Origin of the sequence: Klebsiella variicola (assembly GCF_000828055.2) — a bacterium.
Classification (GTDB): domain Bacteria; phylum Pseudomonadota; class Gammaproteobacteria; order Enterobacterales; family Enterobacteriaceae; genus Klebsiella; species Klebsiella variicola.
Genome location: NZ_CP010523.2, coordinates 4,964,253 through 5,078,711 on the forward strand (window position 1 = coordinate 4,964,253; position 114,459 = coordinate 5,078,711).

General features: G+C 55.8%; 108 protein-coding genes, 3 tRNA genes and 1 pseudogene (2 of these 112 running past the window's edge). 51 read left to right on the forward strand and 61 right to left on the reverse strand.

Annotation, left to right across the window (positions count from 1 at the left end):
* Positions 1-180 carry the 5' end (the start) of a metalloprotease PmbA gene (gene pmbA, locus SP68_RS23175; RefSeq protein ID WP_008807141.1) on the reverse strand. The gene continues 1,173 nt to the left of window position 1, outside the view, so only the first 180 of its 1,353 coding nucleotides appear in the window; its start codon is at positions 178-180; its stop codon lies off the left edge, out of view.
* 95 nt (positions 181-275) lie between these two features.
* Between pmbA and yjgA the strand changes: the two genes are divergently transcribed.
* A complete protein-coding gene (yjgA, locus tag SP68_RS23180; protein WP_004177664.1) occupies positions 276-827 on the forward strand; it encodes a ribosome biogenesis factor YjgA in 552 nt (183 codons plus the stop codon).
* Positions 828-1,415: 588 nt separating this feature from the next.
* Here the strand turns inward: yjgA and SP68_RS28660 are convergent.
* Positions 1,416-1,531 (reverse strand): annotated as a pseudogene (locus SP68_RS28660) (hypothetical protein).
* 184 nt (positions 1,532-1,715) lie between these two features.
* Between SP68_RS28660 and SP68_RS23185 the strand changes: the two are divergent.
* On the forward strand, positions 1,716-2,924 hold the full coding sequence (locus tag SP68_RS23185; protein ID WP_023323523.1) for an aldose 1-epimerase family protein: 1,209 nt from the start codon (positions 1,716-1,718) through the stop codon (positions 2,922-2,924).
* A gap of 47 nt (positions 2,925-2,971) precedes the next feature.
* Here the strand turns inward: SP68_RS23185 and SP68_RS23190 are convergent, their stop codons facing one another.
* Entirely contained in the window at positions 2,972-3,499 is a 528-nt protein-coding gene (locus SP68_RS23190) for a GNAT family N-acetyltransferase (RefSeq protein WP_008807143.1), read from the reverse strand.
* Positions 3,500-3,567: 68 nt separating this feature from the next.
* The gene (mpl, locus tag SP68_RS23195; protein ID WP_023296931.1) at positions 3,568-4,941 is read right to left on the reverse strand and encodes a UDP-N-acetylmuramate:L-alanyl-gamma-D-glutamyl-meso-diaminopimelate ligase; all 1,374 of its coding nucleotides are present in this window, start codon (positions 4,939-4,941) and stop codon (positions 3,568-3,570) included.
* A gap of 175 nt (positions 4,942-5,116) precedes the next feature.
* On the opposite strand from mpl, the gene fbp reads away from it, so the two are divergent.
* A complete protein-coding gene (gene fbp / locus SP68_RS23200) occupies positions 5,117-6,115 on the forward strand; it encodes a class 1 fructose-bisphosphatase (protein WP_008807144.1) in 999 nt (332 codons plus the stop codon).
* A 42-nt stretch (positions 6,116-6,157) separates the two neighbouring features.
* Here fbp and yjfF read toward each other — a convergent pair whose 3' ends face one another.
* The 4 genes from yjfF to ytfQ form a co-directional block, all read right to left on the reverse strand.
* Positions 6,158-7,156: a galactofuranose ABC transporter, permease protein YjfF gene (gene yjfF, locus SP68_RS23205; RefSeq protein WP_002886825.1), complete on the reverse strand. Its 999-nt coding sequence runs from the start codon at positions 7,154-7,156 to the stop codon at positions 6,158-6,160.
* A complete protein-coding gene (gene ytfT / locus SP68_RS23210; protein WP_008807145.1) occupies positions 7,143-8,168 on the reverse strand; it encodes a galactofuranose ABC transporter, ATP-binding protein YtfT in 1,026 nt (341 codons plus the stop codon). Before ytfT ends, yjfF begins: the two co-directional genes overlap by 14 nt.
* Positions 8,169-8,178: 10 nt before the next feature.
* Positions 8,179-9,681, reverse strand: a complete 1,503-nt coding sequence (gene ytfR, locus SP68_RS23215; RefSeq protein ID WP_008807146.1) for a galactofuranose ABC transporter, ATP-binding protein YtfR — start codon at positions 9,679-9,681, stop codon at positions 8,179-8,181.
* Positions 9,682-9,804: 123 nt separating this feature from the next.
* On the reverse strand, positions 9,805-10,761 hold the full coding sequence (ytfQ, locus tag SP68_RS23220) for a galactofuranose ABC transporter, galactofuranose-binding protein YtfQ (protein WP_008807147.1): 957 nt from the start codon (positions 10,759-10,761) through the stop codon (positions 9,805-9,807).
* 403 nt (positions 10,762-11,164) lie between these two features.
* Between ytfQ and ppa the strand changes: the two genes are divergently transcribed.
* The gene (gene ppa / locus SP68_RS23225; protein WP_002886766.1) at positions 11,165-11,695 is read left to right on the forward strand and encodes an inorganic diphosphatase; all 531 of its coding nucleotides are present in this window, start codon (positions 11,165-11,167) and stop codon (positions 11,693-11,695) included.
* Positions 11,696-11,769: 74 nt separating this feature from the next.
* Positions 11,770-12,957 (forward strand): hypothetical protein, encoded by a 1,188-nt coding sequence (locus SP68_RS23230; RefSeq protein ID WP_040972587.1) that lies wholly within the window; start codon positions 11,770-11,772, stop codon positions 12,955-12,957.
* 143 nt (positions 12,958-13,100) lie between these two features.
* Here the strand turns inward: SP68_RS23230 and SP68_RS23235 are convergent, their stop codons facing one another.
* The 3 genes from SP68_RS23235 to tamA are packed head-to-tail and all read right to left on the reverse strand — an operon-like array spanning position 13,101 to position 18,954.
* Positions 13,101-13,445: a gamma-glutamylcyclotransferase family protein gene (locus tag SP68_RS23235; protein WP_008807149.1), complete on the reverse strand. Its 345-nt coding sequence runs from the start codon at positions 13,443-13,445 to the stop codon at positions 13,101-13,103.
* 2 nt (positions 13,446-13,447) lie between these two features.
* Positions 13,448-17,224 (reverse strand): autotransporter assembly complex protein TamB, encoded by a 3,777-nt coding sequence (tamB, locus tag SP68_RS23240; RefSeq protein ID WP_040972585.1) that lies wholly within the window; start codon positions 17,222-17,224, stop codon positions 13,448-13,450.
* Positions 17,221-18,954 carry an autotransporter assembly complex protein TamA gene (gene tamA / locus SP68_RS23245; RefSeq protein WP_008807151.1) on the reverse strand — a complete coding sequence of 578 codons (1,734 nt, stop codon included), beginning with the start codon at positions 18,952-18,954 and terminating at the stop codon, positions 17,221-17,223. Before tamA ends, tamB begins: the two co-directional genes overlap by 4 nt.
* 208 nt (positions 18,955-19,162) lie before the next feature.
* Here tamA and msrA point away from each other — a divergent pair, with 208 nt between their 5' ends.
* On the forward strand, positions 19,163-19,798 hold the full coding sequence (gene msrA, locus SP68_RS23250; RefSeq protein ID WP_008807152.1) for a peptide-methionine (S)-S-oxide reductase MsrA: 636 nt from the start codon (positions 19,163-19,165) through the stop codon (positions 19,796-19,798).
* Positions 19,799-19,828: 30 nt separating this feature from the next.
* Here msrA and SP68_RS23255 read toward each other — a convergent pair whose 3' ends face one another.
* The 3 genes from SP68_RS23255 to SP68_RS23265 all read right to left on the reverse strand — a co-directional run bounded on the left by SP68_RS23255 (position 19,829) and on the right by SP68_RS23265 (position 22,951).
* Positions 19,829-20,500, reverse strand: coding sequence for a hypothetical protein (locus tag SP68_RS23255; protein ID WP_040972582.1), 672 nt, complete (start codon positions 20,498-20,500; stop codon positions 19,829-19,831).
* Positions 20,501-20,599: 99 nt separating this feature from the next.
* Positions 20,600-21,889, reverse strand: a complete 1,290-nt coding sequence (locus SP68_RS23260; protein ID WP_012969097.1) for an Nramp family divalent metal transporter — start codon at positions 21,887-21,889, stop codon at positions 20,600-20,602.
* Between the two features lie 129 nt (positions 21,890-22,018).
* The gene (locus tag SP68_RS23265; RefSeq protein ID WP_008807155.1) at positions 22,019-22,951 is read right to left on the reverse strand and encodes a dihydrodipicolinate synthase family protein; all 933 of its coding nucleotides are present in this window, start codon (positions 22,949-22,951) and stop codon (positions 22,019-22,021) included.
* Positions 22,952-23,242: 291 nt separating this feature from the next.
* On the opposite strand from SP68_RS23265, the gene SP68_RS23270 reads away from it, so the two are divergent.
* Positions 23,243-24,265, forward strand: coding sequence for a LacI family DNA-binding transcriptional regulator (locus tag SP68_RS23270; protein ID WP_023339457.1), 1,023 nt, complete (start codon positions 23,243-23,245; stop codon positions 24,263-24,265).
* A gap of 105 nt (positions 24,266-24,370) precedes the next feature.
* Here SP68_RS23270 and SP68_RS23275 read toward each other — a convergent pair whose 3' ends face one another.
* A complete protein-coding gene (locus SP68_RS23275) occupies positions 24,371-25,123 on the reverse strand; it encodes an oligogalacturonate-specific porin KdgM family protein (RefSeq protein WP_040972580.1) in 753 nt (250 codons plus the stop codon).
* Between the two features lie 522 nt (positions 25,124-25,645).
* Between SP68_RS23275 and paeA the strand changes: the two genes are divergently transcribed.
* The 4 genes from paeA (at position 25,646) to araC (ending at position 31,347) form a co-directional block, all read left to right on the forward strand.
* The gene (gene paeA / locus SP68_RS23280) at positions 25,646-26,983 is read left to right on the forward strand and encodes a polyamine export protein PaeA (RefSeq protein WP_008807158.1); all 1,338 of its coding nucleotides are present in this window, start codon (positions 25,646-25,648) and stop codon (positions 26,981-26,983) included.
* A 200-nt stretch (positions 26,984-27,183) separates the two neighbouring features.
* Positions 27,184-28,416 (forward strand): oligosaccharide MFS transporter, encoded by a 1,233-nt coding sequence (locus SP68_RS23285; protein WP_008807159.1) that lies wholly within the window; start codon positions 27,184-27,186, stop codon positions 28,414-28,416.
* 18 nt (positions 28,417-28,434) lie between these two features.
* Entirely contained in the window at positions 28,435-30,444 is a 2,010-nt protein-coding gene (locus SP68_RS23290) for a beta-galactosidase (RefSeq protein ID WP_040972577.1), read from the forward strand.
* A 30-nt stretch (positions 30,445-30,474) separates the two neighbouring features.
* Entirely contained in the window at positions 30,475-31,347 is an 873-nt protein-coding gene (gene araC / locus SP68_RS23295; RefSeq protein WP_004178353.1) for an arabinose operon transcriptional regulator AraC, read from the forward strand.
* Positions 31,348-31,408: 61 nt separating this feature from the next.
* Here araC and SP68_RS23300 read toward each other — a convergent pair whose 3' ends face one another.
* Positions 31,409-31,615 (reverse strand): DUF1107 domain-containing protein, encoded by a 207-nt coding sequence (locus SP68_RS23300; protein ID WP_002886707.1) that lies wholly within the window; start codon positions 31,613-31,615, stop codon positions 31,409-31,411.
* A gap of 323 nt (positions 31,616-31,938) precedes the next feature.
* Between SP68_RS23300 and SP68_RS23305 the strand changes: the two genes are divergently transcribed.
* A complete protein-coding gene (locus SP68_RS23305) occupies positions 31,939-32,496 on the forward strand; it encodes a YtfJ family protein (protein ID WP_023339455.1) in 558 nt (185 codons plus the stop codon).
* Here SP68_RS23305 and cysQ read toward each other — a convergent pair.
* Positions 32,486-33,229, reverse strand: a complete 744-nt coding sequence (gene cysQ / locus SP68_RS23310; RefSeq protein ID WP_012543098.1) for a 3'(2'),5'-bisphosphate nucleotidase CysQ — start codon at positions 33,227-33,229, stop codon at positions 32,486-32,488. The two genes, SP68_RS23305 and cysQ, sit on opposite strands and share 11 nt — an antisense overlap.
* A 192-nt stretch (positions 33,230-33,421) precedes the next feature.
* Here cysQ and cpdB point away from each other — a divergent pair, with 192 nt between their 5' ends.
* Positions 33,422-35,365, forward strand: a complete 1,944-nt coding sequence (gene cpdB, locus SP68_RS23315) for a 2',3'-cyclic-nucleotide 2'-phosphodiesterase (RefSeq protein WP_040972569.1) — start codon at positions 33,422-33,424, stop codon at positions 35,363-35,365.
* A 988-nt stretch (positions 35,366-36,353) separates the two neighbouring features.
* Here the strand turns inward: cpdB and SP68_RS23320 are convergent.
* Positions 36,354-36,725 carry a winged helix-turn-helix transcriptional regulator gene (locus SP68_RS23320; RefSeq protein WP_012543100.1) on the reverse strand — a complete coding sequence of 124 codons (372 nt, stop codon included), beginning with the start codon at positions 36,723-36,725 and terminating at the stop codon, positions 36,354-36,356.
* A gap of 90 nt (positions 36,726-36,815) precedes the next feature.
* Here SP68_RS23320 and SP68_RS23325 point away from each other — a divergent pair, with 90 nt between their 5' ends.
* The 4 genes from SP68_RS23325 to ytfE all read left to right on the forward strand — a co-directional run bounded on the left by SP68_RS23325 (position 36,816) and on the right by ytfE (position 40,358).
* Positions 36,816-37,664 (forward strand): SDR family oxidoreductase, encoded by an 849-nt coding sequence (locus tag SP68_RS23325; protein ID WP_040972493.1) that lies wholly within the window; start codon positions 36,816-36,818, stop codon positions 37,662-37,664.
* A gap of 77 nt (positions 37,665-37,741) precedes the next feature.
* Positions 37,742-38,566, forward strand: coding sequence for an AraC family transcriptional regulator (locus SP68_RS23330; protein WP_012969104.1), 825 nt, complete (start codon positions 37,742-37,744; stop codon positions 38,564-38,566).
* A gap of 75 nt (positions 38,567-38,641) precedes the next feature.
* Positions 38,642-39,613 (forward strand): DMT family transporter, encoded by a 972-nt coding sequence (locus SP68_RS23335; protein WP_023323512.1) that lies wholly within the window; start codon positions 38,642-38,644, stop codon positions 39,611-39,613.
* 82 nt (positions 39,614-39,695) lie between these two features.
* On the forward strand, positions 39,696-40,358 hold the full coding sequence (gene ytfE / locus SP68_RS23340) for an iron-sulfur cluster repair protein YtfE (RefSeq protein WP_032741377.1): 663 nt from the start codon (positions 39,696-39,698) through the stop codon (positions 40,356-40,358).
* Between the two features lie 67 nt (positions 40,359-40,425).
* Here the strand turns inward: ytfE and cycA are convergent, their stop codons facing one another.
* Both cycA and fklB read right to left on the reverse strand, forming a co-directional pair.
* Complete coding sequence (cycA, locus tag SP68_RS23345) at positions 40,426-41,829, reverse strand: D-serine/D-alanine/glycine transporter (protein WP_008807170.1); 1,404 nt, start codon at positions 41,827-41,829, stop codon at positions 40,426-40,428.
* A 305-nt stretch (positions 41,830-42,134) separates the two neighbouring features.
* On the reverse strand, positions 42,135-42,755 hold the full coding sequence (fklB, locus tag SP68_RS23350; protein WP_002886687.1) for an FKBP-type peptidyl-prolyl cis-trans isomerase: 621 nt from the start codon (positions 42,753-42,755) through the stop codon (positions 42,135-42,137).
* Positions 42,756-42,973: 218 nt separating this feature from the next.
* On the opposite strand from fklB, the gene SP68_RS23355 reads away from it, so the two are divergent.
* Positions 42,974-43,645: a LysM-like peptidoglycan-binding domain-containing protein gene (locus tag SP68_RS23355; RefSeq protein WP_012969107.1), complete on the forward strand. Its 672-nt coding sequence runs from the start codon at positions 42,974-42,976 to the stop codon at positions 43,643-43,645.
* A 108-nt stretch (positions 43,646-43,753) separates the two neighbouring features.
* Here the strand turns inward: SP68_RS23355 and rplI are convergent, their stop codons facing one another.
* Genes rplI through rpsF form a run of 4 tightly spaced genes read right to left on the reverse strand, consistent with a single transcriptional unit; the run spans position 43,754 to position 45,192 of the window.
* On the reverse strand, positions 43,754-44,203 hold the full coding sequence (gene rplI / locus SP68_RS23360) for a 50S ribosomal protein L9 (RefSeq protein ID WP_008807173.1): 450 nt from the start codon (positions 44,201-44,203) through the stop codon (positions 43,754-43,756).
* A gap of 41 nt (positions 44,204-44,244) precedes the next feature.
* Positions 44,245-44,472, reverse strand: a complete 228-nt coding sequence (rpsR, locus tag SP68_RS23365; RefSeq protein ID WP_000135199.1) for a 30S ribosomal protein S18 — start codon at positions 44,470-44,472, stop codon at positions 44,245-44,247.
* Between the two features lie 4 nt (positions 44,473-44,476).
* Positions 44,477-44,791, reverse strand: coding sequence for a primosomal replication protein N (gene priB / locus SP68_RS23370; RefSeq protein WP_002885722.1), 315 nt, complete (start codon positions 44,789-44,791; stop codon positions 44,477-44,479).
* 5 nt (positions 44,792-44,796) lie between these two features.
* Positions 44,797-45,192: a 30S ribosomal protein S6 gene (gene rpsF / locus SP68_RS23375; RefSeq protein ID WP_008807174.1), complete on the reverse strand. Its 396-nt coding sequence runs from the start codon at positions 45,190-45,192 to the stop codon at positions 44,797-44,799.
* Positions 45,193-45,533: 341 nt separating this feature from the next.
* Here rpsF and SP68_RS23380 point away from each other — a divergent pair, with 341 nt between their 5' ends.
* On the forward strand, positions 45,534-45,809 hold the full coding sequence (locus SP68_RS23380; RefSeq protein ID WP_002885689.1) for a YdgH/BhsA/McbA family protein: 276 nt from the start codon (positions 45,534-45,536) through the stop codon (positions 45,807-45,809).
* A gap of 149 nt (positions 45,810-45,958) precedes the next feature.
* The gene (locus SP68_RS23385) at positions 45,959-47,152 is read left to right on the forward strand and encodes an MFS transporter (protein ID WP_008807176.1); all 1,194 of its coding nucleotides are present in this window, start codon (positions 45,959-45,961) and stop codon (positions 47,150-47,152) included.
* Between the two features lie 65 nt (positions 47,153-47,217).
* Here SP68_RS23385 and SP68_RS23390 read toward each other — a convergent pair whose 3' ends face one another.
* Genes SP68_RS23390 through ulaA form a run of 6 tightly spaced genes read right to left on the reverse strand, consistent with a single transcriptional unit; the run spans position 47,218 to position 51,627 of the window.
* The gene (locus SP68_RS23390) at positions 47,218-47,904 is read right to left on the reverse strand and encodes an L-ribulose-5-phosphate 4-epimerase (RefSeq protein ID WP_012969108.1); all 687 of its coding nucleotides are present in this window, start codon (positions 47,902-47,904) and stop codon (positions 47,218-47,220) included.
* Entirely contained in the window at positions 47,904-48,758 is an 855-nt protein-coding gene (locus SP68_RS23395; protein WP_008807178.1) for an L-ribulose-5-phosphate 3-epimerase, read from the reverse strand. The genes SP68_RS23390 and SP68_RS23395 overlap by 1 nt, the downstream gene beginning before the upstream one ends.
* A 9-nt stretch (positions 48,759-48,767) precedes the next feature.
* Positions 48,768-49,418, reverse strand: a complete 651-nt coding sequence (gene ulaD / locus SP68_RS23400) for a 3-keto-L-gulonate-6-phosphate decarboxylase UlaD (RefSeq protein WP_008807179.1) — start codon at positions 49,416-49,418, stop codon at positions 48,768-48,770.
* 13 nt (positions 49,419-49,431) lie between these two features.
* Positions 49,432-49,899, reverse strand: coding sequence for a PTS ascorbate transporter subunit IIA (gene ulaC, locus SP68_RS23405; protein ID WP_040217711.1), 468 nt, complete (start codon positions 49,897-49,899; stop codon positions 49,432-49,434).
* A gap of 9 nt (positions 49,900-49,908) precedes the next feature.
* The gene (gene ulaB / locus SP68_RS23410) at positions 49,909-50,214 is read right to left on the reverse strand and encodes a PTS ascorbate transporter subunit IIB (protein ID WP_023291723.1); all 306 of its coding nucleotides are present in this window, start codon (positions 50,212-50,214) and stop codon (positions 49,909-49,911) included.
* A gap of 12 nt (positions 50,215-50,226) precedes the next feature.
* On the reverse strand, positions 50,227-51,627 hold the full coding sequence (gene ulaA, locus SP68_RS23415; RefSeq protein ID WP_012543107.1) for a PTS ascorbate transporter subunit IIC: 1,401 nt from the start codon (positions 51,625-51,627) through the stop codon (positions 50,227-50,229).
* A 366-nt stretch (positions 51,628-51,993) separates the two neighbouring features.
* On the opposite strand from ulaA, the gene ulaG reads away from it, so the two are divergent.
* Both ulaG and ulaR read left to right on the forward strand, forming a co-directional pair.
* Positions 51,994-53,058 carry an L-ascorbate 6-phosphate lactonase gene (gene ulaG, locus SP68_RS23420; protein WP_008807182.1) on the forward strand — a complete coding sequence of 355 codons (1,065 nt, stop codon included), beginning with the start codon at positions 51,994-51,996 and terminating at the stop codon, positions 53,056-53,058.
* A gap of 107 nt (positions 53,059-53,165) precedes the next feature.
* Complete coding sequence (gene ulaR / locus SP68_RS23425) at positions 53,166-53,921, forward strand: HTH-type transcriptional regulator UlaR (protein WP_008807183.1); 756 nt, start codon at positions 53,166-53,168, stop codon at positions 53,919-53,921.
* Here ulaR and yjfP read toward each other — a convergent pair.
* A complete protein-coding gene (yjfP, locus tag SP68_RS23430; protein ID WP_040971220.1) occupies positions 53,918-54,634 on the reverse strand; it encodes an esterase in 717 nt (238 codons plus the stop codon). The genes ulaR and yjfP overlap by 4 nt on opposite strands.
* Before the next feature lie 209 nt (positions 54,635-54,843).
* On the opposite strand from yjfP, the gene bsmA reads away from it, so the two are divergent.
* Complete coding sequence (gene bsmA, locus SP68_RS23435; protein WP_040971218.1) at positions 54,844-55,152, forward strand: biofilm peroxide resistance protein BsmA; 309 nt, start codon at positions 54,844-54,846, stop codon at positions 55,150-55,152.
* Positions 55,153-55,289: 137 nt separating this feature from the next.
* Complete coding sequence (gene yjfN / locus SP68_RS23440) at positions 55,290-55,565, forward strand: DUF1471 family protease activator YjfN (RefSeq protein WP_008807186.1); 276 nt, start codon at positions 55,290-55,292, stop codon at positions 55,563-55,565.
* Here yjfN and SP68_RS23445 read toward each other — a convergent pair.
* From SP68_RS23445 to SP68_RS23470, 6 genes are all read right to left on the reverse strand, one after another.
* The gene (locus SP68_RS23445; protein WP_038422026.1) at positions 55,556-57,193 is read right to left on the reverse strand and encodes an isovaleryl-CoA dehydrogenase; all 1,638 of its coding nucleotides are present in this window, start codon (positions 57,191-57,193) and stop codon (positions 55,556-55,558) included. The genes yjfN and SP68_RS23445 overlap by 10 nt on opposite strands.
* A gap of 125 nt (positions 57,194-57,318) precedes the next feature.
* Positions 57,319-58,050, reverse strand: a complete 732-nt coding sequence (rlmB, locus tag SP68_RS23450) for a 23S rRNA (guanosine(2251)-2'-O)-methyltransferase RlmB (RefSeq protein ID WP_008807188.1) — start codon at positions 58,048-58,050, stop codon at positions 57,319-57,321.
* Between the two features lie 82 nt (positions 58,051-58,132).
* Positions 58,133-60,571 (reverse strand): ribonuclease R, encoded by a 2,439-nt coding sequence (gene rnr / locus SP68_RS23455; protein WP_008807189.1) that lies wholly within the window; start codon positions 60,569-60,571, stop codon positions 58,133-58,135.
* Between the two features lie 36 nt (positions 60,572-60,607).
* Positions 60,608-61,033, reverse strand: a complete 426-nt coding sequence (nsrR, locus tag SP68_RS23460; protein WP_002885667.1) for a nitric oxide-sensing transcriptional repressor NsrR — start codon at positions 61,031-61,033, stop codon at positions 60,608-60,610.
* A gap of 150 nt (positions 61,034-61,183) precedes the next feature.
* A complete protein-coding gene (locus SP68_RS23465) occupies positions 61,184-62,482 on the reverse strand; it encodes an adenylosuccinate synthase (protein ID WP_008807190.1) in 1,299 nt (432 codons plus the stop codon).
* Between the two features lie 102 nt (positions 62,483-62,584).
* A complete protein-coding gene (locus SP68_RS23470) occupies positions 62,585-62,782 on the reverse strand; it encodes a DUF2065 domain-containing protein (RefSeq protein ID WP_002885664.1) in 198 nt (65 codons plus the stop codon).
* A 223-nt stretch (positions 62,783-63,005) separates the two neighbouring features.
* Here SP68_RS23470 and SP68_RS23475 point away from each other — a divergent pair, with 223 nt between their 5' ends.
* A complete protein-coding gene (locus tag SP68_RS23475; protein ID WP_023339447.1) occupies positions 63,006-63,296 on the forward strand; it encodes a hypothetical protein in 291 nt (96 codons plus the stop codon).
* An 82-nt stretch (positions 63,297-63,378) separates the two neighbouring features.
* Here the strand turns inward: SP68_RS23475 and hflC are convergent, their stop codons facing one another.
* From hflC to nnr, 9 genes are all read right to left on the reverse strand, one after another.
* Positions 63,379-64,383, reverse strand: a complete 1,005-nt coding sequence (gene hflC / locus SP68_RS23480; RefSeq protein ID WP_002885662.1) for a protease modulator HflC — start codon at positions 64,381-64,383, stop codon at positions 63,379-63,381.
* Between the two features lie 2 nt (positions 64,384-64,385).
* Entirely contained in the window at positions 64,386-65,648 is a 1,263-nt protein-coding gene (gene hflK, locus SP68_RS23485; protein WP_012543112.1) for an FtsH protease activity modulator HflK, read from the reverse strand.
* 65 nt (positions 65,649-65,713) lie between these two features.
* Entirely contained in the window at positions 65,714-66,994 is a 1,281-nt protein-coding gene (gene hflX, locus SP68_RS23490) for a ribosome rescue GTPase HflX (RefSeq protein ID WP_008807194.1), read from the reverse strand.
* 75 nt (positions 66,995-67,069) lie between these two features.
* A complete protein-coding gene (hfq, locus tag SP68_RS23495) occupies positions 67,070-67,378 on the reverse strand; it encodes an RNA chaperone Hfq (protein WP_002885659.1) in 309 nt (102 codons plus the stop codon).
* 92 nt (positions 67,379-67,470) lie between these two features.
* Complete coding sequence (miaA, locus tag SP68_RS23500; RefSeq protein ID WP_002885652.1) at positions 67,471-68,421, reverse strand: tRNA (adenosine(37)-N6)-dimethylallyltransferase MiaA; 951 nt, start codon at positions 68,419-68,421, stop codon at positions 67,471-67,473.
* Positions 68,414-70,273 carry a DNA mismatch repair endonuclease MutL gene (gene mutL / locus SP68_RS23505; RefSeq protein ID WP_032734062.1) on the reverse strand — a complete coding sequence of 620 codons (1,860 nt, stop codon included), beginning with the start codon at positions 70,271-70,273 and terminating at the stop codon, positions 68,414-68,416. The genes miaA and mutL overlap by 8 nt, the downstream gene beginning before the upstream one ends.
* A 10-nt stretch (positions 70,274-70,283) precedes the next feature.
* Positions 70,284-71,639, reverse strand: a complete 1,356-nt coding sequence (amiB, locus tag SP68_RS23510; RefSeq protein ID WP_040971206.1) for an N-acetylmuramoyl-L-alanine amidase AmiB — start codon at positions 71,637-71,639, stop codon at positions 70,284-70,286.
* A gap of 16 nt (positions 71,640-71,655) precedes the next feature.
* Entirely contained in the window at positions 71,656-72,117 is a 462-nt protein-coding gene (gene tsaE / locus SP68_RS23515; protein WP_012543113.1) for a tRNA (adenosine(37)-N6)-threonylcarbamoyltransferase complex ATPase subunit type 1 TsaE, read from the reverse strand.
* Positions 72,110-73,621, reverse strand: coding sequence for a bifunctional ADP-dependent NAD(P)H-hydrate dehydratase/NAD(P)H-hydrate epimerase (gene nnr, locus SP68_RS23520; RefSeq protein ID WP_162500015.1), 1,512 nt, complete (start codon positions 73,619-73,621; stop codon positions 72,110-72,112). Before nnr ends, tsaE begins: the two co-directional genes overlap by 8 nt.
* Before the next feature lie 13 nt (positions 73,622-73,634).
* Here nnr and queG point away from each other — a divergent pair, with 13 nt between their 5' ends.
* Entirely contained in the window at positions 73,635-74,774 is a 1,140-nt protein-coding gene (gene queG, locus SP68_RS23525; RefSeq protein WP_008807198.1) for a tRNA epoxyqueuosine(34) reductase QueG, read from the forward strand.
* 271 nt (positions 74,775-75,045) lie between these two features.
* On the opposite strand, the gene SP68_RS23530 is transcribed toward queG, so the two are convergent.
* From SP68_RS23530 to SP68_RS23540, 3 genes are all read right to left on the reverse strand, one after another.
* Positions 75,046-75,121: transfer RNA gene (locus SP68_RS23530), tRNA-Gly, on the reverse strand.
* A 72-nt stretch (positions 75,122-75,193) separates the two neighbouring features.
* Positions 75,194-75,269: transfer RNA gene (locus SP68_RS23535), tRNA-Gly, on the reverse strand.
* Positions 75,270-75,337: 68 nt separating this feature from the next.
* A tRNA-Gly gene (locus SP68_RS23540) sits at positions 75,338-75,413 on the reverse strand.
* A gap of 295 nt (positions 75,414-75,708) precedes the next feature.
* Between SP68_RS23540 and SP68_RS23545 the strand changes: the two genes are divergently transcribed.
* On the forward strand, positions 75,709-76,440 hold the full coding sequence (locus SP68_RS23545; protein ID WP_016160145.1) for a transporter substrate-binding domain-containing protein: 732 nt from the start codon (positions 75,709-75,711) through the stop codon (positions 76,438-76,440).
* Positions 76,441-76,480: 40 nt separating this feature from the next.
* On the opposite strand, the gene orn is transcribed toward SP68_RS23545, so the two are convergent.
* The gene (gene orn, locus SP68_RS23550; RefSeq protein WP_004206435.1) at positions 76,481-77,026 is read right to left on the reverse strand and encodes an oligoribonuclease; all 546 of its coding nucleotides are present in this window, start codon (positions 77,024-77,026) and stop codon (positions 76,481-76,483) included.
* A 94-nt stretch (positions 77,027-77,120) separates the two neighbouring features.
* Here orn and rsgA point away from each other — a divergent pair, with 94 nt between their 5' ends.
* The 3 genes from rsgA (at position 77,121) to mscM (ending at position 82,659) form a co-directional block, all read left to right on the forward strand.
* Entirely contained in the window at positions 77,121-78,182 is a 1,062-nt protein-coding gene (gene rsgA / locus SP68_RS23555) for a small ribosomal subunit biogenesis GTPase RsgA (RefSeq protein WP_008807202.1), read from the forward strand.
* 160 nt (positions 78,183-78,342) lie between these two features.
* Positions 78,343-79,305, forward strand: coding sequence for an archaetidylserine decarboxylase (asd, locus tag SP68_RS23560; RefSeq protein ID WP_012969117.1), 963 nt, complete (start codon positions 78,343-78,345; stop codon positions 79,303-79,305).
* Between the two features lie 24 nt (positions 79,306-79,329).
* The gene (mscM, locus tag SP68_RS23565; RefSeq protein ID WP_040971201.1) at positions 79,330-82,659 is read left to right on the forward strand and encodes a miniconductance mechanosensitive channel MscM; all 3,330 of its coding nucleotides are present in this window, start codon (positions 79,330-79,332) and stop codon (positions 82,657-82,659) included.
* Between the two features lie 37 nt (positions 82,660-82,696).
* Here the strand turns inward: mscM and yjeM are convergent, their stop codons facing one another.
* Both yjeM and epmA read right to left on the reverse strand, forming a co-directional pair.
* Positions 82,697-84,199: a glutamate/gamma-aminobutyrate family transporter YjeM gene (gene yjeM, locus SP68_RS23570; protein ID WP_016160143.1), complete on the reverse strand. Its 1,503-nt coding sequence runs from the start codon at positions 84,197-84,199 to the stop codon at positions 82,697-82,699.
* 188 nt (positions 84,200-84,387) lie between these two features.
* Positions 84,388-85,365 carry an elongation factor P--(R)-beta-lysine ligase gene (gene epmA, locus SP68_RS23575; protein ID WP_008807206.1) on the reverse strand — a complete coding sequence of 326 codons (978 nt, stop codon included), beginning with the start codon at positions 85,363-85,365 and terminating at the stop codon, positions 84,388-84,390.
* A 275-nt stretch (positions 85,366-85,640) separates the two neighbouring features.
* Between epmA and frdA the strand changes: the two genes are divergently transcribed.
* The 5 genes from frdA (at position 85,641) to SP68_RS23600 (ending at position 89,581) form a co-directional block, all read left to right on the forward strand.
* A complete protein-coding gene (frdA, locus tag SP68_RS23580) occupies positions 85,641-87,431 on the forward strand; it encodes a fumarate reductase (quinol) flavoprotein subunit (RefSeq protein ID WP_008807207.1) in 1,791 nt (596 codons plus the stop codon).
* On the forward strand, positions 87,424-88,158 hold the full coding sequence (gene frdB / locus SP68_RS23585) for a fumarate reductase iron-sulfur protein (protein ID WP_004177729.1): 735 nt from the start codon (positions 87,424-87,426) through the stop codon (positions 88,156-88,158). Before frdA ends, frdB begins: the two co-directional genes overlap by 8 nt.
* Positions 88,159-88,168: 10 nt before the next feature.
* Complete coding sequence (gene frdC, locus SP68_RS23590; RefSeq protein WP_002885530.1) at positions 88,169-88,564, forward strand: fumarate reductase subunit FrdC; 396 nt, start codon at positions 88,169-88,171, stop codon at positions 88,562-88,564.
* 10 nt (positions 88,565-88,574) lie between these two features.
* Positions 88,575-88,934 carry a fumarate reductase subunit FrdD gene (gene frdD, locus SP68_RS23595; RefSeq protein ID WP_002885526.1) on the forward strand — a complete coding sequence of 120 codons (360 nt, stop codon included), beginning with the start codon at positions 88,575-88,577 and terminating at the stop codon, positions 88,932-88,934.
* A 113-nt stretch (positions 88,935-89,047) separates the two neighbouring features.
* Positions 89,048-89,581 (forward strand): lipocalin family protein, encoded by a 534-nt coding sequence (locus tag SP68_RS23600; protein WP_008807208.1) that lies wholly within the window; start codon positions 89,048-89,050, stop codon positions 89,579-89,581.
* Here SP68_RS23600 and sugE read toward each other — a convergent pair.
* The 4 genes from sugE to efp form a co-directional block, all read right to left on the reverse strand.
* Positions 89,578-89,895 carry a quaternary ammonium compound efflux SMR transporter SugE gene (sugE, locus tag SP68_RS23605; protein ID WP_004206425.1) on the reverse strand — a complete coding sequence of 106 codons (318 nt, stop codon included), beginning with the start codon at positions 89,893-89,895 and terminating at the stop codon, positions 89,578-89,580. The two genes, SP68_RS23600 and sugE, sit on opposite strands and share 4 nt — an antisense overlap.
* 143 nt (positions 89,896-90,038) lie before the next feature.
* Entirely contained in the window at positions 90,039-90,185 is a 147-nt protein-coding gene (ecnB, locus tag SP68_RS23610; RefSeq protein ID WP_004206423.1) for a lipoprotein toxin entericidin B, read from the reverse strand.
* Between the two features lie 158 nt (positions 90,186-90,343).
* Positions 90,344-90,475 (reverse strand): entericidin A/B family lipoprotein, encoded by a 132-nt coding sequence (locus SP68_RS23615; RefSeq protein WP_002885511.1) that lies wholly within the window; start codon positions 90,473-90,475, stop codon positions 90,344-90,346.
* 73 nt (positions 90,476-90,548) lie between these two features.
* The gene (gene efp / locus SP68_RS23620) at positions 90,549-91,115 is read right to left on the reverse strand and encodes an elongation factor P (protein ID WP_002885506.1); all 567 of its coding nucleotides are present in this window, start codon (positions 91,113-91,115) and stop codon (positions 90,549-90,551) included.
* Positions 91,116-91,156: 41 nt separating this feature from the next.
* Here efp and epmB point away from each other — a divergent pair, with 41 nt between their 5' ends.
* Positions 91,157-92,185 carry an EF-P beta-lysylation protein EpmB gene (epmB, locus tag SP68_RS23625; RefSeq protein ID WP_040971189.1) on the forward strand — a complete coding sequence of 343 codons (1,029 nt, stop codon included), beginning with the start codon at positions 91,157-91,159 and terminating at the stop codon, positions 92,183-92,185.
* Between the two features lie 160 nt (positions 92,186-92,345).
* Here epmB and SP68_RS23630 read toward each other — a convergent pair whose 3' ends face one another.
* Complete coding sequence (locus SP68_RS23630) at positions 92,346-92,990, reverse strand: winged helix-turn-helix domain-containing protein (RefSeq protein ID WP_022064649.1); 645 nt, start codon at positions 92,988-92,990, stop codon at positions 92,346-92,348.
* A 477-nt stretch (positions 92,991-93,467) separates the two neighbouring features.
* On the opposite strand from SP68_RS23630, the gene SP68_RS23635 reads away from it, so the two are divergent.
* The 10 genes from SP68_RS23635 to yjeJ all read left to right on the forward strand — a co-directional run bounded on the left by SP68_RS23635 (position 93,468) and on the right by yjeJ (position 104,481).
* The gene (locus tag SP68_RS23635; RefSeq protein WP_022064650.1) at positions 93,468-94,019 is read left to right on the forward strand and encodes a fimbrial protein; all 552 of its coding nucleotides are present in this window, start codon (positions 93,468-93,470) and stop codon (positions 94,017-94,019) included.
* Between the two features lie 67 nt (positions 94,020-94,086).
* Positions 94,087-94,776 (forward strand): fimbrial biogenesis chaperone, encoded by a 690-nt coding sequence (locus SP68_RS23640; protein WP_022064651.1) that lies wholly within the window; start codon positions 94,087-94,089, stop codon positions 94,774-94,776.
* A 55-nt stretch (positions 94,777-94,831) separates the two neighbouring features.
* Positions 94,832-97,369, forward strand: a complete 2,538-nt coding sequence (locus SP68_RS27060; protein WP_022064652.1) for a fimbria/pilus outer membrane usher protein — start codon at positions 94,832-94,834, stop codon at positions 97,367-97,369.
* 26 nt (positions 97,370-97,395) lie between these two features.
* A complete protein-coding gene (locus SP68_RS23645; RefSeq protein ID WP_032731760.1) occupies positions 97,396-98,406 on the forward strand; it encodes a fimbrial protein in 1,011 nt (336 codons plus the stop codon).
* 276 nt (positions 98,407-98,682) lie between these two features.
* A complete protein-coding gene (locus tag SP68_RS23650; protein ID WP_032731758.1) occupies positions 98,683-99,072 on the forward strand; it encodes a hypothetical protein in 390 nt (129 codons plus the stop codon).
* A gap of 60 nt (positions 99,073-99,132) precedes the next feature.
* Positions 99,133-99,522, forward strand: a complete 390-nt coding sequence (locus SP68_RS23655; protein WP_032731756.1) for a hypothetical protein — start codon at positions 99,133-99,135, stop codon at positions 99,520-99,522.
* A gap of 66 nt (positions 99,523-99,588) precedes the next feature.
* Positions 99,589-99,978, forward strand: coding sequence for a hypothetical protein (locus SP68_RS23660; RefSeq protein WP_032731754.1), 390 nt, complete (start codon positions 99,589-99,591; stop codon positions 99,976-99,978).
* A gap of 214 nt (positions 99,979-100,192) precedes the next feature.
* Positions 100,193-101,479, forward strand: a complete 1,287-nt coding sequence (locus SP68_RS23665) for an HlyD family secretion protein (protein ID WP_032731752.1) — start codon at positions 100,193-100,195, stop codon at positions 101,477-101,479.
* Positions 101,472-103,589, forward strand: coding sequence for a peptidase domain-containing ABC transporter (locus SP68_RS23670; RefSeq protein ID WP_040971183.1), 2,118 nt, complete (start codon positions 101,472-101,474; stop codon positions 103,587-103,589). Before SP68_RS23665 ends, SP68_RS23670 begins: the two co-directional genes overlap by 8 nt.
* Positions 103,590-103,614: 25 nt before the next feature.
* Positions 103,615-104,481 (forward strand): YjeJ family protein, encoded by an 867-nt coding sequence (yjeJ, locus tag SP68_RS23675; protein WP_040971181.1) that lies wholly within the window; start codon positions 103,615-103,617, stop codon positions 104,479-104,481.
* 42 nt (positions 104,482-104,523) lie between these two features.
* On the opposite strand, the gene SP68_RS23680 is transcribed toward yjeJ, so the two are convergent.
* The 3 genes from SP68_RS23680 to SP68_RS23690 form a co-directional block, all read right to left on the reverse strand.
* Positions 104,524-104,877 carry a DUF4156 domain-containing protein gene (locus tag SP68_RS23680; protein WP_004152419.1) on the reverse strand — a complete coding sequence of 118 codons (354 nt, stop codon included), beginning with the start codon at positions 104,875-104,877 and terminating at the stop codon, positions 104,524-104,526.
* A 260-nt stretch (positions 104,878-105,137) separates the two neighbouring features.
* A complete protein-coding gene (gene groL / locus SP68_RS23685) occupies positions 105,138-106,784 on the reverse strand; it encodes a chaperonin GroEL (protein ID WP_008807218.1) in 1,647 nt (548 codons plus the stop codon).
* 37 nt (positions 106,785-106,821) lie between these two features.
* Positions 106,822-107,115 (reverse strand): co-chaperone GroES, encoded by a 294-nt coding sequence (locus SP68_RS23690; RefSeq protein ID WP_003855929.1) that lies wholly within the window; start codon positions 107,113-107,115, stop codon positions 106,822-106,824.
* A gap of 232 nt (positions 107,116-107,347) precedes the next feature.
* Here SP68_RS23690 and yjeH point away from each other — a divergent pair, with 232 nt between their 5' ends.
* Positions 107,348-108,598, forward strand: coding sequence for an L-methionine/branched-chain amino acid transporter (yjeH, locus tag SP68_RS23695; RefSeq protein WP_040971143.1), 1,251 nt, complete (start codon positions 107,348-107,350; stop codon positions 108,596-108,598).
* A gap of 51 nt (positions 108,599-108,649) precedes the next feature.
* Here the strand turns inward: yjeH and SP68_RS23700 are convergent, their stop codons facing one another.
* Positions 108,650-109,126 carry an FxsA family protein gene (locus SP68_RS23700; protein WP_012543133.1) on the reverse strand — a complete coding sequence of 159 codons (477 nt, stop codon included), beginning with the start codon at positions 109,124-109,126 and terminating at the stop codon, positions 108,650-108,652.
* A gap of 338 nt (positions 109,127-109,464) precedes the next feature.
* Between SP68_RS23700 and aspA the strand changes: the two genes are divergently transcribed.
* The 4 genes from aspA to SP68_RS23720 all read left to right on the forward strand — a co-directional run.
* Positions 109,465-110,901 (forward strand): aspartate ammonia-lyase, encoded by a 1,437-nt coding sequence (gene aspA, locus SP68_RS23705; RefSeq protein WP_002885424.1) that lies wholly within the window; start codon positions 109,465-109,467, stop codon positions 110,899-110,901.
* Between the two features lie 115 nt (positions 110,902-111,016).
* Positions 111,017-112,318 (forward strand): anaerobic C4-dicarboxylate transporter, encoded by a 1,302-nt coding sequence (locus tag SP68_RS23710; RefSeq protein ID WP_008807221.1) that lies wholly within the window; start codon positions 111,017-111,019, stop codon positions 112,316-112,318.
* A gap of 125 nt (positions 112,319-112,443) precedes the next feature.
* A complete protein-coding gene (cutA, locus tag SP68_RS23715) occupies positions 112,444-112,767 on the forward strand; it encodes a divalent cation tolerance protein CutA (RefSeq protein ID WP_008807222.1) in 324 nt (107 codons plus the stop codon).
* On the forward strand, positions 112,743-114,459 hold the 5' portion of the coding sequence (locus SP68_RS23720) for a protein-disulfide reductase DsbD (RefSeq protein WP_040971122.1). It continues 80 nt past the right edge of the window; 1,717 of the gene's 1,797 nt are visible here — the first part of the coding sequence; its start codon is at positions 112,743-112,745; its stop codon lies off the right edge, out of view. The genes cutA and SP68_RS23720 overlap by 25 nt, the downstream gene beginning before the upstream one ends.

Sequence of the window (114,459 nt, forward strand, 5' to 3'; positions counted from 1 at the left end):
GAATTCTACATTCTCCACTTCGCCATAGCGGGTGCTGACGCCGATGCCCGTCGTTTTGCTGACGGAGACTTCCGCACCGTCAGATTTACCTGCCGCCAGTTCCAGTGCCGTGGTAACGGCTTCTTCCAGCGTCTTACGCTGCTGTGCAACTTGAGAGATGACTTTCATTGCTAATGCCATAATGTAAGAAGGAGTTAACTGAAGTCTAACAGAGAACCGTTTTTCAGTGCGCGCCTTAACTGGTAACATTAGCCTCTTTTTTTAAGGAGCCTGAGATGACAAAGCAGCCCGAAGACTGGCTCGACGACGTGCCCGGTGATGACGTTGAAGATGAAGATGATGAAATCATCTGGGTCAGTAAGAGTGAAATTAAGCGCGACGCGGAAGAACTGAAGCGTCTTGGCGCGGAACTCGTTGACCTGGGGAAAAACGCGCTGGATAAAATTCCGCTGGATACTGACCTGCGCGACGCCATCGAACTCGCCCAGCGAATCAAAAAAGAGGGTCGCCGCCGCCAGCTGCAGCTTATCGGTAAGATGCTGCGCAACCGCGATGTCGATCCGATTCGTCAGGCGCTGGACAAGCTGAAAAACCGTCACAACCAGCAGGTTGCGCTGTTCCACAAGCTGGAGCAGATCCGCGACCGACTGATTGACGATGGGGATGACGCTGTCGCTGAAGTGCTGAACCTGTGGCCAGATGCTGACCGTCAGCAGCTGCGTTCGCTGATCCGCAATGCGAAGAAAGAGAAAGAAGGCAACAAGCCGCCGAAATCGGCGCGCCTGATCTTCCAGTATCTGCGTGAACTGGCGGAAAACGAAGGCTAAGTCCCGCTGTTTTTGCCCGCAATATTCTCCCGGATGGCGGCGCGTTGCGCCTTATCCGGGCTACGGAGCCCTGTATATCAACCGGTTACTCTGTTTCGTAGGCCCGCGCAAGCACAGCGCCGCCGGGCAACCTGTACCAGACTCCGTTCCCGTCGTTGTGCCGGATGACGGCTAACGCCTTATCCGGCCTACAGAGCCCTGTATATCAACCGGTTAATCTGTTTCGTAGGCCCGCGCAAGCGCAGCGCCGCCGGGCAATCTGTACCAGACTCCGTTCCCGTCGTTGTGCCGGATGGCGGCTAACGCCTTATTCGGCCTACAGAGCCCTGTATATCAACCGGTTACTCTGTTTCGTAGGCCCGCGCAAGCGCAGCGCCGCCGGGCAAGCTGTACCATGCTCCGTTCCCGTCGTTGTGCCGGATGGCGGCTACGCCTTATCTGGCCTACGGAGCTCTATATATCAACCGGTTACTCTGTTTCGTAGGCCCGCGCAAGCGCAGCGCCGCCGGGCAATCTGTACCAGACTCCGTTCCCGTCATTGTGCCGGATGGCGGCTAACGCCTTATCCGGCCTACCTTCACCCCAGTTCTAAGGCTTGCGCCAGCAGGGGGATTCCCGTCGCATCGGATGAGTCCCCTCATCCGCACGACGATACATTTGTTTTTTGCCTTGTTGCCAAGCTGAATCGTTAAAGCTAAAAACAATATAGATCACATATCCTGGTGATAAATACGCATTACTTAGCAAAATAATACGACTTTCATCTCATTTAACATCATAAAAACGGCCACTTTCTCACCAGGTGAGGCGCTTCACATTTTAATCACCCCCATGCCGGTAGATTTCACACGTCAATGACACAATCGATTCAGCAAAAAGGGAATAAAAATGAAAAAGACATTGGTTCTGACGACGATCGCCCTGCTGGTTTCTGGCTCAGCCGCGGCAAAAACATGGGTGCTGACGAACGCTGAAGAGGGCATGGATAAAGGAAACTGGCAGATCAGCAGCGATCAGCTGAAGGTAAAAGACCATGCGTTCAGCATTGAGCAAAAAGTCCTGCACGGCGGTAAGCAGGAAGGCAGCAAAATCCTCACCATTCACAGTAAAGACGGCCTGACCATCACTCTCAGCCCAACCCGTGGCATGAACTTACTGCGTATTGAGGGTTTCGGCAGCCGGATGGGCTGGGATTCGCCGGTTAAAGAGGTCGTCAACCCGGCGTTTATCAACCTGGAAAGCCGCAATGGACTCGGCTGGCTGGAAGGATTCAACGAGATGATGGTCCGCTGCGGCTATGAATGGACCGGCCATCCGGTGACCGCGGACGGGCAGATTTATACCCTGCACGGCAAGGCGGGCAACACGCCGGCCTCGCGGGTAGAAGTCGAGGTGGCTGACAGCGCGCCGTATGAAATCCGCATCCGCGGCCTGGTGAAAGAGAGCACCTTCAAAAAAGCCGATCTGCAGACCCTGACCGAACTGCGCTACGTGCCGGGCAGCAACAGCTTCAGCCTGCATGATGTCTTAACCAACCATGCTGACTATCCGCATGATTATCAGATTATCTACCACAGCAACTTCGGCACCCCGATTCTGGAAGAAGGCGCGCGCTTCCTCGCCCCGATGTCCAGCATCAGCCCGTTCAATGATTACGCGAAGAGCGGGTTAAAAACCTGGCAGACCTATCAGGGACCGACCAAAGATTTTGACGAGATGGTATTTAATATTCAGCCGCTGGCCGATGAAAATCACCAGACCCTGGCCGCGGTGGTCAACAAAGCGGGCGATAAAGGGGCCTCCATTCAGTTTGATACCCGTCAGCTGCCGGTCCTGACGCTATGGAAAAATACCGACACCATCAAACAGGGCTACGTCACCGGTATCGAACCGGGCACCAGCTACGCCTATCCGGTCACCATTGAACGCGAACAAAAACGCGTGAAGCAGCTGCAGCCGGGCGCCAGCGCGCAGTTTGATCTGACCTACACCCTGCTGCACGACAGCGCCCAGGTGGCCGCCGTTGAGCAGAAAATCGCGCAGATTCAGGGCGACAATAAAGTCGCGGAGAACGAGACGCCAATCGCCAAAGAGTAAGGTTGGAACCAGTGAATTCCCGGAGCGGGGCGACGCACCGTTCCGGGCTACTCCCGCCCCATCACCTCGCGCCCGAGATCCCGGGCAAACTGCTGGTACTGTCGCTCATCGATCGGCTGCGGGTAGCTCAGTACCAGCAGCTCATGATCCGCGATGCCCTGATGATAGCTCGGGTGATGATGCGCCCACGCATTGGCATGAAACCCCATCGACTGATAAAAGCGCAGCCGTTTATGAGCGATTGCCGTGGTTAGCGGATCGATTTCCAGAATGGTCAGCGGCGCGCGCGTCAGGATCTGCGCCAGCAGCTGTTTACCATAGCCGCGGGAGCGCAGCGTATCGTCGATCGCCAGATGTTCGATATAACCGTAGCCGGCAAACTGCCAGCAGCCGCTGAGGCCGATAAATACGCCCTCATCGAACCACGCTTCCAGCGCGTAGCGCGGGTGGCTCAGCGCCTGAAGTTTGGCGTCGCTTTCGCGCTGCTCGTGCCACGGAAAGGCGCGCGCGTAGAGCGCGTCCAGCGTGGCGAAATGGGGCGAGTCGGTAGAACGTAATCTTTCGCAGGTCAGCATGGCACAATCCCTGGTAGCGAAAACAAAACTGCCCTCACACGGAGGGCAGTGATCGGAGGCGTTCGCGCTTATTCTGCCGCGGCCGCTTTTTGCGCCAGCTTATCCAGCAGCTTCTGATGAATGCCACCGAAGCCGCCGTTGCTCATCACCAGGATATGGTCGCCCGGGTGGGCGGTTTTGACCACCATCTCCGCCAGGGTATCGACGTCGGCGCTCCAGTGGGCCGGCTGGACGCAGGCTTCCGCCACTTCCGCCACCTGCCACGGAATATGCTGCGGCTGCAGGAGGAACACTTCATCAGCGCGACCGAGAGACGGCGCCAGATCGTCTTTGCAGACGCCCATTTTCATGGTGTTAGAGCGCGGCTCCAGCACGGCGAGAATGCGCGCGGTGCCGCCCACTTTGCCGCGCAGCGCCTGCAGCGTGGCGAGGATTGCCGTCGGATGATGGGCGAAATCGTCATACACGGTAACGCCGTTGGCTTCGCCGCGCAGCTCCAGGCGACGGCGGGCGTTGATAAAGCTGCCCAGCGCGTTCGCGGCATCCGCCGGCAGCACGCCGACGTGACGCGCCGCGGCAATCGCCATCAGGCCGTTATGCATATTATGCTCGCCGACCAGCGCCCACTTCACTTCACCAACCTTTTCGCCGTCGAGCAGCACTTCCCACTGCGAGGCGTCGGCGTTCAGCTTCTTCGCCTGCCAGTGGCCCTGCTCGCCCACCAGCTCCTGCTCGCTCCAGCAGCCCATCGCCATCACCTGCTTCAGGTTGATGTCGTTCTCCGGCAGGATAATTTTGCCTTTGCCCGGCACGATACGCACCAGATGGTGGAACTGTTTCTGAATCGCCTTCAGGTCGTCAAAGATGTCCGCGTGGTCGAACTCAAGGTTGTTGAGGATCAGCGTCCGCGGGCAGTAGTGAACAAACTTGGAGCGCTTGTCGAAGAAGGCGCAGTCATATTCGTCGGCTTCAATCACAAAGAACGGGCTGTCGCCCAGGCGTGCGGAAACATCAAAGTTCCCCGGTACGCCACCGATCACGAAGCCCGGTTTATAGCCGCAGGCTTCGAGGATCCAGGTCGCCATCCCGGCGGTGGTGGTTTTGCCGTGGGTCCCGGCGACGGCCAGCACCCAGCGATCGCGCAGCACGAAGTCGTGCAGCCACTGCGGGCCGGACATATACGGAATATTGTTTTCCAGCACCGCTTCAACGCACGGGTTGCCGCGAGTCATGGCATTACCGATGATCACCAGATCCGGCCGGGGATCCAGCTGGCTGGGGTCATAACCCTGAATTAAATCAATCCCCTGGTTTTCCAGCAGGGTGCTCATCGGCGGATAGACGTTAGCATCCGACCCTGTTACCTCATGACCGAGGGAGCGCGCCAGCATGGCCAGGCCCCCCATAAACGTGCCACAGATTCCTAAAATATGAATGCGCATTCGTCATTTCCTTCTCTTATCCGGGGCACATTTTACCCATATCCCGGGCCCTGGCGAAATGCATTTCAGGCGAATCTGTATTTTGCTGGCGCGATTCACCAGTGCGCACTTTTTTGATTCTTTGTTAAGATTGTTGCGTTCGTTTTACTCAACATAAAAATGCAGGGAACGAGTTATGAAAACGTTAGGTGAGTTTATTGTTGAAAAGCAGCACGAGTTCTCCCACGCCACCGGTGAGCTGACTGCTTTGTTGTCAGCAATAAAGTTGGGCGCCAAGATCATCCACCGCGATATCAACAAGGCCGGTCTGGTCGATATCCTGGGTGCCAGCGGTGCTGAAAACGTTCAGGGCGAGGTTCAGCAAAAACTCGATCTGTTCGCTAATGAAAAATTAAAAGCCGCACTGCGAGCACGCGATATTGTTGCCGGGATCGCCTCCGAAGAAGAAGATGAAATTGTCGTCTTCGAAGGGTGTGAACACGCCAAATACGTGGTGCTGATGGACCCTCTGGATGGCTCCTCTAACATCGACGTTAACGTCTCTGTCGGAACGATCTTCTCTATCTACCGCCGCGTCACGCCTGTCGGCACGCCGGTGACAGAAGAAGACTTCCTGCAGCCGGGTAACAGGCAGGTGGCCGCGGGCTATGTGGTCTACGGCTCTTCGACGATGCTGGTATATACCACCGGTTGCGGCGTCCACGCCTTCACCTACGACCCGTCCCTCGGCGTCTTCTGTCTGTGTCAGGAGCGCATGCGCTTCCCGGAGAAGGGCAATACCTACTCCATCAACGAAGGCAACTACATCAAATTCCCGCAGGGCGTGAAGAAGTACATTAAGTACTGCCAGGAAGAGGACAAAGAGACTCAGCGTCCTTATACCTCACGCTATATCGGCTCGCTGGTGGCGGACTTCCACCGTAACCTGCTGAAGGGCGGCATCTACCTGTATCCGAGCACCGCCAGCCACCCGGACGGCAAGCTGCGCCTGCTGTATGAATGCAACCCGATGGCCTTCCTCGCCGAACAGGCGGGCGGTAAGGCCAGCGACGGTAAAGAGCGTATTCTGGATATTATCCCGGAAAGCCTGCACCAGCGCCGCTCCTTCTTTGTCGGTAACAACCACATGGTTGAAGACGTCGAGAACTTCATTAAAGCATTCCCGGACGCCTGATCCCTGCCCTCCCTTCCCGCCTTGCGGGAAGGGAGTTCCCTGTCAGCGACTCCCCGCTCCGCTCACCCGCGTCACCGCCGCATTCTGCCGATTTTCCCACAGCACCGTCAGCCCACGCTGCAGCGCGATAAAGATAAACAGCAAAATACCGATCGCAATTTTCGTCCACCATGAGCTGAGGGTGCCATCGAAGTTGATGTAAGTCTGAATCAGCCCCTGGATCGCCACCCCGAACAGCGTTCCCAGCACGGTGCCAACACCGCCGCTGAGCAGCGTACCGCCGATCACCACCGAGGCAATCGCGTCCAGCTCCACGCCGACGCCCGCCAGCGCATAGCCCGCCTGGGTATAAATGGAAAAGACGATCCCGGCCAGCGTCGCCAGCCCGGTGGAAAGCATATAGATACGGATCGTGGCGCTGCGAGTCGAAATCCCCATTAAATTCGCCGACGTCGCGTTGCCGCCGATGGCATACACCTGGTTGCCAAAGCGGGTGCGATGGGCGACAAAAATACCGGCCACCACCACCAGCAGCATCAATAGCCCCATGGCGCTGAGACGACCGCCGCCGGGGATGGTCCATGCCAGGCCGGACAAGGTGTCGTAGACCGGATGGTTAATCGGAATCGACTCCTCCGACACCAGATAGCTGACGCCGCGCAGGAAGAACATGCCGGCAAGCGTGATGATAAAAGCCGGGATCTTCAGCGCGTCGATAAGCAGCCCCATAAACGCACCGAAGGCGCAGCCCATCACCAGCACCAGCGGAAACGCCACCAGCGGCGATATTCCCCAAAAGCCAATCGCTTTGGCGAGGAAGACGCCGGTAAAAGCGATCACCGACCCCACCGACAGATCGATCCCACCGGAGAGGATCACAAAGGTCATGCCCACGGCGATGATCCCGAGGAAGGCATTATCCGTCAGGATATTGCAGATCACCCGCGTTGAGGCAAAGCCGGGGAACTGCGTCAGGCAGTAGAGATAGCCCAGCACAAACACCGCCAGGGTGATCATCAACGGTAAATTACGTTTTATCATGGCCGCGTACCCCTTTCAGTAAACCGATAAAGCGCGGCGACTGGACAATCAGTACGCACAGCACCACCACCGCTTTCACCACCTGGTTGAGCTCCGGCGGAAAGCCAGAAAGCAAAATGCCAGTATTCATGCCCTGGATAATCAGCGCCCCCACCACCGACAGCAGCAGGTTGAAGCGCCCGCCCATCAGGGAGGCGCCGCCGATGACCACCGCCAGAATGGCGTCCAGTTCGAGCCACAACCCGGCGTTATTCGCATCCGCGCCGCGTATGTCCGCCGCCACGATGATCCCGGCAATCGCTGCGCAGACGCCGCTCAGGACATAGGCCAGCATCACCACGATGCGGGTATTCACACCGGCGTTTTTCGCCGCGCGGATGTTGATCCCTACCGCTTCGATAAACATGCCCAGCGCCGTTTTACGGGTAAACAGCCAGAACAACAGCAGGGTGGCGGCAGCGATGATCACCGGCGTTGGAAACAGCAGAAACGATCCGCTGCCGAGCCATGCCAGGGCCGGGGAATCAAAGGTGACGATCTGTCCGGCGGTGATTAACTGCGCGACCCCGCGCCCGGCCACCATCAGGATCAACGTCGCCACAAAAGGTTGGATCTTAAGGATCGCCACGAGGATACCGTTCCACAGCCCGGCCAGCGCACCGGCCCCCAGTGAGGCCAGCACCACCACCGCCAGGCTGTGCCCGGCGACGGTCATCGAGGCGGCCGTCGCGCCGGCAATCGCCATCACCGCCCCCACCGACAGATCGATACCGCCGGTGGCGATCACCAGCGTCATGCCAATGGCCAGCAGCGCCACCGGCGCGGCGCGGTTAAGAATATCGATCGGGCTGCCAAACAGGCGGCCATCCTGGAGCACCACCTGATAAAAATGGGGCGCGACCAGGCTGTCGACCAGCAGCACCAGCAGCAAGGCAATGATCTGCGGGGTGCCCTTCGGCCAGCTGAAGCGTCGCTTCTCCGGGCCGGTTTGCGAAAGAGATCGAGGCATCATGAGTTACTCCTTATGCCGCAATAGCGTTCATGATCGCCGGTACAGAGAGCTCGGCGAGCGGGATCTCCGCCACCTGTCGGCGATCGCGCATGATAATGACCCGATCGGCGTAACCCACCAGCTCCTCCAGTTCAGAGGAGATAACCAGCAGCGCCAGACCATCGGCGCAGAGGGTTTCAATCAGGCGAATAATTTCCGCATGGGCGCCGACGTCGATGCCGCGGGTCGGCTCATCGAGGATCAGGAACTGCGGTTTGGTCAGTAACCAGCGGGAGAGCAGTACCTTCTGCTGGTTGCCGCCGGAGAGAAACTCGATCGGCTGCTCCGCGCTCGGGGTACGGATCCCCAGCTGGCGAATAAAGCGCTCGGCGATCTCGTTCTGTTCACGCCGGGGGATCGGCCGCAGCCAGCCGCGCTGCGCCTGCAGGGCAAGGACGATATTTTCCCGCACCGAAGCGGCGGCGATAATGCCGTCGGTTTTGCGATCTTCAGGACAGAAGCCGATCCCGAGGCAGGAAGCCTGATGCGGGGAGCGCAGGGTCTGCGGTTTGCCTTTGATCCACGCCTTCCCGCTGTCCGCCGTTTTAATACCGAAGATCACCTCGGCGGTTTCCGTGCGTCCGGAACCCAGCAGGCCGGCGAGGCCCACAATTTCGCCCGGACGGACCTGCAGGTCGAACGGGGCGATGGTGCCTTTTTTACCGTAGCCTTCAAACGCCGCCACCGGCTTATCGCTCAGCAGGGTACGGCCCGCCCGCTGCAGGGCATTGTGGTCCAGTTCGCGACCCAGCATCATTTTCACCAGCTCAATCTGCGGCAGTTCGCGGGTCTCGCGGCAGCCGACGAAACTGCCGTTGCGCAGCACGGTGATGCGATCGCTGACCGCATAGACCTGGTCGAGAAAATGGGTGACGAAGATCAGACTGACGCCGTTATCCCTGAGCTGGCGCATCAGGGTGAACAGCATCTCCACCTCCTGGGTATCGAGGCTGGCGGTGGGCTCATCGAGGATCAGCACTTTGGCCGACAGGTCGATGGCCCGACAGATAGCGACGATCTGCTGCATCGCCACCGAAAAGCGGTTCAGCGGTTCGCGCACGTCGAGAGAAAAGCCGTAGGAGGCCATCAGCGCCGTCGCCCGTGCCTCCATCTCTTTGCGTCGCAGCAGGCCAAACCGCCGCGGCTCACGGCCGATGAACAGGTTATCCGCCACCGACATATTGGGTAGAAGGTTCACTTCCTGGTAGACGGTACCAATCCCCAGCTGCTGGGCATGGGCGGTATTTTTGGGCGAAATAGCCTGGCCTTCCAGCCAGATGGTGCCGCGATCGGCATGGTAAACGCCGGTAAGCGCTTTGATCAGCGTCGATTTTCCGGCGCCGTTTTCGCCCAACAGGGCCATGATTTCGCCGCGCCGCAGGCTAAAGTTGACGTTATCCAGCGCCTTAACGCCGGGGAAGAATTTACTGAGTCCTTCGGTACGAAGGATCTCCTGGTGTGCCTCGGCGCTCATAATCGATGTCACCTTCAAATGATGTCAGGTTACCCCGGGTCGCGCTGGGCTTCCCGGGGTTACTGGAACGCTGCTTTTTACCCTCTCCCACTGGGGAGAGGGATGGAATGAGGGGCTCCCCACTCAGTAGCCCATATTTTTCTTCTTCTCTAACTCTTCTTTCGCCGTATCCGGCAGATACAGCGTCGATTTGGTAATGGTCAGCTTCTCAGGCAGGGTGCCGTCTTTTTTGTATTTCTCCAGCGCATCAAACGCCGGGCCGGCCATATTTGGCGTCAGTTCGACGCTGGCGTTGGCTTCACCAGCGATCATGGCTTTATAGATATCCGGCACGCCGTCGATGGAGCCCGTGAGGATATCTTTGCCCGGCTTCAGACCCGCCTCTTTAATGGCCTGGATGGCGCCGATTACCATGTCATCGTTATGGGCGAAGACCATGCAGATGTTTTTGCCGTTATTCTCAGCTTTGATAAAGCTCTCCATCACCTCTTTCCCTTTGCTGCGGGTGAAGTCGCCGGACTGAGAGCGGATAATTTTGATATTCGACGCTTTGGCAATCGCGTCGGCGAACCCTTTCTTACGATCGATGGCCACGCTGGCCCCAACGGTGCCCTGCAGTTCAACGACGTTACACGGCTTACCGTCGACGGTTTTCACCAGCCAGTCGCCAATCAGCTGGCCTTCCAGCACGTTGTTGGCGGTCACGGTGGTCATGTAGAGATCTTTATCTTTAACATCAATGGAACGGTCGAGAAGGAAGACCGGGATCTTGGCCTCTTTCGCCTCTTTCAGCACCGGTTCCCAGCCGGTGGCCACCACCGGTGCAATGAAGATCGCGTCGACCCCCTGAGCGATAAAGGAGCGCACTGCTTTGATCTGGTTTTCCTGTTTTTGCTGACCATCAGCGATCTTCAGGGTGATACCGCGCTTGGCGGCCTCCTCTTTCGCGACGCTGGTTTCCGCCGCACGCCAGCCGGATTCAGAACCGACCTGCGAAAAACCTACGGTTAGCGGGGCAGCTATCGCCATAGACGACATAGCTGCGGAAACTGCTGTGACAAGAAGTAAGCGCTTCCACATAAGGGTATCCTCGTAGGGTTATTGTTGGTTAAAGTCTCACCTGCGGACAAACTATAGACAATCGGTGATGTAACTGAATGCGTTACATCACACTTCAAAAAAGTAAATGAGATGTTAATGATAGCCTCGCTGCCCAGCGGAGAGCCGATAAGGCTTCGCAGGGAGCGCGGCTGTTGCGGTTTATGACGTTTTTTTAAGCAGTTTGATAAATCAATCACATGCAATGAAAACGGTTACATAAATTTATTCATGATGTGGCTATGTTTATGGATTTTCATGTCATTATTACGCGAAAAATTCGGAGCACTCCGCGGCGATATCGGGAAAAAGAAGCGAAGACTTTCGATGTGAGTTGGCTATAATACCGAGCACTTGTTTGCCATACATTTTAAAGGAAACAGACATGAGCTTACTCAACGTACCTGCGGGCAAAGATCTGCCGGAAGACATCTACGTCGTGATCGAAATCCCGGCGAACGCAGATCCTATCAAATATGAAGTCGACAAAGAGAGCGGTGCACTGTTCGTTGACCGTTTCATGTCCACAGCAATGTTCTATCCGTGCAACTACGGTTACATCAACCACACCCTGTCCCTGGACGGTGACCCGGTTGACGTGCTGGTCCCGACGCCGTACCCGCTGCAGCCGGGCTCCGTGATCCGCTGCCGTCCGGTTGGCGTTCTGAAGATGACCGACGAATCCGGTGAAGATGCGAAACTGGTTGCCGTACCGCACACCAAGCTGAGCAAAGAATACGATCACATCAACGATGTGAACGATCTGCCGGAACTGCTGAAAGCCCAGATCACTCATTTCTTTGAGCACTACAAAGATCTGGAAAAAGGCAAGTGGGTTAAAGTCGACGGTTGGGACAACGCGGAAGCGGCGAAAGCTGAAATCGTTGCCTCTTTCGAGCGCGCAAAGCAGAAGTAATTCTGTCTCAGGCAGGGTCATCCCCTGCCTGATTGCGGCACGGATAGCCGCGATAACACCATGGAGGGTGTCCCGTGAAAAGCGTTCGCTATTTCACTCTGAACTATACCGGTTTCACCACCGCCGCCTGTGAAAAACAGGGATATCTGCGCCTTATCGCCGGCGAGCATGTCTTTTATACCGATAAACGCTATTTTAACGACCCCGCGCTTTTTGACCGCCTGACGATCAATCAGCCTCTGCACCTTGGCGTCCGCCGTCTGGACAACGGCTGTTACTGGATCCACTGGCTCAGCGATGGCGAAACGCTCCTTGAACCCAGTCAACGGGTAACGCGCTGGGCCCGTCCGCTGCTGATTATCAGCCTGCTGACGCTCATCGTCGCTCTTATCCCGCTCGTGATGAGCACCTCAGAATGGGGAAGGTTCGGCTGCGGCATTATCGCGATCCTGGCCTTCATCGGACTGTTAACAGGGCTCTATGAGCGACTGTTCCACCCGGCGCTAAAACGGCACCCCGCCATGCGCGATCTGCTGGCGAAGATGGCAATGGCCCGCCGCCGCGACTTTTCCTTTTGCCAGCCACTACCCGCAACGGCGAAAGCCCTCCGCCAGACGGCAATGCCTTTTACGCAAGCCCTGCCGGAACGCTATGCCGTCCGGACGGGAAAAATTAGCAATATCGTTTTTAAGAAGTGGTTCGCGGGGAACCCAACGCGGGAATACCATGGCGTTGGGATACAATGCGACACGGCGCCGCTGGCCTTCTGGTGGCAGACAGGCTGCGCCAATTTCGCGCTGCATCCCGTTCTCTATCGTCGTCAGCCACCGTTTATCGCCATTGGCGATCGCCTCGTCGCCGTATACGAGCGCGACAGCCGTGCGATCCACGCGCTATACAATGCCAGCGACGGCGCGGCTTATATAAAAAACCATCCACTCTATCCAGGTCGCCGACAACTGGCGCTGCTCTATTACCTGTTTTACGGCCTCGCGCTGGTGATGTATCTGCTATTTCTCGCTGTTGAACTCATCAGTGCCCTTCAGTCAGGCCGGAGCGTCTGGTGGCAGGTTCAGGATTCACTGGACATGCTGTCCCTATTATTACTCAGTTTCGGCGGGATCCTGGCGGTACTAGAGCTGATTGGCCCGACGGCCTGGTTATTGTCACACCGGGTGGCTGACTGGCGGAAGATGCGCTCGGCGATGCGGCGCTACCTGCAGGGAGTGGCCCGCCATACCGCGCTCGAGGAGATCATGTAATGTTCAGCACCCCCACACGACGATTATTATTTCTCGCGCTGACGACGCTGGCTTCCGCGATGTGGCTGGCGAAGGATCGTCTGCCACTCTGGTAAGGCATGGAGCAGAAAAAACAACGCCACCCGAAGGTGGCGTTGTCGTGGTTAGTACTGGTCGCGATCCAACCAGTTGCCGTTCGCTATCAACGTACATCCCTCAACGGAACGTTGATACACATACATCCATGCGCTGCCGTAAGGCGTCTGAATGAGGTGGCGCGCATACTCGCCCCCCTTCGTGCGTAGCGCATCCAGTTCGGCCAGCGTCGATGCATCAATACGATAAACTTCACCATGTACTGTGCCTTCGCCGGGCACCGCGCCTGGATAGTGGCCCAGGCTGTACAGCTGATAATCGTTGACACTATGAGCGCCCAGCCACTGGGCGTTGGTCATCCAGTGGCTGTTGCCTTGTTTGCGTCGTAAACTGCCGTAAACAAATATTCGCATTGCTAAAACTCAAACTGATAGAGCAAATCGAGCGCCTGGTCAATGCCAGACACCGCTTCCACATATAGCCTAGGCATCAGGCGATAACGTAAAGTCAGCGTCGCCAGGGAGTCGAAAATACCGACCCCATATTTTACCTGCAGACCCGGCAGTACATAGCCGCTGACCACCACCTGGGAAGAGTCGCCTACCCCTTCGGTGTCCAACGCCAAATTGCTTACGCCAAACGTCTCGCCGATTTTACCCACAACCTGACCACTTTGTGCAACCCCCATTCCAATAAGCATTGAGGTCATCGCGGCGCTATCGCTCTGTCCGCTGCTCAAACCCTGGCCGCGCAGCAGATAAGATAGCGCTTCCTGCTGGGACATCACCGGGTCAGAGAAGATCTCCGCTTTCGGCTGATCGGCGGAGCCGGTGACGCGAACGCCGGCGATCACATCGTCTTCGGTAGCATCCGGGTTACGAATCGCTTCGATATTCAGCAGCGGCTGGTCCGGCGGACCGGAGAACAGCAGCTCCCCTTTGCGAACAATCAGATCCTGACCATAGGCGTGGAAGCGGCCGTCCGGAATATTGATCTGCCCGTTGAGGCCCAAGCCTTGCTTGTCCTGCGCCACTTTCAAATCACCGGTCAGACGCGCTTTCAGACCAAAGGCTTCCAGACGCACGTTGTTGCCGACGTGAATCGTCAGGTTGCTGTTGATCGGGATACCGGCGCTCTGCTGATTAATCGGCTTGAGGTTTTTATCCAGCATCACTTCATCAGAGGAGACGCCAACCGCGCTCTCTGGCACCTCGTTGACCACGATCCGCGCCCAGGGCACATCCACCTTGCCATCAAGGCTGAACAGGCTCGGCGTGGCGGTAAACACCACGTCCGGCGACACATCGAGACGCACCATCGGCGGCACCGTGATCCGCACCCGGCTGCCCTTCGCCGCAATCTGCGCCCGCCAGTTATCGATCTGCGTCCAGTCGGCGTTGCCGCTGAGAGCGATTTGCCCCTGGCGGGTGTTCACCGTCCCCTGCAGGGTGGAGCGCGTGCCGTTGAAGTTCATCGCCAGCTGGCTCGGCTGCATATCAAACGGCATGAAGTTGCCATCGATATCCACCCCGCTCAGCTGCATCTGGCCGAACAGCTGCGGGCTTTTCACGTTGCCGCCCAGACGCAGACGGGCGTTGAGCCTCCCCTCGGCTTTTTCGCCGCGAGCGAAAATCGGGTTGATCATCGCCAGCGAGAAGTTGCTGATATTGACGTTGCCGCCGAGATTACGCCGCCCCTGCGGGTCGGTGACCTGCACCTGCCCATCCAGTTGACCATTGTTGGTCAGGCGGATAAGCCAGCCCAGCTCGGCGCGATTGTTATGCAGGTCGGCGCTGAGGTTCAGCGTATCGAATGCCACCGGCAGCGGCGCGTCGTTGACCACCTGGGTCACCTTGACGTTGCGCCCGCTGAGGGTCACTTTGCCCTGCGGCAGCCCCTCTTTGGTGGTGTCCCAGCTCACATCGGCATTACCGGTAAAGACGCCGCTGGCCTGGGTCGCCTCCGGCATAAACGGCTTAAGCATCGCCAGATCGAAGCGGTTGAGGTTCACTCGCGCCCGCCCGCTGGCGCCCGCGTCGATGGTCTGCGGGACGCAAAGCTCGGCGTTCGGGTTGGTCCAGCAGTGTGGCCCAATGCTGATTTTCTGCTCCTGGTTGCGGTAGTCCAGCGCAATGCTGCGCGTCAGCGCTACCGGCCCTACCGGCGTCTGGAAGCGGGTATCGCTCAGCGAGCCTCTCCAGCGTTCGGCCTGACGATCGAAGCTGCCTGCCAGCGTCAGCTGGCCGGAAACCGGATCGCCCTGCACGCGCAGCCGCAGCTCATGCTGCTTCTCAGTACCTTTGGCATTGAGCTGCACCAAACTGATATTGACCCCCGGCTGGCTAATGCGATCGACCCGCACATCCAGATTACCGCCAATCTGATCGGTGGATTTCACGTCCCCTTTGACGTTGACCTGGGCGATCGTCAGTTCCTGCCAGCGCAGCGCCCGGGCGGTGATGTCGGCCAGAAGCTGCGGCGCATCGACAGTGCCGCGCACTTTCACCAGCCCCTTCGCCGTTCCGCCAAGCCCCGGCAATGCATTATCCAGATGCGGAGCATCGATAGTGGCGTCGAGGTTAAGATCCTTCACCCCCAGCTCACCTTTGATATCGGCGCTGTTCGGGCCTAACGCCAGGTGCAGGCCCGGGATTTTCCACTGCAGATAGCTGTTACCCTGCAGCGATCCCGAAACATCCACTTTGTTCTGCTTCACGTTGCCGGTAATTTTCAGCTCCGGCACCGACATCTGCCAGCTGCCGCCGTACAGGCTGCCCTGGGTCTTGATCATGCCGTTGAGCTTCGACGGCCAGTCCGGCACCTCTTTGGCGGTGTTGATCCCATCGAGGGTCAGCTCGCCGCGCCAGCTGATCGCCTGCTGCCAGTCGAGGAGCGCCTTCAGCTCGGTTTTCCCTTCCAGGGCGTTGACCGTCAGCTTGTCGAGATTAATCTGCCGCTCATTGCCTTTGGCGTTGAGGGTGATTTTCGCCGGCGGCAGCGACTGGCCTTTCACCGCCGTAGAGAAGGCCAGCGCGTAGTCGGTCATTTTGCCGCTAAACTTCAGCTGGACGTCGTCGGCCTGGAACTGCTTCTCGCCGCTGAATGGCCAGGCGAGCTGCTTACTCTTCAGCTCCATATTGAGCGGCAGCCCGGCCTCCGCCAGCTGCGCATCCGCGCGCAGCGTGGCCGCGACCGGCCCGCTTAAGTCCACCCCGACCTTAAGCGTTTTACGCACTTCGCCGCCCACCTTCAGCTGCACCTTCTCCCCTTTCATCGGGTCAACGTTCAGCGTTCCGGCGAGGGTAATGTCCACCGGCCAGTTATCCTGCAATTGCGCGTGGCCCGAGGCGCTGACCTTGCCCTGATCGGAGTCGATATCGAGGGCGTCGAGCTTCATCTGACCGTCGATACTGCTGACTTTCAGCAGCAGGTTATAGACGGTGATGTCGGTATCGCCGGTCAGGCGTAGTTGTTCTCCGCGGAACGCCTGAATATTGAGGTTCAGCGGCAGATGGACATCGGTCATTGCCGGCAGCACCGGCTGCGAGAAGAGGTCGGTCATCGTCTCGCCGAGCGGTTTTTCCTGCGGCTGCGGGTTGTCGATTTTCGGCTCGACCACCTGCTCCTGCGCCACTTTCGCCACCTTCGGCAGGGCGATTAGCAGCCCCTGCAGCGAGGTCGGCGTCAGGGTCAGGTTTTTCTCCTGCCAGTTCAGGCCGGTGGAAAAATCGCGCACGGACACTACGGTATCGTCGATTTTGACGTTGACGTTATGCAGTGCGACGCGGCTGAGGGTGATCGGATAAGGGGTGGAGAGATTCAGCGGCCCGCTGTCTTCTTCCTCGACCGGCGCGGCGGGCGGCATCTTCTTCGTATCGACGGCGACGTAAATATCGCGCAGCGCGATGTCGTTTACGCACAGGCTGCTGTCCCACAGGCAGCGCAACCGGACGCTGAGGTGAAACTGACCGGCGGTGACCGCCACCCCGGGCTGCTCGTAGCGGACATTATCGAGGGTTAAATCACGCCAGCCACCGGTGACTTTGCCGATATCCAGCCCCGGTACCCAGCGATCCGCCGCTTTGAACACCAGATGCAAGCCGGTGGTCGTCCCCACCAGGAACCCGACGGTGCCCAGCAGGAGCACCAACACGATTAAGACGCCGAGGCTTATTTTCTTCCATAAACTCATAATTCAGGCCCCAGACCGATGTAAAACTGTAAACCATGCTCTTCTTTGTCGCCGATCGGCCGGGCGATATCCAGCTTGATCGGCCCCACCGGCGACTGCCAGCGCACGCCCACCCCGGCGCCGGTTTTGAAATCGCTCTCGCGAATATCGCTGACCGCTTCGCCGCTATCGACAAACACGGCGCCCCACCATTTACCACTGACGTTGTACTGATACTCCAGCGAGCCGGTCGCCAGCTTCGAGGCCCCGATCAGCTTGCCGTCATCGTCCTTCGGCGAGATAGATTTGTATTTATAGCCGCGAATACTGCGGTCGCCCCCGGCGAAAAAGCGCAGATCCGGCGGCACCTTGTCAAAGTTATCCGCTTCGATCCAGCCAAGGTTGCCGCGCACCACAAAGCGGTGGCGGTCATAGAGGGTACGGATCCAGACGTCCTGGGCCTGCATCACGATGAAGTTGATGTCCGAGCCCCACATGGTGTTGGAGTAGTCCACGGAGTAGCGCTGTGAATCGCCCCAGGTGGGCATCAGACCGCCGCGAGAGCGAGTGCGGTTCACCGAGACCCCAGGGTAAATCAGCATGGTGGTGTTGGTGACGTTCGCCTGGGTAAAGTGGTCCAGGCTCCAGCGCAGGTTGATCGCCCGCTGCCAGCCGCTCGACATCTCCCAGAAACGCGATACCCCAAGCGTGGTGGAGTCGGCCTGGGTGTCATTAAGATCGGTGCGCTTAAAGCCGCCCTGCATCAGATAGTACTGCTCGAGCGGGCTCTTCAACAGCGGGACTTTATAGGTAAAGTCGAACTGCTGCTCCGGAGCGGAGAGGCTGACGCTGGAGGTCAGGCTGTGGCCATACGAGTTCATCCACGGTTTTTTCCACGTGGCTTTCACGCGCGGCCCGACATCGGTTGAAAAACCAACCCCGGTTTCCACGGTGTTCTCTTTGCGTGGCGAAACAACGCCCTGCAGAGGCAGCACCTTGGTTTTCCGTGACTTAGCGAAATCAGGCGCCACCACGACTGAACTGAACCAGCCGGTCGCCGCCAGGCGGCGGTTTAGCTCGGCCAGATCCTGCGAGGTGTAGTAGTCGCCCTCTTTAAACGGCACGAGGTTTTGCAGGTATTCATCGCGAATTTGCGATCCGGAGAAGGTGACGTGACCAAAGCGATAGCGCTCGCCGCTGTCGTAATCGATATCCCAGAACGCCTGGTGGCGGTCAAGGGAGACCCCGAGCTGGCTTTTGTTGAACTCGCTGTCAAAGTAGCCTTTGCGCAGGGCGACGCGGGTCAACGAGCTCTTGAAACCGTCATAATCGCCATGGTTCAGCACCGTCCCGATGGCCGGACGCGTTTTTAGCAGCGCCAGATAGTCGCTATCGGTACGGGCGCCGCCGCGCAGAATGACCTCGGTTCCACCAATGCGCACCGGTTCACCCGGGGTCACTTTGGCGATCAGCACCTGACGCCCCCTTTTCGGCGGCGGACGTAAATCAAATTCAATCGTCGGCTCGTAATAACCCAGCGCTTTCAGACCTTCGCGAATGGCGTCATCGACGCGCGCGCGAAAGCGACGATCCGGCGTGACCTCATCACTCTGGATGGTGGAAAGCTGGGCGCGAACGTTTCTCTCCAGCTCCCCGGATAATCCCTCAACCTGCAAACGCACATTCGCTGCGCTGGCGACCCCGCTGACCAGCAAAAGGCTGGTGATACATAACTGGCGGATTTTTAGCACATTTTCTCCTGAATCTCCCTGTTTCCCCCTACAGGAAACACTGGCGCCGCTCCACGGCTTAACAAAACCCTAACAACCAGGGTTGAAAAAGTGGCAATAACCCAAATAATTCTTATGTATTAATCTAGACGTATTACGCGTGTTTATTGTGTTAAAAGACACGCTTCGTTACAACCTTAACGACGATTTCTGTATTGAGAGGCCAACCGTGAGTCTATTTGATAAAACGCATCTTGTCGCCCAGGCGGATGCGCTGCCTGGACGCAATACCCCCATGCCAGTGGCGACGCTCCACGCAGTTAACGGCCACTCGATGACCAACGTCCCGGCGGGGATGGAAGTGGCGCTGTTCGCCATGGGCTGCTTCTGGGGAGTGGAGCGCCTGTTCTGGCAATTGCCGGGGGTTTACAGCACCGCCGCAGGCTATACCGGCGGCTATACGCCAAATCCGACCTATCGCGAAGTGTGCAGCGGCCAGACCGGTCACGCGGAAGCAGTGCGCGTGGTTTACGATCCGCAGGTGATTAGCTATGAGCAGTTATTACAGGTGTTCTGGGAAAATCACGATCCGGCGCAGGGCATGCGACAGGGCAACGACCACGGTACCCAGTACCGTTCGGCGATTTACCCGCTGACGCCGGAACAAACGGCAGCGGCAAAGGCCAGCCTCGCCCGCTTCCAGGCGGCGATGAACGACGCGCACGATACTCGCCACATCACTACCGAGATCGCTACCGCCAAACCCTTCTACTATGCCGAAGACGATCATCAGCAGTATCTGTATAAAAACCCGCACGGCTATTGCGGCATCGGCGGCATCGGCGTGTGCCTGCCGCCTCAGTAACAACCCGATTGCGCTATCGGGGAGTGGTGGTTAATCAGAAAAGACCGGGCCCGCAGGGAAGTGGGCCAGAAATGCCGTCACGGTTAACCATTCACGTAATGACGGAAACGTCATCTCTTTCTCTGCCAATGCCCGATCGAAAGCGATTAGCGAATCGATGCCTGCCGTTCCGAACACGCCCCCGGCCCATAGTATTCTTTGCGCCTGGTCCCGCGCCCAGCCACTCTCGCTACGCCAGGCAAGGATATGCAGCAGAGCCTGTAATAAAGAGGCGACGTGGGTGCGCTGCTCTTTCACCAGCCGGCGGTAAACAGGCAGAGCAACACTTCTTATAATGTCGATACTCTCCCATACCGTCTCGTCTTTCAGCAGCCTCCCGGCCTCTTCGCACAGACGATTATGGGTAATAACCTCTTTTTTCTCGATGGTCTTCCCGGCAGCAATCACCATCCCACCCAGCAAATAGAGCGACTCTGGCAATAATGGCAAAACAACCCGCCGTTCTCTGGCAAGCTGCTGTCCGGCATAAAGGCAGTTAACCACTGTTTTTTGGACGTTGTATGGCTCGCTGTGGCTATCGAGGAGGTGTAACTCAGGTACCAGGTGATTCACTAAATCCACCGCCTGGACAGAGTGAAGAATAATGCTGCTCTGTTCGGAGGTCTGTATTCTCTGCACATCCAGTAAAACAGTCTCTTCCATTTTATTTTCCCTCTGTTATACGTACTTGCACAACGCCCATGCCGGGACGCATCTGATTCCAGCCTTCGCTTAATCGCGCAGCATCAGTCATACCCCACCTCAAAACAGGGGTGAAAGAGAGGACATAAACTTAGGTAAGGTATTTATCAGCGCAACGAGAGTGAGCAACAAACAAAAGAGATAGCTGATCGCCATGCATATTTGTAATAACCGTGGCGCCTTGTATCCTTTATTAATATCCTTTCGCCACAGCAGCAGGCAAATAAACAAGCCGGCGACCGGCGTGGATACCGCCGTTGCCACATTCGCTAAGTAAATTAACTGCACCGGCGAACCGCCAAAGCTAAAGCAGATTAACCCCGCCACCACCAGCACCACCATGGATCCCCACTGGACCGCTTTACTCTCCAGCGCGGTAGATTTATTGAAGCCGGAATTGAGCAGCACAACCCCACGCTGAGTATTCCCCAGTAGAGATGAGAAACCCGCCCCCAATAGGGCGACACCCATAATGTATTTTGCCGCCCGTCCCATACTGGGCGTTAACAAATCGGCCAGCTGCGTCGGCGTATTGATTGATATCCCTTGCGGAAAAAGGACGATGGCCCCCACCAGAATAATCGCCCCGCTGATCAGCAGCACACCGATAATATGGGCGACGGTATCCGCCACCATCACGCCATTAAAGAGGTCATCTTTTTTCCATTTTTTCTCTTTGCCAAGGTAAGTGCCGTAGATCCCGGTCGTCAGGGAGGCATTGGTACTGATAAAGCCCAGGGCGGTGACTAAACTCCCCGCAGGAAACATCCAATGCGTTAACCCTTCGCCACTGGCTTTCCAGTCTGGTCCCCCCGTCCCTACCAGGGTAATATAAAAAGCGATAATCATTGCCACAATACAAATAGTGATCCCTTTTTCGACTTTGGAATAAACGCCTTTAGAGAAATAGCAATAGATCATCACCGCAATCATAATTAACGCACCGAGTTTCCAGTCAATGCCGAAAACCAGGTTCATGCCGGCCCCGGTACCCGAGATATTCCCCATGGTAAAAAAAAGACAGGCTAAAAAAGTAGCCACCCCCACAAACCCCGAGGCGACTTTACCGTAATAGTGACGTATCGCCTCGATTGACGGCATTCCGGTGAGCATCGAGATACGATAGGTCGTCAACATAAACGTGATCCCCATAAAGGCAATGGGGATCAGCAGCCATAACAAAGAGTAGCCATAGTCCGCCCCTAACATCGACGCGGTGGTGATAGCGCCGGGACCGACAACGACCCCGGTAAGAACAATACCCGGACCAATACGGCGAATTAATTGAGAGAAGGGAAGTTTTTCTATTTGTGCGGGTACAGTGGAAGATGTTTTTTCTAAATTATTCATGACAGCCTCATTATATTATCTTTACAGAATATTATATGGCCAACCTTATATATTGAATAAAACCGGATAGTCCCTGGTAAAACCAACCCGTATTCATGAAGAATACGGGTTTAACATACAAATAATGAATTAAATAACCGCTTTTTTAATACCTGCTTCACGGATAGCCGCTTTGATCTCTTCTTCCGCGCCGGGTTCCAGCGGTAACAACGGTGAACGAACGGTCGCGTGTTCCAGGATGCCACGTTCAACCAGAGCATGTTTCAGCGCGACCGTGCCTTCCATATGCGAGCCACGGTGATAAACGGCCTTGGTAACCGGCAGCAGACGATCGTGAACCGCTTTGGCCTTCACATAATCCTGCGCTTTTCCGGCCTCCAGCAGCTCTAACAGGAGTTCCGGCGCAATATTGCCATACCCCACCAGGAAACCATCAATATCAAAAGCGGTATGCAGCAAATATTCATCATGACAGCTGAGGATCTGTAAATCAGGGCGTTCGCGGCGAATCACCGGAATTTCCGTATCCCAGCGGCGCATATTCCGCACGCCATTTTTCATCGCAAAGACTCCCGGTTGCGCGGAGATATCCAGCATCGTTTCGAGGTTATAGGTGGCTTTCGTGACATCCGGATACTGAAACAGAATAAGCGGCAGGCCGCTCTCTTCGTATACCACGCGATAACGATCCTGCGGCGCCCCTTTTTGGTAGCCAAAACGCAGCCAGCCATGGGAGGGATACAGCAGGCCAGCAGAGGCGCCAGCGTCGACGGCACGCTGTGCTTCCAGCGCCGCCACTTCCGTCCCTTCGCCGGTAATACCGGCGATAACCGGCACGCGGCCTTCGGTCGAGTCCACAAAACTACGGATAACATCGGCCTGCTCCTGCTGAGTCAGGAAGGTACCTTCCCCGGCATGTCCCAGCACCACCAGACCTTTCACGCCTTTCACGCTGCCAAGCCAGGAACCTAAGCGTTTGATCGCTTGATGATCGATGCGTCCATCGCGGGTAAAAGGGGTAACGGGGGCTGGAACAATACCACGCAAATCAAGTGCTTTCATGTTAACTCCTTACACATTTCAACAATAAAGATGATAAAATCCCCTTCTTGAAATCGATTGCAGGAACGATTGCAAGTGAATTGAAATGTCTTCCCTTTACTCCGCAAGATCAAGGGTACTCTGCGAATAAATGCAATTCGAATCACAAAAAAGAGCGGCTTAAATGTTTATCAATCTGCATTACGTGATCTATTTCCCACATTATTGCCTGTTACCGCTCACGCCAATTCAGTTGCGTGGGCGAAATAACTACGAATACAATCTCAGCTGAATTTAAACAGGGAATCGGTCATGGGAAATCAGTCATCTTCAGAGCAAAATGGAAGAACGATCACGATGCAGGATGTGGCACGCGCTGCAGGCGTGAGTGTTTCAACTGTTTCACGCGTGCTGGATGAACGTCTCCCCCCGTCCCGCAGCCCTTCCGCTGAAAAAATACGCGAAGCGGCGAAGCAGCTGGGTTATCGACGTGACTACGTGGCGTCAAGTCTGCGCCGGGGCGATACCGGCACGATAGGCGTTCTGGTGCCCAGATTGACTGATACCGTGACGGCGATGTTCTATGAAGCCGTCTCTCAGGCCGCTGCGCGCCATGGGTATTTCACGGTAGTGGCCACCTGTGGCAACGATCCAGAAACGGAAGAGCGCGCCACGCAATCTCTGTTAGACCGCCGGGTGGACGGCCTGATCCTTTCCACCTGCCGCCTGGGCGATCGCCTGCCCCAGCAGCTACGGGAAAAACAGATCAACCATGTTCTGGCGCTACGTACCGACGGTATAAGCCCATCGGCCATTGGTGATGACGAACTGGGAGGTTATCTGGCGACCCGCCATTTACTGGATTTAGGGCACCGGGAAATCGGCATCATTGCCGGGCCGAATTTTTCATCAAGCACCTTAAACCGGCAAAAGGGTTTCCTGCGTGCCATGCAGGAAGCGCAGGCCGAGGTGAATCCCCAGTGGTGGCGAGATTCCGATTTTACCATTGTGGCCGGTGAAAACGCCGGTTATGAAATACTGAATAGTCCTGCGCGCCCCAGCGCCATTTTCGCCGTCAATGATGACCTGGCGATCGGCGTGATGGCGGCGGCACATCGACTCGGACTGGAGATAGGCCGAGACGTTTCTCTGGTGGGTTATAACGACATTCCTTTGGTCAGCCGTCTGCCGATCCCCTTAACCTCGGTAAAAACGCCGCTTGATCAGCTTGCCAGCCATGCTGTCGAGTTACTGTTAAGCAACCATGTGGAAAATCCTCAGCGCTATTCTCTGCCGACGCTGATCCCGCGCGCTTCCACGCGGCCTTATCGCTAAGCGGCGAAGGTTCCCGGCCCAAAGGACGTGACAGGGCCGGGGCAGTATTTAATATTATGCCAGCTAATGTTAGCCGATATTGATTCTTGCTCGTCGGGGGGAGGGTTATAGCGTAAACGTCATGCCAATACGATACCGTGATTCTGAGATTTTATTTTGGCCGTCATGGTAGCCCTGTTTCCCGAGATAATCATATTCGATATAGGGACTAAACCAGTCATTCCATTTATAGCGTAGCGTGAGCGCATTTTCTGTCGCCGAAGGCTTATCATTTTTATACTTATAGTCGTCATTGACGTGGCGATAGACCGTGCCTTGATATAAGGCGCTCCATTTCGCATTAAATTTATAGGCAACATATAAATCCAGACGATTGACGCTATCCCGATGCGACTCACCGGCACTATTGGCCGTTTCATAAGTGTTGTAGTCATAGCGATAACGCAGCCCAAAGGTAAGGTCGGGCGTGGCTTTATAATTAACGCGCAGATAAGGCCGTAGCTGAGTGCCTTTGCTGCTCCAGTGATAGATGCCGCCAGGCTGCAAGGCCCATTTTTCAGCGAATGGCCAGCTATAGTTAACCTCTATTTCATTATAATCGACCGTGCTGTCGCCAAAGGAGTGGGAACCATCAGCTCTGTCGGTACCCTGGTTGCCCTGATGGTTATTTTTGTTGTTTTTGTTATCCATCTCCATACTCGCCCACCAGCCTGTTTCCCACCCCTGGCTGACCTTATAGCGGGACTCGTAAGAGTGGCTTCCCGCCCGATATCCTCCCCTGACATCAAAGGTCAGCGCGTGGCCGGCTGCAGGAATGCCAAGAACGCAACACATAATAAAAGCGGTTTTTGTATGCATATTTTATCCCTAAAATTAATCATCTTGAAATGAAACGGAAAAGAATATGACGGTATCTATATATTATCTAAACCAATGTGAAATCGTTTGCGGTATCGTTTTCAATTACAGATATATTTCTATTACTAAATACGAATGGTCAAGACGGTAAAAATACCGATGCTATTCTCATCACAAATTTTCATCCGCTATTATCATGGCAGATGAATTTCTGTGATCGACTCCGCTCCCTTTATTAGCGGATCATCGACTTCCCTTTCACCTGCAGATGAGTCGCTCTTGTTGCGGGAATTATCCTGCGACGCACCTGTCATCATAAGTACGCGTTTACGCTGACGCGTGGCGGAGAGATAACCGCGTAATTAACAATGATTAATCAATGCTCTGGCGATTTTGCTGACTGTTACGCTATACTACCTTCTGAAATTGCCAGCCCGCGCCTGTGGGCGGGTGTTCAAGTAGCTTCCTTATAGTTCGATCAACTTCCCTTCCGAGGATCTGACCTCAACGGTCAGAAAAGATATGTTAAACAGTATTTTAGTAATACTCTGTCTGATAGCCGTCAGTGCCTTTTTTTCGATATCGGAAATCTCACTGGCCGCCTCACGTAAAATCAAACTGAAACTGCTGGCCGATGAAGGCAACGTCAACGCACAGCGCGTGCTGAAGATGCAGGAGAACCCGGGCACCTTCTTTACCGTCGTGCAAATCGGCCTCAATGCCGTCGCCATTCTTGGCGGTATCGTGGGCGACGCGGCCTTCTCCCCGGCGTTTCATAGCCTGCTCAGCGGGTATATGTCGCCGGAGCTGTCCGAGCAGCTGAGCTTCATCATCTCTTTTACCCTGGTCACCAGCTTGTTCATCCTGTTTGCTGACCTGACTCCGAAACGCATCGGTATGATTGCGCCCGAAACCGTGGCTCTGCGCATCATCAACCCGATGCGCTTCTGCCTGTTAGTCTTCCGCCCGCTGGTGTGGTTGTTTAACGGCATGGCCAACATGATCTTCCGCATCTTCAAACTGCCGATGGTGCGTAAAGACGATATTACTTCCGACGATATCTATGCCGTCGTTGAAGCCGGCGCGCTGGCCGGGGTGCTGCGCAAGCAGGAGCACGAGCTGATTGAGAACGTGTTCGAGCTGGAGTCCCGTACCGTTCCTTCCTCCATGACCTCGCGCGAAAACGTCATTTGGTTTGATTTACACGAAGACGAGCAGAGCCTGAAAAATAAAGTGGCCGAACATCCGCACTCGAAATTCCTCGTCTGTAATGAAGATATCGACCACATTATCGGTTACGTCGATTCAAAAGATCTGCTGAACCGCGTACTGGCCAACCAGAGCCTGGTCCTGACCGGCGGCGTGCAGATCCGCAACACGCTGATCGTGCCGGATACCCTGACCCTGTCAGAAGCGCTGGAAAGCTTCAAAACCGCCGGCGAAGATTTCGCGGTGATCATGAATGAATACGCGCTGGTGGTCGGGATCATCACCCTCAACGACGTCATGACCACCCTGATGGGCGACCTCGTCGGCCAGGGGCTGGAAGAGCAGATTGTCGCCCGCGATGAAAACTCGTGGCTGATCGATGGCGGTACGCCGATTGATGACGTGATGCGTGTGCTGGATATCGACGAGTTCCCGCAGTCCGGGAATTACGAGACCATCGGCGGCTTTATGATGTTTATGCTGCGTAAAATCCCGAAACGCACCGACGCGGTGAAGTTCTCCGGGTATAAGTTTGAGGTCGTGGATATCGATAACTACCGGATCGACCAGCTGCTGGTGACCCGTATCGATAACAAGCCAACGGTGCTGGTGCCCAAGCAGGCCGAAGCGGCGGAAAGCCAGAACGCCTGAGCCTGACCTTTTCTCTCTCAAGGGCGGATAACCATCCGCCCTTTTTTTATGTCCCGAATGTGAAGCGGCTCACGCCCCTCTGCCGATAGCAGATTACTCCTGCTCGATAGCGGAACGTTCATGACTCCTCGCCACGCAAAAAGGTAACGTTGCCCGCGTCTACACGATCATATTCCTGAATAAAGGAAGCGAGGGTTACCATGATAACGTCAAATAAAAATTACTTTATCAGCTGTCTGTTTTTCCTGTTCTTCTTTATAGGCTGGGGATGCTGCTACCCCTATTTATCACTGTGGTTAACGGAAACCATCGGCATCAATTATACGGACGTCGGCCTGGTCTATTCCTTTACCGCTATTGTCGCCGTCTGCGTTCAGCCGTTATTCGGCTTCATCTCCGATAAACTGGTATATCGTAAAAATCTGATGTGGATGCTGGCGATTATAATCACGTTATTCGCCCCTTATTGGATCTATGTCTTTGCTCCCCTGTTAAAAATAAATGTGTTCCTCGGCGCGCTGGCTGGCGGCCTTTATATTGGCATGGCCTACGGCGCAGGCTGCGGGGTTTGCGAAGCCTACATTGATAAAGTCAGCCGCGCCTCCAGTTTCGAATTTGGCCGGGCGCGGATGTTCGGCGGCATCGGCGCCGCGATCGGCACCTTTGCGGCAGGAAAACTCTACGGCATTGATCAGAATATGATTTTCTGGTTGGCCAGCGGCGCAGGCGTCTGCCTGCTGGTCATTGTCTGGAAAATGCAGATCAGCGCCCACCCGCAGCAGGGATTGCTGTCTGGCAAAGCCTCGCCGGTTACCCTCCGCGATGCCGTCTCGCTGTTAAAAATTAAAAAATTCTGGTTCTTCGCCCTCTATGTCATTGGCGTCGGGGCGGTCTATGAAACCTATGACCAGCAGTTCGCTATCTATTACAGCCATTTCTTTGAGAGTAAAGCCCGGGGTGCAGAAGTCTTCGGTTATTTAACCACGGGTCAGATTTTCCTTGATGCTATCGTGATGTTCTTTGCGCCATGGTTTGTGAATAAAATCGGCCCGAAAAATGCGCTGTTATACTGCGGGCTGATTATGAGCTTGCGCATTATCGGCTCCGCATGGGCTATTGGCCCGGTATCCATCAGCCTGATTAAACTCCTCCACGGCTTTGAAAGCTCGGTGCTCCTCGTCGCGGCGCTAAAATATATTACCGCTAACTTTAACCCTCTGCTGTCAGCGACTGTTTACTTAATTGGCTTCCAGTTTTCGAAAAGCTTTAGCTCTATTTTTCTCTCGACCGGTATCGGCCATATGTACCAGAGCATGGGCTTTACCAGCAGTTATATCGTACTCGGCGGTATCGCTCTGTGCTTCACGCTCATTTCTTTTATTACGCTGGATAAAGCGCGTGTCTTCGCTTCACAACCGGTGCCCGCGAATTAATGTCAGGAGGTAGTGTGTATGTCTCATTTATTTTATGGCGTGGCGTATTACGATGAATATATGCCGGAAGATCGGCTGGCTAAGGATATCGCCTTAATGCGCGAAACCGGCATTAACGTGGTGCGTATTGCCGAGTCCACCTGGAGTACGCTGGAGCCTGAAGAGGGCCAGTACAATTTCTACCATATCGACCGGGTGCTGGAGGCGATGCATGAGGCCGGCATTGCGGTCATCGTCGGGACGCCGACCTATGCGGTACCGGCCTGGCTGGCGGCGAAACATCCCGATATTCTGGTCACCACCGTCGCGGGGCAGCAAAAATATGGCCCGCGGCAGATCATGGATATCGTCAATCCGACCTTTCGCCGCTATGCCGAAAAAATTATCCGCACGCTGATGGCCCATGTGCAGCACCATCCGGCGATTATCGGCTGGCAACTGGATAACGAAACCAAGCATTACGACAATATTGGCCGCTATATGCAGGAGGGCTTCGTGCGCAGCCTGCAGGAGAAATATCCTGACCTCCGGCAGCTGAATCACGATTTCGGTCTGGATTACTGGAGCAACCGCATTGACCGCTGGCAGGATTTTCCGCCGGTGGAAAACACCATCAACGCCAGCCTCGCCTGCGCCTTCTCCCGCTATCAGCGTCAGCAGGTCACCGAGTATCTGGCCTGGCAGGCGGCCATCGTTCGGGAATACGCCCAGCCGCACCAGTTCGTCACCCACAACTTCGATTTCGAATGGCGCGGTTACTCTTACGGCGTGCAGCCGCGGGTCGACCATTTTGCGGCGGCGCAGGCGCTGGATATCGCCGGCGTCGATATCTATCACCCGAGCCAGGCGCACCTGACCGGGCGGGAAATCGCCTTTGGCGGCGCCATCACCCGCTCGCTTAAGCCGGGTCAGAACTACTTCGTACTGGAAACCCAGGCTCAGGGCTTCGCCCAGTGGACCCCCTTCCCGGGCCAGCTACGCCTGCAGGCATTCAGCCATATCGCCTCCGGCGCCGCCATGGTCTCCTACTGGCACTGGCATTCGATTCATAACGCCTTCGAAACCTACTGGAAGGGGCTGCTCAGCCACGACTTCTCGCGCAACCCAACCTGGCAGGAAGCCACCACCATCGGCGCCGATTTCGCCCGCCTGTCGCCGCAGCTGGCGGAGCTGAAGGCCGAAAATGACGTCGCGTTGCTAATAAGCAATGAGGCGATGGACGCCCTCAATCACTTCCGTCCCGGCGATGCCGAGGGCAACATTTATAACGATATCTTCCGCCGCTTCCACGATGCGCTGTATGACCACAATATCAGCCTCGACATCATCCACGATGTGAACGAGGAAACCTCGCGCTACCGGGTACTGCTCGTTCCTGGTCTGTACGCCGCCGATGATGGCCTGCTAACACGGATTAACGACTATATCGCCCGGGGCGGCAGAGCGCTGATCGGCTTTAAATCAGGCTTTAGCGATGAAAATGTCAAGGTGCGCAACAGCGCGCAGCCGGGGATTTTGCGCCAGAGCTGCGGCGTCAGCTACAGCCAGTTCACCCTGCCGGAAGGGACGACGGTAAGCTCATGCAGCGCAGAGATTGATTGCCGCAATGATAATCAGGCTGAGCTGTGGATGGAATTGCTGACGCCCGATGGCGGAACCCGCACACTGCTGCGCTATCAGCATCCGGCATGGGGCGAATATGCCGCCGCAACGGCGACGGATTACGGTCAGGGACGCGCCCTGTACGTTGGCTTCCTGCCGCAGAAGCGCCTGATTAGCCAGCTGTTTGATGTCCTGACGGCGGACCTCACGCTGAACTCGCGAACTTCCGCCTATCGCTATCCGTTAGTGGTTAAAAAGATGCGTAACCGTGCCGGAAATACTATCCACTTCCTGTTCAATTACTCCGGCGAGGCGCTGGATGTTGTCAGCGAGACCGCGGGTACCGCGCTGCTGAGCGGGGAGGCTGTAGACGTCGGCCAGCCGTTGCGCCTCAGGGCCTGGGAATTTACTATCATCGAAAGCTAACGACGCGGCGGCGCTCAGGTGGGAGAGAGAATGGAACTGGATATCAATGAGCTACTCAATTTCTCGCCATTGATGAAGACCTTTACCTTCAATGCCTGGGTCGTCGCAGGCTTCACGCCGATTACCCGCGGCTCCACGCTGGACTATTACATTAATCGCCCGCAGGGGATGAAAGGTTACATCATTAATCTGACCCTGCGCGGCCAGGCGCGGGCGAAAGCGGGCGATGGCTTCCTGCTGTGCCGGGAAAACGATCTGTTGCTGTTTCCTCCCGGCGTGCCCCATCATTACGGCAGGGACGAACACAGCGAGTACTGGGACCATCTGTGGATCTACTTTATCCCCCGCCCCTACTGGATAGACTGGCTAAAGTGGGACCAAACCACCCACGGTATCGGCAAAACAACCATTAACGATCCCGACCAGCTCCAGCAGCTGCGCGATCTGTTCTACGAAGTGATACGCCACCACTCTGCGTCCGTACCGCTGTCAGAAGCGCTGGCAATGAACGCGCTGGAGAGATTAATTCTCCGCTGTTTTCAGCAGCAGCCCATTAGCAATCGCCATGCCCACGACCCACGGATTAACGCCATCTGCGACTATCTTAACGCCCATATTGCGCAGGAGGTAAAAATCGAGACCCTGGCGGCGATGGTGTTTATCTCCCCTTCACGTCTGGCGCACCTTTTCAAAAATGAACTGGGGCAAACGGTCTATGCGTGGCGGGAAACACAGCGCATCAACCGCGCCAGGTGGCTTATTCAGAGCACCTCGCTCCCACTAAACAAAATTGCTTTATCGGTGGGTTACAGCGATCCGGTCTATTTCACCCGCCTTTTTCGTAAACATAACGGCATCCCACCGGGCGAATATCGGAAACGCTATGCGGAAATGAAGGGCTAAAAACATCAACGGCTCCCATCGGGAGCCGTCTTTTACCTACTACGTACTGCTACGTTTCAGGTTATGCCATCTCAGTTTGCAGACGCAACACCTGACGATTGACTTCGGACATCACTGACAGATGCAGCTTGTCCTTGACCTTCGGGATAAGGATTTTGCCCTTATCAAATTCAAATGCGCCAACGTCCTTGATGTACAACCGTCCACGAAACAGGATCTTCACGTACTTCGCCACTTGCAGCGGATTGTAGCGTTGGAAAATTTTCATTCTTCTCTCCTGCCAGGGTTACGCTCCTGTGGTGCCACAGTTAGCCCACGTATCGGGAGCGCAAATTTTAATGCCCTAAAACTATAGTCCAGAATCTCAGAGGGACCCAGTGTGTATAAGTTTATTTACCGTTTGATGACAATAATTCAGAATTTTCGTTTCGGACATACGATGAAGTAAGTATAAGTCGCCGTTTTTCTACTAATTTGTGCGTCAACACGCAAACTGGCATCCTCATTGCGGGTAATCGCCGCCAATCGCACTTATGATTAAACGAGACCAAGTGGTCGGATCACCTGCATAAAAATGATTAAGGATTACGCATGACCCTACGTAGCATACTGGCCGCCTCGTTACTGCTTCTCCCGCTGCTGGCCACAGCGCATAACTTCGTCGACGGCCAGCGTGTGGCGCCGGTCGGCGTCGCGGATCGGGGAGAACTCATTCTGGATAAGGATAAGTTTAGCTATAAAAACTGGAACAGCTCGCAGCTGGTGGGAAAAGTGCGAGTTATCCAGCACATTGCCGGTCGCTCGTCAGCCAAAGAGAAAAATGCCAACCTGATCGAGGCGATTAAAGCGGCAGGTTTCCCGCACGATCGTTACCAGACTACCACCATCGTTAACACCGACGATGCCATTCCGGGCACCGGCATGTTCGTGCGCAACAGCATTGAGAGTAATAAAAAGCTTTTTCCATGGTCGCAGTTTATCGTCGACAGCAACGGGCTGGTGCGTAAAGCCTGGCAACTGGACGAGAAGAGTTCCGCGATCGTGGTGCTGGATAAGGACGGGCGCGTAAAGTGGGCCAAAGACGGTGCGCTGACCCAGCAGGAGGTGCAGCAGGTCATCGACCTGCTGCATAAATTGCTTAATAAATAGAGACCCGGAAGCCGGGGTTGAGGAAGGATTCACGCGGCGTGTAGTCGAGGGTTTTGCCCTGCCAGTCGTGAACATGCGCCCCGGCGGCCACCGCGACCGCGTGGCCGGCGGCAGTGTCCCAGGTGCTGGTCGGCCCGAAGCGCGGATAGAGCTGGGCCTGACCCTCCGCCACCAGGCAGAACTTCAGCGAAGATCCGATAGAAGTGGTTTGATGCTCGCCCAGTTGCTCAAGATACTCCTGCAGCTCCGGATCGTTACCGTGAGAGCGACTGATCACCACCAGCGGCGGACGGGCATCGCGGACCTGGATCTGCTTGCGCACCCCGCACTCTTCTTTCCACGCTTTGCCTTTTTCCGCGCTGTACATCACCTTCATCACCGGCGCATAAACCACGCCCAGTGTCGGCTTGCCGTTTTCGATCAGCGCGATATTGACGGTGAATTCGCCGTTACGCTTAATAAACTCTTTGGTGCCGTCCAGCGGGTCGACCAGCCAGTAGCGCTGCCAGTGCTGACGTACCTCCCAGGCCGGCGGGTCCTCCTCGGAAAGAACCGGGGTGTCAGGATCCAGCGCTTTCAGACCGCTGATGATGACGTTGTGCGCTGCGATATCCGCCGCCGTGACCGGAGAATCATCTTTCTTGCTGGCGACGTTGATCGGCTGGTTTCCATCGTAGACTTCCATGATGGCATCGCCCGCGTTCCGTGCAAGCTGACATACTTGTTCTAACATTCTCCACCTCGTCTGGTTACAGTGGCGTTAACTCGTTGTTTTATTTATATCGCATCACCGCGAGTTCCGCTATCTGTGATAACGATGGCGGTTTCTCTGCCCGCTTTTCTGGCAAGATTCACATTTCTGTAAGCAACAGAATATAAATACATTTTCTACTGTGCTATCGCTCATAAAAAAAGGACGCCTCTGATGATTAAGTTTAGCGCAACGCTCCTGGCCACGCTGATCGCCGCCAGCGTCAACGCCGCGACGGTCGACCTGCGGATCATGGAAACCACCGATCTGCACAGCAATATGATGGACTTTGACTATTACAAAGATGCCGCCACGGAGAAATTCGGCCTGGTGCGTACCGCCAGCCTGATCGAACAGGCGCGGGCAGAAGCGAAAAACAGCGTGCTGGTGGATAACGGGGATGTTATCCAGGGGAGCCCGTTAGGCGACTATATGGCCGCGAAAGGGTTGAAAGAAGGCGATGTGCATCCGGTGTATAAGGCGATGAATACCCTGAATTACGCCGTCGGCAACCTGGGCAACCATGAATTTAATTATGGCCTCGACTTCCTGCATAAGGCGCTGGCCGGGGCGAAATTCCCCTACGTGAACGCCAATATCATCGATGCCAAAACTGGCAAACCGATGTTTACGCCGTACCTGATCCAGGATACCCGGGTCGTGGACAGCGACGGTCAATCCCACACCCTGCGCATCGGCTATATCGGCTTTGTGCCGCCGCAGATCATGACCTGGGATAAAGCCAATCTCAGCGGTAAAGTGACGGTCAACGACATTACCGAAACCGCGCGCAAATATATCCCGGAGATGCGGTCGAAAGGCGCTGATGTGGTGGTCGTGGTCGCGCACTCCGGCCTCTCCGCCGACCCGTATCAGGCGATGGCCGAAAACTCGGTCTACTACTTAAGCCAGGTGCCCGGCGTGGACGCCATTATGTTCGGCCATGCCCACGCGGTGTTCCCGGGTAAAGACTTCGCCAACATCAAAGGCGCGGATATCGCCAAAGGGACGCTGAACGGCATACCGGCAGTGATGCCGGGAATGTGGGGCGATCATCTCGGGGTGGTTGATCTGGTGCTGAACAACGACAGCGGCAAATGGCAGGTAACTCAGAATAGAGCGGAAGCGCGGCCAATCTATGACGCGGTGGCGAAGAAATCGCTGGCGGCCGAAGACGGCAAGCTGGTGGCGGTGCTGAAAGCCGACCACGACGCCACTCGCGAATTCGTCAGCAAGCCGATCGGCAAGTCCGCCGACAACATGTACAGCTATCTGGCGCTGGTGCAGGACGACCCGACGGTGCAGGTGGTCAACATGGCGCAGAAAGCCTATGTAGAACACTATATTCAGGGCGACCCGGATCTGGCGAAGCTGCCGGTGCTCTCCGCCGCCGCGCCGTTTAAAGTCGGCGGACGTAAAAACGATCCGGCGAGCTTTGTCGAAGTGGAGAAAGGTCAGCTCACCTTCCGCAATGCCGCCGACCTCTATCTCTACCCCAACACCCTGGTGGTGATGAAGGTCAGTGGGAAAGAGGTCAAGGAGTGGCTGGAGTGCTCCGCCGGACAGTTTAACCAGATCGATCCCGCCAGCAGCAAGCCGCAGTCGCTGATCAACTGGGACGGCTTCCGCACCTATAACTTCGACGTCATTGACGGGGTGAACTACCAGATTGACGTCACCCAGCCGGCCCGCTACGACGGCGAATGTCAGATGATCCATCCGCAGGCAGAGCGTATTAAGCACCTGACCTTTAACGGTAAACCTGTCGATCCGCAGGCCACTTTCCTGGTCGCGACCAATAACTATCGCGCTTACGGCGGCAAATTCGCCGGCACCGGTGAGAGCCATATCGCCTTTGCCTCACCGGATGAAAACCGTTCAGTGCTGGCGGCGTGGATAGGCGCGCAATCGAAGAAGGATGGCGCGATCCATCCGGCGGCGGATAACAACTGGCGTCTGGCGCCGATCCACAGCAACACGCCGTTGGATATTCGTTTTGAGACCTCGCCAGGCGACAAAGCCGCGGCGTTTATCAAAGAGAAAGCACAGTATCCAATGCGCCAGGTGGCCACCGATGATATCGGCTTCGCCATTTATCAGCTGGATTTGAGCAAGTAATGCCTGTTCCCCGGTGGCGCTGCGCTTACCGGGGCTACAAACCGGGGCTGGCTGGTAGCCCGGATAAGACGCCAGCCGCTATCCGGGAATATCTCCCCGGTGGCGCTGCGCTTACCGGGGCTACAAACCGGATCTGACGAGTAGCCAGGATAAGGCGCCAGCCGCTATCCGGGTACATCTCCCCGGTGGCGCTGCGCTTACCGGGGCTACAAACCGGAGCTGACGGGTAGCCCGGATAAGGCGCCAGCCGCTATCCGGGTACATCTCCCCGGTGCCGCTGCGCTTACCGGGGCTACAAACCGGAGCTGACGGGTAGCCCGGGTAAGGCGCCAGCCGCTATCCGGGAATATCTCCCCGGTGGCGCTGCGCTTACCGGGGCTACAAACCGGAGCTGACGGGTAGCCCGGATAAGGCGCCAGCCGCTATCCGGGTACATCTCCCCGGCGGCGCTGCGCTTACCGGGGCTACAAACCGGAGCTGACGGGTAGCCCGGATAAGGCGCCAGCCGCTATCCGGGAATATCTCCCCGGTGGCGCTGCGCTTACCGGGGCTACAAACCGGGGCTGACGGGTAATCCGGATAAGGCGCCAGCCGCTATCCGGGAATATCTCCCCGATGGCGCTGCGCTTACCGGGGCTACAAACCGGGGCTGGCTGGTAGCCCGGATAAGACGCCAGCCGCTATCCGGGAATATCTCCCCGGTGGCGCTGCGCTTACCGGGGCTACAAACCGGAGCTGACGGGTAGCCCGGATAAGGCGCCAGCCGCTATCCGGGTACATCTCCCCGGCGGCGCTGCGCTTACCGGGGCTACAAACCGGGGCTGACGGGTAGCCCGGATAAGGCGCCAGCCGCTATCCGGGTACATCTCCCCGGCGGCGCTGCGCTTACCGGGGCTACAAACCGGGGCTGACGGGTAGCCCGGATAAGGCGCCAGCCGTTATCCGGGAATATCTCCCCGGTGGCGGGGCTACAGGGAGTGATACATTTTCACTCCCCGTGGTTAGCCAACACCGCAGGCAGATTGCTCTCGATCCAGTCCGCCAGCGCCGCCACTTTCTCGCTCACCTGCAGGCCGAGCGGCGTCAGGCTATATTCAACGTGTGGCGGTACCACCGGATAAGAGACGCGGTCGATAAAACCATCCTGCTCCAGGGCCTGCAGCGACTGCGCCAGCATCTTTTCGCTGACCCCGCCCATTTTGCGGCGCAGATCGCTGAAGCGATGGGTCCCCTCGCGCAGCGCCACCAGAATCAACACGCCCCAGCGACTGGTGACATGTTTAAGCACATCGCGCGACGGGCACTGTTCCGCAAACAGGTTGCCGTTGCGCAGTTTCTCGCTCAGCGTCGGTTCGGCCATTTTCACACTTACCTTTTTGTGCGTACTTACTAAAAGTTAGTTAAGGTGTTAGCTTACCACAACTGCCACTAAACACGAAGGAGAAGACCCATGATCGCCCTTACCGGTGCCACCGGCCAGCTTGGCCACTACGTTCTGCAAGACCTGTTAAAAACCGTCCCTGCCAGCCAGATTGTGGCGATTGTCCGCAACCCGGCCAAAGCCCAGTCCCTCAGCCAGCAGGGCGTCGTTGTCCGTCAGGCCGACTATAGCGACGAAGCGGCACTGACCGCCGCGCTGCAGGGCGTGGATAAACTGCTGTTAATCTCCTCCAGCGAAGTCGGTCAGCGCGCCGTTCAGCACCGCAACGTCATCAACGCCGCCAAAGCCGCTGGGGTGACATTCATCGCCTACACCAGCCTGCTGCACGCCGACACCTCGCCGCTGGGCCTGGCCGCAGAGCATATTGAAACCGAGCAGATGCTGGCCGACTCTGGTATCGCTTACGCCCTGCTGCGCAATGGCTGGTATACCGAAAACTATCTGGCCAGCGCACCGCCGGCGCTGGAGCATGGCGTGTTTATCGGTGCCGCCGGCGAGGGTAAAATTGCCTCCGCCACCCGCGCGGATTATGCCGCCGCTGCCGCCCGCGTTATCGCTGGTGAAGGCCATGAAGGGAATATTTACGAACTGGCGGGTGATAACGCCTGGACGCTGAGCGACCTGGCTGCTGAGCTGAGCACGCAAAGCGGAAAAAACGTGGTCTACCAAAACCTCAGCGAAGCCGATTTCGCCGCCGCGCTGAAAAGCGTCGGTCTGCCGGCGGGTCTGGCGGATATGCTGGCGGATTCCGATGTCGGCGCGTCGAAAGGCGGGCTGTTTGACGACAGCCGCACCCTGAGTACGCTGATCGGCCGTCCGACCACCTCCCTTGCTGAAAGCGTGAAAGGCATTCTGTAACCACCCCTCTCAGCTTTTGCGGTTGCGTCCCGGCGGTTCCTCTCTCATATTGAAGGGATAACCGTCGGGAGGCAGGCATGCAGGGCGTACCACCCCAATTTAGTGATGAAAAAGACCGCGCGCGCTTTCGCCATCTCGAACAGCTGCCCGGGGTGGAGCTCTACCACGCCCATATCTCCCGCTACGCCTTTGAACCCCATACCCACGAAGCCTTCGGCATCGGCGTGATTGAGCAAGGCGCTGAACGCTTTCGCTACCGCGGCAGCCAGCATATCGCCGCCGCGAACGCCATTGTCACCATGAATCCCGACGAGCTGCATACCGGCGAAGCGGAAACCGCTGACGGCTGGCGCTACCGGATGATTTATCTGGAGCCGGACCGTCTGGAAGCCATCACCGGGGTACGCGACTGGTGGTTCAGCGAGGTGGTCCGCGAGGATCCCCTGCGTTCCCGACAGATTGGCCAGCTGATTTATGGCCTGTGGCATAGCGACGATCCGCTGGCCCAGCAGGGAATGCTGCTCGACCTCATCGACGCCTTCCGCCCTCTGGCCCACCATGCCTCTGCGCAGGGTGAGGCCGGGCATCGCTTCGACCGCGTGCGCGACTACCTGCACGATAACTATATGCGCCCCATCACCCTCGACGAGCTGGCGCAGGTGGCGGCGCTTAGCCCGTACCACTTTCAGCGCCAGTTTAAAGCCCACTATCACGTGACACCCCATCAGATGCTGATGGCCATCCGTCTGTGGCGCGCCAAGGCATTTCTCACCCACGGTATGCCCGCCGCCGAAGTGGCGATAGCCGTCGGCCTCACCGACCAGTCCCACCTGACCCGCGCCTTCACCCTGCGTTACGGCATTACGCCGGTGCGCTATCAGAAGCAGGTCGCCAGGCGCTAATGCGCAATCTCATACAATATTCCTGCCCGGCCCCCTTCTACACTGCAGACAACTGTGATGACAACGGATGCAATGATGATTAGTGGTGTGCTGTACGCCCTGCTGGCGGGGCTGATGTGGGGATTAATTTTTGTCGGGCCTTTGCTGGTGCCAGAGTACCCGGCGATGCTGCAGTCAATGGGACGCTATCTGGCGCTGGGCCTGATCGCCCTGCCGCTGGCGTGGCTCGGACGCGCGCGTTTGCGCCAGCTGAGCCGGAACGACTGGTGGACCGCGCTGGGCCTGACGATGATGGGGAATCTTATCTATTACGTCTGCCTGGCCAGCGCCATTCAGCGCACCGGGGCGCCGGTCTCCACCATGATTATCGGCACGCTGCCGGTGGTCTTGCCGGTCTTCGCCAATCTGCTCTACAGCCAACGCGACGGAAAGCTGCCGTGGCGGCGTCTGTTTCCGGCGCTGGTCTGCATCGCCGTGGGCCTGATCTGCGTTAACGTCGCAGAACTGCGCCAGGGGCTGCCTGATTTTAGCCCGTGGCGCTACGGCTCCGGCATCGCGCTGGCGCTGGGATCGGTGGCCTGCTGGGCCTGGTATGCCCTGCGCAACGCCCGCTGGTTGCGGGAAAATCCGCATCAGCCGCCGATGATGTGGGCTACCGCTCAGGCACTGGTCACGCTTCCGGTTTCGCTGGCCGGCTATCTCGCCGCCTGCGCCTGGCTGCACGGCCAGCAGGCCGGGTTTCCCCTGCCCTTCGGCCCGCGCCCGGCGGTGTTCATTACGCTGATGCTGGCCATCGCGGTGCTCTGCTCATGGGTCGGCGCGCTGTGCTGGAATATCGCCAGCCAGCGGCTGCCGACGGTGATCCTCGGGCCGCTGATCGTCTTCGAAACTCTGGCCGGGCTGCTGTATACCTTCCTGCTGCGGCAAAGTTTACCGCCGCTGCTGACCCTGAGCGGGATCCTGTTGCTGGTGCTCGGCGTGGTCTCCGCCGTACGCGCCAGACCGGAAAAACCGATGCTGCAGCCGCTGACGGACGAAAAAAAGTAGCCAGGCCTCCTTAAGGGGTATTCCCTCGCCAAAAAGATGCATTTAAAATACATCTTATATTCCTGATGACGAGGTAACTGCTATGGCTTTCCGTGACCAACCTTTAGGCGAGCTGGCGCTGACCATCCCGCGCGCCTCCGCCCTGTTCCGTCAATACGATATGGATTACTGCTGCGGCGGCAAACAGACCCTGGCGCGCGCCGCATCGCGGAAAGCGCTGGATGTCGCGGTGATTGAAGCCGAGCTGGCGAAACTGGCCGAGCAGCCTCTTTCCCGCGACTGGCGCGCGGCGCCCCTCCCGGAGATTATTGACCACATCATCGTCCGCTATCACGACCGGCACCGCGAACAGCTGCCGGAGCTGATCCTGCAGGCCACCAAGGTTGAACGTGTGCATGCCGATAAACCGAACGTGCCGAAAGGGCTGACCAAATACCTGACCATGCTGCATCAGGAACTCTCCAGCCACATGATGAAAGAGGAGCAGATCCTGTTCCCGATGATCAAACAGGGGATGGGCGCCCAGGCCGGGGGGCCGATCAGCGTAATGGAAAGCGAGCACGATGAAGCGGGTGAACTGCTGGAGGTCATTAAGCACATCACCCATAACGTGACGCCGCCGCCGGAAGCCTGCACCACCTGGAAGGCGATGTATAACGGTATCAACGAGATGATTGACGATCTGATTGAGCACATCAGTCTGGAAAATAACGTACTGTTCCCGCGCGCCCTTGCCGGAAAATAAAGAAAAAGGCGCCCGCAGGCGCCCTCGACATTGTCCGTCTTACTTTGGCCACTCCGGGTGGCCTTTTTTATTTCGCCAGACGTTTTTTGCCGGCAAACAGCCAGCCCGCGCCCAGCAGAACAAACCACAGCGGGGTAACCATCAGCGCTTCACGGGTATCATCTTCCAGGGTCAACAGCACCAGTACGAAGACGAAGAAGGCCATGCACACCCAGCACATGAATTTGCCCAGCGGCATCTTGTATTTGGACTTCTCATGCAGCTGCGGGCGCTTTTTACGGTAGACCAGATAAGAGCAGAGGATAATCGTCCAGACGAACATAAACAGGATCGCCGACACCGTGGTGATCATGGTGAACGCGGCAATCACGCTCGGGTTGACCATCAGCATGACCACACCGCCCAGCAGGCACATGCAGGAGAAGGTTAAACCCTTCGCCGGCACCGCACGCTTCGACAGCTTGGCGAACATCTTCGGCGCCTGACCATCCTGCGCCAGACCGAACAACATACGGCTGGTAGAGAACACGCCGCTGTTGGCCGAGGAGGCTGCGGAAGTCAGCACCACAAAGTTGATCAGGCTCGCCGCCGCCGGCAGGCCGACCAGCACGAACAGCTCAACGAACGGGCTCTTGCTCGGCACCACGGAGCTCCACGGCGTCACCGACATAATCACAATCAGCGCGAAGACGTAGAACATAATGATACGCAGCGGGATGGAGTTAATCGCCCGTGGCAGGGATTTCTCCGGGTCTTTGGTTTCGGCGGCGGTGGTCCCCACCAGCTCAATCCCCACGAAGGCGAACACCGCAATCTGGAAGCCGGCAAAGAAGCCGCTCAGCCCTTTCGGGAACCAGCCGCCGTCATTCCACAGATGGGCGAAAGAGGCTTCGACGCCGGTCGGCGATTTGAAATGCATCATGACCATCACCAGGCCGACGACGATTAGCGCCACAATGGCGACGATTTTGATCATCGCGAACCAGAACTCCATTTCGCCAAACATTTTGACGGTGGCCAGGTTCAGGCCCAGCAGCAGCAGGATCACCGCCAGCGAGGCGACCCAGTCGGAGAGTCCGGGAAACCAGAACTGCGCGTAGGCGGTGATCGCCACTACGTCCGCCATTCCGGTGACGACCCAACAGAACCAATAGGTCCAGCCGGTAAAGTAACCCGCCCACGGCCCCAGCAGATCGGCCGCAAAATCGCTGAAGGATTTATATTCGAGGTTCGACAGCAGTAATTCGCCCATGGCTCGCATAACGAAAAACAGCATAAAACCGATAATCATATAAACAAAAATAATAGATGGCCCGGCAAGGCTGATAGTTTTGCCAGAACCCATAAATAACCCAGTGCCGATCGCCCCGCCAATCGCAATCAGCTGAATATGTCGGTTTGTGAGATTTCGCCGTAGCGATTGTTCAGTCGGCTCCTGCTCAATAGCAGCGACTTTAACCTGATCTACCATGTGATTTCTTCCTGTTGTACCTGTCTGTGTTGTTCAGGCTCTGATGGCCCGTCGTCTGTCATTAACCCCAGCAAGGGCTAGTCGATATTAGGTAAGAATCGGAGGGATGAATACTATGATTTAGATATAATGTTAATTTTATGTTTAAAGTGAGTGTTATATCACTCATCCACCGCGAAATAGCTCACAAAAATACACCCATACGCGATGAATGCAAAACATAATTCTAATTAATTTTTAACTTAAGGATTTTACGCTATTTTTGCGGCTTCCCCCGCCTTAAGGGAAGAGGAAGCCTCTGCTGTTTAGATAATATCCAGCAGTTCAACTTCGAAGATCAGGGTGCTGAACGGAGGAATCGACGCGCCAGCGCCGCGTTCGCCGTAGGCCAGGTTGTGCGGGATCGTCAGTTCCCATTTAGAACCGACCGGCATCAGGGTCAGCGCTTCAATCCAGCCGCCGATCACGCCGGTCACCGGGAATTCAGCTGGCTCACCACGGGCGACGGAGCTGTCGAAGACGGTGCCGTCGATCAGTTTACCGGTGTAGTGCACGCGTACGCGATCGGTACGTGCCGGGATCGGGCCTTCGCCCTGGGTCAGTACGCGGAACTGCAGACCAGATTCGGTGCTATTCACACCCTCTTTCTCGCGGTTTTCATCGAGGTATTTCTGGCCGTCGGCGGCCATAGCCTGGAAACGTTCGCGGCGTACGGCGTCAGCACGCTCGTGGATTTCACGCAGCGCACGGTGAACGGCTTCTACCGGCACCTGCGGCTGGTTACCTTCCAGCGCATCAGCGATACCCGCTACCAGCGCTTCCGGCAGCAGCCCCTGCAGGCCGGATTCGCTCAGCTGTTGTCCAACCTGCAAGCCGATACCGTAACTTGCCTGCGCTTCGATAGTGTCAAAAGTTGGGGTTGCCATCTTTGTTCCTTTTTGGGTGATAAACATCAAGAGAAAAGCGTGCGAAAGCATAACAGCCATAGCGAAATGGGTAAAACTTTGTCGGCGGATGATGACAAATCTCAGCGAAACAGAAACAATAGGCGGCAGCAGGTTAACTTTACTTTGTTCCGGTCATCAGGACGTTAGCCATCTATACTCATATGCAGGATAAAAATATGCGGAGCAGGAGGAAAGCCATGCCCGGGCGCTTTGAACTGACATCTACCCTGGCGAAGATCTGGCACGCCCCGGATCATTTTCGCCTCCTGGACCCGCTGCCCCCGATGCACCGCCGGGGTATCATCGCAGGCTTCCTGTTGGTTATCATCGGCATTCTGCTTCCCTCAGACGATAGCCAAAACCCGGCCTCCACCAGCCGTGAAGCAAACCTGAATCTGCAGTCGCAGTCCCAGCCGCAAGCTGGCGGCAATCAGGCCGTTCCGCTCCCGCCGATCACCAATACGCCGACCGTGAGCGATGCCGATCAGATGGCGCCCGTCGCCCCGGAGCCGATTCAGGACGAGCAGCCAGATCAGGCGCAGACGCAGCAGCCTGCTTCCCAACCGTATCAATCCTCGCAGCAGCAGTCCGCACCGGGCATTGAGCAGCAGTGGCGGACCTATCGCATCGAGTCAGGCAAAACCCTGGCCCAGCTGTTCCGCGATCATGGGCTGCCGGCCACCGACGTCTACGCGATGGCGCAGGTTGAAGGCGCTGGCAAACCATTAAGCACGTTGCAGAGTGGACAGACGGTGCAAATTCGGCAGAACGCCAACGGCGTAGTCACCGGCCTCACTATCGATACCGGCAACGGCCAGCAGGTGTTGTTTACCCGCCAGTCGAACGGCAGCTTTGTGCGTGCGCGATAGCGGAGAAGACGACAGCAAGCATTACGCCGCCGCAAAATGAAGGGCGCTAAAAAGCAAAACGCCGGCACAAGGCCGGCGATTTGTTGTTACCAGAACGTAAGAAGCCGATTACTCAGCAACCACGTTGATGATAACTTTAGCGAATACTTCGCTGTGAACCTGGAAGTCCACTTCGTGCTCGCCAACGTTACGCAGAACGCCGTTCGGCAGGCGAACTTCGCTCTTAGCAACTTTAACGCCTGCTGCAGTAACAGCGTCAGCGATGTCGCGAGTACCGATGGAACCGAACAGTTTACCTTCGTCGCCAGCTTTGGACGCGATGGTTACGGATTCCAGGGCGTTGATCTGCGCAGCACGAGCTTCAGCAGCTGACAGAACGTCAGCCAGTTTGGCTTCCAGTTCAGCGCGACGTGCTTCGAAGAATTCAACGTTTTTCTTGGTAGCAGGAACAGCTTTACCCTGCGGGACCAGGAAGTTACGAGCATAGCCCGCTTTAACGTTAACCTGATCACCCAGGCTACCCAGGTTTGCTACTTTATCAAGCAGAATAACTTGCATTACCTTATCCTCTCAAAGTCGTATTAATGGACCGTGACCGATTACTGATGACGATCAGTGTACGGCAGCAGGGACAGGTAGCGAGCGCGTTTGATAGCGCGAGCCAGCTGACGCTGGTATTTTGCACGGGTACCGGTGATACGGCTCGGGACAATCTTACCGCTTTCGGTGATGTAGTTTTTCAGCGTAGCGATATCTTTATAGTCGATCTCTTGAACGCCTTCCGCGGTGAAACGGCAGAACTTGCGACGACGGAAATAACGTGCCATATGGCTAGTCTCCAGAATCTATCAATTCAATCTGCTCGGCATGCAGAACCATTTTGCTCAAGCCGTTCTTTGCCTTATGGCAAGAGATGAACCCTCGAACGGTTACTGCGCTACCGACCGTTATACTGTGAGTAATGGCCTGGTTTTCGTGACCGCTAATAATAACGGGCATTTGACACCATGCCTGCCGGTGAAAACCGGCTTCCTCCTGCACTGAACGATGCTCAAGCACGAACTGGCAGTGAGGAATTCCTGACGGGCTGACCTTACGAAGTGGAGTCCTGCAAATAATGCCGGACAGCTCCAGACGGTTGGTCATCAGGATTACTCTTCAGAATCCCCAGCTTCAGAATCATCTGCGGTTTCGTTGGCGAAATCTTCGCGACGCTCACGGCGCTCGTCTTTCGCTTTAACCATCGGAGATGCTTCGGTAACAGCGTGCTTAGTACGCATTACCATGCTGCGGATAACGGCGTCGTTGAAGCGGAAGTTAGTTTCCAGCTCATCGATCGCTTCCTGCGGCGCTTCAACGTTCAGCAGAACGTAGTGAGCTTTGTGCAGTTTGTTGATCGGATAAGCCAGCTGACGGCGGCCCCAGTCTTCCAGACGGTGGATCGTACCTGCTGCTGCAGTGATTGCACCAGTGTAACGTTCGATCATGCCCGGAACCTGTTCGCTCTGGTCAGGATGGACCATAAAAACGATTTCGTAATGACGCATCGAATTGCTCCTTACGGATTATTCAGCCTCCTGTCTGGGTCAGCCGCGGCCCATGGAGGCAAGGAACGTGTTAAAGGGCGGCTGAAAAATTGACGCGTCATTCTAATGGCGCCCCCCCAGGAACACAAGCGGATTTGCACAAATAATTCGCACTAAGCGCCAAGTGGCGCTAAGTGGGTGATTTAAAATTAACCAATAAAGGAAGCGGCATTTTTTTGAACGACTGCATCAGAAAAGGTCGCCATGCGACGAACGCGCAGCGATTACACTTATATCAGAGCCAAACGACCACAGGAGAGCCCCCGAGTCAGCGTCAGGACTGTCAGTCAGGAGCGTAGTATATGAAACTGAAAATCATCGCCATGATGGCTGCGCTTTTCTTCAGCGCCAACGCGCTGGCAGCTATCCAAATCACCGAACGTCAGGCCCGCAACATGGACGACGTGCAGAGCCTCGGCGTTATCTATATCAATCATAACATGGCCACTGAGCACGAGGCCGAGCAGGCCCTTAGCCAGATGAGCGATGCGCAGGGGGCGAAATACTTTCAGCCTATCCTGATGCACGAACCCGAAACCAACGGCCCGCTTCGCGCCAGCGCGGTGATATACCGCTAACGCCTGCCCGACTCTTCGCCTCTCTTCGCGAGGGGCGAAGCGAGGTTTTCACCTAAACGCAATTGAGAATTATTTTACAAACCGACTTATCAGCGCCATCGCAACCTGATTTAATCAGCCACTCGCCATTTGATAATCAGGAGTGATTGATGGTTCCGCGTTTCGCCACTTTAGGCCGTATCCCCAAAGGCGTTTGGGTACTCGGCGGCGTCAGCCTGCTGATGGATGTCTCCTCCGAGATGATCCACAGCCTCTTACCGTTGTTTATGGCCACCACCCTCGGCGCCAGCGTGATAATTATCGGTCTTATCGAGGGACTGGCGGAAGCCACCGCCCTGATCCTGAAAGTCTTCTCCGGCGTGATCAGCGACTATGTCGGCAAGCGCAAAGGACTAGCGCTGCTGGGATACGGCCTGGGCGCGCTCAGTAAGCCGCTGTTTGCCATCGCCCCCACCGCCGGAGTGGTGTTTAGCGCCCGCATGATTGACCGCGTAGGCAAAGGTATTCGCGGCGCGCCGCGCGATGCGCTGGTTGCCGACGTCACCCCGCCGGAGATCCGCGGCGCCGCCTACGGGCTCCGCCAGGCGCTGGATACCGTCGGCGCCTTTCTCGGCCCGCTGCTGGCGGTGCTGCTGATGTTTATCTGGGCCAACGATTTTCACGCTATTTTCTGGGTGGCGGTCATTCCCGCCGTGCTCTCCATTCTCCTGCTCGGGTTTGGCCTGCAGGAGCCAAAATCCGCCATCGCACACAAACGCAGCAATCCGCTGAAGCGCGAAAACCTGAAAAAGCTCTCCGCCGCCTACTGGTGGGTAGTCGCCATCGGCAGCATCTTCACCCTCGCCCGCTTCAGCGAAGCCTTTCTGGTGCTGCGCGCCCAGCAGATGGAGATCCCGCTGTTTACCATCCCGCTGGTGATGGTGGCGATGAACCTGGTCTACAGCCTCACGGCTTACCCGTTCGGTAAACTCTCAGACAGCATGAGCCACAGCAAACTGCTGCAGTGGGGACTGCTGGTGCTGATCCTCGCCGATATCGTGCTGGCGCTCAGCGGCCACTGGAGTACGCTACTGCTCGGCGTCGCGCTGTGGGGGATTCATATGGGAATGACCCAGGGCCTGCTGGCAGCGATGGTTGCGCATACCGCGCCGCCGGAACTACGCGGTACGGCATTCGGTATGTTCAACCTGATGAGCGGCCTGGCGCTGCTGCTGGCCAGTACCGGCGCAGGGGTACTGTGGGAAACCTTCGGCGCCGCCTCGACGTTTTACGCCGGCGCGATAATTTGTATGGTCACGCTCATCGGCATGCGCGTGATGCCGTCGGCCTATCGTCAGGGCTAAAAAAACGGCTCCGGGGCCAGACCAGTTGCTTCACCGTGAGGGGTGAAAGCCCCGGAGCGCGCTATCTACTTTTGCCCATAGTAGGCGTTTGGCCCATGCTTACGCTGAAAATGCTTATTCATCAGCCAGCTATCGATGGGCTGCAACTGCGGATTAATCCCGCGGGCAATCCACGCCATGCGCGCCACTTCTTCCATTACCACCGCGTTGTGTACCGCCTCGTGGGCGTCTTTGCCCCAGGCAAACGGCCCGTGCTGATAGACGACGATCCCAGGCGTATGCAGCGGATTCGACGCGCCCAGCGTTTCGATAATCACCTGCCCGGTGTTCAGCTCGTAAGCCTCGTCCACCTCCTGTGCGCTAAGCGCCCGGGTACAGGGGATATCACCGAAGAAGTAGTCCGCATGGGTGGTGCCGAGCGCCGGGATCGCCAGCCCCGCCTGCGCCCAGGCGGTGGCATGCGTCGAGTGGGTATGCACCACTCCGCCAAGGTCGGGATAACGACGATAGAGCGCCAGATGGGTGGCGGTATCAGAGGAGGGGCGATACAGCCCTTCCACCACGTTGCCCTCAAGATCCACGACAACCATATCGTCCGCCTTCATGGTCTCATAGGCGACGCCGCTGGGCTTGATCGCCACCAGCCCGCGCTGCCGGTCAATGGCGCTGACATTGCCCCAGGTGAAGGTCACCAGACCGTAGCGCGGCAGATCCATATTGGCCTCGAACACCTGCTGTTTCAGTTGTTGCATTACGCCGCCTCCATCAGGCCCGCGCGGGCCATCCGCGCCTTCACCCAGTCACGTGCCTTCGCCACCTCCGCCAGCGGATCAGCGCTGGTTTCGCTCCACATCTCAATCAGATACGGTCCGCAGTAGCCGGTCTGCTTGAGCGTTTCGAAGCAGCGTTCAAAATCGACCACCCCTTCGCCAAACGGCACGTTTTTAAAGACGCCAGGTTTCGTGTCTTTGACGTGTACCGCCACGATATGCCCGCTCCCCGCCTTCAGTTCCATCTGGACGTCGTTATCCCACGCTGACAGATTGCCGATATCAGGGTAAAGCTGGAACCACGGATTATTCAGGTAATGGGCGTAGCCTAAGGCCTTACTGATCGAGTTCATCAGCGGGTAATCCATGATCTCCATCGCCAGCGTGACCTGGGCACGGCTGGCCATTTCGACGCTCTGTTTCAGGCCGTCGCGAAAGCGGCGGCGCGTCTCATCGTTCGCCTGCTGGTAATAGACGTCGTAGCCTGCCAGCTGGATCACCCGGATCCCCACATCCTGCGCCAGCTGGATGGCTTTACGCATAATTTCCAGCCCCTGATGACGCACCGCGTCGTCTTCACTACCCAGCGGAAAACGGCGATGGGCGCTAAGGCACATCGATGGTACCCGGACGCCGGTGTCAGCCACCGCCTTGACCAGCGCCAGACGCTGCTCGGGGCTCCAGTCCAGTCGCGCAAGGCGCACGTCCGTTTCATCGAGAGACATTTCCACAAAATCAAAGCCCAGCGCCTTCGCCAGCTGCAGCCGCTCCAGCCAGCACTCCCCGGCGGGGAGCGCTTTTTCATAGATGCCGAGCGGAATGGATTTCGCCAACATAACCGCTCCTTAACCCCACAGCTGGGCGATAGAGCGTTTAAACTGGCGCGCCGCTTCCACCGGCGAGGCGGCATCGCGGATGCTGCGCCCGGCAATAAAGACGTGAATAGGGATACCCGCGAACAGCGGCAGGTCTTCCAGCGCCAGACCGCCGGTGACAGTCACTTTGAAGCCCATATCGGACAAACGTTTAATCGCGCTGATATCCGCCTCGCTCCACGCCACGCCTGCCGCCTGTGCGTCGCGGCTGCGGTGATAGACCACCTGCTGAATACCCGCCTCGCGCCATGCCTGCGCCTGCTCCCAGGTCCAGAAGCCGGTCAGCTCAATTTGCACATCGCCGTTAAATTCTTTGGCGACGTCCAGCGCCCCTTTGGCGGTATTGATATCGGCACAGCAGATCACCGTGACCCAGTCGGCGTTGGCTTCAAAGCACATCCGCGACAGGATCTTGCCGGCGTCGGCAATTTTGGCGTCCGCCAGCACGATTTTATGCGGATACAGCGCCTTCAGATCGCGCACCGCACGCACCCCTTCGCCGACGCAAAGAATAGTGCCGACTTCAATGATATCCACCTCTTCGGCGATCAGGCGGGTCGTTTCATAGGCGCTGGCCAGCGTTTGGTTGTCCAGAGCGACCTGTAACATAGGTAATGACATGATGGTGTTCCTTTTAAACAGCCGCCGCGGTGGCGTTTTTGATTAAATCCAGCACTTCCTGCTCGCTACGGCAGGCGCGTAAACGGTCGAAATTGGCTTCATCGTCAAACAGGTTAACGATCTGCATGATGCCCACCTCCTGGTGGGTGGTGGCGTCAACCGCCGCCATGGTGATCAGAATGTCGACCGGGTCGTTATCTTCATGGTTGAAAATCAGCGGTTTCTTTAGCGTGACCAGCGCAAAGCCGGTTTTTTTGACGCCCTCTTCCGGCCGCCCGTGCGGCATCGCCAGCCCGGGGGCAATCACAAAATAGGGGCCGTGCTCGGCCACGCCGTCGAGAATGGCCTGGTAATAGCGCGGTTCCACGACGTCGGCGGCCACCAGCAGGTCGACGCCGATTTTTACCGCCTCCTGCCAGGTTTCCGCTTCCGCCTGCAGGCGAATGGAGTGGTTCTGCGCCAGCGATTCATGAAGTTTCATGGCCGCTCCTTATTTCACGTCCTGCGGGAAGTGAGTTTTAATCACCTCCAGCAGTTTTGGGCCGAAATCCGCCGGCGACAGCATATTGCGTACGCCCACCACGTGTTTATTGCCGGAGACGGTAATCTCCCCCGCGATATGGGTTGAAGCGATGATGATATCCGCGCCGTTCAGTTCGCTTTTGTATTCACCTACCGCGCAGCTGTTTACCGTGTGGTCGATGTTGGATTGCGTCAGGAACTGATCCACCTTCATTTTCATGATCATGGAACTGCCTTGCCCGTTGCCACACACAGCCAGAATACGTACGGTCATAATCAGAACTCCTTATTGGGCAGAGGCCTCTGCCAGTTGTTTTTCCGCGTCTTCCTCGGCACGCAGCGCGCGGCCGGCGAAGAACATATAAGCCAGTGCAATCAGGATGATGACGGCCATAAACGCCAGCCCGATGGAGGCGAAGCCCTGCATCATCGGCGGCGCCAGAATCGACCAGTCCGCCATCCCCATCCAGGCGCTCATACCGGTGAGCTTCACCGCCCATACGCAGCCGAAAATTTCAACCATGCCCATCACCAGGCAGATCTTGAGCGCCGCACGCCAGCCGCCGAAATGGTTGGCAAAAACGCCAATCGTCGCGTTGGAGAAGAACATCGGGATAAAGCCTGGAATAATCAGAATTGAAGAGCCGATGCCGACCAGAATGCCGACGGCAATCAGCTGGCCGATGGTGCCCCACATAAAGCCCCACACCACCGCATTCGGCGCAAAGCTGTAGATCGCGGCGCAGTCAATCGCCAGCACCGCGCCGGGGATCAGGCGTTGCGAGATGCCGTTGAAGGCTTCGGACAGTTCGGCGACGAACATCCGCACGCCCTGGGTAATGATGAAAATGGCCACCGCGAAGGAGAAACCGGTCTGCAGGATATAGACCGTCCAGTGGGTTTTGCCCGCCATCGCCTGCACCACATCAATACCGAAGGAAAGCAGGATCGCGCCAAAGAAAATGGTCATCACAATCGCGGTAGAGACGATGTTGTCGTGGAAGATATTCAGCCAGCCGGGCAGCTTGAGGTCTTCGACGCTCTCCTCTTTTTTCCCCAGATACGGCGCCACTTTGTAAGCAATCCACGAGGCAAACTGCTGCTGGTGACCGATGGAAAAACCGCAGCCGTCGGTGACCAGTTGGGTAGGCTTGAACATCATGTTGGAGGTGATCCCCCAGTACAGAGAGACCAGTACCGCGGTGCAGATAATGGTCGTCCACATCCCGTAACCAAAGATGAAGAACGAGACCGCAATCAGCCCCGCCTGCTGAAACATGATATGGCCAGTCAGCATGATGGTGCGGATACCGGTAATGCGGCGCAGCAGGACGTAACAGATGTTCAGCGCCAGTGCCAGGAGCACCGCATACCCTACCCAGCTGTAGGCCTCGCCCATCCGGTCGATGGTCGCCATCATCGAGGCGTAAGTATCGGAAATCGCGCCATTGATGCCATAGACCTCTGACATTTTCGCCACCACCGGCTTAAAGGTGCTGGTGAGGATGCCGGAACCGGCTTGTAACAGCATGAAACCAATGATGGTTTTGATCGTACCTTTGATAATCACGCTGACGCTTTTACGCAACAGGATATAGCCAAGGCAGGTCACGATACCCAGCAGCAGCGGGGCATTGGTCATGACCTGATTAAAGAAGACGGTAAAGATGTTGTAGAGGATCTCCATAACACACTCCAGAAGAGGAAGGCTTTGAACGCGCATGTCGCTCAGCAGTTGTCGTCGCCCTCACTCTAATAATCAAAAATAATCACAACAAGATTGAATTTGATTAAATGTGACGTACGCCGCAATAATCCTCACTTTCACTCTGGTCATTACCAATTATGTACGTAGACACACAAATAAACATTTTTAAATCATATAGATAAAACAACATCTAACGTCAATTTGAGCGGATGGAGCCCGGAAATTATGCGCGACGCCTCGCAAAAATGCAGGAAAACGAGATTGCAATCTTGAAAACACAGTGACAACATAAATCAAAACCAATCAAATACTGATCACTTTTGAAAATGCATGAGGAAGACCGCGATGAGTAAAGTCCAAACCATCACCCGAGAATCATGGATCCTGAACACTTTTCCGGAATGGGGTAGCTGGCTGAATGAAGAGATTGAACAAGAGCAGGTTGCGCCAGGCACCTTCGCCATGTGGTGGCTGGGCTGTACCGGCATCTGGTTAAAATCCGAGGGTGGGGCTAACGTCTGCGTCGATTTCTGGTGCGGCACCGGTAAACAGAGCCACGGCAATCCGCTGATGAAAACCGGCCATCAAATGCAGCGGATGGCGGGGGTGAAGAAACTGCAGCCGAACCTGCGCACCACCCCGTTCGTGCTCGATCCGTTCGCCATTCGCCAGATTGACGCAGTACTGGCGACCCATGATCATAACGATCATATTGACGTCAACGTCGCCGCCGCCGTGATGCAGAACTGCCCGGCCGATGTGCCCTTTATTGGGCCGAAAACCTGTGTCGACCTGTGGATCGGCTGGGGCGTACCGAAAGCGCGCTGTATCGTCATGAAGCCCGGTGATGTGGTGAAGATCAAAGACATTGAGATCCACGCGCTCGACGCGTTTGATCGCACAGCGCTGATCACCCTCCCGGCGGATCAAAAAGCCGCCGGCGTGCTGCCGGACGGCATGGACCAGCGCGCAGTCAACTATCTGTTTAAAACGCCGGGCGGCAATCTCTACCACAGCGGCGATTCCCACTACTCCAACTACTACGCGAAGCACGGCAACGAGCATCAAATTGACGTCGCCCTCGGCTCGTATGGCGAGAACCCGCGCGGCATCACCGACAAAATGACCAGCGCCGATATCCTGCGTATGGCGGAGTCGCTCAACGCCAAAGTGGTGATCCCGTTCCACCATGATATCTGGTCAAACTTTCAGGCCGATCCGCAGGAGATCCGCGTCCTGTGGGAGATGAAAAAGGATCGTCTGAAGTACGGCTTCAAGCCGTTTATCTGGCAGGTCGGCGGCAAATTTACCTGGCCGCTGGATAAAGACAATTTCGAATATCACTACCCGCGCGGCTTCGATGACTGCTTCACCATTGAGCCGGACCTGCCGTTCAAATCCTTCCTGTAAGCCGCCTCCGGCAGGCACTGCCTGCCGGAAATACCCCGTCTCAGGGTTAGTATTTTCACATGATTTCAAATATCATCTTTGCCGTTCACTTTTAATCGGATTCGCTCATGACGGAAGCGCAAAGGCACCAAATTCTGCTGGATCTGCTCGCCCAAACGGGGTTTGTTACCGTAGAGCAGGTGATGTCGCGGCTCGGGATCTCACCCGCAACCGCCCGACGTGATATCAACAAGCTGGATGAAAGCGGCAAACTGAAAAAGGTTCGCAATGGCGCGGAAGCCATTAGTGAGCAGCGCCCCCGCTGGACGCCGATGAATATCCATCAGGCGCAAAACCTGGATGAAAAAGTGCGTATCGCACGCGCCGCTTCGCAGCTGATCGCGCCGGGGGAAAGTATCGTCATTAACTGCGGCTCCACCGCCTTTCTGCTGGGGCGGGAACTGTGCGGTAAACCGGTGCAGATCATCACCAACTATCTGCCGCTGGCTAATTACCTGATCGACCAGGAGCACGACAGCGTGATTATCATGGGTGGACAGTACAACCGCAGCCACGCCATCACACTCAGCCCCCACGGTAGCGAAAACAGCCTGTATGCCGGGCACTGGATGTTCACCAGCGGCAAAGGACTCACCGCCGAAGGGCTCTACAAAACCGATATGTTGACCGCCATGGCCGAGCAGAAAATGCTCAACGTGGTCGGCAAACTGGCGGTGCTGGTCGACAGCAGCAAGGTCGGCGAGCGCGCCGGGATGTTATTCAGCCAGGCCGGGCAAATTGACGTGGTGATCACCGGGAAACAGGCTGATGCCGCAATCCTCAAACAGCTTGAGGATCAGGGCGTCAGCGTGATCCGCGTTTAAAGATGCTGGCGGAAAAAGGCGACCGTCGCGGCCAGCGCCTCTGGCGTAATACGATGGCGGACGCCCTTTTGCCAGAGGCAGGTCAGCCTGGCGGCAAGATCGCCTTGCCGCAGCGCCTGCTCAAGACGGAAGGTCTCTTCCGGCGGCACCACATCGTCAGCGTCCCCATGCCAGAGCAACAGCGGTCGCCGGGCAAGGGACGCCAGCTGATGGCTGACATCCCATTCGCGGAGACTGTCAGCATCAAAGCCAGGCGAGGGAAACAGGGTTTGCGACAGCGAACGAAAATAGCCCGACCCCATCAGACAAGCGACGCTGTTCAGTTCGGGATGGTGCGTCATGATGCCCAGCGCCGTCATCCCTCCCATCGAGGCGCCAGCCACCGCCAGCCGCTCTCCCTCCAGCCATCCCTCGGCGATAATCGCCTCGCGCAACGCGGGAAACTCCCTGAAATTCTGCTGCAGGATCGGCCAGAAGCGCTGCATCCGCCCGGCTTCGTCGCCCTGATAACGCGCCCCATGCTCCGGCGCATCCGGCATGATCACCCGGAAGCCCGCCTCGGCCAACGCCACCGCAAAGTAGCTGTAAACCAGCTTCGAGGAGGTAAAGCCATGATAAAAGACGATACAGGGCAAGGGTTTATCCAGACTCTCCTGCGGGCAGGCATGCAAAATTTCACCGCCGCCGAGGTTGCGCATTTCTAGTGCAATCATTTATCGTCTCCCTTCTCTATCGTGGTAAGGCGTCATGGGAAAATTCATTCACCGGGCAACCCAGTTTGCTACGATTCATAATGTTGAGAACCCGGTTACGCTTTCACAACATTTTCATTCGAAAATCGCGTCAGAGATAACAGTTCGGGAACATTCCCCGGCAATCCTGTTAAGGCTACCACTACACTATCACTATCAGGAAACGAGATATGGTTATGCGCAGGTTTTCACCGTGGTTACTGGCTATCGTCCTCAGCGGGTGTAGTGCCCTGCAGGGAACGCCGGAAGCCCCGCCGCCCGCCACCGCCCATCCGCAGGAGATCCAGCGTAACCAGACGGCTGGCCTGCAGAAAATGGCCACGGTGAGTGTGCTGATGTACGGTTCGCCGATGGATGTCGAAGCGGCGCTGAAGGCCAAAGCAGAAGCGGCCAAAGCCGATTACTACGTCATCATCATGATCGATGACACCATGGTACCCGGCCAGTGGTATTCGCAGGCGATCCTCTATCGTCGATGACGAGGCGGCGTCTTTAAATCTGCTTTACACAGCTTTGCGTCCATTCACGTTCTCCTGTGCATAATAACGTTCGGCCAGCCACCTGGCAGGACGTTAGCAACGGACTGCCCTTGGGACTACGTGAAATGGAGCTGACGATGAAACGATCTTTTACCCTACCCAGCCTGCTGTTTACCGCTGCGACGGCCAATACGTCCGCGCAGTCAGCCGAATTCGCCAGCGCGGATTGCGTCACTGGCCTGAATGAAATCGGTCTGATCTCCGTCACTAATCTTTCCGGCAGCCAACAGGATGTGGAGCACGCCATTGCCCGCAAAGCGGACGAGCAAGGCGCCTCCTGGTATCGCATTATTCAGATGTACGAAGAACAACAGCCGGACAGCTGGCGCGTTCAGGCCATTCTCTACGCCTGAGGCGCCTGGCGCCCGCGCCCCATGGCCCGCAGCAGCAGGTCGTCGAGGGTCGGCGCATCAAGACGCATGCCGCCGCGGGTGTCGAGCATCATCCGACACCAGGCTTCAGCCAGCGGCGGCGAAGCGTGGCGCAGCATCTGCGCCCCCGCGCCAAGACGATAGACCAGCCGGGCAATCTCTCTCCCCTGCTCTTCGGCGGGCCGTCTCAGCAGCTGCTGCAGTTGACGCCACGCGCGGTCGAGATGGCGATTCTGTCCTTTCACCTCCGCGCACTCTGCCGCCAGCAGCTCCATCGCCGCCGGCTGCTTGCTGAGCACCCGCATGACATCGAGACACATAATGTTGCCGGAACCTTCCCAGATGCTGTTGACCGGCATCTCACGGTAGAGGCGCGGGAGTTCGCTCTCCTCGCAATAGCCGATGCCGCCGAGCACTTCCATCGCCTCGGCGACAAACGGGATGCCGGCCTTACAGATGGCAAACTTGGCCGCCGGCGTAAACAGGCGCGCCCAGGCGCTTTCCCGGGCATCCTCCCGACGGTCCCAGGCGCGAGCCAGGCGAAACAGAAACGCGGTTTGCCCCTCCAGACGCAGCGCCATTTGCCCCAGCAGCTGGCGCATCATCGGCTGATCGACCAGGTTTTTGCCAAACGCCTGACGCTGTAGCGCGTGATACAGCGCCACCGAGAAGGCGCGACGCATCAGGGCATGGCTGCCCAGCGCGCAGTCAAAGCGGGTCAGGCCGCCCATCCTGAGGATCTGCCGCACGCCGTCGCCCTCTTCGCCCACCAGCCAGCCGCAGGCATCATAAAACTCCACTTCACTGCTGGCGTTGGAGCGGTTGCCAAGCTTCTCTTTTAAGCGTTCAAGACGCACGCCGTTGCGCTGCCCGTCGGGCAGCAGACGCGGCACAAAGAAGCACGACAGTCCCGCGGGGGCCTGGGCCAGCACCAGGTGGGCATCGCTCTGCGGCACTGAGAAGAACCACTTGTGTCCCACCAGCCGGTAAAACCCTTCCGCCGTTTTCTCCGCTCGGGTGGTATTGCTCAGCACATCGGAGCCCCCTTGCTTCTCGGTCATCCCCATGCCGATCAGCAGGCCGCGCTTCTGGCCGCCAGGCGCGAGGTGGGGATCGTAACGGTCGCTCAGCAGCGGCGACAGCCAGTCGCGAAAGGGCGCGGGCAGGGCGTGCTGCAGCAGGGGCGTCGCGGCGAAGGTCATGGTAATCGGGCACAACGTCCCGGCCTCCACCTGGGCATGGAGCAGAAAGCGGGCGGCACGCGCCACAAACGCGCCTTCGCGGGCATCCTCCTGCCAGGCGAGGTTATGCACCCGGTTCGCACACAGCCCCTGCATCAGCAGGTGCCAGGCGGGATGAAAGCGCACGTCGTCCAGCCGGGCGCCGGTGGCGTCATAGCGCAGCAGCTCCGGCGGGTTACTGTTGGCCAGGCGTCCCAGCTCCAGCGATTCGGCGGTCCCCAGCTGCTGGCCTATGCTGGCGAGCAAATCGCCATCCCAGCCAGCGCCTTCGCGAGCCACCGCTTCTCGTAGGGCGGTATCGGACAGGAAAAGATTGCTGTTATTCAGCGGAGTCGGTTGATTAAAAACGGTGTGCGTTTGCCAGTGCATCGTGTCTCCCTCCATCAATGGCGATAGCCATAAGTATGGTTTTCCAGGGGGATTCTCGCCCGCGAAAGCGGTCACAAAAAAGCCATCCCGGAGGATGGCTTTTTTGGATTCGTCGACGGTTCAGCTTAGCTGCGCTGGCGCACCGCTTCAAACAGGCAGATGCCGGTGGCCACCGAGACGTTCAGCGAGGAGACGCTACCCGCCATCGGGATGCTGATCAGCTCATCGCAGTGCTCGCGGGTCAGACGACGCATACCTTCACCTTCAGCGCCCATCACCAGCGCCATCGGGCCGGTCATTTTGCTCTGGAACAGCGTATGGTCGGCTTCGCCAGCGGTCCCGACGATCCAGACGTTCGCTTCCTGCAGCAGACGCATGGTACGCGCCAGGTTGGTCACGCGGATCAGCGGGACGTTCTCCGCCGCGCCGCAGGCCACTTTCTTCGCCGTCGCATTCAGCTGAGCGGAACGATCTTTTGGCACGATCACCGCATGCACACCAGCGGCATCAGCGCTACGCAGGCAGGCGCCGAGGTTGTGCGGATCGGTTACGCCGTCGAGGATCAGCAGGAACGGCTGATCGTGCTGCGCCAGCAGATCCGGCAGATCGTTCTCCTGATACTGACGTCCTGGCTTCACGCGGGCAATGATCCCCTGATGCACCGCGCCTTCGCTCTTCTCATCGAGGAACTGGCGGTTGGCCACCTGAATCACCACGCCCTGCGCTTCCAGGGCATGGATCAGCGGCAGCAGGCGCTTATCCTCACGGCCTTTCAGAATATAAACTTCCTGAAAACGCTCAGGTGCGCGTTCCAGCAGTGCCTGCACCGCATGGATGCCGTAAATCATTTCACTCATTGATGTACTCGTTTTAGGTTCTGTTATCCGTCCCCTTCACCCCGTTCTGCGCCAGCAGACTTCTGGAGTGAAGGGACGTCAATCACTCGGCGATTTTCTTCTTTGCCGCGCGCTTGGCTTTGGTCGCGGCGGCGATTTTCTGTGTTTTCGCCGACGGTTTTTTCGCTTTCTTCTCGCCTTTGGGCTTCGCTTTAGCCTGGTCTTTTTCTTTGCGGAACGCGCTATCCGGCTCGAAGTTCACCTGTTTACCCACCTGGCGGCGACGGCCACCCGGTTTGCCAGAGGTGCTCTTTTTCGCTTTCTCACGGGCGGTTTTGCCAACATTACGCGGCGCACGCTCGCTGGAAATCAGGCTGAAATCAATCTTACGCTCATCCATGTTGACGGCTTCCACGCGGACTTCCACGCGGTCGCCCAGACGATAAGTCTGGCCGCCGGACTCGCCGATCAGCCGCTGGCCAACCTGGTCAAAACGGTAATAGTCGTTATCCAGGGAGGAGACATGCACCAGACCATCGATAAACAGATCGTTCAGGCGGACAAAGAAGCCAAAGCCGGTCACGCTGGCGATGACACCGGAGAAGGTGTTGCCCACCTGATCCTGCATGAAGTCGCACTTCAGCCAGTCGGACACTTCACGCGTCGCTTCGTCGGCGCGGCGCTCGGTCATCGAACAGTGCTGGCCCAGCTGGAGCATCTCTTCCATGCTGTAGTGCCAGCCGCCGGTCTCGGTGCTATTCCCTTTATGTCCCTGCTCTTTTGCCAGCAGATACTTGATGGCGCGGTGGAGCGACAGATCCGGGTAGCGGCGAATCGGCGAGGTGAAGTGGGCGTATGACTGCAGTGCCAGGCCAAAGTGGCCACGGTTTTCCGGATCGTAGACCGCCTGCTTCATGGAGCGCAGGAGCATCGTTTGCAGCATTTCGGCATCCGGACGATCGGCAATGGAGGTCAACAGTTCGGCGTAATCGCGCGGCTCCGGCTTGTTGCCGCCCGGCAGCTCCAGTCCCAGCTCAGCCAGCACGGTACGGAACGAGGTAATCGCTTCGGTGCTTGGCTTATCGTGGATACGGAACAGTGCCGGCTCCTGCGCTTTCTCAACGAAACGCGCGGCGGAGATGTTCGCCAGGATCATACACTCTTCAATCAGCTTATGCGCATCGTTACGCTGAGTCTGTTCGATACGCTCAATACGGCGTTCGGCATTGAAGATGAATTTAGCTTCTTCACTTTCAAATGAGATACCGCCGCGCTCTTCGCGGGCGCTCTCCAGCACTTTGTAGAGGTTATGCAGCTCTTCAATATGCTTCACCAGCGGCGCGTAGTGTTCGCGCAGCTCCTGATCGCCCTGCAGCATATGCCACACTTTGGTGTAGGTCAGGCGAGCATGTGAACTCATCACCGCTTCATAGAACTTAAAGCCGGTCAGGCGGCCTTTTGACGAAATCGTCATCTCGCACACCATACACAGGCGATCGACCTGCGGGTTCAGCGAGCACAGGCCGTTCGACAGCACTTCCGGCAGCATCGGTACCACCTGCGACGGGAAGTAGACCGACGTCCCGCGGCTACGCGCTTCGCCGTCCAGCGGCGTACCAGGGCGCACATAGTAGCTCACGTCGGCGATAGCCACCCACAGACGCCAGCCGCCGCCGCGTTTCTTCTCGCAGTACACCGCGTCATCGAAGTCGCGGGCATCTTCGCCATCAATAGTGACCAGCGGCAGAGAGCGCAGATCGACGCGTCCGGCTTTCGCCTCTTCCGGCACCTGCTCTTTGAGGCCGGAAACTTGTTTTTCCACCGCCGGCGGCCAGACGTAAGGAATTTCATGGGTACGCAGCGCCATATCGACGGCCATGCCGGTGCCCATGTTGTCGCCCAGCACTTCGACGATTTTCCCGACCGCTTTGGTGCGGCGGGTTGGGCGCTGGGTCAGTTCGACCACCACCACGTAGCCCATCCGCGCGCCCATAATATCTTCAGGCGGGATCAGGATATCGAAACTCAGGCGGCTGTCGTCCGGGACGACGAAGCCGACGCCAGCGTCGGTGAAGTAGCGGCCAACAATCTGGCTGGTTTTCGGTACCAGCACACGAACGATGCGCGCCTCGCGGCGGCCCTTACGGTCCGCACCCAGCGGCTGGGCCAGCACCTGGTCACCGTGAATACAGGTTTTCATCTGCTCTGACGACAGATACAGATCGTCCTTGCGCCCTTCAACGCGCAGGAATCCATAGCCATCACGGTGGCCAATAACGGTACCTTTGAGGAGATCAAGACGCTCCGGCAGCGCATAGCACTGGCGGCGTGTGAAGACCAGCTGACCGTCGCGCTCCATCGCGCGCAGGCGGCGGCGCAGCGCTTCTATTTGTTCTTCGCCCTCAATATTCAACTCGATGGCCAGCTCATCGCGGCTGGCAGGCTTTTCCCGTTTGGTTAAATGTTCGAGGATAAATTCCCGGCTCGGGATGGGATTCGCGTACTTCTCAGCTTCGCGTTCCTGGAATGGATCTTGTGACATATCGGTTCCTCCGTTGTCATCTCCGGCAGAGTGGCGTCACTCCACCAGTAATAATTTATAAAGCGGTTGATTCTTCTCAACCAAATCAGCCAGCGTATAGTTATCCAGCTCCTTGAGAAAACTCTGCGCGGCTTCAGCTAGCGCCTGTTTCAGACGACAGGCTGGTGTAATGTGGCAAAATTCGCTGCTGCAGTTGACCAGCGATAAGGGTTCAAGGTCGCGCACCACGTCGCCCACGCGGATCTGCCCTGCTGGTTTACCGAGGCGAATGCCCCCATTCTTCCCCCGCACGGCAGTCACGTAGCCCATGCGGCTTAACTGATTGATTATTTTAACCATATGATTACGGGAGACGCCATAGACCTCGGTCACTTCCGAGATGCTGGTCATGCGTCCTTCCGGCAGCGACGCCATATAAATCAGCGCGCGTAATCCGTAATCGGTGAAACTCGTTAACTGCACATAAACCTCAGGGAAAAGAAAACAGGGTATGTCGAGCGACATCATTATTATTGATGATAAACCAGCCAGCGCTCAGGCCGCTAATTTATTTGAAATGGGGCGGGCGAACAGCAAAAACAAGGGCGCCCGAACGGCGCCCCTTGAGAGTGATTACGCGTCGAACGGGTCGCGCAGAATCATGGTCTCGGTACGGTCTGGACCAGTAGAGATGATATCCACCGGCACGCCGGTCAGCTCTTCAATACGAGCGATGTAGTTCAGCGCTGCCTGCGGCAGACCGCTGCGCTCTTTCACGCCAAAGGTGGTTTCGGACCAGCCCGGCATGGTTTCGTAGATAGGCTCGATACCTTCCCAGTTGTCGGCAGCCAGCGGAGTGGTGGTCACTTCACGGCCGTCCGGCATACGGTAGCCGACGCAGATTTTCACTTCTTTCAGGCCGTCGAGGACGTCCAGTTTAGTCAGGCAGAAGCCGGACAGGGAGTTAATCTGCACCGCGCGGCGTACTGCAACCGCGTCCAGCCAGCCGGTACGACGACGACGACCGGTGGTGGCGCCGAATTCGTTACCCTGCTTGCAGAGGAACTCGCCAGTTTCATCAAACAGCTCGGTCGGGAACGGACCCGCGCCTACGCGAGTCGAGTAAGCTTTGATGATACCCAGTACGTAATCCACATAACGCGGACCCAGGCCAGAACCGGTTGCCACGCCACCCGCGGTGGTGTTAGAGGAAGTTACGTACGGATAGGTACCGTGGTCGATATCCAGCAGCGTGCCCTGCGCGCCTTCGAACATCACGAAGTCGCCGCGCTTACGCGCCTGATCCAGCAGATCGGAAACATCAACGACCATGCCGGTGAGGATGTCGGCAATCGCCATGACATCGTCCAGCACTTTCTGGTAGTCAACCGCTTCTGCTTTGTAGAAGTTCACCAACTGGAAGTTGTGATATTCCATCACTTCTTTCAGTTTGTCAGCGAAGGTGGCTTTATCAAACAGGTCGCCAACGCGCAGACCGCGACGAGCAACTTTATCTTCGTAAGCCGGGCCGATACCGCGACCGGTCGTACCGATAGCTTTCGCACCGCGTGCTTTCTCACGTGCGACGTCCAGCGCCACGTGATAGTCGAGGATAAGCGGGCAGGCTTCGGACAGCAGCAGACGCTCACGAACAGGGATACCACGGTCTTCCAGACCTTTCATCTCTTTCATCAGCGCAGCCGGAGACAGCACAACACCGTTACCGATGATGCTGATTACATTCTCACGGAGAATACCTGATGGAATAAGATGGAGGACGGTTTTTTCACCGTTGATTACGAGAGTATGGCCTGCGTTATGGCCACCCTGGTAGCGCACAACATATTTAGCCCGTTCTGTCAGGAGATCGACGATCTTCCCTTTACCTTCGTCACCCCATTGGGTGCCCAGTACGACGACGTTGTTACCCATTTTTCAAAATCACCGTTTGCTTAAAAATGGATTCTACCATCGCTTTTTCAGAGTTACAGCACTTTTTGCATCCAAAATAAGGCAAATCCGACCACTTTTTGATCAGCCAATCGATTTCCTCAACATGTAGTAGATCACAATCCCTGCAACCACAAGTCCGCCGCCAAAGCGGCGCAATAAATTATCCGGTAACTGGCTCAGGCTGGCGACCATTTTGCGCCAGGCGCGAGGATAGAGCAGCGGGCCGAGCCCTTCGAGTACTAAAACCAGCGCCAGCGCCAGCCAAATGGTGGAGTTCATTATCAACCCTAATTGAAAAGTATTATCGTCGCCCTCGCGGGCGTCATCGGCCAGCATGGTGAATTCATTCACTCATTTCATATTGTCCCGTATTTCATCTTCATTATGAACTGGCAAGGTGAAACAAAATTCACAACTAATTGTATTGCTGCATATTTTTTAAATTGTAACTATGCCGTCGCGTACTACAACCCGGTACGTCTACATAATCAGGAAGATTATCATGAGAGAATTAACCGCGTTTGAAATCGAAAATGTGAGCGGCGCAGGCTGGTTACAGGATGGCCTGGCTTCCTTAGGCAGCAAGGTCGGCGCCGCCGCATGGACGATGGGTACCGATGCCCTGAGCATCAACCTGCCGCTGATTGGCACCCTCAATCTGGCCGACCTGGCGCCAGACCTGGGCAAAACCCTGGGCGAAAGCGTTGGGTCGACTATCGGTGGCACCATCGAAAGTGCGCTGGCGAACCTGCCGGTGATCGGTGGCCTGCTGAACAAACTGCTCGGCAACTAATTCACGCCCCCGCAGTATGAAAAAAGGCGCCTGAAACAGGCGCCTTTTCGCGTTAGCACTTCAGGCTTACACCCTCTGCGGCTTATTTACGCGCCGAATCCGGTGAACGCATATAGCGGAAGAAATCGCTGTCCGGGCTCAGGACCATCACATCCTGGTTGCTCTGGAAGCTCTTCTCATAGGCGCGCAGGCTACGGATAAAGGAGTAGAAGCCTGGATCCTGGCTGAACGCGTCGGCAAACAGTTTTGCCGATTCCGCATCGCCTTCACCACGCAGGATACGACCCTGGCGCTCGGCTTCCGCCAGCGTCTTGGTGACTTCGTAGTCTGCGGTCGCGCGCAGTTTCTCAGCTTCTTCCTGACCCTGTGAACGGTGGCGACGAGCAACCGCTTCACGCTCCGCGCGCATACGGTTATAAATCGCTTCCGACACTTCTGCCGGCAGGTTGATCTGTTTGATACGCACGTCGACAACTTCGATACCCAGCGCCGCCATACTGTTCGGGTTGATCACCTGCACTTTGCCGTTGGTTTCCGCTTCCACCCGCTCAGCGGCTTTGGCGATAGCGTCATCAGCCGCCGGGGTGCTGACCTCGTCTTCCGTGCCAGCAGAACCCGAGTTCAGCGCATCGCGCACTTCCAGCGTCAGGCGGCCACGGGAGTCGGTGACGATGTCTTTCACATCCAGACGACCAATTTCAGAACGCAGACGGTCAGAGAATTTACGCTTCAGCAGCACCTCGGCCTGGGAGACGTCGCCGCCGCCGGTTGCCAGGTAGTAACGGCTGAAGTCACTGATGCGCCACTTGATATAGGAGTCGACGATCAGGTCTTTTTTCTCTTTGGTCACAAAACGGTCAGCCTGGTTGTCCATGGTCTGGATACGCGCATCCAGCATCTTCACCGATTCGATAAACGGGATCTTGAAGTGCAGGCCCGGCGCATACACCAGCGGCTTGTTTTCGTCGTCGCGCAGAACTTTACCGAAACGCAGCGTAATCCCGCGCTCGCCTTCCTTTACGACAAAGACTGACATGTAGAGCACTACCAGCACGATGACAATGATCGCGATAACAGATTTACGCATCGTTATTCCCCCTGACGCTGGTAGTCGTTACGCTGCGCGTTAGCGCGGCGTTGGTCCATAATGCTACCCCCGGTTGAGCTCGAGGTTGATGAGGTGCTGGCGCTGCCTGTGCTGGATGCAGGTGGCAGACGCAGCAGATCGCTGGCGTCACTGCTATCGCTCTTTGCTGCCGGCGCAGCGGCGCCTTTCAGCATCTGGTCAAGCGGCAGAACCATCAGATTGCCGTTTTTGCTGTCATTGACCAGCACTTTGCGGGTGTGGCTCAGCACTTTTTCCATGGTTTCGATATACAGACGCTCGCGGGTAATTTCCGGCGCGGCTTTGTATTCCGGCAGGAGCTTAGCAAAGCGAGCCACTTCACCCTGGGCTTCCAGGACGGTCTGGGTCTTGTAGGCACGCGCCTCTTCAAGGATACGCTGCGCCTGGCCATTCGCCCGCGGCTGTACTTCGTTGGTATAAGCTTCCGCTTCACGGATGTACTGCTGCTCGTTCTCACGCGCGGCAATGGCATCGTCAAACGCCGCCTTCACCTCTTCCGGCGGACGTGCCGTCTGGAAGTTGACGTCCAGCAGGGTGATCCCCATGTTGTACGGGCGGATAGTCTCTTCCAGCTCGCGCTGGGTATCGCTACGGATCACAGTACGACCTTCGGTCAGAATGCGATCCATGGTGTATTTGCCGATCACGCCGCGCAGCGCGCTGTCAGTCGCCTGACGCAGACTGTCATCCGCGCTGGTAACGCTAAACAGATAGCGTTCCGGATCGGTGACGCGGTACTGCACGTTCATCTCAACGCGCACGACGTTTTCGTCAGAGGTCAGCATGACGCCGGAAGCGGCCAGTTCACGTACCGACTCCACGTTCACCGCCTGAACGTTATCGATAAAGGTCGGTTTCCAGTTCAGGCCTGGCTCAACCAGATGGCTGAACTTACCAAAACGGGTCACGACGCCGCGTTCGGCTTCTTTAATGGTATAAAAACCGCTGGCCGCCCAGATAATCACTGCCGCCGCGGCAACGATGCCGACAATACGCCCGCCCATCGGTCCGCGAGGGGTCTGCGCGTTATTACCACCGCCCAGTCCGCCCTTGCCGCCGCCGAGCCCGCCAAGTTTTTTACTTAACTTGCGGAAGATATCATCCAGATCCGGCGGCCCCTGCTCGCGACCACCTTTGTTGCCATTTCCCTCAGAGTTGCCGCCAGGTTTGCTGCTCCCCCACGGGTCGCGGTCCTGTCCGTTATTACCGGGCTGATTCCACGCCATGTATATGCTCCATATTTGTTTTTGATATCCCCACAGGGGTCAATATCTTCAGGCAAGCTGCAAGGTTAAACCACATAGTCAACAAGCGTTGGCTCTTGCTTACAGAGGCGCCGCCAGTCAACGATCGGCATGCGCACCTGCAGACTCACGCTGCCGTCATCCTCCATCCACTCTTTTTCTATCGCCTGAAGCTGATAGAAACGGCTTCTCAGTCGCCCTTCTTTCGGCGGTAAGCGCAGCGTATGCTGGGCCACTTCACCGGAAAGACGTTCCGTTAATGCCTGAAAAAGCAGTGGTACGCCAACCCCGGTCTGGGCTGAAAGCCAGACCCGAATCGGTTTATTTTCATCGTCGCGATCGATGCGCGGCTCAAAATCGTCAAGCATGTCGATTTTGTTCATCACCATCAGCGCGGGGATCTCATCGGCTTCAATCTCAGCGAGAACCGTATTTACCGCATCAATGTTTTCCTGCACACGGACATCCGCCGCGTCAATCACATGCAGCAGCAGCGTCGCCTGACGCGTCTCCTGCAACGTCGCTTTAAACGCGGCTACCAGATCGTGCGGCAGATGGCGAATAAAGCCGACGGTATCGGCCAGTACCGTTTCGCCGACGTCAGGGACGTCAATGCGGCGCAGCGTCGGGTCCAGGGTGGCGAACAGCTGGTTCGCGGCATAGACCTCGGCAGCGGTGATCTGGTTAAAGAGCGTTGATTTTCCGGCGTTGGTGTAGCCCACCAGCGACACGGTTGGAATATCGGCTTTCGCGCGCGACCGCCGCCCCTGCTCACGCTGTTTCTCAACTTTTTCCAGTCGCGACAGGATCTGCATGATGCGGTTACGCAATAAACGACGGTCGGTTTCGAGCTGGGTTTCACCCGGGCCACGCAAACCAATCCCGCCTTTCTGTCTTTCAAGGTGGGTCCAGCCGCGGACGAGGCGGGTTGCCATATGGCGCAACTGCGCCAGCTCAACCTGCAGTTTCCCTTCATGGGTGCGCGCGCGCTGGGCGAAAATATCTAAAATAAGACCGGTGCGATCGATAACCCGGCATTCGCACAGACGTTCCAGGTTGCGTTCTTGCGCCGGACTCAGGGCATGATCGAAGAGCACGACCGACGCGCCGGTCGCTTTAACGGCTTCCGCAATTTCGACTGCCTTACCTTCACCAACAAAATACTTCGGGTGCGGTGCTTTACGGCTACCGGTAATCACCTGCATTGCTTCGACACCGGCGGAAGAGGCCAGAGTTTCAAACTCCTGGAGATCTTCCATATCTTTGTCTTGCGAAAAATAGATGTGTACCAGTACCGCCTGCTCACCGGCGTCATAACGGTCAAACAAGCGTAAACCCCTTATAAAATACCAGCGGGGAACACAGAAAACCTGGCTCCCCGGCGTGGAAAAACAGCACTGGCCTTATTCGGCGTCGTCGCTGTCTTGTTGCGGCGCAGAAGAGCCCTGCGCGCTACCACCGTGGTGATAGTTACTGGAACCGCCGCCAGCATTATTGCTGTGGTGAGACACCGGGCGAGACGGGACAACAGTAGAAATTGCGTGCTTATAGACCATCTGGCTGACCGTGTTCTTCAACAGGATCACGAACTGATCGAAAGACTCAATTTGCCCTTGCAGCTTGATACCATTCACCAAATAAATAGAAACCGGAACGCGTTCCCGACGCAAAGCGTTCAGGAACGGATCTTGTAAAGATTGCCCCTTAGCCATTCTCTCTTTTCCTTATATGTATGCTTGTTTTGTACTCAGAACCTTACGATTCTTAAAAAAAATTACGCACGATACCGTTCAATTGTACACGTTCAGTTCTGGCTCGCACCAACAACCTGTAATACTTTGTTGAGCGCTTGTTCAGGTTGTTCACTGTCTAACCAGTGCACACCTTCCCAACCGCGCAGCCAGGTGACCTGACGTTTGGCTAACTGTCTCGTGGCGCAAACACCTCGATAAACCATCTCATCATAAGGGATCTCGCCATTGAGGTATGACCACATCTGGCGGTATCCAACACAACGGATGGAAGGCATATCCGTATGCAAATCTCCGCGGGCAAAAAGCGCCCGTACTTCTGCTTCAAAACCTGAAGCTAACATCTGATGAAAACGCTGTTCTATGCGTTGATGGAGCAGTTCACGGCTCGCCGGGGCGATGGCGAACTGATGCACCTGATATGGCAGAGCGTCTCCTGACGTTTGCGTCAGTTCCGTTAAAGTTTTACCCGAAATGAAAAAAACTTCCAGTGCCCGGGAAAGCCTTTGCGGATCATTTGGATGAATACGCGCAGCAGCCACGGGATCAATTTCCTGTAATTGCTGATGTAACGCGTTCCACCCCTGCTCTGCGGCCTGCTGCTCAATCCGCGCTCTGACCTCTGGGTCAGCCGACGGTAAGGGCGACAATCCTTCCAGCAACGCTTTGAAATACAACATCGTTCCGCCGACTAACAGCGGAATACGCCCGGCGGCGACAATATCGGCCATCGCCGCCAGCGCGTCGCGGCGAAAATCAGCCGCGGAATAGGCTTCTGCGGGATCCAAAATATCCAGCAGCCGGTGCGGCGCAGCGCTAAGCTCCGCGGCATCCGGTTTGGCAGTGCCAATATCCATTCCCCGATAAATGAGGGCGGAATCAACACTAATCAACTCTACTGGCAAAACTTTACGTAAGGCTATCGCCAGCGCGGTTTTACCTGAGGCCGTCGGGCCCATTAAAAAAATTGCCTTGGGCAGGCTCGCCTCGGTTACATCATTCATCTTTCAGGGCATTCATCGCCGAATGGAGATCTACAGGTTGTAACAGGCCACCCGGCGGCGTTTTCACCAGCTGCGGGCAAAGACGTTCGACGTCCGCCAGCAGCGCAATCGCCTGCGCCATATTCCATGACGCCTGTTCGCTCGTCAGATTACGCGCCATCCATTGGGCGATGTTGCCGACGTCGAATGCGTTTTGCTGCGCCAGGTAGCCTATCAGTTCAGGAATCAAGATTTGTAAATTTTGTTGTCTTAAGGGTAAAGGGACCGCGCGCACCGTCACGTGCAGGGCATCGGTATGAAGCTCGATCCCCAACTGCGTCAGCGCCGACTGCGCAGCGGCCAGCGCCCGCTTCTCCCCTTCCGTGACTTTTAACCGCAACGGGATCAGCAGCGGCTGGGCACATACCGCTTCCGTACCCGGCGTCAACTGCGCCTGGCGCAGCCAGCGCTCGGCAACGGTCAACGACAGCAGCGCCAGACTGCCCTCGCGCTCCAGCAGCGCGCAATCGCCGCCGACAATCGTCAGCACTCTGCCAAAACTCTGACTGTGACCAGCCAGTTCCGCCGGGGCGGCGGACGGCTGCGCGGGTCGCGGAGCGGCGGGCGTGTCGAGCAACTGACGATAAAGCGCCCCCTGCTGCTTCTGGTAACCCGGCTGCGCATGCGGCCAGCTCGCGCCGCCCGAACTGCCGCCGGAGGCAGCCGGCTCACGCGATGATGTCATGCTGAATCGGGTTGCCGGTTCACGCGCTTCCGACGGCCGAGCAAACTGGTTGCCGCCTGCGGCGATGCGGTTCTCCGGCATCTGGCGCGGCGTCGGCGGGTCGTCTTTTTCCGCCAGCGGCGCATCAAGCTGTTGCTGCAGCACGCTCAGTACGCCCTGGTAGATAAAGTCATGCACCAGGCGAGACTGATGGAAACGCACCTCATGCTTGGCCGGATGGACGTTCACATCCACCTGATGGGGATCGATCTCCAGATACAGCACAAACGCCGGCTGCTGATCGGCGCCCAGCTTGTCTTCACAGGCCTGGCGGATAGCATGATTGATCAGCCGGTCGCGCATCATCCGGCCGTTGACGTAACAGTACTGAATTTCCGCCAGCGCCGGGGTGGTATGGAGCGGATCGGCAACCCAGCCGCGCAGGGTCAGATCGCCATGCTGCCACTCGATCGCCAGCGCATGTTCGAGAAAAGCGGCGCCGCAAATGGTTCCCAGCCGCCGCTCCCGCTGGCCATCCTGCGCCACTGCCCGATACTGTCGTATCACCTTACCGTTATGGTTGAGGTTAATGGTGACGTCGAAGCGCGCCAGCGCAATGCGGCGCACCACCTCGTCAATGTGGCCGAACTCGGTTTTTTCGGTGCGCATAAATTTGCGCCGCGCCGGCGTGTTGTAGAACAGATCGAGGACTTCCAGGGTGGTGCCGACCGGGTGCGCCGCCGGCTTCACCGTTACCGCCTGATCGCGGCCTTCGGCATAAGCCTGCCAGGCTTCCTGCTGCTCCGCCGTGCGCGAAGTCAGCGTTAAGCGCGCCACCGAACTGATACTGGCCAGCGCTTCGCCGCGAAAGCCGAGGCTGATAATCGCCTCCAGATCGTCAAGCGAGGCGATCTTACTGGTCGCATGACGAGCCAGGGCCAACGCCAGCTCGTCTTTTTTGATGCCGCTGCCGTTATCGCGGATGCGAATGAGCTTCGCGCCGCCGCGTTCGATATCAATGTCAATCCGCGTAGCGCCAGCATCAAGACTGTTCTCAACCAGCTCTTTCACCACCGACGCGGGCCGCTCCACCACTTCGCCGGCGGCAATCTGGTTGGCGAGCTGCGGCGGCAGAACCTGAATCGGCATCCCCTGCTCCTTAGTTAATCAACATCCCGCCTGGCGCTGCGGCGCTGGCGGTCTGCGCCGCCTCGCCGCGAGGCGCCGACTGCAGCGGATGCTGCATAAAGTAGTTGCGCAGGCCGTTATAAATCGCCTCCGCAATCTGCTCCTGGTAATCATCGCTCCCCAGCAGCCGCTCTTCACCGTTGTTACTGATAAAGCCCGTTTCCACGAGGATCGACGGGATATCCGGCGAGCGCAATACACCGAGGCTGGCATGCTCCGGGCGGCGTTTGTGCAGGTTGCCAATGCGCTGCAGCTGGCTCAGCACGTTGGTCGCCACATCGTAGCCGACGCGCTGGGAATGACCGAACTGCAGATCCAGCACCGCCTGGCTCAGGTAGGGGTCGGCCTGGCTGTTCGCCAGCACGTCGCCTGCCCCGCCGAGCAGTTCAGACTGCTTCTCATGCTGCTCGAGCCAACCGGCCATTTCGCTGTTGGCGCGACGGTTCGAGAGCACCCACACCGAGGCGCCGGTCGCATCGCGGTTTGGCGCGGCATCAGCATGGATAGAGACGAGGAAGTTGGCGTTTTGCTTACGCGCTACGTCAGAGCGGCCCATCACCGAAATAAAGTAATCTCCGTCGCGGGTCAGCACCGGCTTAAACTGCGGATCGGCGTTCAGTAACGCCCGCAGCTTGCGCGCGATAGCGATAGTGACGTTCTTCTCTTTGGTGCCATTCGGACCAATTGCGCCAGGATCCTGACCGCCGTGTCCGGCATCGATGGCGATAATCACCTTATCATCCGCCGACACCGTACGGGCCGCCGGGCGAGTCACGGTCTGATTGTTGGTCATCGCCAGCTGGGAGGAGGTCATCGCCGTCTGCCGTTCATGACCCGACGAGCTGAACGGGTTACGCCCTGACGTCGCCGTCCGGGAAGGCATCACTGGCGGCGGGTCAGCCCGTTTCACCACCACAGGCGGCGGTGGCGGTGGCGGCGGTGCGTCGGCGTTGATGGTAAAGACCACCGTGTAATTCGCCCCGTTCTGCTGCTTCACCGCTCGCGTTTTACCATCTTCCGTCAAATCCACCAGCAGACGCAGCGTCTGCGTATCCTGCGGCGTACCGGCGCGAATACTCTTCACCAGGTTGCTGCCGCTAAACTGCAGCGGTAGTCCCTGCAATACGCCGGTCTGCTTGATATCCAGCGCGACCAGACGTTTACCCTGTGGGGTAAAGGAGTACTCCGGCTCACCGACAAAACTTAGGGTAATACGGGCCTGCTGGTCTCCGTTGGAGACCTGGATATCGGATAAACTCGCCGCAGTGGCGTGAAGACTCGAGAGCATTAGCGCAGCGGCAAGCCAGGTGGTTATGCGATACTTCATCCCGTCATCCTTCAGGCTAAATGGCTAAACGCGCCAGTAAAGATTCACCCCGTGAGGAGATCGCGGTAATACGCGCCTCACGCCCTTGTGCCTGGTAATCAAGGTGAATTTCAACGTCCGGGTCAGGCAGGACACCTGCGCCTTGCTGCGGCCATTCCACCAGGCAGATGGCATCGTCGGCAAAATAATCACGGATCCCCATAAATTCGAGCTCCTCAGGATCCGCCAGTCGGTAGAGATCGAAGTGATATACCATCAGATTCTCGAGGGTATACGGCTCCACCAGGGTATAGGTTGGGCTTTTGACATTGCCGCGGTGACCGAGCGCCTGCAAAAAGCCGCGGCTGAAGGTCGTTTTCCCCGCGCCTAAATCACCATACAGATAAATCACGGTGGCGCCGGTACAGGCCTGCGCGATGCGGTCGCCAAGGGCCAGCGTGGCCTGCTCATCGGGTAAAGGAATCACTCGGTTAATCATGGTCTACGTCAATCACATCCGGGTTAACAACACGCCTGAGCGTGGAAAAGAGATCGGTCGCCAGCATGCCGCGGGTGCCCTCGCGGGCGGCCAGTCGGTCGGCGGCGTCGCCATGAGCGACGCACCCGGCACAGGCTGCATCATACGGCGTCAGGTGCTGTCCTAACAATGCGGCAATAATGCCGGTAAGCACATCGCCCATCCCGCCGCTGGCCATCCCGGCATTGCCGGCATCGATAATGCCCATCGCCCCGCTTTCACTGGCCACCACCGTGCCCGCGCCTTTCAGCACAACCACGCCACCATACCGTTTTACCAGACGCTGCGCAGAAAGTAAGCGATCGCTTTCAATTTCTGCCACGCTGACGTTCAGCAGACGGGCCGCTTCGCCGGGGTGCGGCGTTAACACGCGATTGTGACGTTTATCGGGATTGAATGCCAGCAGGTTCAGCGCGTCGGCGTCCCAGACCATCGGTTTGTTAAAACTTTCCACCGTGCGCAGGGCGCTGCGCCCCCATTCGCGCTGCCCCAGACCCGGGCCAATCGCCACCACATCAGCCCATTCCAGCGCGGCTTTCAGGGTCTGGGGCGTCAGTTCATCTACCATTAATTCCGGCCGCACGGTGACAATGGGCGCCACGTTCTCCGGGTGAGTAAGCACTCGCACCAGCCCTGCACCGCTGCGTAGGGCCGCTTCACCGCACATACGGATAGCGCCTGCCGTGCCGCGATCGCCGCCGACAATCACCAGCTTGCCGTGATCGCCCTTATGGGAGGTGGCCCGCCGCGGCGGCAGCCAGTCGGCGAGGTGGGCGGCGCAAAACCGCGTCAGGGGAGTACTTTGCCCGGCGAGCCAGCGCTCGAGCCCAAGGGCATGATGATGGAGATGCCCGACGACATCCCGCGCCTTGCCGGTCAGCAGCCCGGGTTTGAGGGCGATAAAGGTCAGGGTGCGGTCAGCCTGAACCACTGCACCTGGCGTCGCGCCGGTCTGCGCATTCAGGCCGGAAGGGATATCCAGCGCCACCACCGGCGCCGGGTGGTGGTTCGCCTGGTGGATGAGCGCCGCGACGGGATCGCGCGGCGCACTGCGCAGACCGGTGCCGAGCAGGCCATCAATAATCAGTGAGATATCGTCGGGCCACGGGATAGTCGCCGCATGGATCACGCCGCCGGCGTTAAGCCACGCCTCCCGCGCCGCCTGCGCCTCTTCCGGCAGCGGGCTGTCACTCTCTACCGCCAGCAGCGTCACCCGCCGCCCCGCGGCCTGTGCCAGACGCGCGACGACATATCCGTCGCCGCCGTTGTTACCATGTCCGCAGAGGATCAGCCAGTGCGCGCTGGCGGGATAAGCGCGGCTGGCCAGTTGAAAGGCCGCCTCGCCCGCGCGCTGCATCAGTTCGAACAGCGTCAGCCCCAGGCTGTCCGCCGCCTCTCGTTCGGCCAGGCGCAGCGCCTCCGCAGGCCAAATGTTGTATGGTATACTGTCAGGGTTTTTCGTCATTGTATGGTCCATCATGTCACAGCCCCTCGATCTCGTTCAGTTAGCGCAACAAATCAAACAGTGGGGCACAGAGCTTGGGTTCCAGCAGGTGGGGATCGCCGATACCGACCTCAGCGCCAGCGAACCCAAACTGCAGGCATGGCTGGATAAACAATACCACGGCGAAATGGAGTGGATGGCCCGTCACGGTATGATGCGCGCCCGTCCCCACGAACTGCTGCCCGGTACGTTACGCGTCATCAGCGTGCGGATGAACTATCTGCCCGCCAACGCCGCCTTTGCCCGCACCCTGAAAGATCCCGCACTGGGTTACGTCAGCCGTTATGCCCTCGGGCGTGATTATCATAAGCTGCTACGTAATCGCCTGAAAAAACTGGGGGAGAAGATTCAGGAACAGTGTGCTTCGCTCAATTTTAGACCTTTTGTCGATTCCGCGCCTATCCTGGAGCGGCCAATCGCAGAAAAAGCGGGCCTTGGCTGGACAGGTAAGCACTCACTTATCTTAAGCCGCGACGCGGGATCATTCTTTTTCCTCGGCGAACTGCTGATCGATCTGCCTCTACCGGTCGACAGCCCGGTTGCGGAGGAGTGCGGACGCTGCGTCGCCTGCATGACCATCTGCCCCACCGGCGCCATCGTTGAGCCCTACACCGTCGACGCCCGGCGCTGCATCTCCTATCTCACCATTGAACTGGAAGGCTCTATCCCGGAGGAGTTCCGTCCGCTTATCGGCAACCGTATTTACGGTTGTGATGATTGTCAGTTGATCTGTCCGTGGAACCGTTTCTCACAGCTCACCGATGAAGAGGATTTCAGTCCACGCAAAGCGTTGCATGCGCCACCGCTGGTGGAGCTGTTCGCCTGGAGCGAAGCGTGGTTTCTGAAGGTAACCGAAGGGTCGGCGATTCGTCGCATTGGCCACCTGCGCTGGCTGCGCAATATCGCCGTCGCGCTGGGCAATGCGCCCTGGGATGAAGCCCATCTTCGCGCGCTGGAGAGTCGCCGGGGTGAGCACCCGCTTCTCGACGAGCACATCGAATGGGCTATCGCTGAGCAAATAAACAAGCGGAACGCCGACGCCGTCGAAGTACAACTGCCGAAAAAATTACGTCTGGTCAGGGTAGTAGAGAAAGGCTTGCCGCGCGACGCCTGATTCATTCACAGGCTGTGAATAAAATCTAAAACACATTGCGTTTCAAGGCGCAGACCGAGGTCAAGTGATCGGATTAACATTTCGAAATGAAATTTAATTGTTAAATTTCAATGGTATATAAAGATACTATTTACAAAGCGAAGCATTTACGCCGTCAAAGACGGAACGACAACCTGTGGATAACTCTGTTCACAGTATTTCTGTGATATCAAATGAAAATCATCCCCGGCGCTGGATTGCACTGTGGATAAATAAGAGATGGAAGAAAATTTGGAGCGGGAAACGAGACTCGAACTCGCGACCCCGACCTTGGCAAGGTCGTGCTCTACCAACTGAGCTATTCCCGCTTAATCATCGTCATTCAAGCTACCGTGTAGCAACCTGAATACTGCGACTGGTGTGGTATGTCTTTCAAATTTTGGAGCGGGAAACGAGACTCGAACTCGCGACCCCGACCTTGGCAAGGTCGTGCTCTACCAACTGAGCTATTCCCGCTTAATCTTCGGCTTTCGCCTCGCATCTGCGAGTTGAAACCCTGTGATCAGGATGGTGCTTTCAAATTTTGGAGCGGGAAACGAGACTCGAACTCGCGACCCCGACCTTGGCAAGGTCGTGCTCTACCAACTGAGCTATTCCCGCGTTACTGCTTTTTTTTGCCATATTTTGATGGCGTCGTAATTTGCATTTCTGCGTCGTTACGGGAGGCGTATTATACGAGAATTCGATGCCCCTGCAACCCCCTGACGATCACTTTTTTGCGTTTTTTGTTTAAATGGACATTTTCTCGCCACCTACGCCGCTGAATTGTATAAATAAGCGTCATAACGGGCAAAATTGCTTTTTCCGCCCGGCTGAATGACGCAAAATCGCTCGCATCATAGTGCGGTGGCGCGACGTATAACGTGGCCACCACGACGCCAAACAGGGAATTAGCATGAGAAAAGTCCTCACCGTCCTGCTGCTGAGCACGCTGGCCATCGGAACCGCGTCAGCCGAGACGCTCCATTTTGGCACTACCACGGCCAATCCGCCGTTTGTCACCGCCAACGGCAAAAATCAGCCCGTCGGCTTCGATATCGATCTCGCTCACGCCCTGTGCCAGCAGATGCAGGCGCAGTGCCAGTTTACGGCGCAGCGTTTCGATACCCTGATCCCGGCATTGCGCTTTAAGAAGTTTGATGCGGTGATTGCCGGTATGGAAGTGATCCCAATGCGCGAGAAGCAGGTCGCCTTTAGCCGCCCCTATCGCCAGGCCCTCTCCGGGGTGGTGATCGTCAATAAAGATGTCGCCCATACCTTTGCCGATCTGAAAGCCAAAAAAATCGGCGTGGTGAAAGGCACGCTGCACCAGCACTATCTGCGCGATAAGCAGAAGGCCGTGCAGGCGATCCCTTACGACGACGTCGCCAGCGCTTTAGCCGCGCTGAAAGCCGGCGAAATAACCGGCGTCATGAGCGACTTCGCCACCCTTGACGCCTGGCAACAAGAGAACCCTGACTACGCCATCATGGATGAGCGGGCCACCGACCCGGCTTATTACGGTAAGCAGTATGCGATTGCGGTGCGCAAAGACGATCCGGAGTTGCTGAATGCCATCAACGATGCCCTGACCGCGGTCATGGCGACGCCTGACTTCCAGCAGATGCAGCAAAAGTGGTTTAAATAATCAGAAAGATGTACCGGGCCGCACCAGGCCCGGTATTGGTTTACAGCTTAATGAAATGCTCGCGATAGTAGGCCAGCTCGGCAACCGACTCGCGGATATCGTCCATCGCCTGATGGGTGCCCTGCTTTTTAAAGCCGTCGAGAATTTCCGGCTTCCAGCGGCGAGCCAGCTCTTTCAGCGTGCTGACGTCCAGATAGCGGTAGTGGAAATAGGCTTCCAGTTGCGGCATGTACTTAAACAGGAAGCGACGATCCTGGCCGATGCTGTTGCCGCAGATCGGCGACTTGCCTGCCGGCACCCACTGCTTAAGAAACTCAATGGTCGCCAGTTCGGCATCGTGCTCGCTGACGGCGCTGGCCTTCACGCGATCCACCAGTCCGCTGCCGGTATGCGTCCGCACATTCCACTCGTCCATTAATGCCAGCTGAGCATCCGACTGATGCACGGCGATAGTCGGCCCTTCAGCCAAAATGTTCAGGTTGGCATCGGTCACCAGGGTGGCGATTTCGATAATGCGATCGCGCTCCGGATCCAGCCCTGTCATCTCAAGATCGATCCAAATGAGGTTGTTTTCATTTGCACTCATGCTATTTTCCACCCTTCTTGCGTGACTATATTCATCTAAAATAGCGTGTATCATAGAGGTTTTGCCCCATCAGGGCGACCAGGAGCCAGTTCGATTGAGTAAAAATAAACTCTCCAAAGGCCAGCAGCGCCGCGTCAACGCCAACCACCAGCGCCGCCTGAAAACCACTGCGGAGAAGGCCGACTACGATGACAACCTGTTTGGCGAAACGTCGGAAGGCATTGTCATCAGTCGCTTTGGTATGCATGCCGACGTCGAATCCGCTGACGGCAGCGTCCATCGCTGCAACATTCGCCGGACAATCCGTTCGCTGGTCACCGGCGACCGCGTGGTCTGGCGGCCGGGTAAAGACGCCGCCGACGGCGTAAACGTCAAAGGGATCGTCGAAGCGGTGCACGAGCGCGCCTCCGTCCTGACGCGTCCGGATTTTTACGACGGCGTGAAGCCTATCGCCGCCAATATCGATCAGATCGTGGTGGTTTCCGCGATCCTGCCTGAACTGTCGCTGAATATTATCGATCGCTATCTGGTGGCCTGCGAGGCGCAGGATATCGAGCCGTTGATCGTCCTGAATAAAATCGATCTGCTGGATGACGATGGCCTGCGCTTCGTCAATGAGCAAATGGACATCTACCGCAATATCGGCTACCGCGTGCTCATGGTCTCCAGCCGGACTCAGGACGGTCTCAAGCCGCTGGAAGCGGCCCTGACCGACCGCATCAGCATTTTCGCCGGGCAGTCCGGGGTCGGTAAATCGAGTCTGCTGAATGCCCTGCTGGGGCTGAATGAGGATCAAATTCTCACCAATGATGTCTCGGACGTTTCCGGCTTAGGCCAGCACACCACCACCGCGGCGCGCCTCTACCACTTCCCGCACGGCGGCGATGTGATTGATTCGCCGGGCGTTCGTGAATTTGGCCTCTGGCATCTGGAAGCGGAACAAATCACCCATGGCTTTGTCGAATTCCATGATTATTTAGGCCATTGCAAATACCGCGACTGTAAACACGATAACGATCCTGGCTGTGCGCTTCGCGAAGCGGTAGAGAACGGCAAGATCGCCGAAAGCCGTTTTGAGAACTACCACCGCATCCTCGAAAGCATGGAGCAGGTACAGGTAAAAACGCGTAAAAACTTTTCCTCGTCCGATGACTGATCATTAAGCTGAGCATCACGTCAGGCTCTGCCAGGACGCGGTCAAACTGCGACTAACGCGGATGCCATTTGGCGAGGTTTACGTATAGAATCGTCCCCTTTTTTCAGGACCCCGCCCGCGGGCGGGGTCAGGAACGACATATCATGGCCTGGAGGCTACTTTGTTAAACGATCTTAAACTTTCACTGCAATACATTCTGCCTAAACTGTGGCTCACCCGCCTCGCAGGCTGGGGTGCGAGCAAACGCGCAGGTTGGTTGACGAAACTGGTCATCGATCTGTTCGTGAAATACTACAAGGTCGATATGAAAGAGGCGCAGAAGCCGGATACCGCGGCTTATCGCACCTTCAACGATTTCTTTGTGCGTCCGCTGCGCGACGACGTACGCCCGCTGAATACCGACCCCAATGTGCTGGTGATGCCGGCAGACGGCGTGATCAGCCAGCTTGGCGCCATTGAAGACGATAAAATCCTGCAGGCCAAAGGTCATGACTACAGCCTGGAAGCCCTGCTGGCCGGCAACTATCAAATGGCCGACCTGTTCCGTAACGGCAGCTTCGCCACCACCTATCTGTCGCCGCGCGACTATCACCGCGTGCACATGCCGTGCAACGGCATCCTGCGCGAAATGATCTACGTTCCTGGCGACCTGTTCTCGGTTAACCATCTGACGGCGCAGAATGTGCCTAACCTGTTCGCCCGTAACGAGCGCGTCATCTGCCTGTTTGATACTGAATTTGGCCCAATGGCGCAAATTCTGGTGGGCGCGACTATCGTCGGCAGCATCGAAACCGTGTGGTCCGGCACCGTGACCCCGCCGCGCGAAGGCATTATTAAACGCTGGACCTGGCCCGCGGGTGACAGCGAAGGCTCCGTCGCCCTGCTGAAAGGCCAGGAGATGGGCCGCTTCAAACTGGGTTCCACCGTGATCAACCTGTTTGCCCCGGGCCAGGTGAAGCTGGTCGACTCGCTGCAAAGCCTGTCCGTGACTAAAATCGGCCAACCGCTGGCGACCGCCGTGGAAGCCAGCACCGCTGCTGAACCCGCGCCGTTACCGGAAGAAGAGATCCGCGCCGAACACCGCGCCAGCCCGCTGGTTGACGATACACAAGACCAAGGTTAATTCTTCAGCAAAAAGGGTTATGCCGTGCGCCTGATATACACTTTCCTGTTGGCCTTGAGCCTCAGTTTCGGGGCGTACGCTGCGACAGCCCCGGATGCTAAACAGATAACCCAGGAACTGGAACAGGCGAAGGCGGCAAAGCCCGCCCAGCCTGAAACCGTTGAAGTTCTGCAGTCCGCGCTGAACGCGCTTGAGGAGCAAAAATCGTCCCTCGAGCGCGCCCGTCAGTATCAGGACGTTATCGATAATTTCCCCAAACTGTTTCAAAGCCTGCGCTCCCAGCTCAACAATCTGAGCGAAGAACCGCGCCAGGTGCCAACCGGCCTGACCGCCGATGCGCTGAACCAGGAGATCCTGCAGGTCAGCAGCCAGCTGCTGGAATCGAGCCGCCAGGCGCAGCAGGAGCAGGATCGCGCGCGTGAAATCGCCGACTCCCTGAACCAGCTGCCGCAACAGCAAACCGATGCCCGTCGTCAGCTCAATGAGGTTGAGCGCCGCATCGGCACGCAAACCGGCAACAATGCTCTCGCCCAGGCGCAAAATCTTGCCCTGCAGGCGGAATCGGCGCGCCTGAAGGCGCTGGTGGATGAACTCGACCTCGCCCAGCTTTCCGCCAACAACCGCCAGGAGCTGTCGCGCGCCCGTTCCGAGCTGGCGCAAAAGCAGAGCGAACAACTGGATGCCTATCTGCAGGCGCTGCGCAATTTACAGAACAGCCAGCGCCAGCGGGAGGCGGAAAAGGCGCTGGAGAGCACCGAACTGCTGGCGGAGAACAGTGAAAACCTGCCGCCGGACATCACCGCGCAGTTCAAGGTCAACCGGGAGCTCTCCCAGGCGCTGAACCAGCAGGCGCAGCGCATGGATCTGGTGGCCTCCCAGCAGCGGCAGGCGACGAATCAAACGCTGCAGGTGCGCCAGGCGTTAAACACCCTGCGCGAGCAATCGCAGTGGCTGGGCTCTTCCAACCTGCTGGGTGAAGCCTTACGCGCCCAGGTGGCGCGACTGCCGGAGCGCCCTCGCCCACAGCAGCTGGATACGGAAATGGCGCAGTTGCGCGTGCAGCGTCTGCGCTTTGAAGATTTACTCAGTAAGCAACCACAGCTGCGGCAGATCCGTCAGGCCGACGGCCAACCGCTGACCAGCGAGCAGAACAAGATCCTGCAGGCGCAGCTGCGCACGCAGAACGAGCTGCTGAACTCGCTGCTGCGCGGCGGCGATACTCTGATGCTGGAGCTCACTAAGCTGAAGGTCGCCAACGGCCAGCTGGAAGACGCGCTGAAAGAGATCAACGAAGCGACCCACCGCTATCTGTTCTGGACTTCGGACGTCAGCCCCATCGGCTTCTCCTGGCCGCTGGAGATTGTCCAGGATCTACGGCGTCTGATCTCCCTGGATACCATCAGCGAGCTGGGCAAAGCCAGCGCGATGATGCTCACCAGCAAAGAGACCTTGCTGCCGCTGTTTGCCGCCCTGCTGCTGGTTGGCTTTAGCATCAGCTCCCGACGCCATTTCACCCGCTTCCTTGAGCGCTCCAGCGCCCGGGTGGGGAAAGTCACCCAGGATCACTTCTGGCTGACGCTGCGCACGGTCTTCTGGTCGATACTGGTGGCCTCGCCGCTGCCGGTGCTGTGGATGACGCTCGGCTATGGCCTGCAGTCCGCCTGGCCCTTCCCGCTGGCGGTGGCGATAGGCGATGGGGTCACGGCGACCGTGCCTTTGCTGTGGGTGGTGATGATCTGCGCCACCTTCGCCCGGCCAAACGGGCTGTTTATCGCCCACTTCGGCTGGCCGCGTAACCGCGTGGCGAAAGCGATGCGCTACTACCTGATGAGCATCGGGCTGATTGTGCCGCTGATTATGGCGCTGATCATGTTTGATAATCTTAACGACCGCGAGTTCTCCGCTTCGCTGGGCCGCCTGTGCTTCCTGTTGATCTGCGGCGCGCTGGCGGTGGTTACCCTGAGCCTTAAGCACGCCGGTATTCCGCTCTATCTGGATAAAGAGGGGAATGGCGACAATATGGTGAACCGCCTGCTGTGGAACCTGATGCTTGGCGCCCCGCTGGTGGCCATGCTGGCGGCCGCCGTCGGCTACCTCGCCACCGCCCAGGCGCTGCTTGCGCGTCTGGAAACCTCGGTCGCCATCTGGTTCCTGCTGCTGGTGGTCTATCACATCATCCGCCGCTGGATGCTGATCCAGCGCCGCCGGCTGGCCTTCGACCGGGCCCGCCACCGTCGCGCGGAAATTCTCGCCCAGCGCGCCCGCGGCGAAGATGAGCCCGTTCACGTCAGCAGTCCGGAGGGGTCGGTGGAGACGGAGGTCAGCGAGGTCGATCTCGATGCCATCAGTACCCAGTCGCTGCGGCTTGTGCGTTCCCTGCTGATGCTGATCGCGCTGCTGTCGGTCATCGTGCTGTGGTCGGAAATTCACTCGGCGTTTGGCTTCCTTGAGAATATCTCGCTGTGGGACGTGACCTCGACGGTACAAGGGGTGGAAAGCCTTGAGCCGATCACGCTTGGCGCGGTGTTGATTGCCATTCTGGTGCTGATCATCACCACTCAGCTGGTGCGCAACCTGCCCGCGCTGCTGGAGCTGGCGATCCTCCAGCATCTCGATTTAACGCCCGGCACCGGCTACGCCATCACCACCATCACCAAATATCTGCTGATGCTCGTCGGCGGGCTGGTGGGCTTCTCGATGATCGGTATTGAGTGGTCGAAGCTGCAGTGGCTGGTCGCCGCGCTGGGTGTGGGTCTCGGGTTTGGCCTGCAGGAGATCTTCGCCAACTTTATCTCCGGCCTGATTATCCTGTTTGAGAAGCCGATCCGCATCGGCGATACAGTCACCATTCGCGACCTGACGGGCAGCATCACCCGCATTAATACCCGTGCGACCACCATCAGTGACTGGGACCGGAAAGAGATTATCGTGCCGAACAAGGCCTTCATCACCGAACAGTTTATCAACTGGTCGCTGTCGGACTCAGTCACCCGCGTGGTGCTGACAGTGCCGGCCCCCGTGGACGCCGATACCGACGAGGTCACGAAAATTCTCATTGCCGCGGCGCATCGCTGCTCGCTGGTCATCGATACCCCGGCGCCGGAGGCGTTTCTCGTCGACCTGCAGCAGGGGATCCAGATTTTCGAGCTGCGTATTTTTGCCGCGGAGATGGGGCATCGCATGCCGCTGCGCCATGAGATGCATCAGCTGATCCTGGCGGGCTTCCGCGAACATGGCATTGATATGCCGTTCCCTCCGTTCCAGATGCGTTTGGAAAGTATCGACGGCAGGCAAAGCAGTAAAACCATGACCTCGGCCGGAAAAACCAGCCGCCGTACGGCTGGTAGCCTGTAAACCATCCCCTGCCCGGCTGCACCGCCGGGCAGGTTCTTTAACTCTCCATCACCAGCGCGCCGGACGCCATGCGCCGACGGTAGCTTTCGTAGATCCCCAGCGCCAGCAGTGAGAAGAAGATCGGTCCACCGACCATCCACAGGGTACTGTTCCAGTCCCCGCTGTCGATGACGGGTTGGATAATGGTGAAGATATTGGCGAAAGTCACCACCAGCAACACCACGCCGGTCGCCAGCAGCGTCGACGAACGGTTTTTGAAAATCACGAACGGTCGGTCAAGATGCGTTTTCGCCTTGAAGAACGGGAAGGCGATGGTCAGGAATAGATAGGGCAAGGTCATGGAGACATTGGCCATCAGCGTCAGCTTGTTATAAAACGCGGAAGCGCTATCCCCACCGAACGATACCAGTACGATAAACACCCCGACCAGCAGACACTGCAGCCACATCGCCGCGGCGGGCATGCCGTTGACGTTGAGACGGGTCATCACCGACGGCCAGAGCGCTTTTGGCGTGCCCTGGATAATCGCTTTCAGGGGAGAATAGCTGAGGGTGAAGAACGCGCCAGTGTAAGCGAGAAACATCGACAGGCCGGTAATACGGGCGAACCAGACTCCGGTCAGGGCCGCCGACTCTGGCGTCAGGTGCAGAGCCTGGCCGAGCGTCGTCCCAAGGCTGGTCATCAGCACATAGGTGATGTTGCCGAGGTTGGTCGAACGCGCGCCAAGCACCTGCTGCCAGTTGGCGCTCACGCCCCACAGCACAATCGCCAGCGAGTAACCGACCGAGATAACGATCGCCGCGATGATAATCCCTTTGGCAAAGTTCTTTTCCGGCTTATCAGTCTTATCCACTAAGCCGCCGACCGCCTCAATTCCGCCATAGGCAAAGATGGCAAATACCACAAACGACAGCATCGCCATGCCCGACTGATACCCGGGATTAGGTGAAAAGGTGAAGTTTAACGGTTGGGCGAAATGGCCGCCGTTGAGCAGGAGGATCGCCCCGCTCACCAGCAGTAGCACCAGGTTAAGCCCCATCACCGCGATGCCGCCGACGGCGGTGATTTTGGCGATTTTATTGATCCCTTTGACGGCAATAAAGGTCACGACACCCATCCAGCAGGCTGCCAGAATGCCCACCGTCTGCGTCGGGGTCAGGCTAGCCAGCGCCCAGGTCTGGGTTTTGTCCGCGCCAAACAAAAAGGTGGATAACGGCACCCAAATTTTAGCCGCCGTACTCACCATCCACACCACGTACGACGCAAACCACATAAAGGTGCCGATGAAAGCAAAGCGCGGCCCGACGCTGTGGTTCATCCAGGAATAGATCCCGCCCTCTTCGCGACGATAAGCCGAGCCCATCTCCGCCATCATCAGCGCGAACGGAATAAAGAAAAAGAGGGCGGAAAAAAGATAAAACGGCATCGCGCTGTAGCCCATCAGATAAAACGCCGACGGGCTGTTGGCAAAGCCAAACACCGAAGTGAAGATCATCAGAATCAGCCCAATCAGGCTCATCTTCTTGAATTGTTGATGCATAAATCTATCCAAACGAGGGCATCACCCAACAGGCAACGCCTGGCCTCAAAAAATGAGCGCGGATAGTAGCAAAAGCACGGAAGGAGATTGTGGGTATTCGGGCGAAAACCGGGATAGCGTGAGGGAGGATCGGTCAGGGCGGGTCTGTCACCTCCCCCGCTCTCAGGCGGCAGGAGGTGACAGCGCCATCAGGCGCGGTCGACCGTAAAGGCGATCACCTCGCCGATGCTTTCGGCACCCAGCGCCAGCATCACCACACGGTCAACGCCCAGCGCCACGCCGGAGCAGTCCGGCAGGCCCGCCTCTAGTGCCGCCAGCAGGTTGTTATCGATAGGCTGCTGCGGAAGGCCGCGCGCGGCGCGTTTGCGGTTGTCCTGCTCGAATCGCAGACGCTGTTCGCGGGCATCGGTCAGCTCGTGGAAACCATTCGCCAGCTCAATACCTTTGTAGTAAACCTCGAAGCGCTCGGCGACCCGATGATCTTCCGGGCTGATCTGCGCTAACGAGGCCTGGGTGGCCGGGAAATGATAGATAAACGTCGGCCGATCTTTACCGATGTGCGGCTCCACGCCCATGGTGAACAACAGTTGCAGCAGCGTGTCGCGATCTTCTTCAGTATCGGCGATATTGCTTAAATCCAGCTTCGCCGCGACTTCACGCAACTGCGTTTTATCAGCAGAGAGCGGATCAATATCCAGATGACGCTGGAACGCCTGCTGATAGGAGAGGCTTTCCGCTGGCTGACACTCCAGAACCTGCTGCAGCAGGTCGTCCACCTCGTTGATCAGGCGATACATGTCATAGCACGGACGATACCACTCCAGCATGGTGAATTCCGGGTTGTGATGCCGGCCCATCTCTTCATTACGAAAGCTGCGACACAACTGGAAAACCGGACCGCAGCCCGCCGCCAGCAGGCGCTTCATATGGTATTCCGGACTGGTCATCAGGTACAGATTGAGTCCCTGTGAATGGCCCGGGCCGACGAAACGGGTTTCGAACGGGAACAAATGAATATCCGTTACCGTCGCCTGACTCATGCAAGGCGTCTCCACCTCCAGCACGCCGCGATCGGTAAAGAAACGGCGGATTTCCGCCATCACCGCCGCGCGTTTCAACAGATTGGGAATGGGTGCGCTCGGCTGCCAGGTTGCCGTCTCGCTCATGGTACTTTCTCCGATTGCAAATTAAGGGCACGAAGTCTACTCGCAACCGGCGAGTGAAACAAATTTTGTGCAATCCCCGGCAGATTACATGCCATTAATCTATCGTTAACCTGAATGCATAAATATCACTGATAAATAACCGCACATATCGATAAAAAAATCGAACACGTCAATTTTCCTTACTGACCCTACGGCTATACTCCTGTACCTATAAAGGAGCAGTGATACTTTTTCGCCAGCCCGGCGGCGAAATACACTAAAACTGGAGGAATGTCGTGCAAACTTTTCAAGCCGATCTCGCCGTAATTGGTGCTGGCGGAGCAGGCCTACGCGCCGCTATCGCCGCCGCCCAGGCCAACCCCAATGCCAAAATCGCCCTGATTTCTAAAGTCTATCCGATGCGCAGCCATACGGTCGCTGCAGAAGGGGGGTCCGCAGCCGTTGCCCAGGATCACGATAGCTTTGAGTATCATTTTCACGACACCGTCGCCGGAGGCGACTGGCTGTGCGAGCAGGATGTCGTCGACTATTTCGTTCATCACTGCCCAACGGAAATGACCCAGCTGGAACAGTGGGGATGCCCGTGGAGCCGCCGCCCCGACGGCAGCGTCAACGTCCGGCGCTTCGGTGGGATGAAAATCGAACGCACCTGGTTTGCCGCCGATAAAACCGGCTTCCACATGCTGCATACTCTCTTCCAGACCTCCCTTCAGTTTCCCCAAATTCAGCGCTTTGATGAACATTTCGTCCTTGACCTGCTGGTCGATGACGGGCAGGCCCGCGGCCTGGTAGCGATGAATATGATGGAAGGCACCCTGGTGCAGATCCGCGCTAACGCGGTCGTGCTGGCTACCGGCGGCGCCGGGCGCGTCTATCGTTACAACACCAACGGCGGCATCGTTACTGGTGATGGTATGGGTATGGCGCTGGGCCATGGCGTGCCGCTGCGCGATATGGAATTTGTTCAGTATCACCCGACCGGCCTGCCGGGCTCCGGGATCCTGATGACCGAAGGCTGCCGCGGTGAAGGCGGGATTCTGGTCAACAAAAACGGCTATCGCTACCTGCAGGATTACGGCATGGGCCCGGAAACCCCGCTCGGCGAACCGAAGAACAAATATATGGAGCTGGGTCCACGCGACAAAGTGTCCCAGGCCTTCTGGCACGAATGGCGGAAAGGGAACACCATCCCGACGCCGCGCGGCGACGTGGTCTACCTCGATCTCCGCCACCTCGGCGAGAAAAAACTGCTGGAGCGTCTGCCGTTTATCTGTGAACTGGCGAAAGCCTACGTCGGCGTCGACCCGGTGAAAGAGCCGATCCCGGTGCGCCCGACCGCGCACTACACCATGGGCGGTATCGAAACCGATCAGCAGTGCGAAACCCGGATCAAAGGGCTGTTTGCCGTGGGCGAATGCTCGTCCGTCGGTCTGCACGGCGCCAACCGTCTGGGTTCCAACTCGCTGGCCGAGCTGGTGGTCTTCGGCCGCCTGGCCGGGGAACAGGCTATGCAGCGCGCCGCACAGACGACTGAGGCAAATAGTGCCGCACTAGATGCACAGGCCGCCGATGTAGAGCAACGGCTGAAAAATCTCGTTAACCAGGAAGGTAACGAAAACTGGGCGAAAATCCGCGACGAAATGGGGCTGTCGATGGAGGAAGGCTGCGGCATCTACCGTACGCCGGAGCTGATGCAGAAAACTATCGATAAGCTGGCTGAGCTGCAGGAGCGCTTCAAGCGCGTGCGCATTACCGACAACTCCAGCGTGTTCAACACCGACCTGCTGTACACCATTGAACTGGGACACGGCCTGAACGTTGCCGAATGTATGGCGCACTCGGCCATCGCCCGAAAAGAATCGCGCGGTGCGCACCAGCGTCTGGATGAGGGCTGTACCGAGCGCGACGACGTCAACTTCCTCAAGCACACCCTCGCCTTCCGCGAGGCCGATGGCACCACCCGTCTGGAATATGGCGACGTGAAGATCACCACGCTGCCACCGGCAAAACGTGTCTATGGCGCCGAAGCGGAAGCGGCTGAGAAGAAGGAGACCACCCATGGCTGAGATGAAAAACCTGAAAGTCGAAGTGGTGCGCTACAACCCGGAGGTCGACACCGCACCGCATAGCGCATTCTATGACGTGCCCTATGATGAGCAGACCTCGCTGCTGGACGCCCTGGGCTACATCAAAGACAACCTGGCGCCAGACCTGAGCTACCGCTGGTCCTGCCGGATGGCGATCTGCGGCTCCTGCGGCATGATGGTCAACAAAGTGCCGAAGCTGGCCTGCAAAACGTTCCTGCGCGATTACACCAAAGGCATCAAAGTTGAGGCGCTGGCCAACTTCCCGATCGAACGCGATCTGGTGGTGGATATGACCCACTTTATCGAAAGTCTGGAGGCCATTAAGCCGTATATCATCGGCAATAACCGCACGCCGGACCAGGGGCCAAACAAGCAGACGCCAGCCCAGATGGCCAAATACCATCAGTTCTCCGGCTGCATCAACTGCGGGCTGTGCTATGCCGCCTGCCCGCAGTTCGGCCTGAATCCGGAATTTATCGGCCCGGCGGCGATCACCCTCGCCCACCGCTACAACGAAGACAGCCGCGACCACGGCAAAAAGGAACGTATGGCGCAGCTTAACGGCCAGAACGGCGTCTGGACCTGTACTTTCGTGGGCTACTGCTCGGAAGTGTGTCCGAAGCACGTCGACCCGGCGGCCGCGATCCAGCAGGGCAAGGTGGAAAGCTCGAAAGACTTTCTTATCGCCACCCTGAAACCACGCTAAGGAGTGCATTATGACGACGAAACGCAAACCCTACGTGCGGCCAATGACCTCCACCTGGTGGAAAAAGCTGCCGTTTTATCGCTTCTACATGGTGCGGGAAGGGACAGCGGTACCGACAGTATGGTTTAGCATTGTGCTGATTTACGGGCTGTTTGCCCTCAAGCACGGCGCCGAAAGCTGGGCGGGATATATCGGATTCCTGCAAAACCCGGTGGTGGTGATCCTCAATCTGATTACCCTGGCGGCGGCGCTGCTGCACACCAAAACCTGGTTTGAGCTGGCGCCGAAAGCCGCCAACGTCATCATCAAAGGCGAAAAAATGGGGCCAGAGCCGGTCATTAAAGGGCTCTGGGTGGTAACGGCGGTGGTCACTGTGGTGATCCTGTTTGTGGCCCTGTTCTGGTAAGGAGGCTGAGATGATTAATCCCAATCCGAAACGTTCCGATGAACCCGTATTCTGGGGGCTGTTTGGCGCAGGCGGCATGTGGGGCGCGATCGTCGCGCCGGTGATGGTGCTGCTGGTCGGCATCTTGCTGCCGCTGGGGCTCGCCCCGGCAGACGCCTTCAGCTATGAGCGCGTGCTGGCTTTTGCCCAAAGCTTTATCGGCCGCGCATTCATCTTTCTGATGATTGTTCTGCCGCTGTGGTGCGGTCTACACCGTATTCACCACGCCATGCACGACCTGAAAATCCATGTACCCAACGGTAAGTGGGTCTTCTACGGCCTGGCGGCAATCCTCAGCGTCATCACCCTCGTTGGCGTACTGTTTATCTGATCCTGCAAGAGCCCGGTCGCATTTCTGCTACCGGGCTCGCTTCATGTAAAAATCTTGCCGCCTTTTCCCTGCTGGACTCTACACTTAGCTTAAAAGCCAGCAAGGAGCATGCCATGCGTATCCTGCCGATAATCACCGCGATTGCCGTCTCGTTCCTGTCTGTCGCCTGCAGCACGCCCACCCCACCGCCGGGCGTCACCGTGGTCAGTCCCTTCGACGTTCAGCGCTATCTGGGTACCTGGTATGAAATCGCCCGCTTTGACCACCCTTTTGAAAGCGGGCTGGAAAAGGTCACGATCGCCTGGCACCCACGCGATGACGGCGGCCTGGACGTGGTCAATAAAGGCTATAACCCCGACCGCGGTATGTGGCAGAAAACGGATGGAGTGGCGTACTTTACCGGCGAGCCCAGCCGCGCCGCGCTGAAGATCTCCTTCTTCGGCCCTTTCTACGGCAGCTATAACGTCATTGCCCTGGATAAGGAGTATCGTTACGCGCTGGTCTGCGGACCCGATCGCGACTATCTCTGGTTACTGGCGCGGGCACCCACCATCGCTCCGGAGGTCAGGCAGCAGATGCTGGATATTGCTACCCGGCAGGGCTTTGATGTCAGCAAACTGATCTGGGTCAATCAGCGCTACAACTAGTGCGCGCTAATCTTCAGGCCAATGATGCCGACCACGATGCAGACGAGACTGGCGATACGCATAGCGCTGGCGGATTCACCCAACAGCACAATACCGGTCACGGCGGCGCCCACAGCGCCGATTCCGGTCCAGACGGCGTAAGCAGTTCCCACCGGCAGGGTTTTCATCGCCCACGAAAGCAGCGCCATGCTGACGACCATCGCCACGATGGTGATGACGCTGGGAACCAGCCGGCTAAAGCCATGGGTATATTTCAGGCCGACGGCCCATACCACTTCCAGCAGACCAGCGATAAATAAGACTATCCAGGACATAAGGCTCCTTTGCTGGGGCCGTCCCCGGATGAGAAACGCTTACGGGTCGTCCCGTAAGGTGGATGAAAAGTCGCAGTGAGTATATCCAACAGGATGGGGGAAGTGAAGAACGGTACGGCGTAAAACCGTACCGTCGACGGCGTTTATTGCTGAGCTTTGGTTGCCGCGCCAGAGATTGCGCTGCCGCCTTCTGAAATATCCTGACCCACTCCGCGCGTAGTGTTACAAGCAGTCAGTGCTGAAGAGAGGACCAAAACCGTAAAGAACGCTGCAATCGTTTTTTTCACCATAATGTCATCCTTAGTGTCAGTTTTGTTTTCATGCCCTATAAGCATAGACAAAACGTCCACAGATGAAGGGATCTTTGCGATTTTTAAGAGAAAAGGAATATTCGTGGAGGAAGCTGGCGCGCCAGGAGGCAACCGCCACTAGCAAAACGGAAGGAAATTTAGCTCACGGCGTGAGAGATGGCGTGGCCCAGGCCCTGAATATCTTCACCCACTCCGCGGGCGGTGTTGCAGCCAGCCAGTAACGCGCTGCTCAGAAACAGTAACACCAGAAGTTTTACGCTGCGCTTCATGTCTCGTGTTCGTCGTACCTGTGCGTAAAGAGCGGCGCAGCACGGAGGCTGCGCCAGTCATCATGACGCGAAATTATTTCACGCGGGATACGTATTCGCCAGAGCGAGTATCCACTTTGATCACTTCGCCAATCTGGACGAACAGCGGAACTTTAACCACGGCGCCAGTAGACAGGGTCGCTGGTTTACCGCCAGTACCCGCGGTGTCGCCTTTCAGACCTGGATCGGTTTCAATGATTTCCAGCTCAACGAAGTTCGGCGGGGTGACCGCGATCGGCTGGCCGTTCCACAGGGTAACGATGCACTCAGCTTGATCCAGCAGCCATTTAGCGTTGTCACCGATCGCTTTCGCGTCAGCAGACAGCTGTTCGAAAGTTTCGTTGTTCATGAAGTGCCAGAACTCACCGTCGTTATACAGGTAAGTCAGGTTCATATCGACAACGTCCGCGCCTTCTGCCGAATCGGTAGATTTGAAGGTTTTCTCAACACGGGTGCCAGTCAGCAGGCGGCGCAGTTTAACGCGCGCAAACGCCTGGCCTTTACCTGGTTTAACGAATTCGCTGGCTTCTACCGCATAAGGTTCGCCATCTAACATGATTTTAAGACCAGCACGAAAATCGTTGCTATAGTAAGTCGCCATAAGGCCCTCTGAAATTGTTTAACTGGTAGCTAAGCCACAAAATGGCGCATATTGTAACCCTAAATACCCCATCCAGAGAAGATTGGATAACGCAACTTGCCAATGTTGTGACCAGTCCTGATGAACTGCTGCGTCTTTTAAATGTAGACGCTGATGAAAAACTGCTGGCCGGACGCGAGGCCAGACGCCTGTTCCCGCTGCGCGTCCCGCGCGCGTTTATCGCCCGCATGGAGAAAGGCAACCCTAACGATCCGCTGCTTCGTCAGGTACTTACCGCCGAGGAAGAGTTTATCGTCGCCCCCGGATACTCCACCGATCCGCTGGAAGAACAGCACAGCGTGGTGCCCGGCTTGTTGCACAAATATCACAACCGGGCACTGCTACTGGTGAAAGGCGGTTGTGCGGTAAATTGTCGTTACTGCTTCCGCCGCCACTTCCCATACGCCGAAAATCAGGGCACCAGGCGCAACTGGCAGACGGCAATGGACTACATCGCAGCGCATCCGCAGCTTGATGAAATCATCTTCTCCGGCGGCGACCCGCTGATGGCAAAGGACCATGAGCTTGACTGGCTGATGACCCAGCTGGAAGCTATTCCGCACGTTAAGCGTCTGCGTATTCACAGCCGCCTGCCAATTGTGATCCCGGCGCGCATCACCGAGACGCTGGCCAGCCGCTTCCAGCGTTCGTCGCTGCAGGTAATCCTGGTTAACCACGTCAACCACGCCAATGAAATTGACGATGTGTTCCGCGCGGCGATGGCCATGCTGCGTCAGGCGGGCGTCACGTTGCTCAACCAGAGCGTGCTGCTGCGCGGGGTGAACGACAACGCGCAAACCTTGGCCGACCTCAGCAATGCGCTGTTTGACGCCGGGGTAATGCCCTACTACCTGCACGTGCTGGATCGGGTGCAAGGGGCGGCGCACTTCATGGTTAGCGATGATGAAGCCCGTGAAATCATGCGTGAACTATTGACCCTCATCTCCGGCTACATGGTGCCGAAGCTGGCGCGCGAGATCGGCGGGGAACCCAGCAAGACGCCGCTGGATTTAGGGCTGAAGCAGCGATAAACGTCAGATTCACTTGTCTGCCAGGACGCTCTGGCAGACAAACCATGTGAAGCCATTTCTTGCCAGAGGATTAGGTAAACAGCTATCAGCTGTCAGCTGTCAGCTGTCAGCTGTCAGCTGTCAGCTATCGCATTACGTGATAACCCCCTATTGCGACAAGCTAACGGTGAAGCACCACCAGCACCACGATATTAATCACAATCATCACTACAATCAGCGCGATTAACCAGGTGGGCATTTTAAAAGTTACCTGTAATCGTTCCGATTGTTTTTCTGGTATCTCCACTTTATTCTCTATCAACTCATTGCCCTGAATCGCTAAGCTTTCTGTTAATGGAATAACTACGTGATCGTCAGAATGACCTTTGCTCTCGGCAGTAACGTCGGCAACCTTATTATTTTGATAATGCGTTAATGTCGCCCGATTCATATTCTCGCACTCTTCATCAGAGAGAGGGATGATCAGGGTATCTGGCGCGACGCTAAACCCTTTTTGCCTGACGGTGATAATGATATCCGCCGACAGCCCCGCTTTGAGCAATGATTTTCGCAGCAAAGAGATATTTTGATAGAACGTATTTTGTGACACCACCACTCCCCGGGTTTCCCAAACAGCAGCCAGAAATTCATCCCGCGAAATCACTTTACCGCTATTCTGCAAGAGTAACAGCAAGCATCTGGCAGTGGGCGCATTGAGGCTGACACACTCTCCGTCACCTGAAAGCGGCCGCAGCTCATTCATATTTGCATTAAAGATAACTTCATGATTAATCATACACCCATTAAATAACGCAGCGTTATCCATATCCCTGCCCCACGAAAAACCATTATCCATAATAAATTCTAATTAGTTCAGCCAACATGGTCTATGAACATTATCATTTCAAAAAGGAACGAGTTTAGTTCACATTGACCGGCGCCACACAGAATACAGGAGATAAATCAATATGCGACAGTTATCTTGTTTAGCCCCCGCATTTTCAGATTAAATTCACCTCAAATAATGGCAGCATCTCAATCTACTATAAAAGCATTAAATTCAGAGGCATTTCATAAAGAATTCACAAGCATTTTTTGCACCATGCTTTTAAATTACTCCCGCTTTCCCATGGTTCGCTATGGCAAGCGATATCATAGAGCCGGCAATTGCATTGATAAATATCGAGCACACCTCAAACATTTATCAAAATTATCAATAAATGATATGTCATTCACATGATAATAATTAATTATCGGTATCTATGCAGGACTAAGTAACTTTATATTTATATGGACTTGTAAAATGAAAAAAAATGCTAAGCTTCTCGCTGCATTCGTAGCTGCGTCAATCATCTCCTGCAATGCACTGGCAGCTGATGGTACTGTTCAGTTCACCGGTACTATCACCGATGCTTCCTGCGAAACGCACATCGGTAGCCTGACTGGCGGCAGCAACGAAACCGTTGATCTGGGCATTGTACCTGTAAGCAGCTTCTCTGGCGTAGGTTCAACTGCGGCACAAGGCGCTGGCTCTACTAATGTGAAGATTTTCCTGACCGAATGCCCAGCGGGTACTCCGACTCAGGCAACTCTGAAGTTTGATGGCGCTTATTATAATGGCGATAACAGCTACCTGGCATTGGACAGCGGTTCCACAGCGTCTGGAGTTGCGATCCTGCTGTCTAACCCAAGCGGCAATGCGCTGAAGCTGGGTGAGCCGTCTGAGCCGTTCACTCTGAACGTAGGTACCGGTAGCTCTACCGAGCTGAACTTCAAAGCAGCTTATATCCAGCGTGAAACCACCATCTCTGCTGGTACTGCAAACTCTAGCGCTACCTTTACCATTAACTATTAATAGTAGTTAAGACGTAATTTGTGCTCCCATAAATGGGAGCACATCCTCTTTTTAAGCAGAGAAAATTATGCGTATTTTTCTATCATTTTTCCTGTCAATAGTAACGGTTATCTTTAATATTACAAACGCTCAAGCGGGAGTTGTGATTGGCGGTACTCGTCTTGTTTATCCGGAAGGTAAAAAAGAGATAAACATAACAGTCGAGAATAAAGAGAACTTTCCGTATTTGATAAAAACCTTTCTTGAGAAAGGAAGCATTGAATCATCTGCCGGTTATTTTATGATCACGCCGCCACTTTTCCGGCTTGATGCACAACAAAAGAGTGTTTTACGTATCTTCAACGCAAGCAGTGCGATGCCGGCAGATCGAGAATCTCTCTTTTACTTTAACGTAACCTCCATCCCGGCAGCGACAGATGAAGATGCGAAGCAAAATACTTTGCAAATCGCTGTACGTAATCGGATGAAACTATTTTATCGGCCAAAAGCACTTGCCGATGACACACCAGAAAATGTTACAACAAAGTTGACCTGGCAAATAACTGGAGGAAAACTCAAAGTCATAAACCCTACAGGTTACTATATGAATTTTTCTACTGTAAAAGTTAATAACTCCTTGGTAAAGGATGCGCTATTACTCGCGCCATTCTCAAGTAATGAATATGCACTCCCCAATGGCGTATCAAGCGGGACCGTAATCTGGAAAATCATAAACGACCAAGGCGGTATAGGGCCGGAACATAAAACCACATTATAAAAGTGCATAGACGGAAAAAAATAAAGCGATACTCGCTAATATAAAGGATTATGCGATGGTTGTTAAATTTAGATACACCACCTATTCTCTTGCGTTGATGAGTGCCTGTCTTACTTGCTTGAGCTCAAATGTCATTGCGCGAGACTTTTTCAACCCGGCATTTTTGAACGGTATGAACGGTTCGGATCGCGTGCCAGACCTCTCAGCTTTTGAGCACGAAAACTCGCAATCTCCCGGTAAATATCGTGTTGATATCATTGTTAATGATGCGTTTATTGATACCCGTGATGTTGAATTTACCACTAAAACAAATTCCAGCGGTAAGGACAGTAGCACTCTCCAGCCATGTTTAAGCGTAAAAGATTTTCGTGCTTTTGGTATCAGAACCGATTCATTTCCAAACTTAATTGATAACACGCTCGGATGTGCAGATATCTCTGTGATTCCTGAAGCGACTTACGAATTTATTTTCAATACGCAAACATTAAGATTTAACTTGCCACAGGCCGCACTGAGTCCTGCTATTCGTGGTTATGTATCCCCGGACCAGTTTGATGATGGTATCACTGCTTTGTTGATGAATTATCAGTTCAACGGTTCTAACAGCTACGCGCGCCGGTCCAATATCAGCGACACAGAGAACTATAATCTCAACATGCAACCAGGCCTCAACCTGGGCCCGTGGCGCTTGAGGAATTATACCACATGGAACAAGTCTGACAGTGATTCAAGCTCAGGAGACTGGGATACTGTTTATACCTATGTAGAACGCAATATTCCAACAATTAAAAGCGTATTAACAATGGGCGAAAGCTCATCTAATGCAGACATTTTTGATAGTGTGCCTTTTACAGGTGCTCAGTTAGCTACTGATGACCAAATGGATGCCGATAGTATTCAGGGATATGCTCCTGTTGTCCGCGGGATAGCCAGAACAAATGCTAAAGTATTAATTAAGCAAAACGGATATTTAATCTACCAATCCTATGTGCGTCCCGGGGCTTTTGAAATTTCTGATATGTACTCTACCGGTGGTAGTGGCGACCTCTATGTTACCGTAGAGGAATCAGATGGTAGTCGGCAAGAGTTCGTTGTACCTTACGCTTCCCTGCCAGTTCTGCGTCGTGAAGGCAGTCTGAAATACAGTATCACTTCTGGACAATATCGCCCCTACGATGGTGCCGTTGACGAGACTCCATTTACACAAGCCACAGCCAGCTATGGTTTACCGTATGGTGCCACCACGTTTGGAGGCTTTCAGTCATCCTCAAAATACCAGTCTGTTGCGGTCGGTATTGGACAAAATATGGGTGATTTTGGTGCGGTATCCGTCGATGTCACACAAGCGTGGTCAACATTAAAAAATCAGGATAAAACATCGGGTCAGTCCTGGCGCATACGCTATAGTAAAAACTTAACCGATATCGGGACAAACTTATCCATTGCAGGCTATCGCTACTCAACGTCTGGTTATAATACGTTAGGTGATGTGCTAAACAGCTATCGCAATAGCGGTAGTTATTCATACGACCGTGTTCGCAATAGAACAGAAGCGACAATTAGCCAGAATATGGGACGCTCACTGGGATCATTAACGCTCAATGGTGTAGTTGAAGATTACTGGAATGAAGATCGCCGGAATACTTCACTTAGTGTAGGTTATAACAATACATGGAAACTGGTTAATTATTCACTTAATTATTCATACAATAGATCCTCACAAATCAATGGTGACTCAAATCGACACTACGACAGTGATAAATTATTTTCACTAACCTTAAGTCTGCCATTTAGCAGTTTGTTACCAAATACCTGGGTCACATACTCAATGAATACAGGGAATCCAGGCTCAACAACTAACAGTGTTGGGCTAAATGGCACCACCCTGGCTGATAACAATTTAAGCTGGAACGTTCAGCAATCTTATGATAATGAACAATATGCTAGTGGCAGCGCCGGTATGGATTATAGCGGAACCTATGGAGAAGTTTTTGGCAGCTATGACTATGATCACAATGCGCAGCGCGTAAACTATGGCGCATCAGGCAGCGTTGTTCTTCATGAGAACGGATTAACATTTGGCCAACAATTAGGCGATACTGCAGCCCTGGTTAAAGCACCAGGAGTGACAGACACCCGGATATTAAATGAAACCGGTGTGAAAACAGATTTCCGCGGCTATGCGATTGTCCCGTATCTGACGCCTTATCGTTATAATGAAGTTATGTTGGATAGTGAAACTTTTGCAGACAACGTCGATATGGATATTACAAGTCAAAAAGTTGTCCCCACCCGCGGTGCCATATCCAGAGCAAACTTTAGCGGTAATGTTGGATTAAGAGCAATAATTAGATTGGTTGATACTTTAAATAATCCTTTACCTTTCGGTGCCACGGTATCTGACCCTGCGCAGGAAAATTATAGCAGTATTGTTAACGATAATGGCATGGTATACCTAACCGGACTTCAAGAGACTGGCTCGTTGAAAGTACAGTGGGGTAAAAAATCGACCCAGATGTGTACTGCTGCATTCTCATTACAAACTGCTGCGCAGAACGCAGGGATAACACAGTCTCAAGCGGTCTGCCGCTAATCGGATGCGATAAAAGGATATTGAGCATGAGAGTTACTAGAAAAAATATATTGCATATAAGCCTGTTGCTCGCGGCTACGTCTCTGGCTATCGGCAAGGCTCAGGCGGCAGACTGCTCTGTTTCGGCCAATAAGGTGAATATCACTATTAATTCACTTAAAATCGATCCCGATGCGCCAGTAGGCAGTGTATTAAAAGTACAGCAGGTAAATACCCGAAATTATCCCGCCGCCTTTAACTGTGGAACGCAGGCGCTGTGGTATGGGTCAACGATGGGATCTAATTTTAGTACAGAATCTGCTATTTCAGGAGTTTATGAAACAGGGCTAACCGGTATCGGCATCCGTGTTACGGACATTGTCTATCGTTCACAGTATGCCCCCTACACTCAAAGCCCTGCCATGGGTTCATGGAGCGGTAGCAATGCCACCGGTACGGTAAAAATAGAAATTATCAAAACGGGTGAAATTCCTACTGTTAATAAAGGAAAATTTAAAACAGGTACGCTGGTCACTGCTAAGGTTAATTCACGTGCCACTTCTGTCGGTGCCAAGCAATTTTATGAAATTAACATTGCCAATGGGCCTGCCGGAGGGTGGACGGCGAAAAGTTGTACCTTAAGTAACTCAAACCGTAACCAGACAGTACAGATGGGGACTATCAGTAAGAGCGACTTTAATAGTGGCGGCTACGGTCCGGTGAAAAACTTCAAACTGGTGATTAACTGCCCCGATGGCATCCCAACCGATGCGCCGGTGAAGATTTCCTTCGAGCGAATGACGTCTGGTGCAAGTGACGGCTTTATGGATGTTGATTCCACAGTCGCAAATGCAGCCCAGAACGTAGGTGTTGAGGTCCGGGATAATAATAATACCCTACTTAAATTCTCTTCTGATTATACTTACACCAGTTCAAGCGTAAGTAACAAGGAGCTCACATTACCAATGACTGCCAGATATAAGGCTGCAACCACTGTTGGCAATATCGGCCCAGGAACGGCAAATACGGGCATGACGGTAACCATCGATCAGGATTGATAAGCAACTGTAATAACAAAACCCTCATCTATTGTTGAGGGTTTTGTTTTGTGATGAATTTTTAATATGAATTATTAATTCACATTGCATGAGAATACAGGACCACTTAATTTGTGCGGAAATTTTATGGCAGATAATTTGCTGATAGTGTCCATTCCTCTGCCATCAGAAAACGAATATCTGTACTAATAATATTTATATTAGCTATAGCTATAGGGAGCGTTTCTCCGGCTCTGAAAAACGGAGATTACATTTAACTCATAAAGGAAATAATAAATGAAAGAATTATCTATCATGGAAATGGGTTATGTCTCTGGTGCTGCTGATACCCCAGGGTGGGGTACTGGCTATACCTGGGACTTTAGTTCTACCCAGAGCGCAATTATCTCCCTTGCCAACAACCTCTTTCAGGCTGGAGCAGGCCTGATTGTTGGTGGCGTAGGCGGAACACTTGGCGGTATGGCGACAGGTGCTGCCATCGGCGGAAATACCGGCGGTATGTTAGGCTTCGGTCTGATTGGTGCTCTAGGTGGTGCCATTGTCGGCGGTATTGCTGGCCTGGTTGGTGGCCTGACCGCAGGGCTTTTTGGTGGTTTTGACACCGTTATGCAAATTGCAGAAGACGTACTTTATGCTGGCTTTAATGGCACCTTAGTATTCTGGTAATACAAGACAAATACTAAAACTACCATACGAATCGAAAAATATTATGTGAAGGATATCATAATGAAAGAATTATCTATTATGGAAATGGATTACGTCTCTGGTGCTGCTGATACCCCAGGATGGGGCACCGGATATATCTGGGACTTTAGCTCTGCCCAGAGTGCGATCACCTCTCTCGCCAACAATCTCTTTCAGGCAGGTGCAGGTCTGATTATCGGTGGGGTAGGCGGAACACTCGGCGGCATGGCAACAGGCGCCGCCATCGGCGGCAATACTGGCGGCAATCTCGGATTCGGTCTGATTGGTGCCTTGGGTGGTGCCATCGTCGGTGGTATTGCTGGCCTGGTCGGTGGTCTGACTGCGGGCTTATTCGGCGGTTTCGATACCGTTTTTCAAATTGCCGAAGACGTACTGTATGCGGCCTTCAATGGTACGTTTGTTCTCTGGTAAGCAAACCGAACCAAGCAGATCCTAATTTAGGATTTTTATAACTTTCTTATTGCAAAGGAATTCGCAATGAAAGAATTATCAATGGTCGAAATGGATTGCGTCTCTGGTGCTGCTGATACACCAGGATGGGGCACCGGATATATCTGGGACTTTAGCTCTGCCCAGAGTGCGATCACCTCTCTCGCCAACAATCTCTTTCAGGCAGGTGCAGGTCTGATTATCGGTGGGGTAGGCGGAACACTCGGCGGCATGGCAACAGGCGCCGCCATCGGCGGAAATACCGGCGGTATGTTAGGCTTCGGTCTGATTGGTGCCTTGGGTGGTGCCATCGTCGGCGGTATTGCTGGCCTGGTCGGTGGCCTAACTGCAGGCCTTTTTGGTGGTTACGATACTGTCTGCCAAATTTTCGAAGATGTATTGTACGCAGGGTTCAACGGTACTTTAGTATTTTGGTAATTTAATCAAAATACTATATCGTCAGCTGGGCCGCTGGTCTGGTTGGTGACTTAACCACTGACGTCTTTAGGGGGCTCAATATCGCTTCCCAGATTACTGAAGACATGTTATATGCGGTTTTTAACGCCACGTCTGTACTCTGGGAAACATAAATGACCCCCTTCATAAGGCCCGCCCTCGGGCCTTTTCTCTCCCATTAAAAAAGTAGACACATATGGCACAAAATATTTATCGCAAGGAAGCGATCGAATATAAAAAATATCACTGGAAGGGCAAAGCACTTCTGTTGGCAGGGATGCCTGCCTGGCTAATTACCCTGCTGGCGTGTACCTTTTTAATCGTCCTAATATTCATGCTGATTTTTTTTAACTATACCCAGCGCATTAATGTGTATGGTGAAGTCGTCACGTTACCGCACTCCATCAACGTTTTTGCTCCGCAACAGGGTTTTGTCGTTAAGCAATTTGTTAACATCGGTGATGTTGTAAAAAAAGGAACTCCGCTCTACGAACTTGATGTCTCCAGACATACCACCAGTGGTAACGTTAGTCTGGCTATGACAGAGGTGATCGATGAAAAAATCAGTAATGCAAAAGAAATTATTCAGAAGATTACCGAAAACAAAAAAGAAACTGTTGATGCGCTAAATGACCAGCTCACCAGCGTAGAATCTTCTCTACATGAAACCGTGCGTATGTTGGCAAATACTCAAGCTGGCCTGAAAAAGATGCGTACCAATCTTTCCAGCTACGATGACTATCTTAAAAAGGGGCTAATTACTAAAGATCAGTATAATTATCAGCATAACCTTTATTTTCAACAGCAGAGTTCCTACCAATCGCTTACCAGCCAAAAAATGCAACTGGAGACGCAGTTAACACAGCTTAAGAGCGATATGGTGACTAAATCTGCTGATTTTGATAACCAGATCTCAAGCCAAAAGAACCAAATCAATGACTATAAAAATCAGCGTGTCGAGTCTAGCGCAAACGACAATGCTATCATTAAAGCAACTGCCGACGGAAAAATAGAATCATTAGCAGTGACTAGCGGTCAAATGGTTGATCGTGGCAGCAGCCTTGCACAGATTAAGCCCATCGGGAATGTTGAATATTATCTAATGCTTTGGCTACCTAACAATAGTATTCCCTATATTAAGGTTGGGGACACCATAAATATTCGTTATGAAGCCTTTCCTTCAGATAAATTTGGACAATTTCCTGGTAAGGTAGCGACTATCTCAACGGTTCCTGCCTCTCGACAAGAGTTACAAGAGTATAACAACGTTGGTAATGCGGCTAACCAACAAGATATCACTTTATATAAGGCCTTAGTATCTATAGAAGACAGTTCATTTCGCTATAACGATAAAGTTTTAACACTTTCAAACGGACTAAAAGCAGAAGCAACTGTCTTCCTGGAAGAGCGACCACTTTATATGTGGATGTTTACTCCTTTCTATAAAATCTCTCACAGTGTAAATGGGCCGATCAATGATTAACGAATTATTTGACAAAATTACTTCTCGCGTAAATTTTTCGTTACGTCGAAAAGCCCCTATTATATTGCAATCCGAAGGCTCAGAATGTGGCATTGCATGTCTGGCAATGATATGTGGCTACCATGGTCTCGAAATTGATTTATTTAATTTTCGTCATCGTTTCGGTAGCGCAACGCAAGGTGCAACACTATTATCACTTAGCAAAACGGCCGAACAAGCGCAACTCAAAAGTCGCGCGCTTTCTCTTGATCTTGATGAAATCCAACAATTGAAACTACCCTGTATTTTACATTGGGATTTAAATCATTACGTAGTACTAATAAAACGCAAGAAAAATAGTTTCATTATTCACGATCCGGCAATGGGTAAACGTGTTATAGGCATAAAAGAAATGTCAAATCACTTTACCGGCGTTGCACTTGAATTATGGCCTGATAACAACTTTCAGCAGGAAAAAGCAAAAAGTCGCTTACGCCTCATTGACCTGATGAAAAACATCAGTGGTCTAAAAAATGCTTTGCTTAAAATTTTTGCTTATTCGGTTGTTGTTGAAGCAATCAACCTGCTATTACCCATTGGCACCCAACTGGTAACCGACCATGTAATTATTGCTCACGATGAAAGCCTTTTAGCTGTCATCTGCATCGGTTTAGTAATGTTTACGTTATTTCGGACGTTCATCAGCATGTTACGTGCATGGACCTCATTAACATTAAACACCTTAACCAGTATTCAATGGAAAACTACGCTATTTGATCATTTAATGAGCCTGCCACTCTCTTTCTTTGAAAAGCGGCATCTGGGTGATATTCAATCACGTTTTTCTTCATTAGATACAATTCGCTCAACGTTTACTAACAGCATCATCTCCGGATTGATAGACCTGATCATGACTGTTGGCTTAATCATCATGCTGACGCTGTATGGCGGATGGTTGGTCTGGGTAGTGATCGGGTTTACTCTGTGTTACGCCATCATGCGTCTGGCGACTTACCAGTTCTATCGCCGAGTGGCGGAAGAGCAGGTTGTAAAAGGCGCGCGTTCCAGCTCACATTTTATGGAATCATTGTATGGCATCTCTACAATCAAGGCTCTCGATCTTAAAGGGCGGCGTTCGGAACATTGGCTTAACATCAATATTGAAGCCTGTAATGCTGGTATTAAACAAACACGCTTCGATATGCTATTCGGTGGTATAAACACCTTAATTACATCAATAGATCAGGTCGTTATCCTGTGGTTAGGGGCAGTCATGGTTATTGATAACGAAATGACGCTTGGGATGTTTATGGCATTTAATGCCTTCCGTGGCCAGTTCTCGCAACGAGCGTCAAGCCTGGTGGACTTAAGTATGCAGCTACGCATGCTCTCTTTACATAATGAACGTCTCTCTGAGATCGTTTTCACCGAGCCTGAAAAAGAACTCCCGGCCAGGCGTATATTTGAAGAGAATAGAGGTGTCGCCCTCAACGTTCAAAACTTGAGCTATCAATATGATCCGTTTACCAAGCCAATTTTCAGCGATCTTAATATTAATGTCCTACCTGGCGAATCAATTGCGCTGGTCGGTCCCTCAGGTATTGGCAAAACGACGCTCTTGAAAGTGATGTGTGGTCTTCTGACCCCCACTCATGGGGAAGTCGTTGTTGAAGGTTTAGATATCTCAAAAATTGGTTTAAATAACTATCGCATGAGTACAGCTTGTGTATTGCAGGAAGATCGCCTGTTTTCTGGCTCAATTGCGGATAATATCTGTAGTTTTGAAGATAACCCTGACATGGAGTTTGTGATGCATTGTGCCAAACTCAGCAACATTCATGATGAAATCATGAAGATGCCAATGGGATACGAAACCCTGGTTGGGGAATTAGGCCTGGGGATCTCTGGTGGACAGAAACAGCGTCTGCTTATCGCTCGTGCACTTTATCGTAAGCCAAATATTTTATTTATGGATGAAGCTACCAGTCACCTGGATTTGGCTAATGAATCTTATATTAATCAGTCCATATCATCGTTAAGTATTACTCGTATTATCGTGGCACACCGGCCATCAACAATTGCTTCAGCAGATAGAATCATCGATCTCTCAAGCAAAAACATTCATAAATAATTGTTAATCTCAAGGAAGGAGAAAAATGAATAACCTCATTAAAGGCATCAATACCGGAACTATCATGCATGAAGGACATTTATTAGCGATTGTTCTCAAAGTCCGCAATAGTGATGGCATTGATGAATGTTATACAATGCAGCATACGGTCATTCGTGATTTTTTATTAATTACGCAGAATAGACTAATGGCGGTAATGGAGCGACTGCAAAAAGACGGTGAAAAATATAAAACTGTTCTCATCGCGGAAAGCCAGGCTCTTATTAGTCAGTCACCAGTTATGCAACAGGAAGACGTCGAATGTCCCGATCCTGCAAAGCGCATCATGTCAATCGCTTTAAAGAAAGATAGTGAAACCTTTACCATCATCGCTGCTTTACAAAGCGAGCAAATTGTTACCTTACGCTTCAGTAATGGTCAGGCAGAGATCATATTACGCGCAATGATTCAGGCACTACAAAACTCCGGTGATAAAGAAGCGATTCTTCATTTCAGCGGAACCCTTGATTTTATTATGCTCTACGACTGCGAACTTGATGAAAGCGCGACCATGAATTATCAACACTATTCTCATGATGAATGGCGAAAGGCGTTATTTCCCAATCATGTCGCCATTCTGTTTAGCTACCACACCGATGATGGTGAGAAACTACTATGCGGATGTATCGTCAAGACCTACCTCAACGCTAACGATCAGCAAATTCAAAATGTTGCATTACGTATAATGCACCTTATACCTAAATTTCGCGGATATAACGATAAGCATCAGATAAAACGGACGTTTATGCATGACCTCCCTGCCGAAGATGGACAGACGTTATCGGCCGAACAAGGCTTAAAATTCCTGAAAAACTACTATCAGGAAACTAAAGTCTCTTTAGGGATTAAATAACACCACGCCTCTCTCCGCGCTCGCAGAGAGAGGCGTCACGCATCAGTTCGGGCACTTATAAACCTGGCCGTTCATTTCGCTGTCGGTAGGTACAAAGCTCGACAGCAGGTTCTGCGTCGGGCTGCTGACGCCGTAAATCACGTTTCCGCCCATCGCTGCCGCCTGGTTGCGCAGGGCGTTTGCCGCACCGCGCATGGAACCACCCTCATCGCCATTCTGGCCGGAGAGCCAGTTGCTCTGTTTACCCGTCGCGGTCCCTAACAGCTGACACTCTGCGCCCGGCTTCTCCTGCACGAAGCGCACATTCTGGCCGGCAGAGGTTAATTCATTGCTGGAACTGCAACCTGCCAACAGTAAGGCTGCGCCGACAATCCCTGCTAAATATTTTACCTGCATGTTATTCCCCATGATCGATGAGCTGGACGCACTGGCCCGGATGTAAATCTATCATCCTTCAAACTGCGTCGGCATGAGCCGCGTTCATTCCCTCCCCGGTCGCGCTTGTCAGTTCACGCCCGAAACGGAGGTGCTTGCCGCTCTGATGCAGCTTAAATGATTTTTATGTATAAGCCTTATACTAAAAAGCGCGCCAAAAGAAAAACCCCCAGCCATTGCTGGCCAGGGGTTTCTGCTTTTTTATGCCGTAGAGCGCACGATTACATCATGCCGCCCATACCGCCCATGCCGCCCATACCGCCAGCAGCACCTAAGTCAGGCGCGTCGCCTTTCGGCAGGTCGGTCACCATGCACTCGGTGGTGATCATCAGACCAGCCACGGATGCCGCGTACTGCAGAGCAGAACGGGTCACTTTGGTTGGGTCCAGGATACCGAAGTCGATCATGTTGCCGTATTCTTCAGTTGCTGCGTTGTAACCGTAGTTACCGTCGCCAGCTTTCACGTTGTTAGCAACAACAGACGGCTCTTCACCGGCGTTGGACACGATCTGACGCAGCGGTGCTTCCATTGCGCGCAGCGCAACTTTGATACCGACGTTCTGATCTTCGTTCTGACCGGTCAGGCCAGCGAGTTTCGCCGCAACGCGAACCAGCGCTACGCCGCCGCCAGCCACCACGCCTTCTTCAACCGCAGCACGGGTTGCGTGCAGGGCGTCGTCGACGCGTGCTTTTTTCTCTTTCATTTCAACTTCGGTAGCCGCACCGACTTTGATTACTGCCACGCCGCCAGCCAGTTTAGCGACACGTTCCTGCAGTTTTTCACGGTCGTAATCGGAGGTCGCTTCTTCGATCTGCTTACGGATCTGAGCTACACGGCCCTGGATTGCAGACTCTTCGCCAACGCCATCGATGATGGTGGTGGTGTCTTTGTTGATAACCACGCGTTTCGCCTGGCCCAGATCTTCCAGAGTCGCTTTTTCCAGCTCCATACCGATCTCTTCAGAGATAACGGTACCGCCAGTCAGGGTAGCGATATCCTGCAGCATGGCTTTACGACGGTCGCCGAAGCCCGGTGCTTTCACCGCAGCCACTTTAACGATGCCGCGCATGGTGTTAACCACCAGGGTCGCCAGCGCTTCGCCTTCAACGTCTTCAGCGATGATAACCAGCGGTTTGCCAGCTTTCGCTACGGCTTCCAGAACCGGCAGCATTTCGCGGATGTTGGAGATTTTTTTGTCAGCCAGCAGGATGAACGGGCTTTCCAGCTCAACGGCACCGGTGTCCGGCTTGTTGATGAAGTACGGAGACAGGTAGCCGCGGTCGAACTGCATACCTTCAACTACGTCCAGTTCGTCTTCCAGACCGGTACCGTCTTCAACGGTGATCACGCCTTCTTTACCGACTTTATCCATCGCTTCCGCGATCAGTTTACCGACGGTTTCGTCGGAGTTAGCGGAGATGGTACCAACCTGAGCAATCGCTTTAGAGTCAGAGCACGGTACGGACAGCGCTTTCAGTTCTTCAACGGCGGCAATGACAGCTTTGTCGATACCACGTTTCAGATCCATCGGGTTCATGCCTGCTGCAACAGCTTTCAGGCCTTCGTTCACGATAGCCTGAGCCAGCACGGTTGCGGTGGTGGTACCGTCGCCTGCCGCGTCGTTCGCTTTAGAGGCAACTTCTTTCACCATCTGCGCACCCATGTTTTCGAACTTGTCTTCCAGTTCGATTTCACGAGCAACGGAAACGCCATCTTTAGTGATGGTCGGCGCGCCGAAGGATTTGTCCAGAACCACGTTGCGGCCTTTCGGGCCCAGGGTCACTTTAACTGCATCTGCCAGTACGTTTACGCCGCGCAGCATTTTTACACGAGCGTCGTTACCGAATTTTACGTCTTTTGCTGCCATTTCTTTTATTCCTCAAATTCGTTCAGGGTCGTGCGAATTACGCTTCAACAATTGCCAGGATGTCGCTTTCGGACATGATCAGCACTTCTTCGTTGTCGATCTTCTCAGACTTCACGCCGTAGCCATCGTTGAAAATCACGATGTCACCAACTTTAACGTCCAGCGGCTGCACAGTTCCGTTTTCCAGAATGCGGCCTTTACCGACAGCGATGATTTCGCCACGAGTTGATTTAGCTGCCGCAGAACCGGTCAGAACGATGCCGCCTGCAGATTTGGTTTCAACTTCTTTACGTTTGACGATCACACGATCATGTAACGGACGAATACTCATTGATAGCTCTCCTTCGAGAAAGTCATTATCAGTTATGGGTGACGCCGGGCCGAACGCGGTTTACCGGCTAGTGCAGAGAGAGATGGGGGTGGCCATTTCCCGCTTCAAGGGCAAAATCAAAAAAAATTTTTACCTTTGCGCTAGCGCGCAAAAAGCAGCGCTATCGGCCAATGCGTCATAAGGAAAAGCGATTGTGATACTCTCTTTTTTTTCACTGGCGCAGGATGGAATCATGAGTGGTTTAAAACAGGAGTTGGGACTGGGACAGGGAGTCGGATTACTTTCCACCTCATTGCTGGGTACCGGCGTCTTCGCCGTCCCGGCGCTGGCGGCGCTGGTCGCTGGCGATAACAGTCTGTGGGCATGGCCGCTGCTCATTCTCCTTGTTTTCCCGATTGCCATCGTCTTTGCCCTGCTGGGCCGCCATTTTCCCAGCGCGGCCGGCGTGGCCCACTTTGTCGATATGGCATTTGGCCCACGTCTGGCCAGCGTCACCGGCTGGCTGTTTTTATCCGTTATCCCGGTCGGACTCCCCGCCGCGCTGCACATCGCCACCGGCTTCGGCCAGGCGCTGTTCGGCTGGCATGATGCGCAGCTACTGTTGGCGGAGCTGGGCACCCTGGCCATCGTCTGGTGGATCGGTTCGCGTGGCGCCAGCTCCAGCGCCAACCTGCAGACGCTGGTTGCCGTGCTGATTGTGGCGCTGATCGTCGCCGTCTGGTGGCGTGGCGGGATAAGCTCGGCGCAGATCCCCTTCCCCGCCCTGACGGAGATCGACCATGGTCAGCTCTTCTCCGCGCTATCGGTCATGTTCTGGTGCTTTGTCGGTCTGGAAGCTTTTGCTCACCTGGCCTCGGAGTTTAAACATCCCGAGCGTGACTTCCCCAGGGCGCTGATGATAGGCCTGCTGCTTGCCGGTTCGGTCTACTGGGCCTGTACCGTGCTGGTGCTGCACTTCCACGCCTTTGGCGAGGAGATGGCGGCGGCGGCGTCACTACCGAACATCGTGGTCCGTCTGTTCGGTGTCGAAGCGCTGTGGGTGGCCTGCGTCATCGGCTATCTCGCCTGTTTCGCCAGCCTCAACATCTATATTCAAAGCTTCGCCCGCCTGGTCTGGTCGCAGGCGCAGCATAAGCCCGAAAGCTACCTCGCACGGCTGTCGCCACGGCAGATCCCGCGCAATGCCCTCAACGCCGTGCTGGGCTCCTGCGTGGTCAGCACCCTGTGTATCTATTTGCTCGATATCAATCTGGACGCGCTGATCGTCTATGCCAACGGCATTTTCATCATGATCTATCTGCTGTGCATGCTGGCAGGCTGTCGTTTGCTGCGCGGGCGCTATCGGCTATTGGCGGTGGTGGGCAGCATTCTCTGTCTGCTGCTGCTGGCGATGGTCGGCTGGAAGAGTCTGTACGCGCTGGTGATGCTGGCGGGGCTGTGGCTGTTTTTACCCAGGCGCAAGCTGGCGACAGGTAGCGTGTAAGCCAGGAAAGAAACCGGCCCGGTCGCATCTGCTGACCGGGCCGGGCGTGTATTAATCGCGGGGATCGTCCTTATGGTCCAGACGATCGCGCTGCTCATCCTTACGCTGGAATTCCCCTTCGAAGGTCTCACCGCCGCCAGTTCCGGCGCTAAAGCCGCCGCCCGGCATCCGGCTGAAGCGCAGATGCGGCATCAGCTTCATCGTCAGGTGCTTCTGCACCGGCGGCAGTAACAGCAGCAGGCCAAGGAAGTCGGTAAAGAACCCCGGGAGCAACAGCAGCAGACCGGCAATAATCAGTGAAACGCTCTTGATCATCTCCGCCGCCGGGCTCTCGCCTGCGGCCATCTTCTGCTGCATCAGCAGGAAATTTTTGAAGCCCTGGTTACGCACCAGCGACATCCCTACCACCGAGCTAAAGATCACCAGGATTAGGGTCATAAAGACGCCCAGCACGTGCGCGACCTGAATAAAGATCGATATCTCAATGTAAACGTAAAGAAAAAAGGCAATAAACGGAATCCAACGCACCGGCGTCTCCTTCATCTAACGGGCGCTGAGCTCAGCCCCCGTAATCATCAATTTGCTGATCGCATCCCACTAAGATGGGGATGCTGCGCGGCTTTTCAATCAGCGGAAATGCTTATTTTTTCCAGCAATAGGAAAGCGGTGACCCATTTCACAGATTAATAAATCTTCTCACACCCGCGATGTAATAAGTGATCAAGCTTACTGATATTCGCTATCATCAGCATATGATCTTGGGCACCAGGCCGGTTAAGGAAATAATCGTCGGCCAGAAAATATACTGAATCCTGGATATTCTGTGTATTTGGTGAATTCATTGGCAGCTTGAAAAGAAGGTTCACATGTTAAACAACATTCGTATCGAAGAAGATCTGTTGGGCACCAGGGAAGTTCCCGCGGACGCTTACTACGGCGTTCATACTCTGCGAGCGATTGAAAACTTCTACATTAGCAACAGCAAAATCAGCGACATACCAGAATTCGTGCGCGGCATGGTGATGGTGAAGAAAGCCGCCGCGCTGGCGAACAAGGAGCTGCAGACCATTCCCAAAAGCGCGGCAAATGCGATTATCGCCGCCTGTGACGAAGTCCTCAATAACGGCAAATGCATGGACCAGTTCCCGGTCGATGTCTTCCAGGGCGGGGCCGGCACCTCCGTAAACATGAACACCAACGAAGTCCTGGCGAACATCGGCCTCGAGCTGATGGGCCATCAGAAAGGCGAATACCAGTACCTGAACCCAAACGATCACGTCAACAAATGCCAGTCCACCAACGATGCCTACCCGACCGGATTCCGCATCGCGGTGTATGCCTCCATCCTGAAGTTAATCGATGCGATTAAACAGCTGGGCGAAGGCTTCCAGGCGAAAGCCGTGGAGTTCCAGGACATTCTCAAAATGGGCCGCACCCAGCTGCAGGACGCGGTGCCGATGACCCTCGGCCAGGAGTTCCATGCCTTCAATGTGCTGCTTAATGAAGAGACCAAAAGTATTCTGCGCACTGCGGAGCTGCTGCTGGAGGTGAACCTCGGCGCCACCGCCATCGGTACACGCCTCAACACCCCGGACGGCTATCAACAGCTGGCGGTGCAGAAGCTGGCGGAAGTGAGCAACTTACCGGTCGTTCCGGCGGAAGATCTGATTGAAGCCACCTCGGACTGCGGGGCGTACGTCATGGTTCACAGCTCGCTAAAACGCCTGGCGGTGAAACTGTCCAAGATCTGTAACGACCTGCGCCTGCTCTCTTCCGGTCCACGCGCAGGCCTCAACGAAATCAACCTGCCGGAGCTGCAGGCGGGTTCCTCTATTATGCCGGCGAAGGTTAACCCGGTAGTGCCGGAGGTGGTCAACCAGGTCTGCTTTAAAGTCATCGGCAACGACACCACGGTGACCATGGCCTCCGAAGCCGGGCAGCTGCAGCTGAACGTGATGGAGCCGGTGATCGGCCAGGCGATGTTCGAATCCATACATATCCTGACCAACGCCTGCTACAACCTGCTGGAGAAATGCGTTAACGGCATCACCGCCAATAAAGCGGTATGTGAAGGCTACGTCTACAACTCAATCGGCATCGTCACCTACCTCAACCCGTTTATCGGCCACCACAATGGCGATATCGTCGGCAAGATCTGCGCCGAAACCGGCAAGAGCGTGCGGGAAGTGGTGCTGGAGCGTGGGCTGCTGACGGCAGCGGAGCTGGATGATATTTTCTCCGCGCAAAACCTGATGCATCCTGCTTATAAAGCGAAGCGTTATACCGATGAAAGCGAACAGTAATCTTTCCGGTTAGTCATTGAAAGGCATGTCAGCGATGACATGCCTTTTTTGCTTTTTAGTTTTACTAAAATACAACAATCCAATATCAACTTGTTAAAAAACAAGGAAGGCATATATGTTTGGTGCAGAACTGGTTATTGTCCTGCTGGCGATTTATCTCGGCGCCAGGCTCGGCGGCATTGGTATCGGCTTTGCCGGTGGCCTTGGCGTCCTTGTCCTGACGCTTATTTTTCAAATCAAACCGGGTGCGATCCCCTTCGACGTTATTGAAATCATCATGGCGGTCATCGCCGCTATCGCCGCCATGCAGGTCGCCGGCGGGATGGATTACCTGGTCAGCCTCGCCGAACGGATGCTGCGCCGCCACCCGAAGTACATTACCTTCCTTGCCCCGCTGGTGACCTGGTTTATGACCGTACTCGCCGGCACCGGCCATACCGCCTTCTCCACGCTGCCGGTGATCACCGAAGTGGCCAAAGAGCAAGGCATTCGCCCATCTCGTCCGCTGTCGATTGCGGTCGTGGCCTCTCAGATAGCGATCACCGCCTCGCCTATCTCCGCGGCGGTGGTGTTCTTTGCCGGGATCCTTGAGCCGCTGGGCGTTAGCTACCTGACGCTGCTGGCCATCTGTATTCCGGTCACCCTGCTGGCGGTAATGCTCACCGCGATTGTTTGCAACTTCCTCGGCTGCGAACTGAAAGACGATCCCATTTACCAGGAGCGGCTGGCCAAGGGGGAAGTTAGACTGCGCGGCAGCCAGGTGTTTGAGCTGAAGCCGCACGCCAAACGCTCTGTCCTCCTGTTTTTGATCGGCATCGTGGCGGTGATGTTCTACGCCACGGCCATCAGCGATACCGTCGGCCTGATTAAGAACCCGGTGCTGCCGCGTAACGAAGCGATCGTGGTGTTTATGCTGACCATCGCCACCCTGATTAGCATCACCTGCAAAATCGACACTGGCGAAGTGCTCAACGCCAGCACCTTTAAATCCGGGATGAGCGCCTGCGTCTGCGTCCTCGGCGTCGCCTGGCTGGGCGATACCTTCGTTAAAGCGCACATCAGCGATATCCAGGCCGTGGCCGGCGACCTGCTGCACAATTACCCATGGCTGCTGGCGGTGGTGCTGTTCTTCGCCGCCACGCTGCTCTACTCACAGGCAGCCACCACCAAGGCGCTGATGCCCGCCGCGCTGCTGCTCGGCGTCAGCCCGCTGACGGCGATCGCCTCGTTTGCCGCCGTCTCGGCACTGTTCGTCCTGCCAACCTATCCGACCCTGCTGGCGGCGGTGGAGATGGACGACACCGGCTCGACGCGCATCGGCAAATACGTCTTTAACCACGCCTTCCTGATCCCCGGCGTTATCGCTATCACGCTGTGCGTGATCCTGGGCTTTATCTTTGGCGGGATTATGCTGTAAATACCGCTGGCAGCGGGCCCCGCGCGGGCCCGCTGCCCGTTTCCCTCCCCTACCCCCGATCGTGACGCTAATATCCCCGCATCTTGCGTGCTATAGTGCCTCTTTTCGCTGATACGAGGTTCATGATGACTACGCCTGATGCTGTTGTTGTGCTCTGTACCGCGCCGGATGAAGCGACCGCCCAGGATCTGGCGGCAAAAGCGCTGGCGGACAAGCTGGCCGCCTGTGCCACGCTGCTGCCGGGCGCCACCTCGCTCTATTACTGGGAAGGGAAACTCGAGCAGGAGTATGAAGTTCAGATGCTGCTCAAAACCGACCTTGCCCATCAGCAGGCGCTGCTGGATTGCCTGAAGTCTCACCACCCGTATCAAACCCCTGAACTGCTGGTTCTACCCGTCATTCATGGAGACAACGATTACCTCTCATGGCTTACCGCATCATTACGCTGATCCTGCTGCTGTGCAGCACGTCAGCCACCGCCGGGTTATTCGACGCGCCGGGGCGCTCGAACTTCGTGTCTGCTGACCAGGCCTTCGCCTTTGACTTTCAGCAGCAACAGCACGATGTCAACCTGAGCTGGCAAATCAAGGATGGTTACTATCTTTATCGTCAACAGTTTACCTTTCGCGCCGCCGGGGCGACGATCGACGAACCGGCGCTCCCGGCAGGAGAGTGGCATCAAGATGAGTTTTACGGCAAAAGCGAGATTTTCCGCCAGCGCCTGACCGTGCCGGTCACGGTGAAGCAGGCGAAGAAAGACGCCTCCCTCACCGTCACCTGGCAGGGCTGCGCCGATGCCGGATTCTGTTATCCACCGGAAACCAAAGTGATCCCGCTGAGCGCAGTGCTGGCGACTTCTGCCGACGGCCAGGCAACCGCCATCGAGCCCATGCCGTCGACGAGCAGCCGTCCGGCGTTCAACCCGCCGCTGCCGGTTGAGCCGCGACCGGCCCCGGAGCTCGCCACATCACCTGCGCCTGCCGCAGTGCCGCCTGCAGACACGCCTGCCCGCCTGCCCTTTACGGCGCTGTGGGCGCTGCTGATAGGTATTGGTATCGCCTTCACCCCCTGCGTGCTGCCGATGTACCCGCTGATTTCCGGCATTGTGCTGGGCGGAAAGCAGCGGCTTTCCACCGCGCGCGCCCTGCTGCTGGCCTTTATTTACGTCCAGGGGATGGCCTTAACCTACACCGCGCTGGGGCTGGTGGTGGCCGCCGCCGGTCTGCAGTTCCAGGCGGCCCTGCAGCACCCGTATGTCCTGGCGGGACTGTCGGTGGTATTTATTCTGCTGGCGCTCTCCATGTTCGGCCTGTTCACGCTCCAGTTGCCCTCCTCGCTGCAGACGCGGCTGGTGCTGCTCAGCAATAAGCGCCAGGGCGGCTCGCCCGGTGGCGTTTTCGCGATGGGCGCCATTGCCGGACTGATCTGCTCCCCATGCACCACCGCGCCGCTGAGCGCCATCCTGTTGTATATCGCCCAGAGCGGTAATCTGTGGCTGGGCGGCGGCACGCTGTACCTCTACGCGCTGGGCATGGGCCTGCCATTGATCCTCGTCACCGTATTTGGCAACCGTCTGCTGCCGAAGAGCGGCCCGTGGATGAGCCATGTGAAGACCGCCTTCGGGTTCGTGATCCTGGCTCTGCCCGTTTTCCTGCTGGAGCGCATTGTCGGCGACCCGTGGGGATTACGTCTGTGGTCAATGCTCGGTGTCGCCTTCTTCAGCTGGGCGTTTATCACCTCGCTGGGCGCTACCCGACCGTGGATGCGGCTGGTACAAATCATCCTGCTTGCTGCCGCGCTGGTCAGCGCGCGGCCCCTGCAGGACTGGGCATTTGGCGCCCCGGCAGTCGAGCAGCAGGCGCATCTGACGTTCACCCGCGTCAACTCGGTTGCCGAGCTTAACCAGGCGCTGGCGCAGGCAAAAGGCCAACCGGTGATGCTCGATCTTTACGCCGACTGGTGCGTGGCGTGCAAAGAGTTTGAAAAATACACCTTTAGTTCACCTGACGTGCAGCAGGCGCTGAAAGGCACCGTGTTATTACAGATTGATGTGACGAAGAACAGCCCGCAAGACGTCGCGCTGCTGAAACACCTGCAGGTGCTCGGTCTGCCGACGATCCTGTTCTTCAACGCTGAGGGTC

What these genes read in the sequence shown, in the direction of transcription:
- SP68_RS23655 (WP_032731756.1), top strand. Translation starts at nt 99,133, where the DNA reads ATGAAAGAATTATCTATTATGGAAATGGATTACGTCTCTGGTGCTGCT.
- SP68_RS23335 (WP_023323512.1), top strand. Translation starts at nt 38,642, where the DNA reads ATGATTAGTGGTGTGCTGTACGCCCTGCTGGCGGGGCTGATGTGGGGA.
- frdD (WP_002885526.1), top strand. Translation starts at nt 88,575, where the DNA reads ATGATTAATCCCAATCCGAAACGTTCCGATGAACCCGTATTCTGGGGG.
- fklB (WP_002886687.1), bottom strand. Translation starts at nt 42,755, where the DNA reads ATGGCAACCCCAACTTTTGACACTATCGAAGCGCAGGCAAGTTACGGT.
- tsaE (WP_012543113.1), bottom strand. Translation starts at nt 72,117, where the DNA reads ATGATTAACCGAGTGATTCCTTTACCCGATGAGCAGGCCACGCTGGCC.
- SP68_RS23630 (WP_022064649.1), bottom strand. Translation starts at nt 92,990, where the DNA reads ATGGATAACGCTGCGTTATTTAATGGGTGTATGATTAATCATGAAGTT.
- SP68_RS23275 (WP_040972580.1), bottom strand. Translation starts at nt 25,123, where the DNA reads ATGCATACAAAAACCGCTTTTATTATGTGTTGCGTTCTTGGCATTCCT.
- priB (WP_002885722.1), bottom strand. Translation starts at nt 44,791, where the DNA reads ATGACCAACCGTCTGGAGCTGTCCGGCATTATTTGCAGGACTCCACTT.
- queG (WP_008807198.1), top strand. Translation starts at nt 73,635, where the DNA reads ATGTCACAGCCCCTCGATCTCGTTCAGTTAGCGCAACAAATCAAACAG.
- SP68_RS23600 (WP_008807208.1), top strand. Translation starts at nt 89,048, where the DNA reads ATGCGTATCCTGCCGATAATCACCGCGATTGCCGTCTCGTTCCTGTCT.
- SP68_RS23665 (WP_032731752.1), top strand. Translation starts at nt 100,193, where the DNA reads ATGGCACAAAATATTTATCGCAAGGAAGCGATCGAATATAAAAAATAT.
- araC (WP_004178353.1), top strand. Translation starts at nt 30,475, where the DNA reads ATGGAACTGGATATCAATGAGCTACTCAATTTCTCGCCATTGATGAAG.
- SP68_RS23260 (WP_012969097.1), bottom strand. Translation starts at nt 21,889, where the DNA reads ATGAATAATTTAGAAAAAACATCTTCCACTGTACCCGCACAAATAGAA.
- orn (WP_004206435.1), bottom strand. Translation starts at nt 77,026, where the DNA reads ATGAGTGCAAATGAAAACAACCTCATTTGGATCGATCTTGAGATGACA.
- SP68_RS23670 (WP_040971183.1), top strand. Translation starts at nt 101,472, where the DNA reads ATGATTAACGAATTATTTGACAAAATTACTTCTCGCGTAAATTTTTCG.
- tamB (WP_040972585.1), bottom strand. Translation starts at nt 17,224, where the DNA reads ATGAGTTTATGGAAGAAAATAAGCCTCGGCGTCTTAATCGTGTTGGTG.
- SP68_RS23255 (WP_040972582.1), bottom strand. Translation starts at nt 20,500, where the DNA reads ATGGAAGAGACTGTTTTACTGGATGTGCAGAGAATACAGACCTCCGAA.
- ulaA (WP_012543107.1), bottom strand. Translation starts at nt 51,627, where the DNA reads ATGGAGATCCTCTACAACATCTTTACCGTCTTCTTTAATCAGGTCATG.
- SP68_RS23680 (WP_004152419.1), bottom strand. Translation starts at nt 104,877, where the DNA reads ATGCAGGTAAAATATTTAGCAGGGATTGTCGGCGCAGCCTTACTGTTG.
- groL (WP_008807218.1), bottom strand. Translation starts at nt 106,784, where the DNA reads ATGGCAGCAAAAGACGTAAAATTCGGTAACGACGCTCGTGTAAAAATG.
- SP68_RS23185 (WP_023323523.1), top strand. Translation starts at nt 1,716, where the DNA reads ATGAAAAAGACATTGGTTCTGACGACGATCGCCCTGCTGGTTTCTGGC.
- amiB (WP_040971206.1), bottom strand. Translation starts at nt 71,639, where the DNA reads ATGAAGTATCGCATAACCACCTGGCTTGCCGCTGCGCTAATGCTCTCG.
- nnr (WP_162500015.1), bottom strand. Translation starts at nt 73,621, where the DNA reads ATGACGAAAAACCCTGACAGTATACCATACAACATTTGGCCTGCGGAG.
- SP68_RS23385 (WP_008807176.1), top strand. Translation starts at nt 45,959, where the DNA reads ATGGTTCCGCGTTTCGCCACTTTAGGCCGTATCCCCAAAGGCGTTTGG.
- SP68_RS23265 (WP_008807155.1), bottom strand. Translation starts at nt 22,951, where the DNA reads ATGAAAGCACTTGATTTGCGTGGTATTGTTCCAGCCCCCGTTACCCCT.
- yjgA (WP_004177664.1), top strand. Translation starts at nt 276, where the DNA reads ATGACAAAGCAGCCCGAAGACTGGCTCGACGACGTGCCCGGTGATGAC.
- ytfE (WP_032741377.1), top strand. Translation starts at nt 39,696, where the DNA reads ATGGCTTTCCGTGACCAACCTTTAGGCGAGCTGGCGCTGACCATCCCG.
- rlmB (WP_008807188.1), bottom strand. Translation starts at nt 58,050, where the DNA reads ATGAGTGAAATGATTTACGGCATCCATGCGGTGCAGGCACTGCTGGAA.
- hfq (WP_002885659.1), bottom strand. Translation starts at nt 67,378, where the DNA reads ATGGCTAAGGGGCAATCTTTACAAGATCCGTTCCTGAACGCTTTGCGT.
- rpsF (WP_008807174.1), bottom strand. Translation starts at nt 45,192, where the DNA reads ATGCGTCATTACGAAATCGTTTTTATGGTCCATCCTGACCAGAGCGAA.
- SP68_RS23395 (WP_008807178.1), bottom strand. Translation starts at nt 48,758, where the DNA reads ATGTTGGCGAAATCCATTCCGCTCGGCATCTATGAAAAAGCGCTCCCC.
- SP68_RS23470 (WP_002885664.1), bottom strand. Translation starts at nt 62,782, where the DNA reads ATGAACTCCACCATTTGGCTGGCGCTGGCGCTGGTTTTAGTACTCGAA.
- epmA (WP_008807206.1), bottom strand. Translation starts at nt 85,365, where the DNA reads ATGAGCGAGACGGCAACCTGGCAGCCGAGCGCACCCATTCCCAATCTG.
- hflC (WP_002885662.1), bottom strand. Translation starts at nt 64,383, where the DNA reads ATGCGTAAATCTGTTATCGCGATCATTGTCATCGTGCTGGTAGTGCTC.
- ulaB (WP_023291723.1), bottom strand. Translation starts at nt 50,214, where the DNA reads ATGACCGTACGTATTCTGGCTGTGTGTGGCAACGGGCAAGGCAGTTCC.
- SP68_RS23290 (WP_040972577.1), top strand. Translation starts at nt 28,435, where the DNA reads ATGTCTCATTTATTTTATGGCGTGGCGTATTACGATGAATATATGCCG.
- SP68_RS23190 (WP_008807143.1), bottom strand. Translation starts at nt 3,499, where the DNA reads ATGCTGACCTGCGAAAGATTACGTTCTACCGACTCGCCCCATTTCGCC.
- SP68_RS23710 (WP_008807221.1), top strand. Translation starts at nt 111,017, where the DNA reads ATGTTTGGTGCAGAACTGGTTATTGTCCTGCTGGCGATTTATCTCGGC.
- SP68_RS23650 (WP_032731758.1), top strand. Translation starts at nt 98,683, where the DNA reads ATGAAAGAATTATCTATCATGGAAATGGGTTATGTCTCTGGTGCTGCT.
- frdB (WP_004177729.1), top strand. Translation starts at nt 87,424, where the DNA reads ATGGCTGAGATGAAAAACCTGAAAGTCGAAGTGGTGCGCTACAACCCG.
- ulaG (WP_008807182.1), top strand. Translation starts at nt 51,994, where the DNA reads ATGAGTAAAGTCCAAACCATCACCCGAGAATCATGGATCCTGAACACT.
- rplI (WP_008807173.1), bottom strand. Translation starts at nt 44,203, where the DNA reads ATGCAAGTTATTCTGCTTGATAAAGTAGCAAACCTGGGTAGCCTGGGT.
- SP68_RS23320 (WP_012543100.1), bottom strand. Translation starts at nt 36,725, where the DNA reads ATGGCCGAACCGACGCTGAGCGAGAAACTGCGCAACGGCAACCTGTTT.
- SP68_RS23660 (WP_032731754.1), top strand. Translation starts at nt 99,589, where the DNA reads ATGAAAGAATTATCAATGGTCGAAATGGATTGCGTCTCTGGTGCTGCT.
- mutL (WP_032734062.1), bottom strand. Translation starts at nt 70,273, where the DNA reads ATGCCGATTCAGGTTCTGCCGCCGCAGCTCGCCAACCAGATTGCCGCC.
- SP68_RS23635 (WP_022064650.1), top strand. Translation starts at nt 93,468, where the DNA reads ATGAAAAAAAATGCTAAGCTTCTCGCTGCATTCGTAGCTGCGTCAATC.
- SP68_RS23300 (WP_002886707.1), bottom strand. Translation starts at nt 31,615, where the DNA reads ATGAAAATTTTCCAACGCTACAATCCGCTGCAAGTGGCGAAGTACGTG.
- SP68_RS23305 (WP_023339455.1), top strand. Translation starts at nt 31,939, where the DNA reads ATGACCCTACGTAGCATACTGGCCGCCTCGTTACTGCTTCTCCCGCTG.
- SP68_RS23445 (WP_038422026.1), bottom strand. Translation starts at nt 57,193, where the DNA reads ATGCACTGGCAAACGCACACCGTTTTTAATCAACCGACTCCGCTGAAT.
- SP68_RS23645 (WP_032731760.1), top strand. Translation starts at nt 97,396, where the DNA reads ATGAGAGTTACTAGAAAAAATATATTGCATATAAGCCTGTTGCTCGCG.
- yjeH (WP_040971143.1), top strand. Translation starts at nt 107,348, where the DNA reads ATGAGTGGTTTAAAACAGGAGTTGGGACTGGGACAGGGAGTCGGATTA.
- SP68_RS23325 (WP_040972493.1), top strand. Translation starts at nt 36,816, where the DNA reads ATGATCGCCCTTACCGGTGCCACCGGCCAGCTTGGCCACTACGTTCTG.
- efp (WP_002885506.1), bottom strand. Translation starts at nt 91,115, where the DNA reads ATGGCGACTTACTATAGCAACGATTTTCGTGCTGGTCTTAAAATCATG.
- SP68_RS27060 (WP_022064652.1), top strand. Translation starts at nt 94,832, where the DNA reads ATGGTTGTTAAATTTAGATACACCACCTATTCTCTTGCGTTGATGAGT.
- rpsR (WP_000135199.1), bottom strand. Translation starts at nt 44,472, where the DNA reads ATGGCACGTTATTTCCGTCGTCGCAAGTTCTGCCGTTTCACCGCGGAA.
- SP68_RS23235 (WP_008807149.1), bottom strand. Translation starts at nt 13,445, where the DNA reads ATGCGAATATTTGTTTACGGCAGTTTACGACGCAAACAAGGCAACAGC.
- yjfP (WP_040971220.1), bottom strand. Translation starts at nt 54,634, where the DNA reads ATGATTGCACTAGAAATGCGCAACCTCGGCGGCGGTGAAATTTTGCAT.
- epmB (WP_040971189.1), top strand. Translation starts at nt 91,157, where the DNA reads ATGGCGCATATTGTAACCCTAAATACCCCATCCAGAGAAGATTGGATA.
- SP68_RS23390 (WP_012969108.1), bottom strand. Translation starts at nt 47,904, where the DNA reads ATGCAACAACTGAAACAGCAGGTGTTCGAGGCCAATATGGATCTGCCG.
- SP68_RS23640 (WP_022064651.1), top strand. Translation starts at nt 94,087, where the DNA reads ATGCGTATTTTTCTATCATTTTTCCTGTCAATAGTAACGGTTATCTTT.
- yjfF (WP_002886825.1), bottom strand. Translation starts at nt 7,156, where the DNA reads ATGATAAAACGTAATTTACCGTTGATGATCACCCTGGCGGTGTTTGTG.
- SP68_RS23355 (WP_012969107.1), top strand. Translation starts at nt 42,974, where the DNA reads ATGCCCGGGCGCTTTGAACTGACATCTACCCTGGCGAAGATCTGGCAC.
- aspA (WP_002885424.1), top strand. Translation starts at nt 109,465, where the DNA reads ATGTTAAACAACATTCGTATCGAAGAAGATCTGTTGGGCACCAGGGAA.
- cutA (WP_008807222.1), top strand. Translation starts at nt 112,444, where the DNA reads ATGACTACGCCTGATGCTGTTGTTGTGCTCTGTACCGCGCCGGATGAA.
- mpl (WP_023296931.1), bottom strand. Translation starts at nt 4,941, where the DNA reads ATGCGCATTCATATTTTAGGAATCTGTGGCACGTTTATGGGGGGCCTG.
- SP68_RS23380 (WP_002885689.1), top strand. Translation starts at nt 45,534, where the DNA reads ATGAAACTGAAAATCATCGCCATGATGGCTGCGCTTTTCTTCAGCGCC.
- bsmA (WP_040971218.1), top strand. Translation starts at nt 54,844, where the DNA reads ATGGTTATGCGCAGGTTTTCACCGTGGTTACTGGCTATCGTCCTCAGC.
- rnr (WP_008807189.1), bottom strand. Translation starts at nt 60,571, where the DNA reads ATGTCACAAGATCCATTCCAGGAACGCGAAGCTGAGAAGTACGCGAAT.
- ytfT (WP_008807145.1), bottom strand. Translation starts at nt 8,168, where the DNA reads ATGATGCCTCGATCTCTTTCGCAAACCGGCCCGGAGAAGCGACGCTTC.
- ulaR (WP_008807183.1), top strand. Translation starts at nt 53,166, where the DNA reads ATGACGGAAGCGCAAAGGCACCAAATTCTGCTGGATCTGCTCGCCCAA.
- hflK (WP_012543112.1), bottom strand. Translation starts at nt 65,648, where the DNA reads ATGGCGTGGAATCAGCCCGGTAATAACGGACAGGACCGCGACCCGTGG.
- cysQ (WP_012543098.1), bottom strand. Translation starts at nt 33,229, where the DNA reads ATGTTAGAACAAGTATGTCAGCTTGCACGGAACGCGGGCGATGCCATC.
- SP68_RS23465 (WP_008807190.1), bottom strand. Translation starts at nt 62,482, where the DNA reads ATGGGTAACAACGTCGTCGTACTGGGCACCCAATGGGGTGACGAAGGT.
- ulaC (WP_040217711.1), bottom strand. Translation starts at nt 49,899, where the DNA reads ATGAAACTTCATGAATCGCTGGCGCAGAACCACTCCATTCGCCTGCAG.
- ytfR (WP_008807146.1), bottom strand. Translation starts at nt 9,681, where the DNA reads ATGAGCGCCGAGGCACACCAGGAGATCCTTCGTACCGAAGGACTCAGT.
- SP68_RS23475 (WP_023339447.1), top strand. Translation starts at nt 63,006, where the DNA reads ATGAGAGAATTAACCGCGTTTGAAATCGAAAATGTGAGCGGCGCAGGC.
- miaA (WP_002885652.1), bottom strand. Translation starts at nt 68,421, where the DNA reads ATGAATGATGTAACCGAGGCGAGCCTGCCCAAGGCAATTTTTTTAATG.
- yjeM (WP_016160143.1), bottom strand. Translation starts at nt 84,199, where the DNA reads ATGCATCAACAATTCAAGAAGATGAGCCTGATTGGGCTGATTCTGATG.
- ppa (WP_002886766.1), top strand. Translation starts at nt 11,165, where the DNA reads ATGAGCTTACTCAACGTACCTGCGGGCAAAGATCTGCCGGAAGACATC.
- yjfN (WP_008807186.1), top strand. Translation starts at nt 55,290, where the DNA reads ATGAAACGATCTTTTACCCTACCCAGCCTGCTGTTTACCGCTGCGACG.
- SP68_RS23690 (WP_003855929.1), bottom strand. Translation starts at nt 107,115, where the DNA reads ATGAGTATTCGTCCGTTACATGATCGTGTGATCGTCAAACGTAAAGAA.
- ecnB (WP_004206423.1), bottom strand. Translation starts at nt 90,185, where the DNA reads ATGGTGAAAAAAACGATTGCAGCGTTCTTTACGGTTTTGGTCCTCTCT.
- SP68_RS23330 (WP_012969104.1), top strand. Translation starts at nt 37,742, where the DNA reads ATGCAGGGCGTACCACCCCAATTTAGTGATGAAAAAGACCGCGCGCGC.
- frdC (WP_002885530.1), top strand. Translation starts at nt 88,169, where the DNA reads ATGACGACGAAACGCAAACCCTACGTGCGGCCAATGACCTCCACCTGG.
- SP68_RS23545 (WP_016160145.1), top strand. Translation starts at nt 75,709, where the DNA reads ATGAGAAAAGTCCTCACCGTCCTGCTGCTGAGCACGCTGGCCATCGGA.
- yjeJ (WP_040971181.1), top strand. Translation starts at nt 103,615, where the DNA reads ATGAATAACCTCATTAAAGGCATCAATACCGGAACTATCATGCATGAA.
- SP68_RS23615 (WP_002885511.1), bottom strand. Translation starts at nt 90,475, where the DNA reads ATGAAGCGCAGCGTAAAACTTCTGGTGTTACTGTTTCTGAGCAGCGCG.
- SP68_RS23270 (WP_023339457.1), top strand. Translation starts at nt 23,243, where the DNA reads ATGGGAAATCAGTCATCTTCAGAGCAAAATGGAAGAACGATCACGATG.
- SP68_RS23285 (WP_008807159.1), top strand. Translation starts at nt 27,184, where the DNA reads ATGATAACGTCAAATAAAAATTACTTTATCAGCTGTCTGTTTTTCCTG.
- sugE (WP_004206425.1), bottom strand. Translation starts at nt 89,895, where the DNA reads ATGTCCTGGATAGTCTTATTTATCGCTGGTCTGCTGGAAGTGGTATGG.
- ytfQ (WP_008807147.1), bottom strand. Translation starts at nt 10,761, where the DNA reads ATGTGGAAGCGCTTACTTCTTGTCACAGCAGTTTCCGCAGCTATGTCG.
- cpdB (WP_040972569.1), top strand. Translation starts at nt 33,422, where the DNA reads ATGATTAAGTTTAGCGCAACGCTCCTGGCCACGCTGATCGCCGCCAGC.
- cycA (WP_008807170.1), bottom strand. Translation starts at nt 41,829, where the DNA reads ATGGTAGATCAGGTTAAAGTCGCTGCTATTGAGCAGGAGCCGACTGAA.
- ulaD (WP_008807179.1), bottom strand. Translation starts at nt 49,418, where the DNA reads ATGTCATTACCTATGTTACAGGTCGCTCTGGACAACCAAACGCTGGCC.
- paeA (WP_008807158.1), top strand. Translation starts at nt 25,646, where the DNA reads ATGTTAAACAGTATTTTAGTAATACTCTGTCTGATAGCCGTCAGTGCC.
- fbp (WP_008807144.1), top strand. Translation starts at nt 5,117, where the DNA reads ATGAAAACGTTAGGTGAGTTTATTGTTGAAAAGCAGCACGAGTTCTCC.